General features: G+C 73.6%; 109 protein-coding genes, 1 other RNA gene and 1 pseudogene (1 of these 111 running past the window's edge). 79 read left to right on the top strand and 32 right to left on the bottom strand.

Translation table 11 applies throughout. The features are described 5' to 3' along the window. From fdxA to IF651_RS03485, 3 genes are all read left to right on the top strand, one after another. Window positions 1-209: the 3' portion of a ferredoxin gene (fdxA, locus tag IF651_RS03495; RefSeq protein ID WP_191827700.1), read on the top strand. Its footprint begins 109 nt before the window's first position; only the last 209 of its 318 coding nucleotides appear in the window; its start codon lies beyond the left edge, outside the window; its stop codon occupies window positions 207-209. 31 nt (window positions 210-240) lie between these two features. After that, window positions 241-1,395, top strand: a complete 1,155-nt coding sequence (gene dapC / locus IF651_RS03490; RefSeq protein ID WP_191827699.1) for a succinyldiaminopimelate transaminase — start codon at window positions 241-243, stop codon at window positions 1,393-1,395. 128 nt (window positions 1,396-1,523) lie between these two features. After that, on the top strand, window positions 1,524-2,822 hold the full coding sequence (locus IF651_RS03485) for a citrate synthase (protein WP_191827698.1): 1,299 nt from the start codon (window positions 1,524-1,526) through the stop codon (window positions 2,820-2,822). 204 nt (window positions 2,823-3,026) lie between these two features. Here the strand turns inward: IF651_RS03485 and IF651_RS03480 are convergent, their stop codons facing one another. Then, window positions 3,027-4,001: a hypothetical protein gene (locus IF651_RS03480; protein WP_422110438.1), complete on the bottom strand. Its 975-nt coding sequence runs from the start codon at window positions 3,999-4,001 to the stop codon at window positions 3,027-3,029. A 52-nt stretch (window positions 4,002-4,053) separates the two neighbouring features. After that, window positions 4,054-5,046: a 2,3,4,5-tetrahydropyridine-2,6-dicarboxylate N-succinyltransferase gene (dapD, locus tag IF651_RS03475; protein WP_191827697.1), complete on the bottom strand. Its 993-nt coding sequence runs from the start codon at window positions 5,044-5,046 to the stop codon at window positions 4,054-4,056. Between the two features lie 36 nt (window positions 5,047-5,082). Between dapD and dapE the strand changes: the two genes are divergently transcribed. The 6 genes from dapE (at window position 5,083) to IF651_RS03445 (ending at window position 11,369) form a co-directional block, all read left to right on the top strand. Then, a complete protein-coding gene (gene dapE / locus IF651_RS03470; RefSeq protein WP_422110437.1) occupies window positions 5,083-6,225 on the top strand; it encodes a succinyl-diaminopimelate desuccinylase in 1,143 nt (380 codons plus the stop codon). A gap of 9 nt (window positions 6,226-6,234) precedes the next feature. Then, entirely contained in the window at window positions 6,235-7,071 is an 837-nt protein-coding gene (locus IF651_RS03465) for an LOG family protein (protein WP_191827696.1), read from the top strand. A gap of 99 nt (window positions 7,072-7,170) precedes the next feature. Further along, on the top strand, window positions 7,171-8,088 hold the full coding sequence (gene folP, locus IF651_RS03460; RefSeq protein ID WP_241744098.1) for a dihydropteroate synthase: 918 nt from the start codon (window positions 7,171-7,173) through the stop codon (window positions 8,086-8,088). Continuing rightward, window positions 8,085-9,353, top strand: a complete 1,269-nt coding sequence (locus IF651_RS03455) for a hypothetical protein (protein WP_191827695.1) — start codon at window positions 8,085-8,087, stop codon at window positions 9,351-9,353. Before folP ends, IF651_RS03455 begins: the two co-directional genes overlap by 4 nt. A 177-nt stretch (window positions 9,354-9,530) precedes the next feature. Then, window positions 9,531-9,698, top strand: coding sequence for a DUF3117 domain-containing protein (locus IF651_RS03450; protein WP_191827694.1), 168 nt, complete (start codon window positions 9,531-9,533; stop codon window positions 9,696-9,698). Window positions 9,699-9,710: 12 nt separating this feature from the next. Next, the gene (locus IF651_RS03445) at window positions 9,711-11,369 is read left to right on the top strand and encodes a leucyl aminopeptidase family protein (RefSeq protein ID WP_191827693.1); all 1,659 of its coding nucleotides are present in this window, start codon (window positions 9,711-9,713) and stop codon (window positions 11,367-11,369) included. A gap of 9 nt (window positions 11,370-11,378) precedes the next feature. Here the strand turns inward: IF651_RS03445 and IF651_RS03440 are convergent, their stop codons facing one another. After that, window positions 11,379-12,032, bottom strand: a complete 654-nt coding sequence (locus IF651_RS03440; RefSeq protein ID WP_422110447.1) for an O-methyltransferase — start codon at window positions 12,030-12,032, stop codon at window positions 11,379-11,381. Window positions 12,033-12,261: 229 nt separating this feature from the next. Here IF651_RS03440 and sigE point away from each other — a divergent pair, with 229 nt between their 5' ends. The 7 genes from sigE to IF651_RS03405 all read left to right on the top strand — a co-directional run bounded on the left by sigE (window position 12,262) and on the right by IF651_RS03405 (window position 18,451). Next, entirely contained in the window at window positions 12,262-12,939 is a 678-nt protein-coding gene (gene sigE / locus IF651_RS03435; RefSeq protein ID WP_338403748.1) for an RNA polymerase sigma factor SigE, read from the top strand. After that, on the top strand, window positions 12,936-13,886 hold the full coding sequence (locus IF651_RS03430) for a zf-HC2 domain-containing protein (RefSeq protein WP_191827690.1): 951 nt from the start codon (window positions 12,936-12,938) through the stop codon (window positions 13,884-13,886). Before sigE ends, IF651_RS03430 begins: the two co-directional genes overlap by 4 nt. Further along, window positions 13,883-15,220, top strand: a complete 1,338-nt coding sequence (locus IF651_RS03425; RefSeq protein ID WP_191827689.1) for a S1C family serine protease — start codon at window positions 13,883-13,885, stop codon at window positions 15,218-15,220. The genes IF651_RS03430 and IF651_RS03425 overlap by 4 nt, the downstream gene beginning before the upstream one ends. 9 nt (window positions 15,221-15,229) lie before the next feature. After that, the gene (locus IF651_RS03420) at window positions 15,230-15,577 is read left to right on the top strand and encodes a twin-arginine translocase TatA/TatE family subunit (protein WP_191827688.1); all 348 of its coding nucleotides are present in this window, start codon (window positions 15,230-15,232) and stop codon (window positions 15,575-15,577) included. Window positions 15,578-15,652: 75 nt separating this feature from the next. Further along, the gene (gene trpS / locus IF651_RS03415; protein ID WP_191827687.1) at window positions 15,653-16,726 is read left to right on the top strand and encodes a tryptophan--tRNA ligase; all 1,074 of its coding nucleotides are present in this window, start codon (window positions 15,653-15,655) and stop codon (window positions 16,724-16,726) included. Further along, a complete protein-coding gene (locus tag IF651_RS03410; protein ID WP_191827686.1) occupies window positions 16,723-17,286 on the top strand; it encodes a 2'-5' RNA ligase family protein in 564 nt (187 codons plus the stop codon). Before trpS ends, IF651_RS03410 begins: the two co-directional genes overlap by 4 nt. A 10-nt stretch (window positions 17,287-17,296) precedes the next feature. Beyond that, window positions 17,297-18,451, top strand: coding sequence for a YhjD/YihY/BrkB family envelope integrity protein (locus tag IF651_RS03405; protein ID WP_191827685.1), 1,155 nt, complete (start codon window positions 17,297-17,299; stop codon window positions 18,449-18,451). 59 nt (window positions 18,452-18,510) lie between these two features. Here IF651_RS03405 and IF651_RS03400 read toward each other — a convergent pair whose 3' ends face one another. The 4 genes from IF651_RS03400 to sdhC all read right to left on the bottom strand — a co-directional run bounded on the left by IF651_RS03400 (window position 18,511) and on the right by sdhC (window position 22,025). Further along, window positions 18,511-19,281, bottom strand: a complete 771-nt coding sequence (locus IF651_RS03400; RefSeq protein WP_191827684.1) for a succinate dehydrogenase iron-sulfur subunit — start codon at window positions 19,279-19,281, stop codon at window positions 18,511-18,513. Beyond that, complete coding sequence (sdhA, locus tag IF651_RS03395; protein WP_191827683.1) at window positions 19,281-21,125, bottom strand: succinate dehydrogenase flavoprotein subunit; 1,845 nt, start codon at window positions 21,123-21,125, stop codon at window positions 19,281-19,283. The genes IF651_RS03400 and sdhA overlap by 1 nt, the downstream gene beginning before the upstream one ends. A 64-nt stretch (window positions 21,126-21,189) precedes the next feature. Continuing rightward, window positions 21,190-21,645, bottom strand: coding sequence for a succinate dehydrogenase hydrophobic membrane anchor subunit (locus tag IF651_RS03390; RefSeq protein WP_191827682.1), 456 nt, complete (start codon window positions 21,643-21,645; stop codon window positions 21,190-21,192). After that, window positions 21,645-22,025, bottom strand: coding sequence for a succinate dehydrogenase, cytochrome b556 subunit (gene sdhC, locus IF651_RS03385; RefSeq protein ID WP_191827681.1), 381 nt, complete (start codon window positions 22,023-22,025; stop codon window positions 21,645-21,647). Before sdhC ends, IF651_RS03390 begins: the two co-directional genes overlap by 1 nt. 230 nt (window positions 22,026-22,255) lie before the next feature. Between sdhC and IF651_RS03380 the strand changes: the two genes are divergently transcribed. The 13 genes from IF651_RS03380 to IF651_RS03320 all read left to right on the top strand — a co-directional run bounded on the left by IF651_RS03380 (window position 22,256) and on the right by IF651_RS03320 (window position 35,220). Beyond that, window positions 22,256-23,404: a mannose-1-phosphate guanylyltransferase gene (locus tag IF651_RS03380; RefSeq protein ID WP_191827680.1), complete on the top strand. Its 1,149-nt coding sequence runs from the start codon at window positions 22,256-22,258 to the stop codon at window positions 23,402-23,404. Further along, window positions 23,401-24,633 carry an amidohydrolase gene (locus IF651_RS03375; protein ID WP_191827679.1) on the top strand — a complete coding sequence of 411 codons (1,233 nt, stop codon included), beginning with the start codon at window positions 23,401-23,403 and terminating at the stop codon, window positions 24,631-24,633. Before IF651_RS03380 ends, IF651_RS03375 begins: the two co-directional genes overlap by 4 nt. A gap of 221 nt (window positions 24,634-24,854) precedes the next feature. After that, entirely contained in the window at window positions 24,855-25,946 is a 1,092-nt protein-coding gene (locus tag IF651_RS03370) for a BMP family ABC transporter substrate-binding protein (protein WP_191827678.1), read from the top strand. 120 nt (window positions 25,947-26,066) lie between these two features. Next, the gene (locus IF651_RS03365) at window positions 26,067-27,638 is read left to right on the top strand and encodes an ATP-binding cassette domain-containing protein (RefSeq protein ID WP_191827677.1); all 1,572 of its coding nucleotides are present in this window, start codon (window positions 26,067-26,069) and stop codon (window positions 27,636-27,638) included. Then, a complete protein-coding gene (locus IF651_RS03360; protein WP_422110435.1) occupies window positions 27,635-28,936 on the top strand; it encodes an ABC transporter permease in 1,302 nt (433 codons plus the stop codon). The genes IF651_RS03365 and IF651_RS03360 overlap by 4 nt, the downstream gene beginning before the upstream one ends. After that, window positions 28,933-30,243 (top strand): ABC transporter permease, encoded by a 1,311-nt coding sequence (locus IF651_RS03355; RefSeq protein WP_191827676.1) that lies wholly within the window; start codon window positions 28,933-28,935, stop codon window positions 30,241-30,243. Before IF651_RS03360 ends, IF651_RS03355 begins: the two co-directional genes overlap by 4 nt. Window positions 30,244-30,253: 10 nt before the next feature. Continuing rightward, on the top strand, window positions 30,254-30,667 hold the full coding sequence (locus tag IF651_RS03350; RefSeq protein ID WP_338403747.1) for a cytidine deaminase: 414 nt from the start codon (window positions 30,254-30,256) through the stop codon (window positions 30,665-30,667). Between the two features lie 56 nt (window positions 30,668-30,723). After that, window positions 30,724-32,037 (top strand): thymidine phosphorylase, encoded by a 1,314-nt coding sequence (locus tag IF651_RS03345; RefSeq protein ID WP_191827896.1) that lies wholly within the window; start codon window positions 30,724-30,726, stop codon window positions 32,035-32,037. Beyond that, window positions 32,034-32,462 carry a YidH family protein gene (locus tag IF651_RS03340; protein WP_338403746.1) on the top strand — a complete coding sequence of 143 codons (429 nt, stop codon included), beginning with the start codon at window positions 32,034-32,036 and terminating at the stop codon, window positions 32,460-32,462. The genes IF651_RS03345 and IF651_RS03340 overlap by 4 nt, the downstream gene beginning before the upstream one ends. Beyond that, a complete protein-coding gene (locus IF651_RS03335) occupies window positions 32,459-32,782 on the top strand; it encodes a DUF202 domain-containing protein (protein WP_338403745.1) in 324 nt (107 codons plus the stop codon). The genes IF651_RS03340 and IF651_RS03335 overlap by 4 nt, the downstream gene beginning before the upstream one ends. Beyond that, window positions 32,779-33,765, top strand: coding sequence for a hypothetical protein (locus tag IF651_RS03330; protein WP_191827675.1), 987 nt, complete (start codon window positions 32,779-32,781; stop codon window positions 33,763-33,765). Before IF651_RS03335 ends, IF651_RS03330 begins: the two co-directional genes overlap by 4 nt. A 33-nt stretch (window positions 33,766-33,798) precedes the next feature. Beyond that, window positions 33,799-34,032: a hypothetical protein gene (locus tag IF651_RS03325; protein WP_191827674.1), complete on the top strand. Its 234-nt coding sequence runs from the start codon at window positions 33,799-33,801 to the stop codon at window positions 34,030-34,032. A 57-nt stretch (window positions 34,033-34,089) separates the two neighbouring features. After that, entirely contained in the window at window positions 34,090-35,220 is a 1,131-nt protein-coding gene (locus IF651_RS03320; RefSeq protein ID WP_191827673.1) for an adenosine deaminase, read from the top strand. A gap of 18 nt (window positions 35,221-35,238) precedes the next feature. Here the strand turns inward: IF651_RS03320 and IF651_RS03315 are convergent, their stop codons facing one another. The 5 genes from IF651_RS03315 to IF651_RS03295 all read right to left on the bottom strand — a co-directional run bounded on the left by IF651_RS03315 (window position 35,239) and on the right by IF651_RS03295 (window position 41,505). Continuing rightward, window positions 35,239-36,192 (bottom strand): aldehyde dehydrogenase family protein, encoded by a 954-nt coding sequence (locus IF651_RS03315; RefSeq protein ID WP_191827672.1) that lies wholly within the window; start codon window positions 36,190-36,192, stop codon window positions 35,239-35,241. Then, window positions 36,192-37,685, bottom strand: coding sequence for an aldehyde dehydrogenase family protein (locus IF651_RS03310; RefSeq protein WP_191827671.1), 1,494 nt, complete (start codon window positions 37,683-37,685; stop codon window positions 36,192-36,194). Before IF651_RS03310 ends, IF651_RS03315 begins: the two co-directional genes overlap by 1 nt. Window positions 37,686-37,708: 23 nt before the next feature. Further along, window positions 37,709-38,716, bottom strand: a complete 1,008-nt coding sequence (gene deoC / locus IF651_RS03305; protein WP_191827670.1) for a deoxyribose-phosphate aldolase — start codon at window positions 38,714-38,716, stop codon at window positions 37,709-37,711. 64 nt (window positions 38,717-38,780) lie between these two features. Then, window positions 38,781-40,652: a phospho-sugar mutase gene (locus tag IF651_RS03300; RefSeq protein ID WP_191827669.1), complete on the bottom strand. Its 1,872-nt coding sequence runs from the start codon at window positions 40,650-40,652 to the stop codon at window positions 38,781-38,783. Window position 40,653: 1 nt separating this feature from the next. Then, a complete protein-coding gene (locus IF651_RS03295) occupies window positions 40,654-41,505 on the bottom strand; it encodes a purine-nucleoside phosphorylase (RefSeq protein WP_191827668.1) in 852 nt (283 codons plus the stop codon). Between the two features lie 67 nt (window positions 41,506-41,572). On the opposite strand from IF651_RS03295, the gene IF651_RS03290 reads away from it, so the two are divergent. Beyond that, entirely contained in the window at window positions 41,573-43,018 is a 1,446-nt protein-coding gene (locus tag IF651_RS03290; protein WP_338403744.1) for an NAD(P)H-quinone dehydrogenase, read from the top strand. Window positions 43,019-43,039: 21 nt separating this feature from the next. Here the strand turns inward: IF651_RS03290 and IF651_RS03285 are convergent, their stop codons facing one another. Continuing rightward, entirely contained in the window at window positions 43,040-43,513 is a 474-nt protein-coding gene (locus IF651_RS03285; RefSeq protein WP_191827666.1) for a hypothetical protein, read from the bottom strand. A 141-nt stretch (window positions 43,514-43,654) separates the two neighbouring features. Here IF651_RS03285 and IF651_RS03280 point away from each other — a divergent pair, with 141 nt between their 5' ends. Next, the gene (locus IF651_RS03280; RefSeq protein WP_191827893.1) at window positions 43,655-44,800 is read left to right on the top strand and encodes a low temperature requirement protein A; all 1,146 of its coding nucleotides are present in this window, start codon (window positions 43,655-43,657) and stop codon (window positions 44,798-44,800) included. A 29-nt stretch (window positions 44,801-44,829) separates the two neighbouring features. Here IF651_RS03280 and IF651_RS17945 read toward each other — a convergent pair whose 3' ends face one another. Beyond that, window positions 44,830-46,887, bottom strand: coding sequence for an endonuclease/exonuclease/phosphatase family protein (locus tag IF651_RS17945; RefSeq protein WP_191827665.1), 2,058 nt, complete (start codon window positions 46,885-46,887; stop codon window positions 44,830-44,832). A gap of 192 nt (window positions 46,888-47,079) precedes the next feature. Here IF651_RS17945 and IF651_RS03270 point away from each other — a divergent pair, with 192 nt between their 5' ends. From IF651_RS03270 to IF651_RS03250, 5 genes are read left to right on the top strand one after another with little or no spacing between them, the layout of a single operon-like run. After that, on the top strand, window positions 47,080-48,624 hold the full coding sequence (locus tag IF651_RS03270; RefSeq protein WP_422110434.1) for a CoA-acylating methylmalonate-semialdehyde dehydrogenase: 1,545 nt from the start codon (window positions 47,080-47,082) through the stop codon (window positions 48,622-48,624). 15 nt (window positions 48,625-48,639) lie between these two features. Then, complete coding sequence (locus tag IF651_RS03265) at window positions 48,640-50,058, top strand: aspartate aminotransferase family protein (RefSeq protein WP_191827664.1); 1,419 nt, start codon at window positions 48,640-48,642, stop codon at window positions 50,056-50,058. Further along, window positions 50,055-50,891: a nitrilase-related carbon-nitrogen hydrolase gene (locus tag IF651_RS03260; RefSeq protein WP_191827663.1), complete on the top strand. Its 837-nt coding sequence runs from the start codon at window positions 50,055-50,057 to the stop codon at window positions 50,889-50,891. Before IF651_RS03265 ends, IF651_RS03260 begins: the two co-directional genes overlap by 4 nt. Before the next feature lie 43 nt (window positions 50,892-50,934). Further along, window positions 50,935-52,371, top strand: a complete 1,437-nt coding sequence (gene hydA / locus IF651_RS03255) for a dihydropyrimidinase (protein WP_191827662.1) — start codon at window positions 50,935-50,937, stop codon at window positions 52,369-52,371. A gap of 28 nt (window positions 52,372-52,399) precedes the next feature. Then, on the top strand, window positions 52,400-53,464 hold the full coding sequence (locus tag IF651_RS03250) for a TIGR03842 family LLM class F420-dependent oxidoreductase (RefSeq protein WP_191827661.1): 1,065 nt from the start codon (window positions 52,400-52,402) through the stop codon (window positions 53,462-53,464). Between the two features lie 10 nt (window positions 53,465-53,474). On the opposite strand, the gene IF651_RS03245 is transcribed toward IF651_RS03250, so the two are convergent. From IF651_RS03245 to IF651_RS03225, 5 genes are all read right to left on the bottom strand, one after another. Beyond that, entirely contained in the window at window positions 53,475-54,011 is a 537-nt protein-coding gene (locus IF651_RS03245) for an NUDIX domain-containing protein (RefSeq protein ID WP_191827891.1), read from the bottom strand. A 9-nt stretch (window positions 54,012-54,020) separates the two neighbouring features. Continuing rightward, window positions 54,021-55,823, bottom strand: a complete 1,803-nt coding sequence (locus IF651_RS03240; RefSeq protein ID WP_338403742.1) for an ATP-binding protein — start codon at window positions 55,821-55,823, stop codon at window positions 54,021-54,023. 148 nt (window positions 55,824-55,971) lie between these two features. Continuing rightward, window positions 55,972-56,676, bottom strand: a complete 705-nt coding sequence (locus IF651_RS03235) for a Maf family nucleotide pyrophosphatase (protein ID WP_191827660.1) — start codon at window positions 56,674-56,676, stop codon at window positions 55,972-55,974. A gap of 94 nt (window positions 56,677-56,770) precedes the next feature. Then, complete coding sequence (locus tag IF651_RS03230) at window positions 56,771-57,691, bottom strand: AEC family transporter (protein ID WP_191827659.1); 921 nt, start codon at window positions 57,689-57,691, stop codon at window positions 56,771-56,773. 7 nt (window positions 57,692-57,698) lie between these two features. After that, window positions 57,699-59,420 (bottom strand): DUF885 family protein, encoded by a 1,722-nt coding sequence (locus tag IF651_RS03225; protein ID WP_191827658.1) that lies wholly within the window; start codon window positions 59,418-59,420, stop codon window positions 57,699-57,701. A gap of 117 nt (window positions 59,421-59,537) precedes the next feature. Here IF651_RS03225 and IF651_RS03220 point away from each other — a divergent pair. The 6 genes and pseudogenes from IF651_RS03220 to IF651_RS03195 all read left to right on the top strand — a co-directional run. Beyond that, a pseudogene (locus IF651_RS03220) lies at window positions 59,538-60,605 on the top strand (cytidylyltransferase domain-containing protein); the annotation flags it as partial. A 258-nt stretch (window positions 60,606-60,863) separates the two neighbouring features. Then, window positions 60,864-61,817, top strand: a complete 954-nt coding sequence (locus IF651_RS03215; protein WP_191827889.1) for an N-acetylneuraminate synthase family protein — start codon at window positions 60,864-60,866, stop codon at window positions 61,815-61,817. Further along, on the top strand, window positions 61,814-62,809 hold the full coding sequence (locus IF651_RS03210) for a hypothetical protein (protein WP_191827657.1): 996 nt from the start codon (window positions 61,814-61,816) through the stop codon (window positions 62,807-62,809). Before IF651_RS03215 ends, IF651_RS03210 begins: the two co-directional genes overlap by 4 nt. Further along, entirely contained in the window at window positions 62,806-64,176 is a 1,371-nt protein-coding gene (locus tag IF651_RS03205; protein WP_191827656.1) for a DUF6716 putative glycosyltransferase, read from the top strand. Before IF651_RS03210 ends, IF651_RS03205 begins: the two co-directional genes overlap by 4 nt. A 17-nt stretch (window positions 64,177-64,193) precedes the next feature. Next, window positions 64,194-66,194 (top strand): glycosyltransferase, encoded by a 2,001-nt coding sequence (locus IF651_RS18130; RefSeq protein WP_191827655.1) that lies wholly within the window; start codon window positions 64,194-64,196, stop codon window positions 66,192-66,194. Next, window positions 66,191-67,150 (top strand): class I SAM-dependent methyltransferase, encoded by a 960-nt coding sequence (locus tag IF651_RS03195; RefSeq protein WP_191827654.1) that lies wholly within the window; start codon window positions 66,191-66,193, stop codon window positions 67,148-67,150. The genes IF651_RS18130 and IF651_RS03195 overlap by 4 nt, the downstream gene beginning before the upstream one ends. A gap of 38 nt (window positions 67,151-67,188) precedes the next feature. Here IF651_RS03195 and IF651_RS03190 read toward each other — a convergent pair whose 3' ends face one another. The 5 genes from IF651_RS03190 to IF651_RS03170 all read right to left on the bottom strand — a co-directional run bounded on the left by IF651_RS03190 (window position 67,189) and on the right by IF651_RS03170 (window position 71,677). Beyond that, window positions 67,189-68,439 (bottom strand): glycosyltransferase family 2 protein, encoded by a 1,251-nt coding sequence (locus IF651_RS03190; protein ID WP_191827653.1) that lies wholly within the window; start codon window positions 68,437-68,439, stop codon window positions 67,189-67,191. Window positions 68,440-68,531: 92 nt separating this feature from the next. After that, on the bottom strand, window positions 68,532-69,137 hold the full coding sequence (locus IF651_RS03185; protein WP_191827652.1) for a hypothetical protein: 606 nt from the start codon (window positions 69,135-69,137) through the stop codon (window positions 68,532-68,534). After that, window positions 69,134-69,385, bottom strand: a complete 252-nt coding sequence (locus IF651_RS03180; protein WP_191827651.1) for an acyl-CoA carboxylase epsilon subunit — start codon at window positions 69,383-69,385, stop codon at window positions 69,134-69,136. The genes IF651_RS03185 and IF651_RS03180 overlap by 4 nt, the downstream gene beginning before the upstream one ends. Further along, window positions 69,382-69,957 (bottom strand): hypothetical protein, encoded by a 576-nt coding sequence (locus IF651_RS03175; RefSeq protein WP_191827650.1) that lies wholly within the window; start codon window positions 69,955-69,957, stop codon window positions 69,382-69,384. Before IF651_RS03175 ends, IF651_RS03180 begins: the two co-directional genes overlap by 4 nt. A 28-nt stretch (window positions 69,958-69,985) precedes the next feature. Then, on the bottom strand, window positions 69,986-71,677 hold the full coding sequence (locus IF651_RS03170; protein WP_191827649.1) for an acyl-CoA carboxylase subunit beta: 1,692 nt from the start codon (window positions 71,675-71,677) through the stop codon (window positions 69,986-69,988). 143 nt (window positions 71,678-71,820) lie between these two features. On the opposite strand from IF651_RS03170, the gene IF651_RS03165 reads away from it, so the two are divergent. Both IF651_RS03165 and IF651_RS03160 read left to right on the top strand, forming a co-directional pair. Then, complete coding sequence (locus IF651_RS03165) at window positions 71,821-72,741, top strand: biotin--[acetyl-CoA-carboxylase] ligase (protein WP_338403741.1); 921 nt, start codon at window positions 71,821-71,823, stop codon at window positions 72,739-72,741. Between the two features lie 9 nt (window positions 72,742-72,750). Beyond that, window positions 72,751-73,776 (top strand): adenylate/guanylate cyclase domain-containing protein, encoded by a 1,026-nt coding sequence (locus IF651_RS03160; RefSeq protein WP_191827647.1) that lies wholly within the window; start codon window positions 72,751-72,753, stop codon window positions 73,774-73,776. A gap of 40 nt (window positions 73,777-73,816) precedes the next feature. Here the strand turns inward: IF651_RS03160 and IF651_RS03155 are convergent, their stop codons facing one another. Further along, window positions 73,817-74,584, bottom strand: coding sequence for an SOS response-associated peptidase (locus IF651_RS03155; protein ID WP_191827646.1), 768 nt, complete (start codon window positions 74,582-74,584; stop codon window positions 73,817-73,819). Between the two features lie 90 nt (window positions 74,585-74,674). On the opposite strand from IF651_RS03155, the gene IF651_RS03150 reads away from it, so the two are divergent. Together IF651_RS03150 and IF651_RS03145 are read left to right on the top strand one after the other, a co-directional pair. Beyond that, complete coding sequence (locus IF651_RS03150; RefSeq protein ID WP_241744078.1) at window positions 74,675-75,907, top strand: multidrug effflux MFS transporter; 1,233 nt, start codon at window positions 74,675-74,677, stop codon at window positions 75,905-75,907. 92 nt (window positions 75,908-75,999) lie between these two features. Beyond that, window positions 76,000-77,406 carry an LCP family protein gene (locus IF651_RS03145; protein ID WP_338403740.1) on the top strand — a complete coding sequence of 469 codons (1,407 nt, stop codon included), beginning with the start codon at window positions 76,000-76,002 and terminating at the stop codon, window positions 77,404-77,406. Between the two features lie 9 nt (window positions 77,407-77,415). Here the strand turns inward: IF651_RS03145 and IF651_RS03140 are convergent, their stop codons facing one another. After that, a complete protein-coding gene (locus tag IF651_RS03140) occupies window positions 77,416-78,651 on the bottom strand; it encodes a pyridoxal phosphate-dependent aminotransferase (protein WP_191827644.1) in 1,236 nt (411 codons plus the stop codon). A gap of 204 nt (window positions 78,652-78,855) precedes the next feature. Here IF651_RS03140 and IF651_RS03135 point away from each other — a divergent pair, with 204 nt between their 5' ends. The 16 genes from IF651_RS03135 to ssrA all read left to right on the top strand — a co-directional run bounded on the left by IF651_RS03135 (window position 78,856) and on the right by ssrA (window position 91,878). Next, the gene (locus tag IF651_RS03135; RefSeq protein ID WP_191827643.1) at window positions 78,856-80,139 is read left to right on the top strand and encodes a TadA family conjugal transfer-associated ATPase; all 1,284 of its coding nucleotides are present in this window, start codon (window positions 78,856-78,858) and stop codon (window positions 80,137-80,139) included. After that, window positions 80,139-80,999 (top strand): type II secretion system F family protein, encoded by an 861-nt coding sequence (locus IF651_RS03130; protein ID WP_191827642.1) that lies wholly within the window; start codon window positions 80,139-80,141, stop codon window positions 80,997-80,999. The genes IF651_RS03135 and IF651_RS03130 overlap by 1 nt, the downstream gene beginning before the upstream one ends. Continuing rightward, window positions 80,996-81,931 carry a type II secretion system F family protein gene (locus tag IF651_RS03125; RefSeq protein ID WP_191827641.1) on the top strand — a complete coding sequence of 312 codons (936 nt, stop codon included), beginning with the start codon at window positions 80,996-80,998 and terminating at the stop codon, window positions 81,929-81,931. The genes IF651_RS03130 and IF651_RS03125 overlap by 4 nt, the downstream gene beginning before the upstream one ends. A gap of 81 nt (window positions 81,932-82,012) precedes the next feature. Next, on the top strand, window positions 82,013-82,231 hold the full coding sequence (locus IF651_RS03120) for a hypothetical protein (RefSeq protein WP_191827934.1): 219 nt from the start codon (window positions 82,013-82,015) through the stop codon (window positions 82,229-82,231). Window positions 82,232-82,237: 6 nt separating this feature from the next. Next, window positions 82,238-82,657 (top strand): TadE/TadG family type IV pilus assembly protein, encoded by a 420-nt coding sequence (locus IF651_RS03115; protein WP_338403739.1) that lies wholly within the window; start codon window positions 82,238-82,240, stop codon window positions 82,655-82,657. Continuing rightward, window positions 82,657-83,184, top strand: coding sequence for a pilus assembly protein (locus IF651_RS03110; RefSeq protein WP_241744086.1), 528 nt, complete (start codon window positions 82,657-82,659; stop codon window positions 83,182-83,184). The genes IF651_RS03115 and IF651_RS03110 overlap by 1 nt, the downstream gene beginning before the upstream one ends. Window positions 83,185-83,294: 110 nt before the next feature. Beyond that, window positions 83,295-83,720 carry a hypothetical protein gene (locus tag IF651_RS03105; RefSeq protein ID WP_241744077.1) on the top strand — a complete coding sequence of 142 codons (426 nt, stop codon included), beginning with the start codon at window positions 83,295-83,297 and terminating at the stop codon, window positions 83,718-83,720. A 141-nt stretch (window positions 83,721-83,861) separates the two neighbouring features. After that, window positions 83,862-84,500, top strand: coding sequence for a hypothetical protein (locus IF651_RS03100; RefSeq protein WP_191827640.1), 639 nt, complete (start codon window positions 83,862-83,864; stop codon window positions 84,498-84,500). Window positions 84,501-84,643: 143 nt separating this feature from the next. Further along, entirely contained in the window at window positions 84,644-85,816 is a 1,173-nt protein-coding gene (locus IF651_RS03095) for a hypothetical protein (RefSeq protein ID WP_191827639.1), read from the top strand. 11 nt (window positions 85,817-85,827) lie between these two features. After that, entirely contained in the window at window positions 85,828-86,934 is a 1,107-nt protein-coding gene (gene prfB, locus IF651_RS03090; RefSeq protein ID WP_191827638.1) for a peptide chain release factor 2, read from the top strand. Window positions 86,935-87,059: 125 nt separating this feature from the next. Continuing rightward, complete coding sequence (gene ftsE, locus IF651_RS03085) at window positions 87,060-87,848, top strand: cell division ATP-binding protein FtsE (protein WP_191827637.1); 789 nt, start codon at window positions 87,060-87,062, stop codon at window positions 87,846-87,848. 5 nt (window positions 87,849-87,853) lie between these two features. Beyond that, window positions 87,854-88,765 (top strand): permease-like cell division protein FtsX, encoded by a 912-nt coding sequence (gene ftsX, locus IF651_RS03080; RefSeq protein WP_191827636.1) that lies wholly within the window; start codon window positions 87,854-87,856, stop codon window positions 88,763-88,765. 2 nt (window positions 88,766-88,767) lie between these two features. After that, complete coding sequence (locus tag IF651_RS03075) at window positions 88,768-90,246, top strand: M23 family metallopeptidase (protein WP_191827635.1); 1,479 nt, start codon at window positions 88,768-88,770, stop codon at window positions 90,244-90,246. Window positions 90,247-90,369: 123 nt separating this feature from the next. Continuing rightward, window positions 90,370-90,843, top strand: coding sequence for an SsrA-binding protein SmpB (smpB, locus tag IF651_RS03070; RefSeq protein ID WP_191827634.1), 474 nt, complete (start codon window positions 90,370-90,372; stop codon window positions 90,841-90,843). A gap of 122 nt (window positions 90,844-90,965) precedes the next feature. Further along, window positions 90,966-91,379: a hypothetical protein gene (locus IF651_RS03065; RefSeq protein ID WP_191827633.1), complete on the top strand. Its 414-nt coding sequence runs from the start codon at window positions 90,966-90,968 to the stop codon at window positions 91,377-91,379. A 132-nt stretch (window positions 91,380-91,511) separates the two neighbouring features. Then, window positions 91,512-91,878: a transfer-messenger RNA gene (gene ssrA, locus IF651_RS03060) on the top strand. 117 nt (window positions 91,879-91,995) lie between these two features. Here ssrA and IF651_RS03055 read toward each other — a convergent pair. Continuing rightward, window positions 91,996-92,985 (bottom strand): DUF4349 domain-containing protein, encoded by a 990-nt coding sequence (locus tag IF651_RS03055; RefSeq protein WP_191827632.1) that lies wholly within the window; start codon window positions 92,983-92,985, stop codon window positions 91,996-91,998. A 128-nt stretch (window positions 92,986-93,113) separates the two neighbouring features. On the opposite strand from IF651_RS03055, the gene IF651_RS03050 reads away from it, so the two are divergent. The 9 genes from IF651_RS03050 (at window position 93,114) to IF651_RS03010 (ending at window position 102,890) form a co-directional block, all read left to right on the top strand. Next, window positions 93,114-94,028, top strand: coding sequence for a PfkB family carbohydrate kinase (locus IF651_RS03050; RefSeq protein WP_338403738.1), 915 nt, complete (start codon window positions 93,114-93,116; stop codon window positions 94,026-94,028). A 148-nt stretch (window positions 94,029-94,176) separates the two neighbouring features. Then, a complete protein-coding gene (locus IF651_RS03045) occupies window positions 94,177-95,337 on the top strand; it encodes an ROK family transcriptional regulator (RefSeq protein ID WP_191827631.1) in 1,161 nt (386 codons plus the stop codon). Window positions 95,338-95,525: 188 nt separating this feature from the next. After that, entirely contained in the window at window positions 95,526-96,860 is a 1,335-nt protein-coding gene (locus tag IF651_RS03040; protein WP_338403737.1) for an extracellular solute-binding protein, read from the top strand. Window positions 96,861-96,960: 100 nt separating this feature from the next. Continuing rightward, complete coding sequence (locus IF651_RS03035; RefSeq protein ID WP_191827630.1) at window positions 96,961-97,926, top strand: carbohydrate ABC transporter permease; 966 nt, start codon at window positions 96,961-96,963, stop codon at window positions 97,924-97,926. After that, window positions 97,923-98,834 carry a carbohydrate ABC transporter permease gene (locus tag IF651_RS03030; RefSeq protein WP_191827629.1) on the top strand — a complete coding sequence of 304 codons (912 nt, stop codon included), beginning with the start codon at window positions 97,923-97,925 and terminating at the stop codon, window positions 98,832-98,834. The genes IF651_RS03035 and IF651_RS03030 overlap by 4 nt, the downstream gene beginning before the upstream one ends. Window position 98,835: 1 nt before the next feature. After that, window positions 98,836-99,852: an ROK family protein gene (locus IF651_RS03025; RefSeq protein ID WP_338403736.1), complete on the top strand. Its 1,017-nt coding sequence runs from the start codon at window positions 98,836-98,838 to the stop codon at window positions 99,850-99,852. Next, window positions 99,852-100,634, top strand: a complete 783-nt coding sequence (nagB, locus tag IF651_RS03020; protein WP_191827628.1) for a glucosamine-6-phosphate deaminase — start codon at window positions 99,852-99,854, stop codon at window positions 100,632-100,634. Before IF651_RS03025 ends, nagB begins: the two co-directional genes overlap by 1 nt. 58 nt (window positions 100,635-100,692) lie before the next feature. Next, a complete protein-coding gene (locus tag IF651_RS03015; RefSeq protein ID WP_191827627.1) occupies window positions 100,693-101,037 on the top strand; it encodes a DUF3039 domain-containing protein in 345 nt (114 codons plus the stop codon). A 98-nt stretch (window positions 101,038-101,135) separates the two neighbouring features. Then, window positions 101,136-102,890, top strand: coding sequence for a DEAD/DEAH box helicase (locus IF651_RS03010; protein ID WP_194719856.1), 1,755 nt, complete (start codon window positions 101,136-101,138; stop codon window positions 102,888-102,890). Window positions 102,891-102,893: 3 nt separating this feature from the next. Here IF651_RS03010 and IF651_RS03005 read toward each other — a convergent pair whose 3' ends face one another. Next, window positions 102,894-104,183, bottom strand: a complete 1,290-nt coding sequence (locus IF651_RS03005) for a nicotinate phosphoribosyltransferase (protein ID WP_241744085.1) — start codon at window positions 104,181-104,183, stop codon at window positions 102,894-102,896. A gap of 250 nt (window positions 104,184-104,433) precedes the next feature. Here IF651_RS03005 and clpS point away from each other — a divergent pair, with 250 nt between their 5' ends. From clpS to IF651_RS02975, 6 genes are all read left to right on the top strand, one after another. After that, window positions 104,434-104,757 (top strand): ATP-dependent Clp protease adapter ClpS, encoded by a 324-nt coding sequence (clpS, locus tag IF651_RS03000; protein ID WP_191827624.1) that lies wholly within the window; start codon window positions 104,434-104,436, stop codon window positions 104,755-104,757. Continuing rightward, a complete protein-coding gene (locus tag IF651_RS02995; protein WP_191827623.1) occupies window positions 104,754-105,413 on the top strand; it encodes a DUF2017 family protein in 660 nt (219 codons plus the stop codon). The genes clpS and IF651_RS02995 overlap by 4 nt, the downstream gene beginning before the upstream one ends. 105 nt (window positions 105,414-105,518) lie before the next feature. Continuing rightward, window positions 105,519-106,322 carry a glutamate racemase gene (gene murI, locus IF651_RS02990; protein WP_191827622.1) on the top strand — a complete coding sequence of 268 codons (804 nt, stop codon included), beginning with the start codon at window positions 105,519-105,521 and terminating at the stop codon, window positions 106,320-106,322. Further along, on the top strand, window positions 106,322-107,152 hold the full coding sequence (locus IF651_RS02985; RefSeq protein WP_191827621.1) for an MBL fold metallo-hydrolase: 831 nt from the start codon (window positions 106,322-106,324) through the stop codon (window positions 107,150-107,152). Before murI ends, IF651_RS02985 begins: the two co-directional genes overlap by 1 nt. Before the next feature lie 65 nt (window positions 107,153-107,217). Continuing rightward, on the top strand, window positions 107,218-108,000 hold the full coding sequence (gene rph / locus IF651_RS02980) for a ribonuclease PH (protein ID WP_191827620.1): 783 nt from the start codon (window positions 107,218-107,220) through the stop codon (window positions 107,998-108,000). Then, window positions 107,997-108,680, top strand: a complete 684-nt coding sequence (locus IF651_RS02975) for a non-canonical purine NTP pyrophosphatase (protein ID WP_191827619.1) — start codon at window positions 107,997-107,999, stop codon at window positions 108,678-108,680. The genes rph and IF651_RS02975 overlap by 4 nt, the downstream gene beginning before the upstream one ends. A gap of 27 nt (window positions 108,681-108,707) precedes the next feature. Here IF651_RS02975 and IF651_RS02970 read toward each other — a convergent pair whose 3' ends face one another. Beyond that, window positions 108,708-109,136: a DUF3054 domain-containing protein gene (locus IF651_RS02970; protein ID WP_191827618.1), complete on the bottom strand. Its 429-nt coding sequence runs from the start codon at window positions 109,134-109,136 to the stop codon at window positions 108,708-108,710. Window positions 109,137-109,268: 132 nt separating this feature from the next. Between IF651_RS02970 and IF651_RS02965 the strand changes: the two genes are divergently transcribed. Continuing rightward, a complete protein-coding gene (locus tag IF651_RS02965; RefSeq protein ID WP_191827617.1) occupies window positions 109,269-110,909 on the top strand; it encodes an ATP-binding cassette domain-containing protein in 1,641 nt (546 codons plus the stop codon). Between the two features lie 7 nt (window positions 110,910-110,916). Here IF651_RS02965 and IF651_RS02960 read toward each other — a convergent pair whose 3' ends face one another. The 3 genes from IF651_RS02960 to IF651_RS02950 are packed head-to-tail and all read right to left on the bottom strand — an operon-like array spanning window position 110,917 to window position 114,645. Beyond that, window positions 110,917-111,486 carry a DUF4916 domain-containing protein gene (locus IF651_RS02960; protein WP_191827616.1) on the bottom strand — a complete coding sequence of 190 codons (570 nt, stop codon included), beginning with the start codon at window positions 111,484-111,486 and terminating at the stop codon, window positions 110,917-110,919. Window positions 111,487-111,523: 37 nt separating this feature from the next. Next, on the bottom strand, window positions 111,524-113,182 hold the full coding sequence (locus tag IF651_RS02955; RefSeq protein ID WP_338403735.1) for a pyridoxal phosphate-dependent decarboxylase family protein: 1,659 nt from the start codon (window positions 113,180-113,182) through the stop codon (window positions 111,524-111,526). After that, window positions 113,179-114,645 carry an MFS transporter gene (locus tag IF651_RS02950; RefSeq protein ID WP_338403734.1) on the bottom strand — a complete coding sequence of 489 codons (1,467 nt, stop codon included), beginning with the start codon at window positions 114,643-114,645 and terminating at the stop codon, window positions 113,179-113,181. Before IF651_RS02950 ends, IF651_RS02955 begins: the two co-directional genes overlap by 4 nt. Window positions 114,646-114,778: 133 nt before the next feature. On the opposite strand from IF651_RS02950, the gene trxA reads away from it, so the two are divergent. Beyond that, window positions 114,779-115,150, top strand: a complete 372-nt coding sequence (gene trxA / locus IF651_RS02945) for a thioredoxin (protein ID WP_191827614.1) — start codon at window positions 114,779-114,781, stop codon at window positions 115,148-115,150. Window positions 115,151-115,343: the final 193 nt, after the last annotated feature.

The following is a 115,343-nucleotide window of genomic DNA, read 5'->3' as shown; positions in this document are numbered from 1 at the left end:
CGGACGAGTGCGTGGACTGCGGCGCGTGCGAGCCCGTGTGCCCGGTCGAGGCGATCTACTACGAGGACGACGTCCCCGGCGAGTGGAGCGACTACTACCGCGCGAACGTCGAGTACTTCAACGATCTCGGCTCCCCGGGCGGCGCCGCGAAGATGGGTCTCATCGACAAGGACGACCCGATGATCGCGGCCCTGCCTCCGCAGGCCTGATCCCGGCCCGCGCTCCTCGGACCGCCACGTCATGGGACTCGCCGACCTCTCGGGGCTCGCCTACCCCTGGGACACGCTCGCCCCGTACCTCGAGCGGGCTCGCGCGCACCCGAGGGGCATGGTGGACCTCTCCGTCGGCACGCCCGTCGACCCGACGCCCGCCGTCGTCCGCGACGCGCTGGCGGCGGCGTCCGACGCCCCGGGCTACCCGACGACGCACGGCACGCCCGCGCTCCGGGAGGCCGTGACCGGGTGGTTCGCGCGCCGTCGAGGCGTGCCGGACCTGCACCCGGACGCCGTCCTGCCGACCATCGGCAGCAAGGAGCTCGTCGGTCTCCTGCCCGCGCTCCTGCACCTCGGCCCGGGCGACGTCGTCGTGCACCCCCGGACCGCCTACCCCACGTACGACGTCGGGGCTCGGCTCGCGGGGGCGTCGGCTCTGGCCACGGACGACGTCGACGAGTGGGCCGGGCGCGCGGACGTCCGCCTGGTCTGGGTCAACTCCCCGAGCAACCCCACCGGGCGGGTCCTCGACGCGGCGCACCTGGCCCGGGTGGTCGCCGCGGCCAGGAGCATCGGCGCGGTGGTGGCGAGCGACGAGTGCTATGCCGAGCTCGCCTGGGCCGAGCCGTACGCCTCGACGGGGGTGCCGAGCCTCCTCGACCCGACCGTGTGCGGCGGGACGCACGAGGGGCTGCTCGTGACGTACTCCCTCTCCAAGCAGTCCAACGTCGCCGGCTACCGGGCCGCGTTCGTCGCCGGCGACGCGGCGCTCGTCGCGGACCTGCTCGCGACACGCAAGCACCTCGGCATGATCGTCCCCGCACCGGTGCAGGCCGCGATGGTCGCGGCGCTGGGCGACGACGCCCACGTCGCGGCACAGCGCGAGGTGTACGCCCGGCGCCGGGACGCGCTCCTGGTCGGCCTGGACGCCGCCGGACTGGCCGTCGACGACAGCGAGGCCGGGCTCTACCTGTGGAGCCGGCGCGCGGCCGGCGGGGGCCGCTCCGAGGCGGGTGATCCGGACGAGTCCTGCTGGCAGGTCGTGTCCGGGCTCGCCGAGCTGGGGATCCTGGTCGGTCCCGGGACGTTCTACGGATCCGCCGGGAACGCGCACGTGCGGGTCGCTCTCACCGCGACCGACGAGCGCGTGCACGAGGCGACGAGGCGACTGTCCACGGGGTGAGAATTGCCTGTGACGTGCCTCACAGGCATGTGGGGTTCTGGTGAGAGTTCAGGATTGGTCACGTGCCGGTCGGGCGGGGTACGGTCGAGCGCGCGACAACGGCGCGCGAGCAGGACAGGAAGGGAACCATGACCACCACACAGCAGGCGACGGTCCGCCTCCTCGTCGACGACCAGGCGCAGGACCTGCCCGTGGTCGCGGCTTCCGAGGGCAACGACGGCATCGTCGTGTCCTCGCTCCTGAAGACCACCGGTCTGGTGACCGTGGATCCCGGCTTCACCAACACGGCGTCGTGCGAGTCGAGCATCACCTACATCGACGGCGACGCCGGGATCCTGCGCTACCGCGGCTACCCGATCGAGCAGCTCGCCGAGCAGTCCAGCTTTCTCGAGGTCGCGTACCTGCTGATCCACGGTGCGCTGCCGGACGCCGCTGCCCTCGACGCGTTCGTCGAGCGCGTGAACCGCCACACGTTCGTCCACGAGGACTTCCGCACGTTCATGGGGACGTTCCCCCGCGACGGGCACCCGATGGCGGTGCTCGCGTCCGCGATCAACGCGCTGTCCACGTTCTACCCCGAGTCGCTCGACCCGCGGGACCCGGAGACCGTCGAGCTCGCGACGGTGCTGCTGCTCGCCAAGACCCGCACCATCACGTCGTACCTGCACCGCCGTCGGGCGGGAGAGCCGCTGCTGTACCCCGACTACTCGCGCGGCTACGTCGACGACTTCCTGCGCATGACGTTCGCGACGCCGTACCAGCAGTACGAGGCCGACCCCGTCGTGGTCGACGCGCTCGACAAGCTCCTCATCCTGCACGCCGACCACGAGCAGAACTGCTCCACGTCGACGGTCCGGGTCGTCGGTTCGTCGAACGCGAACCTCTACGCCTCGGTCGCCGCGGGCGTCAACGCACTCTCCGGGCCCTCCCACGGCGGCGCGAACGAGGCCGTCCTCGCCATGCTCACCGAGATCCAGGGCAGCGACTTCGACGTGGACACGTTCATGACCAAGGTCAAGAACAAGGAGGACGGCGTCCGCCTCATGGGCTTCGGCCACCGCGTCTACAAGAGCTACGACCCGCGCGCGGCCATCGTCAAGAAGTCCGCCGACGCCGTGCTGTCGAGCCTCGGCAAGAACGACGAGCTGCTGGACATCGCGCTGCGCCTCGAGGAGATCGCGCTCAACGACGACTACTTCGTCGAGCGCAAGCTCTACCCGAACGTCGACTTCTACACCGGCCTCATCTACAAGGCGATGGGCTTCTCGCCCGCCATGTTCACGCCGCTCTTCGCGCTCGGCCGCATGCCGGGCTGGATCGCCCAGTGGCGCGAGATGGTGAACGACCCGCAGACCAAGATCGGGCGTCCGCGCCAGATCTACACGGGTGAGACCGAGCGGGACTACGTGCCCGTCGCGTCGCGCTGAGCCGTCCTTCTCGGCCCCGGCACCCTCGGGTGTCGGGGCCGAGGTCTGTCCGCGCAGGTTCGGCGCCGGCGTCCCCTGCGGCTGGGTGCGGGACCGAGGGGAGCGCGCGCGGTCTCCATCCGCGGACCTCGTTCCTCGGACCGCTCCCGCCAGGCCCGCCACGACCGCGCGCGCTCCCCTCGGTCCCGCGGCCGGTGCGTCATCTCAGTCCTCGGGTGGCGTCGCGACCGTGATCTCGACCGTGCCCGGCTCCGGGCGCGGTGCCGCGTCGTCGTTGGCCAGCTCGGTCCAGGTGGCGCTCTCGCGGGTCCAGCGCTGGTCGGCCACCTCTACCGCGACCGTGTTCGTCGCGTCCGCCGTCGCCACGGCCCACTGGGCGACCGACCAGGCCGCGCGCTCGGCGCCGCCGTCGCCCGTGGCCGTCGGGAGGAGCGTGGCGTCGACCGTGACGGTGCCCGGGGTCGCGGCGTCAGGTCCGGCCACGGGCAGGTCGCCCAGGTCCCGGGCGATGCGCGCGGTCAGGGCCGCCGTCGGGTCGTCGTCGGCCGCGGAGAGCTCGTCGTCGGGGACGGGGGCGAGCTCGCACGTGAGCATCGCGGGGGAGTAGCCGGTCAGGGCGGAGGCCCACGCGCGGGACAACGACTCGTGCTGGGCGTACGCCTCGGGGAACGCGGAGCGTTGCACGGCCTGCGCGGCGACCGTGACCTCCATGTCCTCGTAGCCGTCGACGGTCGCGAGGACGTCGTAGAAGGCGTTCGTGGAGTAGACGGGGTCCATGATCTGCTCGACCGAGCCCCAGCCCTGGGACGGGCGCTGCTGGAACAGCCCGACCGAGTCCCGGTCGCCGTAGTCGATGTTGACGAGGCGTGACTCCTGCAGGGCCGTGGCCAGCCCGATCGTGGTCGCCCGTGCGGGCAGGTCGCGGCGCGCGGCGGCACCCGCGACCAGCGCCGCGTTGTCGGCCTGCTCGACCGAGAGGTACCACGTCTGCCCGTCGACGGTCGCCGCGCAGCGCTCGGAGACCGGCCCGGGCCCGTCGTCGAGGCGGTCCAGCGCGACCACGACGCCACCGACCGCGACGGCTGTCACCAGGAGGAAGGTGACCGCCGTGCGCAGCGGACGGCGGACCGGGCGCGAGGTGCGCGTCCGGACCCTGCGGTCCGTCGCCGGCGTCGGCATCTCGTCGGGGTCTCGTCGGCGACGTCCGGTCGGTGCTCGGGCGGTCTCGGCGTCAGTTCGCGTGCAGCGCGGTGTTGAGCTCGACGCCGACACCGCGGCGCTGGACCGCCTCGACGCCGCCGGTGAGCGAGTTGCGGCGGAAGAGCAGACCCGGACGTCCGGCGAGCTCGCGGGCCTTGACGACCAGGGGTGCTCCCGCGTCGTCGCTCACGCCCACGACCGTCACCTTGGTCCCGGCCGTGACGTAGAGGCCGGACTCGACGATGCAGTCGTCGCCGAGCGGTATCCCCAGGCCCGAGTTCGCGCCCAGGAGCGAGCGCTGCCCCACGGTGATGACCTCCGTGCCGCCCCCGGACAGCGTGCCCATGATCGAGGCACCGCCGCCGACGTCGGACCCGTCCCCCACGACGACGCCGGCCGAGATCCGGCCCTCGACCATCGAGGTGCCGAGCGTCCCCGCGTTGTAGTTGACGAAGCCCTCGTGCATGACCGTGGTGCCGGCGGCGAGGTGCGCGCCGAGGCGGACCCGGTCGGCGTCGGCGACGCGGACGCCCGTGGGGACGACGTAGTCGACCATGCGGGGGAACTTGTCGACCCCGTACACGGTGACGGGTCGCCCGGTGGCGCGCAGGCGGAGGCGCGTCTCCTCGAACCCGGCGACCGCGCACGGTCCGTGGCTCGTCCACACCACGTTGGACAGCACGCCGAAGATGCCCGCGAGCGCGAGGGCGTGCGGCACGACCAGACGGTGGGAGAGGAGATGGAGCCGCAGGTAGGCGTCGGCGGCGTCAGCCGGGTCCGTGTCCAGGTCGACCTCGGTGCGCACCACGCGCAGGTCCACCCCGCGCGCGTCGTCGTGACCGGTGAGCGCGTCGAGCGCGGCCGGCGACGTCGCGTCGCCCGGTGGGGCGCCGAGCGCCGGGGAGGGGTACCAGACGTCGAGGACGGTGCCGTCGTCGGTGACGGTCGCGAGGCCGAAGCCCCACGCCGTGCGCGGCTCGGAGGCGGTCGCCTGCCCGGCGGCCGCGGGGGTCGCAGAAGTCATGGCGCCTACCCTATCCGCCACCGGTAGGGTGCACGCGTGAGCACTCTCCCAGCCGCCCAGCCCCCTGCTGCGGGGAGCCCTCCCGCGCTGCACCTCGACGGGGACCTCGTCGCGCTGTTCCGCGCGGTGTGCGACATCCCGTCGGTGAGCGGTGACGAGCGGGCCCTCGCGGACGCCGTCGAGGCAGCTCTCCTCGAGTGCGCCCACCTCGAGGTGCACCGCGACCAGGACACGGTCGTCGCGCGGACGACGCTCGGCCGCGACCGGCGCGTCGTGGTCGCCGGGCACCTCGACACCGTGCCGCTGACGGACCCGCCGAACCTGCCGGTGCGTGTCGTGGGCGAGGGTGCGTACGCCGACGTCTGGGGTCGTGGGACGGTCGACATGAAGGGCGGGGTAGCGGTCCAGCTCGCGCTGGCCGCCGAGCTCGTGGAGCCCGCACAGGACGTGACCTGGGTCTTCTACGACAACGAGGAGGTCGCCGCCGACCGCAACGGCCTGGGGCGGCTGGCGCGCAACCGTCCCGACCTGCTGGAGGCGGACTTCGCAGTGCTCGGCGAGCCCACGGCCGCCGGTCTCGAGGGTGGCTGCAACGGCACGCTGCGCGCCGACGTCCGGGTGCCGGGGGTCGCGGCGCACTCCGCGCGCGCATGGGTGGGCAGCAACGCGATCCACGCCGCGCACGAGGTGCTCGACCGGCTCGCGGCGTACGCGCCGCAGGACGTCGAGGTCGAAGGGCTCGTCTTTCGCGAGGGGCTGAACGCCGTCGGCATCCGTGGCGGGGTCGCCGGGAACGTCGTGCCGGACGAGTGCGTGGTCACGGTCAACTACCGGTTCGCGCCGTCGCGCACTGTGGACGACGCCGTGGTGCACGTCCGGGACGTCTTCGCAGGCTTCGAGGTCACCGTCACCGATGCCGCGCCGGGCGCGCGACCCGGGCTCGACGACCCGCTCGCCGCCGACTTCGCGGCGTGCGTCCTGGCGGTCACGGGCGGGGCCCCCGCGCCGAAGTACGGCTGGACCGACGTCGCCCGCTTCGCCGAGCTCGGTGTCCCCGCCGTGAACTTCGGTCCCGGCGACCCGCTGCTCGCGCACAAGGACGACGAGCACTGCCCCGTCGGGGAGCTCACGCTCTGCCGCGACGCGTTGCGCGCGTGGCTCTCCGGTGCGCGGCCGTAGGCTCGGACCATGACCAGATCGACGACCGACGCGACGACCGACGAGGGGCTCGAGCAGTCCGGGTCGGGGTACCGCAAGGGTCCGGTGCTGCTGCGCGGGAGCCAGATCCCCCAGCAGACGACGGACCAGCGTCTCCTGGACTCCGGCGGCAGCGCCGACTGGGTCCACTCCGACCCGTGGCGCGTGATGCGCATCCAGAGCGAGTTCGTCGAGGGCTTCGGTGCCCTGGCCGAGCTCGGCTCCGCCGTGTCGGTCTTCGGCTCGGCGCGCACGCGCCCCGACCATCCCGACTACGCGCTCGCCCGGGACGTCGGGCGGCGCCTCGTGGCCGAGGGGTACGCGGTCATCACCGGCGGCGGTCCCGGCATCATGGAGGCGGCCAACCAGGGTGCCGCGGAGGCCGGGGGCACGTCGGTCGGCCTCGGGATCGAGCTGCCGTTCGAGCAGGGCATGAACCCGCACGTGAACCTCGGCGTGAACTTCCGCTACTTCTTCGCGCGCAAGACGATGTTCGTCAAGTACGCGCAGGGGTTCGTGGTCCTGCCCGGTGGGTTCGGCACGTTCGACGAGCTGTTCGAGGCGCTGACCCTGGTGCAGACGCACAAGATCACCGAGTTCCCCATCGCGCTCGTCGGGACGGACTACTGGGGCGGGCTCCTTGAGTGGGCGCGCACCGCCGTCGTGGACCGCGGCATGATCAGCCCGGACGACCTCGAGCTCCTGCACCTGACGGACGACGCCGCGGACGCCGTGGACTACGTGTGCGAGCGTGGCGCGCAGCTGCGTGCCGAGGAGGAGCGGGCGGCGGCCGAGCTCCAGGCCGCGCAGGACCGCGCCGCGCGCTGACCGGCCATCGTGACCGACGCGTCCCGCACGGAGCAGGAAGGGCCCGAGGGCCGCACGGGCTCCGCACCCACCACGGCGCGGAGCCGTCGTGAGGTCCTGCTGCCGCCGGCGACCGTACCGGCGCCGGGAACACCGCTGGTGCTGCGGGGCCGCGAGATCGACCGGCTCGCGGTGATGGCGATCGTCAACCGCACCGACGACTCGTTCTGGGCGGGCGCCCGGCAGCTCGACGACGACGCGGCGCTCGGCGCGGTGGCGCGCGCCGCGGACGAGGGCGCTCAGATCGTCGACATCGGCGGGGTGCGTGCCGGGGTCGGGCCCGAGGTGCCGCTCGCGCAGGAGATCCGGCGCGTCGTCCCGTTCGTCGCGCGCGTGCGCGACGAGTTCCCTGCCCTGCTCGTCAGCGTCGACACGTGGCGTTCCGAGGTCGCCCACGAGGCGGCGCTCGCGGGCGCGGACCTGATCAACGACACCTGGGCCGGGCACGACCCGCACCTCGTCGAGGTGGCGGGCGAGCACGGCGTCGGCGTCGTGTGCTCCCACACGGGCGGTGCGGTACCGCGCACCGACCCCTACCGGGTGGCCTACCCCGCCGGTCCGGGTGCGGCGGACCCGCGCGACGGCGTCGTGCAGGACGTCGTCGCGACGCTGCGGGACGCGGCCGAGAGGGCCGTCGCGTGCGGCGTCCCGCGCACGTCGGTGCTCGTGGACCCGACGCACGACTTCGGCAAGAACACGTGGCACTCGCTGCACCTCCTGCGTCGCACCGACGTCCTCGCCGGGCTCGGGTTCCCGCTGCTCGTCGCGCTGTCCCGCAAGGACTTCGTCGGCGAGACGCTCGACCTGCCTGCCGACGAGCGGCTCGAGGGCACGCTCGCGGCCACGGCGCTCGCTGCCTGGCAGGGCGCGCGGGTGTTCCGCGCGCACGACGTGCGCGCGACGCGGCGTGTCCTCGACCTGGTGGCCGCGGTCCGCGACGAGACGCCTCCCGCGCGCGCGGTGCGAGGCCTGGGGTGAGCAGCACGCCGGGGGACCGGGCCGCCGCCGAGGTGTCGCGGCCGGCAGGCGACCTGGCCCGGTCCGTGCCGCGCGTCGTACGGGGGCCGCGCCCGCGCGGCCCCCGCGCCTGGCCGTGGTGGGTCCAGACCCTCGTCGTGTACGGCCTCGCCCGGGCGGTGAGCGCCGCGATCCTCGTCGCCGTCTCCCGGGCCCAGGCCGAGAACCCGTGGACGGGTGCCGCGCCCCCGTACCTCGTGTACGTCGCCCGCATGTGGGACGCGAGCTGGTACGAGCAGGTCTGGGCGCACGGGTACCCCGCGGACCTCCCGGTCGGTGCGGACGGCCAGGTCCAGCAGAACGCGTGGGCGTTCTTCCCGCTCTTCCCGTTCCTGGTGCGGGCGCTCCACCTGGCCACCGGCGCCGGGTGGGACGTGCTCGCACCGACGGTCGCGCTCGTGTGCGGCGCAGGAGCCGTGCTGCTCGTCCATCGTCTCGTGGCGACCGCCGGACGGGCGGCGGTCGTCCGGCGGCCCGGCCTGCCGCTCGCCACCGTGCTGGTCGTCAGCGTCTTCCCCTCCAGCCCGGTGCTGCAGGTCGCCTACACGGAGTCGCTCGCGCTGCTCCTGGTCGCGGCGTCGCTGCTGCTCCTCTCGCGGTGCCGGTACGGCTGGACCGCGGTGACGGTCCTTCTGCTCGGGCTCGCCCGGGCCGTCGCGCTGCCGATGGCCGCGGTGGTGGTGTGGCACGCGTTCGTGCGCTGGCGCCGCGGGGAGCTGTCCCCGCGGGACGGCGTGCGCCTGGGCGGGCTGTTCGTCGTGGCCCTGGTCGCGGGGCTCGTGTGGCCGTGGGTCTGCACGCTCGTGACCGGGACGGACCAGGCCTACCTCCGCACGCAGGAGGCCTGGCGCTCAGGGGCCGCGGTGGTGCCGTTCCTCCCGTGGCTCGACGTCTCGCGCTGGCTGCTCGGCGGCGCGGGAGCCTGGTTGCTCGTCCTGCTCCTGCTCGCGGTCGCCGGGCTCGTGCTCAACCCGGTGGCTGCGCGACTGGGACCGGAGATGCAGGCGTGGGCGGGTGCGTACCTGGGGTACCTCGTGGCGACGATCCAGCCGGGGACCTCGCTCGTGCGGTTCCTGCTCCTGGCGTTCCCCCTCGGCGCCGTCGGCGTCGGGTGGACCCGCTCGCGGGCCTGGCTCGCGGTGGTGGTCCTCGTGGGCGTCGCAGGACAGGTGTGGTGGGTGTGGGAGCTGTGGCGACTGGTCCCGCCGTCCGGGTGGCCGCCGTGACCGGGCGGCGTCCGGGTCGTCCGACGGGTGACGGGTGCCCACGTCCGACCGGAACGAGCAGGTACGTACCCGCTCGTTCCGGTCGAACGTGGGCAGGCGTGAACTAGACTGTGCGCTGGCGTCGTCGGAGGTCGGACGCGCCGCGTGGAGTCGGACAACGGAATGGAGAGCCACCAAATGGCTGCGATGAAGCCGCGGACGGGTGACGGCCCGCTGGAGGTCACCAAGGAAGGGCGGGGCATCGTCATGCGCGTCCCCCTCGAGGGCGGAGGGCGCCTCGTCGTGGAGCTGAACGCGACCGAGGCGGGCGAGCTCGGAGACGCACTCCAGGCCGTGGTGGGCTGATTGGTCCGCGACGTGCACGACGACGTCGCCGGCGGTCTCTCGCGGCCCCTGCCCGAGGTGGTCGTGGCCCGCGGCACCGTGGCGGAGTCGCCGCTCCTGACCGTGGACGACGTGGACGCCGTCGCGATCGCGGTGGCTCCCGCGGCGGAGGACGGGGACGGCCTCCAACCGCGCGGGGGCACCGTCGACGCGGCGGCGCGCTACGGGATCGACCTCTCCGAGCTCGCGGAACGCTCGGGGGACCCGACGTTCCGCGGGGCGCCGGGCGAGGTCGTCCGGGTCGACCTGCCGCGCGTGCACGTCGGCTCGTCCGTGCGCCTGCCCTGGGCCGGCCTGCCGGCGCGCATCGTCTTCGTCGGTGTCGGTGACGGCACCGCCACGGCCATGCGCCGTGCCGGTGCTGCGCTCGCGCGCGAGGCGCGGGGGCTCGACCGGGTGGTCAGCGCGGTGACCGCCGAGGCGGATACGCCCGGCGTCCAGGCCTTCGTGGAGGGCTACCTGCTCGCCGCGTACCGCCAGCCGCGCCGCAGCGGCACCGGCCGCGTCCGCGCGACTGCCGCCGGCCGGGCGCAGGACGAGGCGGGCGACCGGATCTCCACGACCCCCCAGCTCGTGCTGCTCGCGCCGCCGGAACGGACCGATCGGGCCCCGGCCGTCGAGGCCGCACGGGCCGCCGCGTCGGCGACCTGGCTCGTCCGCGACCTCGCCAACCTCCCGTCGGACGTCAAGGACCCCGAGTGGTTCGCCCGGACCGCGACCGGTCTCGCCGACGCGCACGGGCTCGACGTCGTCGTCCGGGGGCCGGACGAGCTGGCCGCCGAGGGGTTCGGTGCCCTGGTCGCGGTGGGTGCGGGCTCGGCTCGCGGGCCGCGGTTCGTGACGGTCTCCTACGACCCGGTCGCGCACGGGGTCGTCGCGGGTGACGACGGATCGGGGGCGGCACCCGCGCACGTCGTCGTCGTCGGCAAGGGCATCACGTTCGACTCGGGCGGGCTGTCGATCAAGCCGCGCGAGGCCATGGTGCCCATGAAGACCGACATGGCGGGTGCCGCCGTCGCCCTGGCGGTCGTCCTCGGTGCCGTCCGGGCGCGCGGCCCCCACCGGGTCACCGCCGTCCTGCCGCTGGCCGAGAACCATGTCGGTGCGTCGTCCTACCGGCCCGGCGACGTCCTGCGGACGTGGTCGGGCCGGACGGTCGAGGTCGCGAACACCGATGCCGAGGGGCGGCTCGTGCTCGCGGACGCGCTCGCGTACGCGGTGGGCGAGCTCGCGCCGGACGTCCTGGTCGATGTCGCGACGTTGACGGGTGCGGCCGCGCTCGGCCTCGGGCGGGGGCACGGGGCTCTCTACACGGCCGACGACGCGCTCGCGGCGGCCGTCGAGGACGCGGCGGCGGCAACCGGCGAACGGGTGTGGCGCATGCCGCTCGTGGAGGACTACGTCCCGGCGCTGCGTTCCGAGGTAGCCGACCTCCGGCACGTCCCGGCCGAGAACCCCGGCGGCGGGTCGATCACCGCGGCGCTGTTCCTGCGCGAGTTCGTGGGCGACGTCCGGTGGGCGCACCTCGACGTCGCCGGCCCCGCCCGGGCGACCGCCGACCGGCACGAGGTGGTGCAGGGCGCGACCGGGTACGGTGCGCGGTTGCTGCTCGAGGTGCTGGAACGGCTCTGACCGTCCGGGTCAGCGGCGCACGGCGAGCAGTAGTCCGTCGCCGCTGGGCAGGAGCGCGGGCACGACGCGGTCGTCGGTGCGCAGCGAGCGCCCGACCTCGCGCACGACCGTCGTGAGCTCGTCGCGACGAGCCGGGTCCGCGACGCGGTCGTGGTGCAGCGCGCCGTCGACGGCCAGGACGCCCCCCGGGCGCAGCAGACGCAGAGCCTGCTCGACGTACTCGGGGTAGCCGTGCTTGTCCGCCGCCACGAGGACGAGGTCGTACGCGCCGTCGGTGAGCCGGGGGAGCACGTCGCTCGCGCGGCCGGGGATGGTGCGCGTCCGCGTCGGCGCCAGGCCAGCCTCGGCGAACGCGGCCTTCGCGGCGCGCTGGTGCTCCACCTCGACGTCGATCGTCGTCAGGACGCCGTCCGCGGGCATCCCGCGCAGGAGCCAGAGCGACGCGACCCCGGTGCCCGTCCCGACCTCCACGACCGAGCGGGCGGACAGGGCTGCCGCGAGGACGCGCAGCGCCGCCCCGGCGCCCGGGCGGATCGCCGGGCAACCGAGCTCGGCCGCCCGGTCGCGAGCACGGAGCAGGACGTCGTCCTCGGGGACGAACTCCTCGCAGTACACCCAGCCGCTGGCCTTGCCGCTGCGGTTCGAGCCGACGTCGCTGCTGATCGGGACCTCCGGTGTCGACGACTGCCACCACGGGGCGCCCGCGGCAGCTCGGGCGCCCGCGGAGAGCCGGCGACCCGACGTGATCGTACCGTGACCTGCCCACGACGAACGGGAGCCCGGGGCGTGTGCGCACCCGGGTGTGCACGGCTCGTGGACGGCGTGCGCACGTCCGGCACGGGGCAGGGAACATCGGGACGTCCGCGCTCGTTCCTCTGGGACGATGGACGGCGTGACGGATTCCGCAGAGCGCGCCCGGACGAGCCCCCGCACCCCCGCGGGCGCGACGGGCAGGGACGACGGCTGGGTCGCGCCGTCGTGGGACGAGATCGTGCGCGAGCACTCGGGGCGCGTGTACCGGCTGGCGTACCGCCTCACCGGGGACCGGCACGACGCGGAGGACCTGACGCAGGAGACGTTCGTGCGCGTGTTCCGCTCGCTCGCGGGATACACGCCCGGGACCTTCGAGGGATGGCTCCACCGCATCACGACGAACCTGTTCCTCGACCAGGTGCGGCGCAAGCAGCGCATCCGCATGGAGGCGATGGGGGAGGACGACGGCAGGTATCCCCAGCGGGGCGACGCCGGGCAGCCCGAGCGCGGGTTCGAGCACGCCAACCTGGACCACGACGTCCAGCGCGCTCTCGATGCCCTGTCTCCGGAGTACCGCGCGGCCGTCGTGCTGTGCGACATCGAGGGACTGTCCTACGAGGAGATCGCCGTGACGCTGGGCATCAAGCTCGGCACGGTCCGCTCCCGCATCCACCGTGCGCGTGCCCAGCTGCGCGACGCTCTCGGTCACCGCGACCCGGCGTCGCGCCCGCAGTCAGAGACGCTCGCACCGAGAGCGGCGGACGGCCCCGAGGGCACCGGCGCGCCACGCGTGCTGCACCCCGGGGGGTCGGCGTGACACACCTGGGCTCGCGGCTGTCGGCGCTCGTCGACGGGCAGCTCACGCCCGCCGACACCGAGCGGGCGCTCGAGCACGTCGCGCGGTGCCCTGCGTGCGAGGCCGGGCTCGCAGCGGCCCGGGATGCGCGGCGGGCGCTGAGCGACGCCCTCCACGTCGAGCCGGCACCCGACCTCACCGAGCGCCTGCTCGCGCTGTCCGCCCAGATCCCGCCGGTGGACGACGACCCGTTGCGCGGGCCGGAGCGACGCGACGACGGCGGGTGGACGGCACCGGACCGTGAGCTCCCGCGTGGTTGCTGGAGCGGTGACCTGCGTCCCCAGGGTGCCCGACGACGCGTGGTGGCCGTCGCGCTGGGCGGTGCCGGGACGCTCGCGATCGCGCTCTTCGCGCTCGGCCAGCCACCGGTCGTCACGCCGAGCCTCCACCGGGCCGAGCCGCTGTCCGTGCTCGCCCACGCCGTTCCGGCGGCCGCGTCCGCGACCGCCGGAGCGACGACCTCCGCCGGCGGCACGTCGGCACGCACGACCGGCGGTGCCGACGTCCTCGAGGCGATGCGGCGCGACGGCTGGAGCACTCCCGACGAGCTTCCCGCGGGGACGGCGGTCGCCGCGGTGCGCGTCGTCGACGGACGGCTCGAGCTGGACCTGGCCACCCCGAGCGGCGAGGTCGTCGTGCGGGAGCAGACCGGTCGGCTCGACACCGCGGCGCTCGCCGCCGCCGAGACCTGGGACGTGCAGGACCGGACGGTGCACGTGCTCTCGCAGGACCCGTGGCACGTCGTGTGGCAGTCGGGCGACACGGTGGTGGACGTCGTGGGCGACGGCGAGGAGCAGGACGTCGCCGGTCTCGTGGCGACCTTCCCCACCCACGACTACGATGCCGGGGTCCCGGCGCGCATCTCCCGGGGATGGACGACCATGACAGGAGCACTCGGCACCTCATGACCGACCACTGGAACGGGCACGACCGCGCCCGGGACGTGACGACCCCCGGCGCGGGTGCGGGGCCGCAGGCACCCAACCCGTTCGCACCGCCGTCGGCGTACCGCAGCGCGGCCCACGAGCAGCACGCGCCCGTGCCGCCCCCGCCCGGTCTCGCACCACCGGTGTACCCCGCGACGCCACCGGCACCGCCCCGATCGGTCGACCCGACGCTCGTCGCGGCGCCGCCGCGGCCCGGCGCGCGCCGAGGCCTGCGCCCCGGAGCGGTGGCGGGACTCGCGGTGCTCGCGCTCGGGGCCGGCCTGGTCGGCGGTGTCGCGGCCGACCGTCTCGTCGGCCCGAGCACCAGCACGGTGGCGTCCTCGACGCTGCCGCCCGCGACCGTGGAGCCGCAGGTCGACCGTCCCGACGGGTCGGTCGCGGACATCGCGGCGACCGTGCTGCCGAGCGTGGTCTCCCTGCAGGTGGCGGGGGCCGACGGGGTCGCCACCGGTTCGGGCTTCGTGCTGCGGCAGGACGGGTACATCCTCACGAACAACCACGTCGTGGCGGGAGGCGCGGACGGTGGCGACATCGTCGTCCTGTTCGCGGACGGGCACGAGAGCCCGGCGGAGCTCGTGGGTCGCACCATCGACTACGACCTGGCCGTGGTCAAGGTCGAGGACACCGGTCTGACACCGCTGGAGCTCGGGGACTCCGACGGCGTCCTGGTCGGCGACCCGGTCGTGGCGGTCGGGGCTCCGCTCGGTCTGAACGGGACGGTGACCACCGGCATCGTCTCCGCGCTGAACCGCCCGGTCCAGGCCGGCGAGGCCGCGGACACCGCGTTCATCAACGCGCTCCAGACGGACGCCGCGATCAACCCGGGAAACTCCGGCGGCCCGCTGGTCAACGGCTCGGGGCAGGTCGTGGGCATCAACTCGGCGATCGCGCAGCCGCCGGGCGCGGCGCAGGCGACGGGCAGCATCGGTCTCGGCTTCGCGATCCCGTCGAACCAGGCGCGCCGCACCGCGGAGCAGCTGATCGCGGACGGCGTCGCCACGTATCCCGTGATCGGCGTCCTGCTCGACCCCCGGTACCGCGGCGAGGGCGTCCAGGTGACGAGGCAGCCCCAGCAGGGCCAGCCTGCCGTCACCCCCGACGGGCCGGCCGACGCCGCGGGCATCCGGCCCGGCGACGTGATCCTGGCGATCGACGGACGGCCCGTCACGGAGTCCGACGAGCTGATCGTCGCGATCCGTGCGCTGGCCCCCGGCGACGTGGTGACGCTCCAGGTGCGCACGGGCGAGCAGGAGCGCGACGTGCGCGTCGTCCTGGACGAGGCGACGAGCGAGTAGTCTGACGCAGTGTTCGGGATCAACGGAGCCGAGTTCGTCGTGCTCCTCGTCGTGGCCGTGATCGTGATCGGTCCCGAACGGCTGCCGCGGTACGCCGAGCAGCTCGGCTCGTTCGTGCGGTCCGCGCGCGGGTACCTCCGCGACGCCAAGGCACGCGTGGACGAGGAGATCGGCGCGGAGGTCGGGGACGTCGACTGGTCGAAGCTGGACCCGCGCCAGTACGACCCGCGGCGCATCGTCCGCGAGGCGCTGCTCGACGACGATCCCGCCCCGATCCGTCCGGCGGTGCCGGTGCACCCGCCACCGCCGCCCGCTCCTGTGCCGGGCCCGGCCCCGTTCGACGACGAGGCCACGTGACCCGATCGCCCGGCGGCGCGCGCCGTCGCCGGACGCGATTGGTCTGAGTCGCGGGCAACCTGTCAGAATGGCGCAATGTCGAGCGAGGCGACCATGATCGGTGCGGAGACGACCGGGCCGACGCCCGGTGCGGTGCGACCCCGGATCCTGTCCGGGATGCAGCCGACGGAGGACTCGCTCCATCTCGGCAACTACATCGGCGCGCTGCGCCAGTGGGTCGCGCTGCAGGAGTCCTACGACGCGCTGTACTGCGTGGTCGACCTGCACGCCATGACGGTGAACCCCGACCCGGCACGGCTGCGTGAGCGCACGCGGCGCACCGCCGCGCAGTACCTCGCCGGCGGGGTCGACCCCGAGCGCTCGGCACTGTTCGTCCAGTCCCACGTCCCGCAGCACGCCGAGCTGTCCTGGGTCCTGTCGTGCCAGACGGGCTTCGGCGAGGCCGGTCGGATGACCCAGTTCAAGGACAAGTCGGCGAAGCAGGGCGCGGAAGGGACGACCGTCGGCCTGTTCACCTACCCGGTGCTCATGGCGGCGGACATCCTGCTGTACGACGCGGCACGCGTCCCGGTCGGTGAGGACCAGCGCCAGCACCTCGAGCTCGCGCGCAACCTCGCCGAGCGGCTCAACGTCCGCTTCGGCGACGGCACCGCCGTGGTCCCGGAGGCGCACATCGTGAAGGCGGTCGCGAAGATCTACGACCTGCAGGAGCCCACGGCGAAGATGAGCAAGTCCACGTCCGGGGGGAAGGGCGTGATCTGGCTGCTCGACGACCCGAAGGCCGCAGCGAAGCGGATCCGGTCCGCCGCGACGGACTCGGAGACCGAGGTCCGGTTCGACCCGGTGAACAAGCCCGGGGTCTCGAACCTCCTGACGATCTACTCTGCCCTGACCGGCCGGGACGTCGACGCGATCGCCGCGGAGTACGACGGGCGCGGGTACGGCCACCTCAAGGTCGACCTCGCAGACGTCGTCGTCGACCTCCTCGTCCCCTTCCAGGAACGGGCCGGCACGTACCTCGCCGACCCGGTGGAGCTGGACGCGGTCCTGGCGCGCGGGGCGGAGAAGGCGCGCGAGATCGCGTCCGGGACGCTCGCCCGCATCTACGACCGCGTCGGTCTGCTGCCCGCCGGTGGGGCGCGCGCGTGAACCTCCCCGAGCGTGGCCCTTCCCAGGTGCGCATCGGCATCGCGATCGAGGTCCCCGAGCCCTACGCGACGGAGCTGCAGGCCGCGCGGGCGCGTTCCGGCGACCCGCTCGCCGCGGACATCCCTCCGCACGTGACGTTGCTGGGCCCGACCGTGCTCGACCCCGGCGAGCTCGAGAGTGCGGCCGCGCACCTCGGGTCGGTCGCGGCCGGCGTCGCACCGTTCGGGATCCATCTGCGGGGGACCGCGACGTTCCGTCCCGTGTCTCCGGTCGTCTTCGTCCAGGTCGTCGAGGGACTCGCGGAGTGCGAGCACCTCGAGAGCGCCGTCCGGACAGGTCCGCTCGCCCAGGACCTGCGCTTCAACTACCACCCGCACGTGACCGTCGCCCACGAGGTGGACGACGAGGCCCTCGACCGGGCGTTCGTGGAGATGGCGACCTACGAGGCCCGGTTCGAGGTCACCCACCTCTCGCTCTACGAGCACGGCGACGACGGGGTGTGGCGGCCCGAGCAGGTCTTCCGCCTGTCGGGGCGCCCGCTGGCGTCCGAGCGCCCGTAGTCTCGGCGTCGTGGCATCCACGGAGACGATCGTCGCCTCGGCGGAACGGACGATCGAGCGGGGCAGGGCGCTGGTCGAGTGGTGGAAGAACAGCAGACCGGGTCGCGCCTTCTACCGCTACGTCTACGCGCGCGGTGCCCTGCTCGCGGGCGGCATCGCCTACTCGGGGCTGTTCTCGCTCTTCGCGATCCTGGCGCTCGCCTACACCGCCTTCGTCCGGGTGCTCGGCGAGCGTGAGCAGCTCATGGACGCGGTGTTCGCCCGGATCAACGACCTCGTCCCCGGCCTGATCGCCACCGACGGTGAGCCGGGGATCGTCACGCCGTCGGACCTCCTGCTCGACGAGGGCGTGAGCGTGGCGAGCGTGGTGCTGGTGGTCGTGCTGCTCTTCTCCGCGGCCTCGTTCATGTACTACCTGCGCAGCGCGGTCCGCACGATGTTCGGGGCGAGCGACGTGGGCCAGAACTCGGTGCTCGCGCGGTTGCGCGGGCTCGTCGGGTTCTTCCTGCTCGCCATCGTCGTCCTCGTGGCGGCGGCAGCGGGGATCGTGGTGACGACGCTCAGCGATCGGGTGCTCGACGCGCTCGGGATCACCGGCGGCGCCGCCGCGACGCTGACGACCGCCGGCATCCTTCTCGGCGTCCTCCTCGACGCGGTCGTGGTGATGCTCGTCGTCGTCTTCCTCGCCGCCGTCCCCGTCCGGCGACGTGACCTGCTCGTCGGCGCGCTGACCGCGGGCGTCGTGTTCGGCGTCCTGCGCTTCCTGGGCTCGACCGTCGTGGCGGGCAGCGCGAGCAGCAACCCGATCATCGGCTCGTTCGCCGTGATCGCCACCCTGCTCGTGCTCGTCAACGTCGTGGCACGGGTCCTGCTCATGCTCTGCGCCTGGATGGCCGACCCGCCGCGTGAGCGCGCACCTGCGGACGAGCGCGCCCGCCACGCGCGCGCGGGGCGTCCCGAACTGCCCGTCGTCGACCCGGTGCGCGGGGCCGGGGGACGGCACCTGCGGCACGGCCGCAGGCACCGCGCGGGGCCCGACGCTGCGGCGCCCGCGGGCCCGGAGCGTTCCGCCGAGGAGTGGGTGCGGACAGGTCAGGGCAACGGCAGGCCGTGGAGCCCGATCGTCCGCGGCATCCGCCGGGGCCGTTCTCCCCGCGGGGCCTGACGACGACGGCTCGGACGGCACTACCTCCCCTTCTCAGGGCGGGGACGCCGAGCGGGTCGTCAGAACGCGCGGGTGATCATCGCCCGCTTGACCTCGGCGATGGCCTTGGTGACCTCGATGCCGCGCGGGCACGCCTCGGTGCAGTTGAAGGTCGTGCGGCAGCGCCACACGCCCTCCTTGTCGTTGAGGATCTCGAGGCGCTGCGACCCGCCCTCGTCCCGGCTGTCGAAGATGAACCGGTGCGCGTTGACGATCGCGGCGGGGCCGAAGTACTGCCCGTCCGTCCAGAACACGGGGCACGACGACGTGCACGCGGCGCACAGGATGCACTTGGTCGTGTCGTCGAACCGTTCGCGCTGCTCGGCGGACTGCAGGCGCTCCTTGCTCGGCTCGTTCCCGGACGTGATGAGGAACGGCATGATCTCGCGGTAGGACGCGAAGAACGGCTCCATGTCCACGACGAGGTCCTTGATCACGGGCAGTCCCTTGATGGGCTCGACCGTGATCGGCTTGTCGGGGTTGACGTCCTTGAGGAGGGTCTTGCACGCGAGCCGGTTGCGGCCGTTGATGCGCATCGCGTCGGAGCCGCACACGCCGTGCGCGCACGAGCGGCGGAACGTCAGGGAGCCGTCGTGCTCCCACTTGATCTTGTGGAGGGCGTCGAGCACGCGGTCCGTCCCGTGCGCCAGCACGGTGAACTCGTCCCAGAAGGAGTCCTCGCCGTGCGCGGACTCGGGCAGGTGGCGACGGACGCGCAGGGTGACCTCGAACGAGGGGATCTCCCCGGCCTTCGGCTCCGTGGCGGTGTCGTTCTCGAGGGTGGCAGTCATCAGTACTTCCGCTCCATGGGCTCGTACCGGGTCTGGATGACGGGCTTGGAGCCCAGGGCGACCTTGTAGCCGTCGAACTCCTCGACGTGGTCGAAGTAGCCGGTGACGAAACCGTCCACGCGGCCGTCGGCGGTCCTCTCGGCCGACGTCGGGCGGCGGTAGGCCATCGTGTGCAGCATGTAGTTCGCGTCGTCGCGGTCGGGGTAGTCCTCGCGGTAGTGCCCACCGCGCGACTCCTTGCGGTTGAGCGCGGCGACGACGGTGACCTCGGCGATGTCGAGCAGGAACCCCAGCTCGATCGCCTCGAGGAGGTCGGTGTTGAACATCCGGCCCTTGTCCTGCACCGAGACGTTGCGATAGCGCTCCTGGAGGTCCCGGATGTCGGTCAGCGCCTGGTTGAGCGAGTCACCGGTCCGGAAGACCTGGGCGTTGGCGTCCATGGTCTCCTGCAGGGCCTTGCGGACGTCGGCGACGCGGTCGCCGTCGGGCCGGTTGCGCATCTCCTCGAGCTGCGTGACGACCCGCGCCGCCGCGTCCTCGGGGAGGTCGGTGTACGACGCGGTCGCCGCGTACGCTGCGGCCGTGCGCCCGGCGCGCTTGCCGAACACGTTGATGTCGAGCAGCGAGTTGGTGCCCAGCCGGTTGGATCCGTGCACGCTCACGCAGGCGACCTCCCCCGCGGCGTACAGGCCCTTGACCACGTTGTGGCTGTCGCGCAGGACCTCGGCGTCGACGTTCGTCGGGACGCCGCCCATCGCGTAGTGCGCCGTCGGGTAGACGGGGACCGGCTCGGTGTAGGGCTCGATGCCGAGATAGGTCCGCGCGAACTCGGTGATGTCGGGCAGCTTGGCGTCGATGTGCGCGGGCTCGAGGTGAGTGAGGTCGAGCAGGACGTAGTCCTTGTCCGGCCCGCAGCCGCGACCCTCGCGGACCTCGTTCGCCATGGACCGGGCGACGATGTCGCGGGGCGCGAGGTCCTTGATCGTCGGTGCGTAGCGTTCCATGAAGCGCTCGCCGTCCGAGTTGCGCAGGATGCCGCCCTCGCCGCGGGCCGCCTCCGACAGCAGGATGCCGAGCCCGGCGAGGCCGGTCGGGTGGAACTGGAAGAACTCCATGTCCTCGAGCGGGAACCCGCGGCGGTAGGCGAGCGCCATCCCGTCGCCCGTGAGCGTGTGGGCGTTGGACGTCGTCTTGAAGATCTTGCCGGCGCCGCCCGTGGCGAAGATGATCGCCTTCGCCTGGAAGACGTGGATCTCGCCCGTGGCGAGGTCGTAGGCGACGACGCCGGTCGCCGTGACCGTCTCGTCGTCGGGGATCTCCCCGGCCGCGAGGTCGTGGTCGGTGATGAGGTCGAGCACGTAGAACTCGTTGAAGAACTCGACGTCCTGCTTGACGCACTGCTGGTAGAGCGTCTGGAGGATCATGTGCCCGGTGCGGTCCGCGGCGTAGCACGAACGACGCACCGCGGCCTCGCCGTGGTTGCGCGTGTGCCCGCCGAACCGGCGCTGGTCGATGCGGCCCTCGGGCGTGCGGTTGAACGGCAGGCCCATGCGCTCGAGGTCGAGGACCGCGTCGATGGCCTCCTTGGCCATGATCTCCGCGGCGTCCTGGTCGACGAGGTAGTCACCGCCCTTGACGGTGTCGAACGTGTGCCACTCCCAGTTGTCCTCCTCGACGTTCGCGAGGGCGGCGCACATGCCGCCCTGCGCGGCGCCGGTGTGCGAGCGCGTCGGGTACAGCTTGGAGATCACGGCCGTGCGGACCTGGCCGGAGGACTCCAGCGCCGCGCGCATGCCGGCGCCGCCTGCGCCGACGATGACGACGTCGTACTGATGGGTCTGCATCGGTTCCGATGCCTCCTGGGAGAGAGTGCGGGTGGAGCTGGGAGTGTGCGTGGCGGGCGGGGCGTCAGGCCGTGCAGAACGACGCGAGCAGGTCCGCCGGCGCGTCCGTGGGGCACGGGTCGAACGTGAAGATCACGAGCGTGCCGAGGACGACGACGACGGTGAACGCCAGGTACAGGAACAGCTTGAGCACCAGGCGCGTGCCGTCGCGCTCCGCGTAGTCGTTGATGATCGTGCGCACGCCGTTGGTGCCGTGGAACATCGCCAGCCAGAGCATGAGCAGGTCCCAGACCTGCCAGAACGGGGACGCCCACTTGCCGGCGACGAAGCCGAAGTTGATCGCGTTGACGCCCTCGCCCGCGACGAGGTTCACCCAGAGGTGGGCGAAGATCAGGACGATCAGCACGACGCCCGAGGCGCGCATGAACATCCAGCTGTAGAGCTCGTAGTTGGTGCGCGTGACCTTCTTGCGCGCGTACGGGCTCCGCGGCGCGGCGAGGTCGGGGGAGGTGGCGGCCATCAGTTGCCTCCGAAGATGTGCATGAGCTGGCGCGGCAGGAAGCCTGCCATCGTCACGACGAACAGGCCGACGACGACCCACAGCATCGTGCGCTGGTACCTCGGTCCCTTGGACCAGAAGTCGACGAGGATGATGCGCACGCCGTTGAAGGCGTGGAACACGATCGCCGCGACGAGACCGATCTCGCCGAGCCCCATGATCGGCGTCTGGTACGTGCCGATGACGGCGTTGTACGCCTCGGGGGAGACCCGGACCAGTGCCGTGTCGAGCACGTGGACGAGCAGGAAGAAGAAGATGAGCACGCCGGTCACGCGGTGCGCGACCCACGACCACATCCCTTCTCGGCCGCGGTAGAGCGTGCCGGCTGGTGCGCTGGGCACTGGGGGCCTCCTGTGGCGAGGTCAGGTGGGTGTGCGGGTGATCCCGGCGCCGACGTGACCCGTCCAGGTACGTCAACAGGCCGTCGTCGGCATCGGTCTCTGGGCAACCACCATAGTGACATCAGCGTCATGATGCGGACCGTCGGTGGGCTCCCGACGGCTCTGGTCGGCGTGTTTGTGAGGGATCACACAGGCGCCCCCGGATCTCCGGCCGTCACTATGCTGCGCGTATGGGATCTTCCGAGACGACCGACACGGCTGCCCCGCCCCGCCCGATCGCCGGGTTCCACGCCGTGGTGCCCGCGGGGGGAGCCGGCACCCGGCTGTGGCCGCTGTCGCGGTCCGGATCGCCGAAGTTCCTGCACGACCTCACGGGCTCCGGCCGGAGCCTGCTGCAGGCGACGGTCGACCGGCTGGTCCCGCTCGCCGGGCCGGACGGCGTCGTGCTGGTGACCGGCGAGCGTCACGTGGCCGCGGCCCGTGCGCAGCTGCCCGGCCTCGCGGCCGACAACGTCCTGGCAGAGCCCGCGCCGCGCGACTCGATGGCCGCGATCGGCCTGGCGGCAGCGGTCCTCGAGCGGCGGCACGGCGACGTCGTGGTCGGCTCGTTCGCCGCCGACCAGGTCATCGCCGGCCAGGACGCTTTCGAGGCGTCGGTGCGCGAGGCCGTGGAGGCGGCCCGCGCGGGGTACGTGGCGACGATCGGTATCGCGGCGTCGCGGCCGTCGACGGCGTTCGGGTACGTCCACAGCGGGGACGCGCTCGGGGTGAGCGGCGCGCCCAACGCCCTGCACGTGCGCGGCTTCACCGAGAAGCCCGACCCTGCGACGGCGCAGCGCTACCTCGCGTCCGGCGAGTACCGCTGGAACGCGGGCATGTTCATCGTGCGCGCGTCCGTCCTGCTCGGCCATCTGCGCGACCAGCGACCCGAGCTGCACGACGGCCTGCGGGCCGTCGCGGCGGCGTGGGACACCCCGGAGCGCGACGGCGTGCTCGCACGGACCTGGCCGGGCCTCGAGAAGATCGCGATCGACCACGCGGTCGCCGAGCCGGTCGCGGCCGCGGGGGGTGTCGCGGTCGTCCCCGGCACGTTCGGCTGGGACGACGTGGGCGACTTCAACTCGCTGGCGGCGCTCCTGCCGTCCGTGGACGGCGCCGGGTCCAAGGTGCTGGGGGACGCCGGCCGCGTCGTGCGCCGCGACAGCGCCGGCTCCGTGGTGGTGCCCGCGGGCGACCGGGTCGTGACGATCCTCGGCCTGGACGACGTCGTGGTCGTCGACACGCCCGACGCGCTCCTCGTCACGACGCGCGCCCGGGCGCAGCAGGTGCGCACCATGGTCGAGACGGTTCGCGAGGCCGGGATGGAGGAGCTCCTGTGACCGCGACGAGCGGCGGGTCGACCGCGCGCATCGACCAGCTCGCGACGAGGTACGCGGACGAGCTCGTCGCCGTGCGCCGCGACGTCCACGCGCACCCCGAGGTGTCGCGTGCCGAGCACCGCACCACGGCACTGGTGGCCGCACGGCTGCGGGCGGCCGGTCTCGAGCCGCGCCTCCTGGAGGGCACTGGGCTCGTGTGCGACATCGGCCCCGAGCCCGGCGCGCGGGGCGCCGTGCTGCCCGACGACGGCGGGGGACCCGCCCCCGCACCGGGACGCGTCGCCCTGCGTGCCGACATGGACGCCCTCCCGGTCCAGGACAGGTGCGGGCTGCCCTGGGCCTCGACGGTGTCCGGCGTGGCCCACGCGTGCGGGCACGACGTCCACACGACCGCGGTCCTGGGCGCCGGCCTGGTGCTCGGGGACCTTCACGCCGAGGGCCTGCTGCGCCGTCGCGTCCGGCTGATCTTCCAGCCCGCCGAGGAGGTCCAGCCCGGAGGGTCGCTCGACGTGCTGGCCGCGGGCGGCCTCGACGGCGTGGACGAGATCTACGCGGTGCACTGCGACCCGAAGACCGACGTCGGCCAGGTGGGGACGCGCATCGGTCCGATCACGTCGGCGTCGGACGAGGTGTCGGTGACGATCTCCTCGACAGGCGGGCACACGTCGCGCCCGCACCTGACGGGCGACGTCGTGTACGCGCTCGGGCAGGTCATCACGCAGGTACCGGCCGTGCTGGGGCGGCGTCTCGATCCGCGCTCGGGCGTGAACCTCACCTGGGGGGCGGTGCACGCGGGCTCGGCGCACAACGCGATCCCGAGCACCGGCACGGTGCGCGGGACGCTGCGCTGCCTCGACGTGCGCGCGTGGGAGTTCGCGGGGCAGGTGCTGCACGACGCCGTCGAGCAGGTCGTCGCTCCCTACGAGGTCGAGGTGAGCGTGCACCACACCAGGGGCGTGCCGCCCGTCGAGAACGACGAGCGGTGCACCGGCCTGCTCGAGGCCGCGGCGCGCGACGTCCTCGGTCCGCAGAGCATCGTGCTCACGGAGCAGTCGCTCGGGGGCGAGGACTTCGCCTGGTACCTGACGAAGGTCCCCGGGTCGATGGCCCGGCTGGGCACGCGCACGCCCGGCGGCCGCTCGTACGACATCCATCAGGGGGACCTCCAGGTGGACGAGCGTGCGATCGGTGTCGCGGTGCGCCTCCTGGCCCGCGTCGCGGCCGGGTGAGGGTGTCCCGACCCGTGGACACCACGATGCTCCGGCTGAGACGCGGGATGACGCTTGGATAACGAAGCATCGGTGTTACCGATGCGTAACGTGCAGGTAGCCTGCGGCTGACTAGTGTTCGGTGCACAGGCCCACGGGTCCCGAGAGCAGATCGCGCGACGGCGCGCGGCCGGTCGAGGGCACCGCCCGGTGGCCACGTCACGACCGACAGGAGCAATCAGGTGAAGAGAGCGACCCAGGTCACCGCGCTCGCGGCGGTCGCCGCGCTCGCGCTGGCCGCGTGCGGTACCCCGCCCGAGGACGACGAGACGACGGACGGCGACGGCGCGGCCGCCGCGAACCCGGACTTCTCCGCGTGCATGGTCTCCGACGCCGGAGGTTTCGACGACCAGTCGTTCAACCAGGCCGGCTACGAGGGGCTCGAGCAGGCGAAGGCGGACCTCGGTATCGAGGTCTCCGAGGTCGAGTCCTCCGCGGACACCGACTACGCGCCGAACATCGACAACCTCGTGCAGCAGGGCTGCAGCCTCGTCATCGGCGTCGGCTTCCTCCTCGAGGACCCGATCCAGGCGGCGGCCGAGGCGAACACGGACACGAACTTCGCCCTCATCGACTCGGCGTTCTCCGACGCCGACTTCAACCCCGTCGAGCTGGACAACGCCAAGCCCATCCTCTTCAACACGGCGGAGGCCGCGTTCCTCGCGGGCTACCTGGCCGCGGGGATGACCGAGTCCGGGACGGTCGCGACGTTCGGCGGGATCCAGATCCCCTCGGTGGCGATCTTCATGGACGGGTTCGTCGACGGCGTCGCGAAGTACAACGAGGACAACGACGCGGACATCAAGACGCTCGGCTGGGACAAGGACGCGCAGACCGGCACGTTCACGGGCGACTTCGACAACCAGGCCAACGGCCAGAACGTCACGCAGGGCTTCATCGACCAGGGCGCGGACATCATCATGCCCGTGGCCGGTCCGGTGGGTCTCGGTGCGGCCGCGGCCGCGGAGGCCGGCGACGCGAAGATCATCTGGGTCGACTCGGACGGGTTCCTCACGACCGACTACGGCAGCATCATCCTCACGTCGGTCATGAAGCAGATCGGTCCGGCCGTGTTCGACACCGTCTCCGAGGCCTCGGAGGACAACTTCACGAACGAGCCCTACGTGGGCACGCTCGAGAACGAGGGCGTCGGCCTCGCGCCGTTCCACGACTTCGAGGACGCCGTCCCGGCCGAGTTGGCGGACCAGCTCGCGCAGTACCAGGAGCAGATCATCGCGGGCGACCTGGTGGTCGAGTCCGACAACACGCCGTGACGCGCTGAGCACGACCACGGACCGGTGGCCCGGGCAGTCGCCCGGGCCACCGGCGTCATGAGAAGACGTACGGTTCCCGGTGCGGTGCGACGGAGGCCGGGAACCCAGGAAGGCTGATCGGTGAAGCTTGAGCTACGGGGGATCACGAAGCGGTTCGGGTCCCTGGTCGCGAACGACCACATCGACCTCGTGGTCGAGCCCGGGGAGATCCACGCGCTGCTCGGGGAGAACGGCGCCGGCAAGAGCACGCTGATGAACGTGCTCTACGGGCTGTACGACCCGGACGAGGGTGAGATCCTCCTCGACGACGCGCCTGTGACCTTCACCGGTCCCGGCGACGCGATGGCCGCCGGGATCGGCATGGTGCACCAGCACTTCATGCTCGTGCCGGTGTTCTCCGTCGCGGAGAACGTCGCGCTCGGGCACGAGCCGGTCCGGGGCGCAGGGCTGATCGACGCCCGACGGGCCCGCGCACGCGTCCAGGAGATCTCGGACCGGTTCGGCTTCGAGGTGGACCCGGACGCGATGGTCGAGGACATCCCCGTCGGGGTGCAGCAGCGCGTCGAGATCATCAAGGCGCTCTCGCGCGACGCCCGGGTCCTCATCCTCGACGAGCCGACCGCCGTCCTCACACCCCAGGAGACCGACGAGCTGATCGTGATCATGCGCCAGCTCCGGGAGGCGGGGACCTCGATCGTCTTCATCACCCACAAGCTGCGCGAGGTCCGGGCGGTCGCCGACCGCATCACGGTCATCCGCCGGGGCCAGGTCGTCGGTACCGCCGACCCGACGACGAGCGAGACCGAGCTCGCGTCGCTCATGGTGGGCCGCTCCGTCTCGCTCGGCGTGGACAAGGAGACGGCGGTCCCCGGCGAGCCGACGTTCCGCGTCCAGGGTCTGACGGTCCTCGACCCGGTCGGCACCGCTGTCGTGGACGGCGTCGACCTCGAGGTCGCCGACGGCGAGATCCTCGTCGTCGCGGGTGTCCAGGGGAACGGGCAGACCGAGCTGGCCGAGACGATCGTCGGCCTGCGGCGTCCGCTGGCCGGATCGATCGAGCTCGACGGTACCGAGCTCGTCGGGCGCGGGGTCAGGGGCACGCTGGCCGCCGGCGTCGGCTACGTCCCCGAGGACCGCAGCACCGACGGCATCATCGGCACGTTCTCCGTCGAGGAGAACATGGTGCTCGACCTCGTGAGCACCGCGCCCTACTCGCGCGGCGGCGCGCTGCGGCGCGGGGTGATCCGCGACAACGCCGAGAAGCGCACGGCGGAGTTCGACGTCCGCGTCCAGCACGTGGAGGACGCCGCAGGCACGCTCTCGGGCGGCAACCAGCAGAAGGTGGTCCTGGCGCGCGAGATGTCGCGGCCGCTGCGGCTGCTGGTCGCGTCCCAGCCGACGCGCGGCCTCGACGTCGGGTCCATCGAGTTCGTCCACCGCCGCATCGTCGCCGAGCGCGACAAGGGCGTCCCGGTCGTCATCGTCTCGACCGAGCTCGACGAGGTGCTCGCGCTCGCCGACCGGATCGCGGTCATGTACCGCGGTCGTGTGGTCGGCGTGGTGCCCGGTGGCACCGACCGTGACGTCCTCGGGCTCATGATGGCGGGCGTGCCGCAGGCCGAGGCCGTCGAGCAGGCCGCACAGCACCACACCGCCCTCGGCGGGGCGGACGTCCGTGAGGAGGACCGGTGAGCCAGCACGACATCGAGGACGAGGGCCTGCCCCCCGTCCCGCCCACGCCGGCGCCGCCGAGCCGGCCCGAGACGCCGACCGAGGCAGGGCGCGGCATCCTGCAGGAGATGCTCGAGAGCAGCTGGCTCGTCACGGTGCTCGCGATCTTCTCGGCGCTCGTCCTCGGTGGCATCCTCATCGCCGCGGCCGACCCGGAGGTCCAGGCCGCGGCGGTGTACCTGTTCGCCCAGCCGTCGGACTTCTTCCTCGCCGTGTGGGACTCCGTGTTCGGTGCCTACAGCGCGCTGTTCCAGGGGTCGGTCGTCAACTTCTCCGCCTCGAGCCTCGAGCAGGCGCTGCGCCCGCTGACCGAGACGATGACGGTGTCCGTCCCGCTGATCCTCGCCGGCCTCGGTCTTGCCGTCGGCTTCCGTGCCGGCCTGTTCAACATCGGCGCCCAGGGGCAGATCATCCTCGGCGGCGTGTTCGCCGCCTACATCGGCTTCACGTTCGACCTCCCACCCGGCCTGCACCTGTTCCTCGCCGTCCTCGGGGCGGCGCTCGGTGGGGCGCTGTGGGCAAGCATCGCGGGCGTGCTCAAGGCACGGACGGGAGCGCACGAGGTCATCGTCACGATCATGCTGAACAACATCGCGATCTACCTCGTCGCCTACCTGCTGACCACGCCGGCGTTCCAGCGTCCTGGCAGCTCCAACCCGATCAGCCCGCCGATCCCCGACAGCGCCTCGTACCCGCTCCTGCTCGGAGAGGGCTACCGGCTCCACCTGGGGTTCGTCCTCGCGCTGCTCGCGGCGGTCGGCGTCTGGTGGCTCATGGAGCGCTCGACGTTCGGCTTCCGGGTCCGCGCCGTGGGCGAGAACCCGCACGCCGCCCGCACGGCCGGCATGTCCGTCCCGTGGGTGACCGTCTGGGTCATGGCGATCGCCGGAGCGCTCGCCGGGCTGGGCGGGTCCGCCCAGGTCCTCGGCACCGAGCACGTGCTCACCGCGGGTGTCGCGGCGAGCTTCGGCTTCGACGCGATCACCGTGGCGCTGCTGGGTCGTTCGCGGCCGCTCGGCACGGTGCTCGCCGGGCTCCTGTTCGGCGGGCTGCGTGCCGGGGGCTTCGCGATGCAGGCACGCACCGGGACGCCGATCGACATCGTCCTCGTGGTCCAGTCCCTCATCGTGCTGTTCATCGCCGCCCCGCCGCTCGTGCGGCGGATCTACTGGCTCCCGACGCCCGGCGGCCCACGGCGCGCGGAGCGCAGACGCAGGAGCACGACACCGGCGACCTCGGCCCAGGAGGCGGGAGCATGAGCACCACGACCACGACCACGGTCCCGGCCTCGTCGCCGGCGCCCTCGCCGGAACGACCGACGACGGCGGCGCGCCCGCCGATCCGGTGGCGCGGACCGGTCGTCTACGGCTTCTTCGGGCTGGCGTCGCTCCTGTTCTTCGCGATCCTCCCGTCGGGCGGCGCGACGACGACGTTCCGGCTGGCCACGGCCAAGGACTTCTTCCAGATCGAGCCGATCACGGTGTCCTCGACCGGTGCGGCGCTGTTCCTGTCGATCCTCGCGCTCATGCTCGCCGGCCTCGCCGCGTGGGCAGCGGTCGAGCGCCGCAAGGTCGGGATGTGGCTGCCGATCGTGTTCGGCGTCCTCGTGGTGCTCGCGTTCCTGTGCTGGGCCGGCGCGGACAAGTCGGCGATCCCGCTCACGGGCCTGCTGCAGGGGTCGCTGTTCCTCGCCGTGCCGCTCGTGTTCGGCGCGCTGTCGGGCGTGCTGTGCGAGCGCTCGGGGATCATCAACATCGCGATCGAGGGGCAGCTCCTCGCGGGAGCGTTCCTCGCCGCCGTCGTCGCGTCGCTCACCCACAGCGCCTACGCGGGCCTCGTCGCGGCCCCGATCGCCGGGGCGCTCGTCGGCCTGCTGCTCGTGATCTTCTCGGTGCGGTACTGGGTGAACCAGCTCATCGTCGGTGTCGTGCTGAACGTCCTCGTCGTGGGCGTGACGAGCTACCTGTACTCCACGGTCCTGACCGCGGACTCGGCGACGTGGAACTCGCGCACCCCTCTGCCCGTGATCGAGATCCCGCTGCTCTCCCAGATCCCGGTCCTCGGCCCGGTGCTGTTCCGCCAGACGGTGCTCGTCTACATCATGTACGTGGTGGTGGTCGTGCTGCAGATCATGCTCTTCCGCAGCAGGTGGGGTCTGCGCGTGCGCGCCGTCGGCGAGCACCCCAAGGCCGCGGACACCGTGGGCATCAAGGTGAACCGGACCCGCGTGCGCAACACGCTGCTCGGGGGCGCGATCGCAGGTCTCGGTGGCGCGTTCTTCACCGTGGCCGCGGGGCTGGCGTTCGGCAAGGAGATGACAGGGGGCAAGGGCTTCATCGCGCTCGCCGCGATGATCCTCGGCCGGTGGAACCCGGTCGGCGCTCTCGCGGCCGCGCTGCTGTTCGGTTTCTCGGACAACCTGCAGACCGTGCTCGGCATCGTCGGGACCCCGATCCCCAGCCAGATCATGCTCATGACGCCGTACGTCGTGACCATCTTCGCCGTCGCGGGGCTCGTGGGCCGGGTCCGGCCGCCCGCTGCGGAAGGCATCCCCTACGAGAAGTGAGGCGTCGACGGTGACCGGGAACGAGATCACCCCCGCGGACTGGGAGCACCTGCGCGACGAGGCGCGCACCATCATGGCGCGGGCGTACGCGCCGTACTCCGGCTTCCCCGTCGGGGCCGCCGCGCTGGTCGAGGACGGACGACTCGTCGTCGGGTGCAACGTGGAGAACGCGGCCTACGGGGTCACGCTGTGCGCCGAGTGCTCCCTCGTCAGCGCGCTGGTGGCCTCGGGGGGAGGTCGGCTCGTGGCGTTCGCGTGCGTCGACAAGCACGGGGCGACCCTCATGCCGTGCGGTCGGTGCCGCCAGCTGCTCTGGGAGCACGGCGGTCCCGACCTGCTCGTCGACACGGTGCGTGGTATCAAGACGATGAGGGACGTGCTGCCCGACGCGTTCGGGCCCGAGGATCTGGAGGGGCGCTCGTGACCGGCGAGGACAACGAGGACGTCGGGCCGCAGGACGGTACCGCCGACGAACCTCAGGTGCACCAGGACGGGCCGGCCGCCGAGGCCTTCGACGCCGTCGACGTGATCCGGGCCAAGCGCGACGGCTCGCTGCTCGACGGGGCCCAGATCGACTGGGTCGTGGACGCGTACACGCGCGGCGTCGTCGCGGAGGAGCAGATGGCGGCGCTCGCGATGGCGATCTACCTGAACGGGATGGATCGCACCGAGACAGGACGGTGGACGCAGGCGATGATCGCCTCCGGCGAGCGCCTGGACTTCAGCGGGCTCTCGCGGCCGACGGTCGACAAGCACTCGACCGGCGGCGTGGGCGACAAGATCACCCTGCCCCTCGCGCCGCTCGTCGCGTCCTACGGCGTCGCGGTGCCGCAGCTGTCGGGTCGCGGGCTCGGCCACACCGGCGGGACGCTCGACAAGCTCGAGTCGATCCCCGGCTGGCGTGCCGCGCTGACGAACACGCAGATGATGGACGCGCTCGAGCACGTGGGGGCCGTGATCTGCCAGGCCGGCTCCGGGCTGGCCCCGGCAGACCGGCTCCTGTACGCGCTGCGGGACGTGACGGGGACCGTCGAGTCGATCCCGCTCATCGCGAGCTCGATCATGAGCAAGAAGATCGCGGAGGGCACGGGTGCCCTCGTGCTCGACGTGAAGGTCGGGTCGGGCGCATTCATGAAGGACGTCGACGACGCGCGCGAGCTCGCGCGGACCATGGTGGACCTCGGGACGGACGCCGGGGTGCGGACCGTCGCGCTGCTGACGGACATGTCGACGCCGCTCGGGCTGACCGTGGGCAACGCGCTCGAGGTCCGCGAGTCGGTGGAGGTCATGCAGGGCGGGGGCCCGCAGGACGTCGTCGAGCTGACGGTCGCGCTCGCGGTCGAGATGCTCGCCGTGGCAGGGCGCCCGCACGACGCGGACGGCGTCCGCCACGCGCTCGTCGGTGGACGCGCGCTGGACAAGTGGCGCGAGATGATCGCCGAGCAAGGCGGGGACCCGCGCGCGCCGCTGCCGGTCGCGCGTGAGCGCGAGCACGTCGTGGCCGACCGCGACGGAGTGCTCTCCCACCTCGACGCGCTCGCCGTCGGTGTCGCGTCGTGGCGTCTCGGGGCGGGCCGCGCCCGCAAGGAGGACACGGTCCAGGCGGGAGCCGGGATCGAGCTCTTCGCCAAGCCCGGCGACGCGGTGCGCCGTGGCCAGCACCTCATGACGTTGCACACCGACACCCTTGACCGCGTCCCCCGGGCGGTGCAGGCGCTCGAGGGCGCCTGGTCGATCGCCGCGCCGGACTCCGAGGTGACGCGCACGGGCGTCGTCCTGGAACGCGTCGCGTGACCGCCGGCGCCGGGGACCGGTCGGGGAGCGACCCCGGCGATCACCGCCGCCCACGGTGGGTGTACGGCGAGGGCACGGAGCCGGACGCCCGGTTCAGCCTGGCGAACGAGCGCACCGCGCTGGCGTGGGTCCGTACCGGCGTGGGTCTCGTCGCGGGGGGCGTCGCGCTCACGTCGTTCTCGACGTTCGCGAACCTGCCGGGTCTCGTCGACGTCGTCGCGGCGGTCGCGTGCCTCGTGGGCGGAGGCTGCGCGATCTACGCGCTCGTCTCCTGGCGCCGCAACGAGCGCGCGCTGCGTCGTCGGGAGCCCCTGCCGGCGCCCGGCGGGCTCCCGGTGCTCGTGACGGCCGTGATCCTGCTCGCCGTCCTCATCGCCGGCTACGCCGCGGCCGCCGGCCTGGGGGAGTCGGCGGTCCTGCCGTGACCGGGGTGCCGCGCGACGAGGGGCTGCAGCCCGAGCGGACCGCTCTAGCATGGCACCGTACGGTCCTCGGCGTGATCGTCGGCGCGTTGCTGCTCGGGGCGGCCGGCCTGCGCAGCGGGCACTGGGTGATCGTCTGGGCCGCCGTGGTCGTCGCGCTGCTCGCGCTCGCGCCGGCGGTGCTGCGACGGCCGACGGGCGGGCTCCCGTCGCACGGTCGGTTGTACTCGTGGTCGTTCCTCGTACGACTCGTCCTGCTCGTCCTCCTGCTCGCCGGGACCGGTGCGGCATGGGCCCTCTACCGGGCGGTCGAGGCGCTGTGAGCGGCGCCGTGGGATCGCTCGGCCGGCTGCGGGTGACGACCCTCCTCGGCCGGCTCCCCACGTCCTGGAACGCGCCGTCGCCCGACTCCGGTCCCGGCCCCGGGGCGTCACCCGACCCGCCCTCGACGGCGGACGAGCAGCTCGAGTCCGGGCTGGACCGCGCCGCGCGGTCCGGGCACGCCGCCCGCGACGTCGACCTGCTCGCACGCACGCTCGAGCGGCTGCCGACGGCAGCCCGCACGCAGGTGCTCGACCCCGTGCGACGGTGGTCCGGCGGCGGGACGTCCGGCACGCGCACGGTGCGGCTCGGCGACGCCGTGGCGCGTCAGGTCGACGGCACCACGTGCGGGTCCGCGGTGCTGGGCATGCTCGCCGCCGCGGGCGACCCCGTGCTGGCGCTGTGGCTGGTCCGGGGGCAGGTGATCGGCGACGGCGTCGACGGGCTGGGTGCGCGCGTGCCCGACGGCGGTCCCGGGTCCGGTGCCGCGGCGCGGTTCCGGCACCTGCAGCGGGTGCTGAAGCGGCGTACCGGCCGCGGGGCGCTCGGACCGCTGCCCTGGCCGGCGACCCTCGGCACCCCGCCCTGGGGCGCGGCCGGCGCGGCGCGCTACGCCGACCGCCGGTACACGCACCGGGTCGTCGAGGGGTCGCGGGGACGCGCCGTCGTCGCCACCGCTCTCGCCGCGGCCGCGGCGGGCACGCCGGTGCCGCTCTTCACGGGTGGCGACCTTGCCACCGGGATCTCGTCCGCGGTACCGCGCCACGTCGTCCTGCTCACCACCGCGGGCGGCGGGACGTGCCAGGTGTACGAGCCGTCGTCGGGATCGGTGCACCGGATCGACACGGCACGGTTCCAGGACGGCGCCGGCGAACCTGGCGTGCGCCGGGCGCTCGGCGGCTGGCCGCACGTCGTGTGGGCTGTGCTCCCAGCCGGTCGAGCGGGCCTCCGGGCTGGCGGCGGGACGTCGACGGCGCGACGATGAGGAGGTGCCTCGCAGCCGTCGGAAGGAGCCGCCATGAGCACGATCCCTGGGAACGAGGCCTGGCGTGACGCCGGCCTGGTCGAGAACGAGGAGGTCGTGAACCTCGTCGAGGAGGCCTCGGACGACGACGCGGACCGGGACACGGACCAGGTCCCGGAGGAGTACCACCCGGGCAGCGCGCGCCCCGACCGCGCGGACGAGGCGGCCGAGGCCGACGTCGCCGAGCAGGCGTCCGCGGTGCCCGGCGGCGAGGACGACTACGCCTGAGCCCGTGTGGTCGCGGCGCGTCGGGCCGGTCCGCGTCCGGCCCGGTAGCGTGGCACCATGACCATCGAGAACCGCGCGCTGACCGGCGACGTCATCCGTGCCCTGCCCAAGGTCGTGCTGCACGACCACCTCGACGGCGGGCTGCGCCCCGCGACCGTCCTGGAGCTCGCGGCCGAGGTGGGTCACGACCTGCCCGCGTCCGACGCCGAGTCCCTCGCGTCGTGGTTCGCCGACGCTGCCGACTCCGGCTCGCTCGAGCGCTATCTCGAGACGTTCGACCACACGCTCGCCGTCATGCAGACACCGGAGGCCCTCGCCCGGGTCGCGCGCGAGGCCGTCCTGGACCTGGCCGCGGACGGCGTCGTGTACGCCGAGCAGCGCTGGGCGCCCGAGCAGCACCTGCGGCGCGGACTGACCCTGCAGGCGACGGTCGACGCCGTGCAGCGCGGCCTCGACGAGGGCGTCGCGGAGGCAGCGGCGCAGGGCAGGACCATCCGGGTGGGGCAGCTCGTCACCGCGATGCGCCACGCCGACCGGTGGCAGGAGATCGCGGAGCTCGCCGTCGCGAACCGTGCGAACGGTGTCGTCGGGTTCGACATCGCCGGTGCCGAGGACGGGTTCCCGCCCTCGCGGCACGCGGAGATCTGGAGCTACCTCGCCGAGAACGACTTCCCGGTGACCATCCACGCGGGGGAGGCCGCCGGGCCGGAGTCCGTCGCCGCGGCCGTGCACCTGGGTCAGGCCAGCCGGATCGGTCACGGGGTGCGCCTCGTCGAGGACATCGCGTTCGACCCCGGGCACCCGCACAGCGCCCCGGGCGAGAGCGGCACCGCGGCGCTCGGCCAGCTCGCGCACTGGGTCCGCGACCACCAGATCCCGCTCGAGCTCTGCCCGTCGTCGAACGTCCAGACCGGCGCCGCGACGTCGATCGCGCAGCACCCGATCACCCGCCTCAAGGAGCTCGACTTCGCCGTCACCCTCAACACCGACAACCGCCTCATGTCGCGCACGTCGATGACCCAGGAGATGACGCTGCTCGTCGAGCAGGCCGGGTGGACCATCGACGACCTCGCCGACGTGACGATGACTGCCGCGTGGAACGCGTTCGTCCACCACGACGAGCGTCGGGCGCTCGTCGACGACGTGATCCTGCCCGGCTACCAGCTGGTCGAGGGCGCCCAGCTCTGAAGCGTCCCGCGGCGGGGGTCAGATGCCCTTGGGGTGCCAGACCGTCTTGGTCTCGGTGAACGCGAGGATGCGCTGCGGGCGCGGGGCCTCGGTCCAGTCCGGCTCGGCGTCGTTCCCGCGGCGGTCCGTCGCGGGACGCAGGACACGCTTGACCGAGTCGGCGGCGGCGGCCTCGAGCTCTCCCCAGCCGATGCCCGCGACCCCCGTGGCACCGTCGAGGCCCACGGCGCCGGCGAGGTCCATCGCGTCGACGTCCCGGTGGGAGGCGAGCGGCGGAGCGAGCTCCGCCGCTCGGCCGGTGAGGACGTTCACGACGCCGCCCGGGACGTCCGACGTCGCGAGCACCTCCGAGAGGGTGACGGCCGGGACCGGGCGCTGCTCGCTCGCGACGACGACCACGGTGTTGCCGGTGACGAGAGGCGGAGCGATCGTCGAGACGAGGCCGAGCAACGACGAGCGCTGCGGCGCGAGGACCACGACGACGCCGGTCGGCTCGGGTGACGAGAGGTTGAAGTACGGTCCGGCGACGGGGTTCGCCGCCCCGGCGACCTGGGCGATCTTGTCCGTCCAGCCCGCGTACCAGACCCACCGGTCGATCGCCTCGGACACCGCGAGCTCGGCCTGGCGGGCCGTGAGCCCCTCGCCCGCACCGACCTCGGCGACGAGCTGGTCGCGTCGGCCCTCGAGCACCTCGGCGACGCGGTAGAGCACCTGACCGCGGTTGTAGGCGGTCGCCGCCGCCCAGCCGGCCTGCGCGGCGCGCGCCGCGACGACCGCCTCGCGCGCGTCCTTGCGCGAGCCCTGCGCGACGTTCGCCAGGAACCGGCCCTTCGCGTCGAGGACCTCGTACGTGCGGCCCGACTCGCTGCGCGGGAACTTCCCCCCGACGTACAGCTTGTACGTCTTGCGCACGCTCAGCCGCTCGGACGTGCCGGCCGTCGTGGCGGTGGATGCCCTCGTCGTGCGCGCCATCAGTACGTGCTCCCCTCGATCAGGTAGGACGCCAGCCCGTGCCGACCGCCCTCACGGCCGTAGCCGGACTCCTTGTAGCCGCCGAACGGGCTGGTCGGGTCGAACCGGTTGAACGTGTTCGACCACACGACACCGGCCCTCAGCCGGTCGGCCATCCAGAGGATCCGCGAGCCCTTCTCGGTCCAGATCCCGGCCGAGAGCCCGTAGGGCGTGTTGTTGGCCTTCGCGACCGCCTCCGCGGGCGTGCGGAACGTCAGGACGCTCAGGACGGGGCCGAAGATCTCCTCGCGCGCGATCCGGTGCGCCGCCGAGACGCCCGTGAACAGGGTCGGAGCGAACCAGTACCCCGACGACGGCAGGTCGCACGCCGGGCTCCAGCGCGTCGCGCCCTCGGCGACGCCGGCCTCGGTGAGCTCGGTGATGCGCGCGAGCTGCTGGGACGAGTTGATCGCGCCGACGTCGGTGTTCTTGTCCATCGGGTCGCCGACGCGCAGCGTGCCGAGGCGGGACTTGAGCCGCTCGACGAGCTCCTCGGCGATCGTCTCCTGGACGAGGAGGCGCGACCCCGCGCAGCAGACCTGGCCCTGGTTGAAGAAGATGCCGTTGACGATCCCCTCGACGGCCTGGTCGATCGGCGCATCGTCGAACACGATGTTCGCGGCCTTGCCGCCGAGCTCGAGCGTCGCGTGCTTGCGCGACCCCGCGATCTCGCGCGCGATCCGCTTGCCCACCGCGGTCGATCCCGTGAACGCGACCTTGTCGATGCCGGGATGTCCGACCAGCGCGGCCCCCGTCGCGCCGGCGCCCGTGACGATGTTCACGACGCCCGGAGGGAGCTCGGCCTGGCGCAGCACGTCCGCGAACAGCAGCGCCGTGAGCGGAGTGGTCTCGGCGGGCTTGAGGACCACGGTGTTGCCCGTCGCGAGCGCCGGCGCGATCTTCCACGCCAGCATGAGCAGCGGGAAGTTCCACGGGATGACCTGGGCCGCGACCCCGTGCGGGCGCGGGTCCGCGCCGTACCCCGCGTGCTCGAGCTTGTCGGCCCAGCCCGCGTAGTAGAAGAAGTGCGCGGCCGCGGTCGGCACGTCCACGTCGCGCGACTCACGGATCGGCTTGCCGTTGTCGAGCGTCTCCAGGACCGCGAACTCGCGCGACCGCTCGGCGAGCAGCCGTGCGATGCGGAACAGGTACTTGGCGCGCTCGCGGCCCGGCATCGGCCCCCAGACCTTGTCCTGGGCGCGGCGGGCCGCCCGCACCGCGCGGTCGACGTCGGCCTCGGTGGCCTCGGCGACCTCGGCGAGCACCTCCTCGGTGGCCGGGTTCACCGTCTTGAAGGAACCGTCGTCGGACGCGGCGCTGAACGCACCGTCGACGAACAGCCCGTACGAGGACCGGATGTCGACGACCGCGCGCGACTCCGGCGCCGGGGCGTACTCGAACGCCGCCGCGGCGGCGCTGCTGGTGCTGCTGGTCGTGCTGGGCTGGCTGGGCATGTGCAGGTGTCCTCGGGTTCCGCTCAGTCGACGGTCACGTAGTCGGGGCCCCAGTAGGCGCCCGTGGCGAGCTTGTTGCGCTGCATCAGCACGTCGTTGAGGAGCGACGACGCACCGAACCGGAACCAGTCCGGGTCGAGCCAGTCGGGCCCGGCGACCTCGTTGACGGCGACGAGGTACTTGATCGCGTCCTTCGAGGTGCGGATGCCGCCCGCAGGCTTGACGCCGACCTGGACGCCCGTCTGGGCGCGGAAGTCGCGCACGGCCTCGAGCATCACGACCGTCACGGGCAGCGTCGCCGCGGGGGAGACCTTGCCTGTGCTCGTCTTGATGAAGTCGGCGCCCGCGAGCATCGCGAGCCACGAGGCGCGTCGCACGTTGTCGTACGTGGCGAGCTCGCCGGTCTCGAGGATGACCTTGAGGTGCGCGTGACGTCCGCCGGCCCGGCACTGGGCCCGCACCGCGACGATGTCGTCGTAGACCTGCTCGTAGCGCCCGGAGAGGAACGCGCCGCGGTCGATGACCATGTCGATCTCGTCGGCACCGGCATCCACCGCCTCGCGGGTGTCGGCGAGGCGCACGGCGCGGCTCGCGCGGCCGGAGGGGAACGCGGTCGCCACGGCCGCGACCTTCACCCCGGTGCCGGCCAGCGCCTCGACGGCGACCGGGACGAGGTCGTTGTACACGCACACCGCCGCGGCGGACGGGCACGACGCGTCGTTCGGCTCGGGCCGGACCGCCTTCGCTGCGAGCGACCGCACCTTTCCCGGGGTGTCGGCACCTTCGAGCGTCGTGAGGTCGACCATGCGGACGATCGTGTCGAGCGCCCACGCCTTGGCCGTCGTCTTGATCGACCGGGTGCCGAGCATGGCCGCGCGGCCGTCGGCACCCACCCTGTCCACCCCGGGCAGGCCGTGCAGGAAGCGCCGCCACGCGGCGTCGTCCAGGGACGTGGAACCCGTCACGGACCGCGCCGACTCGGCGACGTCGGCGGGGGAGCGGTCGCTGAGACCGGTGGCCGTCGTGCTCATCCCACCAGGCTACGTCGTGGACCGCGCCCGTGGTGCCGGACCTCGCGCTCGGCGGAGCTGCGGGTCACAGACCGAGCGCGCGGCGCATGTCCGCCTGCACGCGCTCGAGGCGCTCCTGGGCGAACGCCCGCGCCGCGGTGAGGTCGTCGTGCGACGCGTCGGGAGCGACCGGGACGACGACCTCGAGGTAGCACTTGACCTTCGGCTCCGTACCGCTCGGTCGGACGACGACGCGCGTCGAGTCCGCGGTCAGGAGCCGCACGCCGTCCGTCGGCGGCAGCCCGTCGAGGCCGTCGGACAGGTCGGCGACGCTCGACACGCCTGCACCACCGAGCGAGCGCGGTGGCGTCGAGCGGAGATGGGCCATCGTGTCGCTGATGCGGTCGAGGTCGTCGAACCGCGCGGAGAGCTGCCCGCTGACGTGCAGGCCGTGCGCGCGCGCGAGGTCGTCGAGCGCGTCGACCAGGGAACGGTCCTGGGCCGCGAGCCGGTTCACGAGCTGCGCGACGAGCAGCGCGGCGCTGATCCCGTCCTTGTCCCGCACGCGCTCAGGGTCCGCGCAGTACCCGAGAGCCTCCTCGTACCCGAATGCCAGCCCGTCCACGCGCGAGATCCACTTGAAACCGGTCAACGTCGTCTCGTGCCGGAGGCGATGGGACGCGGCGATCCGCGCGAGCAGTCGGGACGAGACGACGGAGGACGCGAGCACCCCGCCGGTCGCCGAGCGTGCCACCCGTGCGGCGGCGTCCTCACCCAGCAGCGACCCGACCTCGTCGCCGTGCAGCGTGCGCCAGCCGTTCGACCGGGCCGTCTCGGCCCCCTGGTACGTGCCGACCCGCCGGTCGTAGACCGCCACCGCGCACCGGTCCGCGTCGGGGTCGTTGGCGATCACGACGTCCGCGTTCGCGTCCTGCGCGTAGGCGAGCGCGAGGTCCATCGCGCCCGGCTCCTCGGGGTTGGGGAACGCGACGGTGGGGAAGTCGGGGTCGGGGTCGACCTGCTCCTCCACCTCGATCACGTCGCGGAAGCCGGCCTCGCGCAGCACGCGCGCGAGCACGCCGGCGCCGACACCGTGCAGCGCGGTCGTCACCACCCGGACCCGCCGGGGCGCGCCGTCGGACAGCGCGACGACGGACGCGACGTACGCGTCGACGAGCTCCGGCCCCAGCACGGTCCACCCGTCCGACGCGCGGGGTACCTCGCGTGCGGGCCCCACGGTCGCGATGGCCGCGGAGATCTCCGTCTCGGTCGGCGGGACGAGCTGGGCACCCTGGCCGGCCCCGGTCACGACCCGTCCGCCCAGGTAGACCTTGTAGCCGTTGTCGGCCTTCGGGTTGTGGCTCGCGGTCACCATGATCCCGGCGTCGGCACCCAGGTGGCGCACGGCGAAGGCCAGGACCGGCGTCGGCAGCGCGGACGGCAGGACGAGGGCCTCGACGTCGGCCGCCGCCAGGACGGCGGCGCTGTCGCGGGCGAACGTGCGCGACCGGTGGCGGCCGTCGAAGCCGATCACCACCCGCGGGCGCGGTCCCGCTGCCCCGCCGAGCGACGACCACAGCCACGACGACAGGCCCGCGGCCGCGCGCACCACGACCGCCCGGTTCATCCGGTGCTGCCCCGCGCCCATCCGGCCGCGCATGCCCGCGGTCCCGAACTCGAGCGGGCCCGCGAAGCGGTCGCGCAGGTCCGCGAGCGCCGCGCTGCGCACGTCGTGCCGGCGCGGGTCGGGCGAGTCCGCGAGCTCGAGCAGGTGGAGCAGCTCGCGCTGGTCGTCCGCGTCGACGTCCGCGTCGATCCAGGCCGCGACACCCTCGAGGAACCGCGCGTGGGAGCTCCCCGGGTCGAACGACGGGTCGTCGGCCGCGTCGACCGAGGATCCCGACGAGGCCCGTCCTGCGTCCCGGCCCGTCCGCCGGGAGGTGGTTCGATCCGTCATGTCACACCCGCTTCGCGATGTCGGCCAGGAGGGAGCTGATCCGGGGGCCCGCGACCTGGCCGGCCTCGATGACCTCGGCGTGCGACAGCGGCGTCGGGCTGATGCCCGCCGCCAGGTTCGTCACGAGCGACAGGCCCAGGACCTCGAGCCCGGCGTGGCGGGCGGCGATCGCCTCGATGGCGGTCGACATCCCGACCATGTCCGCGCCGAGCGTGCGCAGCATGCGGATCTCGGCCGGCGTCTCGTAGTGCGGTCCGGGCATCTGGGCGTACACGCCCTCTCCCAGCGTCGGGTCGACGTCGCGCGCGAGCGTGCGCAGTCGCGGGGAGTAGAGGTCGGTCAGGTCGACGAACGTCGCGCCCTCCAGGGGGCTGCGCGCGGTGAGGTTGAGGTGGTCCGCGAGGAGGACGGGTGTGCCCGCCGGCCGGTCGGGGTCGAGCCCGCCCGCGCCGTTCGTCAGGATCAGCGTCTCGACCCCGGCCGCGGCGGCCGTGCGGACCGGGTGCACGACAGCGCGCACCCCCTTGCCCTCGTACAGGTGCGTGCGCGACCCGATCACGAGCGCGAGGCGGACGGACCCGTCTGCCCGCTCGACCCGGATCGAGCGCGTCACCGGGAGATGCCCGGACACGGTGGGTGCGGCGAAGCCCGGGATCTCGTGCGTGGGGATCTCGGCGACGACGTCGCCGAGGAGCTCGGCGGCGCCGCCCCACCCGGATCCGAGCACGAGCGCCATGTCGTGCCCGTCGATGCCCGTGGCCCGGGCGATGTGCTCGGCTGCGGCGCCCGCGACCACGAACGGGTCGGTGGCGGGGTCGTCGAGCGGGGGTGTGCTCGGTGGCGTCGTCGTCATCCCGCCAGGCTAGTGCGAACCCGGCGGGATGACGCGGCGGGACCCGGTCTCCTGCCACACTGTGCGGGTGACGAACGAGACCAGGGCAGACCGGAGCACGCGCATCGTCATCGTGGGAGGAGGCCCGGGCGGCTACGAGTCGGCGCTCGTCGCACGGCGCCTGGGCGCCGAGGTCACGGTCGTGGAGCAGCACGGCATGGGCGGCGCGGCCGTCCTCACGGACGTCGTCCCGTCGAAGACCCTCATCGCGACCGCCGACTGGATGACGATCGCGGACCGCGCGTCCGAGCTCGGCATCCGCCTGCCCGCCGAGTCCGCGCCGGCCGAGGGTGCGGCGGCGCGCCGGCACATCGTCGACCTCGAGGCCGTCAACACACGTGTCATGGCGCTCGCGGCCGCACAGTCCGCCGACGTCCGTGCACGGCTCGAGCGCGAGGGCGTGCGCATCGTCGTCGGGACGGGCCGCCTCGACGGCCCCGAGCGCGTGGTCGTCGACGGCGCAGGGACCGACGACGGCTCCGACCTCGTGCTCGACGCCGACGTGGTGCTCCTCGCGCTCGGCTCGACACCGCGTGTCCTGCCCACCGCGCAGCCCGACGGCGAGCGCATCCTCACCTGGACCCAGCTGTACAACCTCAAGCAGCTCCCGGAACGGCTGATCGTCGTCGGTTCGGGCGTCACCGGCGCCGAGTTCGCCGGTGCGTACAACGCGCTCGGATCGGACGTCGTGCTCGTCTCCAGCCGCGACCGGGTGCTTCCCGGCGAAGACCCGGACGCCGCCGAGCTGCTCGAGGACGTGTTCCGCGCCCGCGGGATGACGGTCGTGTCGCGCACGCGCGCCGAGTCCGCGGTGCGCACCGAGGACGGGGTCGAGGTGACGCTCTCGGACGGCCGGGTGGTCCAGGGCTCGCACGTCCTCGTGGCGGTCGGCTCGATCCCGTCCACCCGCGGGGTCGGTCTGGAGGAGTCCGGGGTGCGCCTCACGGCGTCCGGCCACGTCGAGGTGGACAAGGTCTCGCGCACCTCGGTGCGCGGCGTGTACGCCGCGGGCGACTGCACGGGCGTCCTGCCCCTCGCGTCCGTGGCCGCGATGCAGGGCCGGGTCGCGATGTCGCACGCGCTCGGCGACGCCGTCAGCCCGCTCAAGCTGCGCGGCGTGGCCGCGAACATCTTCACCGCTCCCGAGATCGCGACGGTCGGCTACGACGAGAAGCAGCTCCGGGAGCAGCAGAGCCGCTACGTCACGTCGATGCTGCCGCTCACCCGCAACCCGCGCGCGAAGATGCTCGGCATGCGCGACGGCTTCGTCAAGCTCTTCGCGCACCGCGACACGGGCATCGTCCTCGGCGGGGTCGTCGTCGCGCCGCGCGCGAGCGAGCTGATCTTCCCCGTGGCGCTCGCGGTGTCCCACCGCCTCACGGTGGACGACGTCGCGTCGTCCTTCACCGTCTACCCGTCGTTGTCGGGGTCGATCGCCGAGGTGGCGCGCATGCTGCACCACCGCGAGGTCTGAGGGGGCCCGCGGGCCGCCGGGTCACACCGCCGCGTCGAGGCGGAGCGTGCCCTGCTCGTACCGGAGATCGGTGACCTGGAGCCCGGGCAGGCTGCGCTCGAGCGCGCCGGCGAGCAGCGCCTGCACGTCGACCGCGACGCGCGCGTCGGGCAGGACGCGCACGGCGTCGGGCGGCAGGCCCTTGGCGGTGAGCGCGCGCCGGGCCGGTCCCTCGACGAACCCGAGGAGCTTGTGCGCCGGCAGCCCGGCGGCGTTCGCCTCGATCGCGAGCACCGCCGTGCCCGCGACGACCGACTCGACGCGCGCCGTCGCGCGCACGACGGGCACGAGCCGTGCCGCCAGGCGCAGTGCCGACGGCGGGTCCGGGACCTCGCGGAGGTCGACGACGACGCGCACCTCGTCGCCCTCGCTCGTCACGGAGCGGACGAACGGCGGCAGCCCGCCCGTCGCCCGGGCCAGCTCGACGGCCTCGGTCACGCTCAGCTCGATACGCACCCGGCGACCCTACCGCCGGGTGGCGCCGGGAGGTCTCCGGGACGGCACGCCGGGACGGGGCGGTGCATGGCACGATGCTGCGATGAGCGAGGGGTCCGAGCGGTGACGACGATCCGGACGCGGACGGCGCGCCTCGTCCCGATGCGTCCGCGCGACCCGCACGAGCCGGGCCGCTCCGCGAGCACGCTCGAGCTGTTCTTCGACCTCGTCTTCGTCGTCGCCGTCAGCATCGCGTCGTCGCAGCTCCACCACGCGTTCGTCGAGGGCCACGTGGGCGAGGGGCTGGCCGCGTACGCGGTGGTGTTCTTCGCGATCTGGTGGGCGTGGATGAACTTCACGTGGTTCGCCACGTCGTTCGACACCGACGACTGGCTCTACCGGCTGCTGACGATCCTGCAGATGGCGGGTGTCCTGGTGCTCGCCGCGGGGATCGAGCCGGTCTTCGCCGAGCAGGACTGGACGGTGGTCGTCCTCGGGTACGTGGTGATGCGCGTCTCGATGGTCGCCCAGTGGCTGCGGGCGTCGCACGGGGCGGGCGCCGCGCGCCGCACGACCCAGGCCTACGCCGTGGGCATCGCGGTCCTCCAGGTGTGCTGGCTCGCGATGCTCGCCCTGCCCGACGGAGCGACGCGCGTGGTCGCCGTCGTCCTCGTGCTCGCCGAGGTCGCGGTGCCGGTCGTCGCCGAGCGTCGCGGCACGACGCCGTGGCACCCGCACCACATCACCGAGCGGTACGGCCTGTTCACGCTGATCCTGCTCGGCGAGAGCCTCCTCGCGTCGGCGAACGCGGTCATCGAGGCGCTGCACGACGACCAGGCGGTCGGCCCGTTGATCGGGATCGCGGTGTTCGCTCTCGTCGGGACGGCCGCGCTGTGGTGGATCTACTTCTGGCCGCCCCACCACGCCGCGATCGGCAGCCTGGGCCGGTCGTTGCGCTACGGCTACGCGCACTACCTCGTGTTCGCCGCCGCGGGCGCGTTCTCGGTGGGGATTGAGGTGGAGATCGACGCGCTCACGGGTCACGCCGACCTGGGCGACGTCGCGACGTCGCTCACCGTGACGGTCCCGGTCGCGCTGTTCGTGCTCGGCATCTGGTGGATCGCGATCCGGCAGAGCGCGGACCGGGTCGTCAACACCCTCCTGCCGCTCGGTGCCCTGCTCGTGCTGGTCGTCGCGCTGGGGCCCGTCCCGGTCGTCGTCACCGCGCTGATCCTGGTGGCGATGGTCGTCCTCCTCGTGCTCCGGCCGCCGGTCGGCGCGCGCGAGCACGGGGCCCCGGCGACGTAGCACCGAGCTGCACGAGACAGCACGAGGCGCTACGACGTCCGGATCTCGGCCACGAGCGGTCGGTGGTCGGACGCCGTCACGTCGAGCACGTCGACCGAGCGGAACGTCAGGGGCGGGGACCCGAACACCCAGTCGATGCGGTGCGCGGGCGCGACGGACGGTGACGTCAGCGCGTCGGGGTCGCCCGCGACGTCCTGCCCGCTCTCGAGGCCCTGGTCCTCGACGACCGTGATCTCGTCCCACCCGGGCTCGGAGTTCAGGTCTCCCGCGAGCACGTAGGCGCCCTCGACCGGCTCCTGCGCGAACAGCGCGTCGAGCTGGTCCAGGCGCGTCGGCGTGCTCTCCTCCCGGTGCTGGAGGTGCACGGACGTGACCCGTACCCCGAGCCCGCTGGAGTCCGACGTCGCGGAGATGGCCGAGCGCTGCTGCGGTCCCTGCCCGTACGGCAGCGCGTGGAGGACCACGTCGTCGAGCCCGCCGCGCTCCGGGTCCCACAGGATCGCGTTGCCGAACTGCCGGTCCGCGGCGGGCGCGAAGACGACACGCATGCCCGTCTCCCGCGCGAGATACGTCGCCATGTCGGCGCCGCCGCCCAGCACCCAGCCGCGCGACACCTCCTGCAGGGTCACGACGTCCGCGCCCGAGGACTCGATGGTCGCGACCATCTCGTCGAGGCGCACGGACGGGTCCGCGCTCACGCCGTAGTGCAGGTTCCAGTCCAGCACCGTCGTGGTGCCCGGCGCCTGCGCGTACGAGACGTCGTCGGGGCCGCCGTCCACGTGCACCTGCGTGACGCCGACGGCGGCGAGCACGCCCACCGCGCCCGCGAGCGCGAGCGGCAGCGCGCGTTCGTCCGCTCCGGCCGTCGACGGCGCGGCGAGGTCGTCGGCCGGTGCGCGCCGGGCCCGGAGCCCGACGGCTACGGCGGGCACGGCGACCAGGAGCGCCGCGGCGACCGGGACCCAGCCGTTCGGGACCGGCAGCGGCACGTCGTAGTCGAGCTGGAACCCGAGCAGGGGCACCACGGCGCCCAGACCCGCCACGGACGCCGTCCCCGCGAGGCGACCCCACGTCACCGCACGCGCGGGCCGGGTCAGGCAGAGCGCGAGCGTGCGTCCGGCGACGGGCGCGCACGCCGTGAGCAGCACGAGCAGCGCCCACCCGCCGAGGTCGCCCGGACCGTCCAGGCGCGGGACGGCGAGGAACGTCACGGCGACTCCCACGACGAGCAGCCCCGGCGAGATCCACGATGCTGCGAGGAACCGGGCGCGTCCTGGTCGCGCCGCCCACGGCACGAACCACGCGACACCGAGCCCGGCGACGGCGAGCGCGACGACCGCCGCGGTGAGCGACACGCCCGACTGCGAGGCGACGAACGCGGGGTTGGCGAACGTCTGGACCCCGAGCGCGAGGAACGGCCCCAGCACCCACAGTGCCCGGGTCCCCGGGAGCGCGCCGCGCCCGCGCACCGTCCAGGCGCACGCTGTCGCCGCGACGGCCACGACGAGCGTGAGCACCCACGCGCCGACGTCGCCGCGCCAGTACGCGTCCCACGTACCCAGCGTCGTGCTGAGGGCGGCCGCGAGGAGCGTGCCGAGCGTCACGCCCAGCGCGACGGTCGTACCGCGCGCGAGCGTGGAGCCCGCCTCCGTCCCCGTCTCCGTGCCCGTCCCGGTCTCGGCGGTGGGCGACGCCGTGCCGCTCGCGAACGCCGCGACGACGACGAGGACCGCGACGGCCAGAGCGACGGCGGCCAGCCCGACGCCGTAGCGCACGAGACCGAGGTCCGCACCGCCGGCGATCGCGGTGCCGAGCCACTGCAGCGCGAGCCGCGCCACGACGAGCGACACCACCGCGAACAGCACGACCTTGCCCGTGATCTCGAGGCGCGCGGCGATCATGACGACGAACAGGCCGGGAGCCGCGTACGTCGCGAGCGCGGTCAGCGCGGCGGTCTCGACCCCCGACGCGAACGCGTGGTCGAGCAGCGGCCCGCTGGCCCGGACCAGCTCCACGACCAGGGCGGTGACGAGCACGAGGAGGACGAGGACCACCCGGTCCTCACGGCGACGCGGCGCTGCACTCACGCGAGCAAAATACCGGCACCCGCAGGCTCGCGCCTACGCGGCACCGTTCCGCCGCCGCCCCCCGGCCCTGCGCCAGGCCTCTCCGCGAGCCCGGTTCCCGGTGTGACCAACGCCACTCTCGAGGCGGATCCGTGCCATGCTGGTCTCTCGGCCGCGACGGCACCACGACCTCGGCACGAGGGGAGGCAGACCGTGGACGGCACCATCGACGTGGCACGCGAGGCGCGCGCTCCGCTCACGGCGGGCGTGGGCCACTGGATCGGCGGTGCCCCGGTGGTCGACGGCGGGAGCCGGGACGCCCCGGTGCACGACCCGGCCACCGGCCGCGTCACCGGCCGGGTCGCGCTCGCGTCCGCCGCCGTCGTGGACGGCGCCGTGGCCGCCGCGCGGGCGGCGTTCCCCGCGTGGCGCGCGACGAGCGTCTCGCGGCGCGTCGAGATCCTGTTCGCGTTCCACCAGCTCCTCGTGGAGCACCGGGACGAGATCGCTGCCGTGGTGAGCGCCGAGCACGGCAAGGTGCTGTCGGACGCGGCGGGCGAGGTGGCCCGCGCGCTCGAGTGCGTCGAGTTCGCGTGCGGGATCGGCCAGCTCCTCAAGGGCGGGTACAGCGAGCAGGCGTCGGCGGGCGTCGACGTCCACGAGGTGAGGCAGGCCCTCGGCGTCGTCGCGTGCATCACGCCGTTCAACTTCCCGGCCATGGTGCCGCTGTGGATGATCCCGAACGCGATCGCGTGCGGGAACACGGTCGTGCTCAAGCCGAGCGAGCGCGACCCGTCGGCCTCGCTCGTCGTCGCGCGGCTGCTCCAGGAGGCCAGGCTCCCCGACGGGGTCGTCAACGTCGTGCAGGGCGACCGCGTCGCCGTCGAGCGGCTGCTCGAGCACCCGGACGTCGAGGCCGTGAGCTTCGTCGGGTCGACGCCGGTCGCGCGCCACGTCTACGAGTCGGCGACCCGGCACGGCAAGCGCGTCCAGGCGCTCGGCGGCGCGAAGAACCACATGGTCGTGCTGCCCGACGCCGACGTGGACGTCGCGGCCGACGCCGCGGTCTCCGCGGCGTACGGCTCGGCGGGCGAGCGGTGCATGGCGGTGTCCGTGCTCGTCGCCGTGGGCGGCGTGGCCGACCCGCTCGTCGAGGCGATCCGCGAACGCGTCGTGCGCCTCGTCGTCGGCCCGGGGGACGACCCCGCGTCCCAGATGGGGCCGCTGATCACCGCGGAGCACCGCGACCGCGTGGCCGCTCGCGTGGGCACCGCCGCCGACGAGGGAGCGACGCTCGTGGTGGACGGACGGGTCGTCCCGGAGGGTGCCGCGGGTGGGAGCGGGGGGTTCTTCCTGCACCCGACGCTCGTGGACCACGTGCGGCCGGAGCACACGGTGTACCGCGAGGAGATCTTCGGCCCGGTCCTGTCCGTGGTCCGGGCGGACACGTACGAGGAGGCCGTGGGCCTGGTCAACGACAACCCCTACGGCAACGGCGCGGCGATCTTCACGCGCGACGGCGGGGCGGCGCGCGCGTTCGAGGTGGACGCGCGCGCGGGCATGATCGGCGTCAACGTCCCGATCCCGGTCCCGGTCGGCTACTACTCGTTCGGCGGGTGGAAGAGCTCGCTGTTCGGCGACCTGCACGTCTACGGTCCCGAGAGCGTGCAGTTCTACACGCGCACGAAGGTCGTCACGACACGATGGCCCGACCCGGCGACGTCGGCGGTCGACCTCGGCTTCCCGCGGACGCGGTGAGGGCGGGAGGCGCCGATGACGACGGAGGAGCTCGCCCGCGGCACGTCGCGCACGCGCGGCGACGACCGGTTCGTCTTCCACTCGTGGTCCGCACAGGGCGCGATCTCCCCGCTCCCCGTCGCGGGCGGTGCGGGCGCCTGGTTCTGGGACGAGGACGACAACCGCTACCTCGACTTCGCGTCCCAGCTCGTCAACCTCAACCTCGGGCACCAGCACCCGCGCCTCGTCGCCGCGATCCAGGCGCAGGCCGCGCGGCTCGCGACGGTCGGCCCGACGTTCGCGAACGACGTGCGGGGCGAGCTCGCGCGGCTCGTCACGGAGCGCGCTCCCGGCGAAGCCGCACGACCGGTCTCGGGACCGGGTGCGGACGACCGGCGCTGGCGGGTGTTCTTCACGAACGGCGGGGCGGACGCCGTCGAGAACGCGGTGCGCCTCGCGCGCCTGCACACCGGGCGGGCGACCGTGCTCGCCGCGTACCGCTCGTACCACGGGAACACGACCACGGCGATCTCCCTCACGGGCGACCCGCGGCGCTGGCCCAACGAGGTCGCGCCCGACCCGCACGTGCGCCACTTCCTCGGCCCGTACGCCTACCGGTCGGCGTTCGGCGCACGTGACGACGCCGAGGAGGGCGAGCGGGCCCTCGCCCACCTGCGCGAGGTCGTGCAGCTGGAGGGCCCGGGGAACGTCGCGGCGATCCTGCTCGAGACGATCGTCGGGACGAACGGCGTGCTGATCCCGCCGGACGGCTACCTCGCCGGGGTGCGCGCGCTGTGCGACGAGCACGGGATCCTCCTGGTGACCGACGAGGTCATGGTCGGCTTCGGACGCGTCGGCGAGTGGTTCGCCGTCGACCGCTGGGGGGTCGTGCCCGACCTCGTGGTCTTCGCCAAGGGCGTGAACTCCGGCTACGTGCCGCTGGGCGGCGTGGTCATCGGCGAGCACGTCGCGCGGACGTTCGACGACCGCGTCTTCCCCGGCGGGCTCACCTACTCCGGTCATCCGCTGGCGTGCGCGGTCGGGGTCGAGTCGATCCGGGTCTTCGAGGACGATCAGATCCTCGAGCGCGTCCGGCGGCTGGGCGCGGACCTGATCGGCCCGCGGCTGCGCGAGATCGCCGACCGGCACCCCAGCGTCGGCGAGGTGCGCGGGCTCGGGTTCTTCTGGGCGATCGAGCTCGTGCGCGATCAGGGGACGCGCGAGCCGCTCGTGCCGTTCAACGCGAGCGGGCCGGCGGCCGCGCCGATGGCCGCCGTCGTCGCCGCGATCAAGGAGCGCGGCGTCTGGCCGTTCGTCCACTTCAACCGGCTGCACGTCGCACCGCCGCTCGTCACGTCCGCCGCCGACCTCGAGCACGGTCTCGCCGCGATCGACGCCGCGCTCGACGTCGCCGACGACCACGTCGGGACACCCAGGACGAAGGAGAGCTCATGACCACCGTGCGCGCCGCGCTCACGCAGGTCCGCTGGACCGGCGACAAGGAGTCGATGATCGACGCCCACGAGACGTACCTGCGCGACGCCGCCGGGCAGGGCGCCCGGCTCGTGTGCTTCCAGGAGCTCTTCTACGGACCGTACTTCTGCCAGGTGCAGGACGCCGCGTACTACGCGTACGCCGAGTCCGTCCCCGGGCCCACGGTCGAGCGGTTCTCGGCGCTCGCCGCCGAGCTCGGGACCGTCGTCGTGCTGCCGGTCTACGAGGAGGAGCAGCCCGGCGTCCTGTACAACACCGCGGCGGTCATCGACGCCGACGGGCGCTACCTCGGCAAGTACCGCAAGACCCACATCCCGCACGTGCGCGGGTTCTGGGAGAAGTTCTACTTCCGCCCGGGCAACCTCGGCTACCCGGTGTTCGACACCGCGGTCGGGCGCGTCGGCGTGTACATCTGCTACGACCGCCACTTCCCGGAGGGGTGGCGCGCGCTCGGCCTGAACGGGGCCGAGATCGTGCTGAACCCGAGCGCGACGAGCCGCGGGCTGTCCAACTACCTGTGGCGGCTCGAGCAGCCCGCCGCCGCGGTCGCGAACGAGTACTACGTCGGGGCGATCAACCGCGTCGGGATCGAGGACCTCGGCGACGACGACTTCTACGGCACGTCGTACTTCGTCGACCCCGAGGGCGCGTTCGTCGGCGACCCTGCGGACGACCACGACGAGGAGCTCGTCGTCCGCGACCTGGACCTGGACCTGCTGCGCGTCGTGCGCGACCGGTGGCAGTTCTACCGCGACCGCCGGCCCGACGCCTACGACGACCTCACCCGGCCATGACCCGGGGGAAGCCACGCGGGACCTCACGAGGGGAGCCACGAGCATGCCGCACACGCTGATCCGCGGAGGGACCGTCGTCGGGCCCACGGGCTCGACGCTCGCCGACGTGCTGGTCGACGGCGAGCAGGTCGCCGCGCTGCTGCGGCCGGGGGACACGAGCCTCGGCGCCGACCTCGCCCAGGACGCCGAGCGCGTGATCGACGCGACCGGCAGGTACGTGATCCCGGGCGCTGTCGACTGCCACACGCACATGGAGCTCCCGTTCGGCGGGACGGCCGCCTCCGACACGTTCGAGACCGGGACACGCGCCGCGGCGTGGGGCGGCACGACGACGATCGTCGACTTCGCGGTCCAGCGCACCGGCGAGCGCGTCCAGGACGGCCTCGCCGCCTGGCACGAGAAGGCCGCCGGGCAGTGCGCCGTCGACTACGGCTTCCACCAGATCCTCGGCGGCGTCGACGACGACGCGCTCAAGGCGATGGACGAGCTGGTCACCGAGGGGATCACGAGCTTCAAGCTCTTCATGGCGTACCCGGGCGTGTTCTACAGCGACGACGGGCAGATCCTGCGCGCGATGGGCAAGGCGCGCGACAACGGGTCGGTGATCATGATGCACGCGGAGAACGGCATCGCGATCGACGCGCTCGTGCGCCAGGCGCTCGACCGCGGCGACACCGCGCCGTACTTCCACGGCACGACGCGCCCGTGGGAGACCGAGGAGGAGGCGACGCACCGCGCGATCATGCTCGCGCGCCTGACCGGCGCGCCGCTGTACGTCGTGCACATGTCCGCGAAGCAGGCCGTCGAGACCCTGGCGCGAGCCCGCGGCGACGGGTACAACGTGTTCGGCGAGACGTGCCCGCAGTACCTCTACCTCTCGCTCGAGGAGCAGCTCGGCGCGCGGAGCGAGGAGTGGGGGGACTTCGAGGGCGCCAAGTGGGTGTGCTCGACGCCGTTGCGCTCGCGGGCGGAGGGCCACCAGGACGAGCTCTGGCGGTACCTGCGCACGGGCGACCTGTCCGTCGTGAGCACCGACCACTGCCCGTTCTGCATGAAGGAGCAGAAGGAGCTCGGACGCGGCGACTTCTCGAAGATCCCCAACGGGATCGGGGGCGTCGAGCACCGGCTCGACCTGCTCTACCAGGGCGTCGTCGACGGCAAGATCTCGCGCGAGCGCTGGGTCGAGCTGTGCTGCACGACGCCGGCCCGGATGTTCGGGCTCGACGGCCGCAAGGGCGTGCTCGCCCCGGGCGCCGACGCCGACGTCGTGGTCTACGACCCGGCCGGCCGCACGTCGATCGGGTACGGCGCGACGCACCACATGAACATGGACCACTCGGCGTGGGAGGGCTTCGAGATCGACGGGCACGTCGACCTCGTCATGTCGCGGGGGCGTGTGCTCGTCGAGGACGGTGCGTACCACGGGAGCCCCGGGCACGGGCAGTTCCTCAAGCGCGGGCTGTCGGCGTACCTGCGCTGAGGGCGCGGGTACCGGGAGGGGAGGGCGCGTGGACCTCGGGGTGGTGCTGCAGAACGACCCGCCCGCGTGGCGGGTCGTGGACCTCGCCCGGCAGGCGGAGACCTACGGGTTCAGCCACGTGTGGACGTTCGACTCGCACCTGCTGTGGGAGGAGCCGTTCGTCGTGTACTCCCAGATCCTGTCGGCCACGCACCGCGTCACCGTCGGTCCGATGGTCACCAACCCGGCGACGCGCGACGTCACCGTCACCGCGTCGCTCTTCGCGACCCTCAACGAGATGTTCGGCAACCGGACGATCTGCGGGATCGGGCGTGGCGACTCCGCGGTGCGCGTCATCAACGGGCGCCCCGTGACGGTCGCCGAGCTCCGCGAGGCGATCCACGTCATCCGCGGGCTCGCGTCGGGAGAGGCCGTCGAGTACCGCGGCTCGACGCTCCGACTGCCCTGGAACCGGGACTCGCGTCTGCCCGTGTGGGTCGCGGCCTACGGCCCGCGCATGCTCGCGCTCACGGGCGAGGTCGGCGACGGATTCATCCTGCAGCTCGCGGATCCCGACGTCGTCGCATGGTCGGTCGCGGCGGTGCGTGCTGCCGCCGAGCGGGCCGGGCGGGACCCCGGCGAGGTGAGCGTCTGCGTGGCCGCGCCCGCCTACGTGACGGCGCCGACGGACGGCGAGGCCGGTCGACGCGCGCTCGCCCACGCCTACGACCAGTGCCGCTGGTTCGGCGGGATGGTCGGCAACCACGTCGCCGAGATGGTCGCGCGCTACGGGCCGGGCGGGACCGAGGAGGCCGCGGGAGGGCGGATCCCGGACGCGCTCACGGCGTTCGTGGCGGGCCGCGAGGGCTACGACTACAACGAGCACGGTCGCGCCGGGAACTCGCACACGGGTTTCGTCACCGACGAGATCGTCGACCGGTTCTGTCTCGTCGGCCCCGCGGAGCACCACGTCGAGAGACTGCGTGAGCTCGCGGGCCTCGGCGTCGACCAGTTCGCGCTCTACCTCCAGCACGACGCGAAGGACGAGACGTTGCGCGCCTACGGCGAGACGATCGGTCCGGCGGTGCGCGGCCTGTCCCGGGCCCGGGAGTAGGGCGAGGGGATCAGGTCGACGCCGCGCCCTCGAGCAGGGCGCGCAGGTCCGGCCACGCCTGGGCGAACGCCGGCAGCAGGTCGAGGTCCGCGACCTCGTCCAGCGCGACCCAGCGCACCTCGACGCTCTCCGCGTCGGTCGCCCGGGGGGCGAGGTCCGAGCCGGGTGCCGTCAGGGCGACGATCGTGGTGTACCGCCACGGGCCGTGGTCCAGGACGCGCTGCCCGACGACGCGCACGTCGTCGGGCGCGATCCCCGCCTCCTCGCGGGCCTCGCGCAGCGCGCCCACCTGGGCGCTCTCGTCCGGGGCGACCGCGCCGCCCGGTACGCCCCACGTACCGCCCTGGTCGCTCCACGGTGCGCGGTGCTGGAGCACGACGTCACGCACGACGCCGTGGGCGTCGACCCGGCCGAGGAGCAGGCCCGCGGCCCCGTGCAGACCCCAGTGCCGGCGGCCGCAGTCGCACTCGACCCACCCGTCGCCGGGCTGCAGGTGGCGGGGGAGCGGGCGCTCGGCGTCGGCCGGGTCGCGCGGCGCCGTGGGGATGGGCACGGATCAGTCGACGATCTCGCAGATGGCGGTCCCCGAGCTGACGCCCGCACCGGCGGTCGCGGTCAGGGACCGCACGGTCCCGGCGCGGTGCGCGAGCAGCGGCTGCTCCATCTTCATCGCCTCGAGCACGACGACGAGGTCACCCTCGGCCACCTGTGCGCCGTCGGCGACCGCGACCTTGACGATGGTGCCCTGCATGGGAGAGGCCAGCGTGGTGCCCGCTGCGCCGCCGGTGGTGCGGGCTGCGGTGCGGCGCGCGGGTCGTCGCGCCGCGTTGGCACTGCGCGCACGGCCGGCGGCCATCCCCAGGCCCGCGGGCAGCACGACCTCGAGCCGCTTCCCGCCGACCTCGACCACGACCCGCTCGGTCGCGAGGGGCTCGTCGTCGTCGTCGGCGTCGGCCTGCGGGGCCGACGGCGCGAGGGCGGCGAGCTCGGCGGTGAACTCCGTCTCGATCCAGCGGGTGTGGATGCTGAACGGCCCGTCGCCCGCGGGGACGAACGCCTCCGCGTCCAGCACGGCGCGGTGGAACGGGACGACGGTCGGGATGCCCTCGATCTCGAGCTCGCGCAGCGCGCGGCGCGCGCGCTCGACCGCCTCGCGGCGCGTCGCGCCCGTGACGACCAGCTTGGCGATCATGGAGTCGAACGCGCCGGAGATCGTGTCGCCCTCGACGACGCCCGAGTCGATGCGCACGCCCGGCCCGGACGGGAACCGCAGGGTGGTGATGCGGCCCGGCGAGGGCAGGAAGTTCGCGGCCGGGTCCTCGCCGTTGATGCGGAACTCGAGCGAATGACCTCGGGTGGTCACCGTGCTGTAGCCGAGCGGCTCGCCGGCCGCGATGCGCAGCTGCTCGCGCACGAGGTCGATGCCGGTCACCTCCTCCGACACCGGGTGCTCGACCTGGAGGCGCGTGTTGACCTCGAGGAACGAGATGGTCCCGTCGGCACCGACGAGGAACTCGCACGTCCCCGCTCCGACGTACCCGGCCTCGCGCAGGATCGCCTCGGACGCCTTGTACAGCTCGGCCTCCTGCGCCGCGGACAGGAAGGGTGCGGGCGCCTCCTCGACGAGCTTCTGGTGACGGCGCTGCAACGAGCAGTCGCGCGTGGAGACGACCACGACGGTCCCGTGCTCGTCCGCGAGGCACTGGGTCTCGACGTGGCGGGGGGTGTCGAGGTACCGCTCGACGAAGCACTCACCACGGCCGAACGCCGCGGTCGCCTCCCGCACCGCCGACTCGAACAGCTCGTCGATCTCGTCGGCGGAGCGGGCGACCTTCAGGCCGCGGCCTCCGCCGCCGAAGGCGGCCTTGATCGCGACCGGCAGCCCGTGCTCGGCGGCGAACGCGTGGATCTCCGACGCGTCGGCGACCGGGTCCGACGTGCCGGGGACGAGCGGTGCGCCGGCTCGCTGGGCGATGTGCCGTGCGCTGACCTTGTCCCCCAGGGCGTCGATCGCGGCCGGCGGCGGACCGATCCACGTCAGGCCGGCGTCGATGACGGCCTGGGCGAACCCGGCGTTCTCCGCGAGGAACCCGTAGCCCGGGTGCACCGCGTCGGCACCGCTGCGCCGCGCGACGTCGAGCAGCTTGGCGACGTCCAGGTAGGTGTCCGCGGCGCGCGCCCCGTTGAGCGCGAAAGCCTCGTCGGCGAGCCGCACGTGCACGGCCTGGCGGTCCGGGTCGGCGTAGACCGCGACCGAGCCGACGCCCGCGTCGGCGCACGCTCGGGCGATCCGGACGGCGATCTCGCCGCGGTTGGCGATGAGGACCTTGGTCACGGGGCGGGGGGAGTTCGCGGGCACGGCTCACGGTAACGCGTGCCCGGACCGCCGATCACGCTCCGCGCCCCGGGTCGATCAAGATTGGAGAACAGGCCAACGCGCACCGAGGGCGTTTGTGGGAAACCCACATGGCGACCGGGCTTGACGGCCAGGATCGACGTGCCTGTTGTCAGCCGTCCACAACTGTGCTGCCGTCGGCCTGCCATCGGCCGGCCCGCAGCTCGTGCCAGGACACGCCCACCTCGCCCAGCAGCTCACGCAGCAGCGGCAGGCTGATGCCCACCACGTTGTGGTGGTCGCCCTCGATCCGTTCGACGTACGGACCGCCCAGGCCGTCGATCGTGAAGGCGCCCGCGACGTGCAGCGGCTCGTCGGTCGCGACGTAGGCATCGATCTCCGCATCGGTCAGCTCGGCGAAGTGCACGGTGGTCGACGCGGTCGCGCCGAACGTCGCGCCGGTGCCGCCGTCGCGCAGGTCGATCATCCAGTGGCCGGTGTGGAGGACACCGCGCCGGCCGCGCATCGCACGCCAGCGCACCCGGGCGTCGTCGGCGTCGGTCGGCTTGCCCAGGACCTCGCCGTCGAGCTCGAGCATGGAGTCGCACCCGACGAGGAGGGTGGGCTCGCGGTCGGACCCGTCGCCGTCGCCGTCGTCGTCGGCCTCGGCCTCCAGGACGCGCGCGACCTCCTCGGCCTTCGCCTGCGCGAGGACGAGCACCGCGTCCACCGGGGCGAGCTCGCCGAAGCGGTCGGCGGCGGAGCGCAGGACGGCGTCCTCGTCGACGCCCGACACACGGACCAGGGGCTCCACGCCCGCCGACCGCAGGGTCGCGAGGCGGGCCGGGGAGCGGGAGGCGAGGACGAGTCGGAGCACTCGCGCAGACTACCCGCACGGGGCGGGCGAGAGCGCCCGCGAGGGCGGCCCGTGCGAGCGCGGAAGGTCCTCGGGCGTCTGCCCGGCCCGGGCCTCAGGCGAGCAGCAGGGCGACGACGACGAGCACCACGGGCGCCCCGACCGTGGTGACCAGGACGGTGTCGCGCGCCAGGATCTCCCCGCGGCCGAACCGGACCGCGTAGTTGTAGACGTTCTGGGCGGTGGGCAGCGCGGCCAGGGTCACCGCGGACGCGACCGCGGCGGGGTCCAGACCGAGGACGTAGCGCGCGACGAGGAAGGCGACGACCGGCATGACGACGAGCTTGGTCGCGGACGCGACGGCGATCGCGGCACGGGGCTGGCCGCGGCGCAACGGTCGTGACCCGTGCAGCGACATCCCGAACGCCAGCAGGATCATCGGGATCGCGGCACCCCCGAGGATCTCGAGCGGTGCCATCACCGTGACCGGTGGTGCCCAGCCGGTCAGCGAGACGACGGCGCCCGCGAACGAGCCCAGGATGATCGGGTTGCGCACCGGCTGGCTCACCACGAGCCGCCAGGACGTGCGACCGCTCGTCGTCGCGTCGAGCACCAGCAGCGTGATCGGCGCCAGGACGAGCAGCTGCAGCAGGATCACCGGGACCACGACCGTCGGGTCGCCCAGCACGTAGACGGCGACCGGCAGCCCGATGTTGTTCGCGTTCACGTAGCCGGACGCGACGGTGCCCACGGTGGCCTCGGGGGCGGGCAGCCGGAGCCACCACCTGTTCGCCACGACGAACACCGCCCCCGCCGCGAGCGCGCACGCCGCGGCGACCACGAGCGGCGCCTGGACCAGGCGGGCGACGTCCGAGGTCGCGAGCACCGTGAACAGCAGCGCGGGGCTCGCGGCGAAGAAGCCCACCCGGTTCAGGACGGTGCCCGCGTCCGGACCGCCGATCCGCAGGCGCGCGCTGAGGTATCCGGCGGCGACGATCACGCCGATGATCGCGAACCCGGTGAGGACGGCTCCCATCGAGGCGTCAGGCGAGCGCGTCGCGCAGCACGTCCAGGCCCACCGAACCCAGCCCCAGCGCCCGGGCGTGGAACGCCCGGACGTCGAACTCCTCGCCCCGGGCCTCCGCGGCCGCGCGGGCCGCGTCGCGCGTGGACTCCCACAGTCGCTGCCCGACCTTGTACGACGGCGCCTGGCCCGGCCAGCCCAGGTAGCGGTCGAGCTCGAACCGCACGAACGACTCGGGCATGTTCACGTTGGCCGACAGGAACGTCCACGCCTTCTCGGCGTCCCAGGTCCCGCCGCCCCACTGCTCCGGGGCCGGGAGGCCGAGGTGCACGCCGATGTCGAGCACGACGCGTGCGGCGCGCATGCGCTGCGCGTCGAGCATGCCGAGCCGGTCGCCGTCGTCGTCCAGGAACCCCAGGTCCGCCATGAGGCGCTCGGCGTACAGCGCCCAGCCCTCGCCGTGCCCGGAGACCCAGCACGCGAGCCGGCGCCACGAGTTGAGGGTCGCGCGCGCGAACACGGCCTGGCCGCACTGCAGGTGGTGGCCGGGGACGCCCTCGTGGTAGACCGTGGTCCGCTCGCGCCACGTGTTGAACTCCGTGACGTCCGCGGGGACCGACCACCACATCCGCCCCGGGCGGGAGAAGTCGTCGCTCGGCGGCGTGTAGTAGATCCCGCCGGTCTGGGTCGGGGCGATCAGGCACTCGAGGTCACGGACGGGCGCGGGGACGTCGAAGTGGGTGCCGTCGAGGGCCTCGATCGCCGCGTCGGAGGTCTCCTGCATCCACCGGCGCAGCGCGTCGGTGCCGTGGAGCGTGCGGGTCGGGTCGGCGTCCAGCACGGCGACGGCGTCCTCGACGCTCGCGCCCGGGCCCGCGATCCGGCGTGCGACCTCCTCCTGCTCCGCGACGACGCGCGCGAGCTCCTCCAGGCCCCACGCGTAGGTCTCGTCCAGGTCGACCTCGGCGCCGAGGAACGTCCGGGAGAGCAGCGCGTACCGCTCGCGGCCCACGGCGTCCTGCGCGGGCGCGAGCGGGGCGAGGTCCGTCTCGAGGAAGTCGGCGAGCCGCGCGTACGCGTCGCGCGCCGCGGCCGCGCCGCGCTCGAGCTCGGCCCGGACGAGCGAGCACGCCGCCGACTCGTCGAGGACGGCCGCCGCCTCGGGGCCCGACACGAACGTCGTGAAGAACGAGGTCGCGGGGTCGGCGAGCTCGCGCGCCTGCTCCGCCCCGACGCGCACCTGGCGGATCGCCGCGACCCTGCCCCGCCGCGCGGCCTCCGACAGCGAGGTCACGTAGCCCTCGACCGCGCCCGGCAGCGCGTTCAGCCGGGCCGCGACGTTCTCCCACGCCTCGACGGTGCCGGTCGGCATGAGGTCGAACACGTCCCGCAGCTCCTGGACCGGCGACGCGATGTTGTTGAGGCTCGCGAGCGTCTCGCCCGCGTCGTGCAGCTCGACCTGCAGGCCGACGCGCTCGCGCATCGCGGCGAGCGTCACGCGGTCGACGTCGTCGACCGGTTCCAGGCCGTCGAGGGCGCGGAGCACCGCGCGGTCCGCCTCGGCACGCGCCTCGTGCCCCGCGGGGGACAGGTCGGTCATGAGGTGGTCGTAGCCCGTCAGGCCCATCGCCGTCGCGCCGAGCGGGTCGAGCTCGGCCGCGCGCGTCGTGTACGCCTCGGCGACGGCGTCGACCGCCGACGGGGGACGGGTGGGTTCCGGGGCCGGGGTGTGTGTGCTCACGGGCACGAGGGTACGCGCGGGCCGGTTCACCGACCGTTCACCGACGTGCACCTGACGTTCGTCCGCAGCCCGTGTCGTGGCCGCCCTCCCGACACCTCGCGCTCCTACGTTCGCCGCATGCACGACCTACCTCGTCCCTCTGCCGTCGTCGTGATCCCCGCCCGCGGCGGGTCCCGCGGCGTGGTCCGCAAGAACCTGCAGCACGTCGGCGGGCGAACTCTCGTGGCGCGCGCCGTGGACGCCGCGCGCGCCGCGGTGACCGTCGCCGCCGTCGTCGTGAGCACCGACGACCCCGAGATCGCCGACGAGGCGCGCCGCCACGGCGCGCACGTCGTCCTCCGTCCCGCCGACCTCTCGGGCGACCTGGCGTCGTCCGAGTCGGCCGTGCTGCACGCTCTCGACGCCACCGCGTCCCCCGACGTCCCTGCGCCCGAGGTGACCGTCCTCGTGCAGTGCACCTCGCCGTTCCTCGCGCCCACCGACCTCGACGCCGCCGTGCGCCGGGTCGAGTCCGGGGAACGCGACGTCGTGGTCGCCGTCGCGGCGACCCACGACTTCCAGTGGCGCGCCGACGACGACGCGGTCCGCGCCGTCGGGCACAGCGTCCTCGAGCGAGAGCGCCGCCAGGACCGTGCCCCGCACTACCGCGAGACCGGAGCCTTCTACGCGATGCGGACGTCCGGGCTCCGCGAGACGGGTCGGCGCTTCTTCGGCGACGTCGGCCTGCACGCCGTGGATCCCGTGACGGCCGTGGAGATCGACGACCAGCACGACCTGTGGTGGGCGCGCCAGCTCGTCGTCGCCGCGGGCCCGCAGGAACGGTCCACCTACCCGACGCGCGACGACGTCGACGCGATCGTCACCGACTTCGACGGCGTCCACACGGACGACCACGCCTGGGTCGACGCGGACGGCCGCGAGCAGGTGCGCGTCCACCGGGGCGACGGCCTGGGCGTCGCCGCGGTCCGCGACGCCGGGCTGCCGTTCCTCGTCCTGTCGACCGAGCAGCACCCCGTCGTCACGGCACGGGCCACGAAGCTGCGGGTCGACGTGCTGCAGGGCGTCGACGACAAGGCCGCCGCGCTCGACGACTGGCTGGCCGGCCGCGGGCTCGACCCGGCGCGTGTCGTGTACGTCGGCAACGACGTCAACGACCTCCCGGCACTGCGCCGCGTCGGCTGGCCCGTCGCGGTCGCCGACGCGCACCCCGACGTGCTGGCGGCCGCACGCGTCGTGCTGACCCGGCGCGGCGGCGAGGGGGCGGTCCGCGAGATCTGCGCCGCCGTCCTCGGGCGCGTCCCCGACCCGGTCCCCGCGCCGGAACGTACCCAGCACCTCGACCCGCACGACGTCTCCAGCACCCTCATCCCGACCGGCGGCTCCACCCGCCGTCCCGCCCGCGAGCCCGCGGCGGACCTGCACACCGACGAAAGGTCCCGACCGATGACCACCACGACCAGCCCTCGCACCTCGGCCGAAGAGCCGGCCCCCGTCTCGATCGGCGACCGCCTCGTCGGCGACGGTCAGCCGGTCTACGTGATCGGAGAGATCGGCCTCAACCACAACGGCGACGTCGAGATCGCACGCCGGCTCATCGACGTCGCGGCCGCGGCCGGGGCGCAGGCCGTGAAGTTCCAGAAGCGCACGCCCGAGATCTCCACGCCTGCGGACATGCGCGACGTGCGGCGCGAGACGCCCTGGGGCGAGATGTCCTACCTCGACTACCGCTACCGCGTCGAGTTCGAGCGCGAGGAGTACGAGAAGGTCGCCGCGCACGCCGCGGACCGTGGCCTGCAGTGGTTCGCCTCGCCCTGGGACGTGCCCTCGGTGGCGTTCCTCGAGGACCTCGACGTCCCCACCCACAAGGTCGCCTCCGCATCCGTCACCGACCACGAGCTGCTGCGCGCGCTCGCGGACACGGGCAAGCCGATCATCCTGTCCACCGGCATGTCCACGCTCGAGGAGATCGACGCCGCCGTGGGGATCCTCGGCACGGACGGCCTCGTGATGCTGCACGCGACCTCGACCTACCCGCTCCCGCCCGAGGAGGCGAACCTGCGCACCATCGAGACCCTGCGCGCGCGCTACGGCGTGCCCGTGGGCTACTCGGGCCACGAGCGCGGTCTGCAGATCTCGCTCGCCGCCGTCGCCCTCGGCGCGGTCGCGGTCGAGCGGCACATCACGCTCGACCGGACGATGTGGGGCTCCGACCAGGCGTCGTCGCTCGAGCCGACCGGCCTCGAGCACCTCGTGCGCGACATCCGGATCCTCGAGAAGGCGATGGGCGACGGCACCAAGCGCGTGTTCGAGGGGGAGCTCAAGCCCCGGGCGCGCCTGCGCCGCGTCGACTCCCTCGCGAGCGCCGGTGCACCCGCCGGCGCCAGCGTCGGCGCGTGACGACGCGCGCGACAGCGCTCGTCGAGTCACCGCTCCAGCTCCTCGGCACCCTCGAGGCGGTGCACGCGGGAGTCGTGCCCGCCCCGGTCGAGGTCCGCTGGCGGTCCACCGTCCCCGGGCTGCGCGCAGCCGTCGCCGCGGTCGGGGAGCTGGGAGCGGAGGCGTTGCCCCCGGGCATCGTGCTCGTCGCGGCGGGCCGCCCGTCCGCGCGCGACCTGCCGTCGCGCGACCGGGACCACGCGGTCGGAGACGTCTTCTCCGGCCGCGCGCAGGTGGGCCTCGCCGCGGCGCGACCCGGTCGTCTCGTGCTGCTCGACGACGGGCTCGCCACGATCGAGGCCGTCCGGCTCCTGGGCGGCGGGGGGCCGCTCGTGCGGCTCGGGCGCTCCGCACGAGCCCCCCGACGCCTGCTCGGTGCCCGGGTGTCGCGGCGCATCCGCACGCTGGCCGCCCGGCCGGGGCGCGTGGTGCTGTGCACCGCGCTCGATCTCGCCCCCGCCGACGCGGTCGCGCTCGACGGTCTGGGCATCGAGGTGACCCGGCACGCGTTCGGCTGGGTCGCCGGCCTCCCGCCCGCGCCCGCCGTCCCGGAACCGCTCGTCGTCGTCGGGTCGGCTCTCGTGGCCGACGGGCTCGTCGACCCGGACGCGTACGTCCGCTGGGTCGCGGCGCTCGCCGACGCCGCGGACGGCGGCACGTGCTACATCCCGCACCGCCGCCACGACGCCGGGGTGCTCGCACGTCTCGCGGCTCTCCCGGGGGTGCGCGTCGCGCCCCCCGGACCACCGGTCGAGCTGCGCCTCCGCTCGCTCGACCCGAGCCAGCGCGTCGTGTGCCTCCCGTCGACGGCCCACCGGTTCCTGCGGCAGGTGCTGCGGGGCTCGGGGGCGCGCGTCGAGCTCGCCGACGTCCCCGCGCACTGGTGGACCGAACGTGCCGACGCGCGCCTGCGCGACCACCTCGTCGCGGCTGCGGCCGGTGAGGACCGATGACGGACGTGCCCGCGCGGCCACGAGAGGTCCGCGTGCTCGCGCTCGCCGACTCGGACTCCTACCTCAAGTGGGCCGCCGCGACGATCGATCGGCTCCCCGGGGTGCTCTCCTCGGTCGCCCTGGTGCGCAACCCGATCGCACCGTCGGCGGGCCAGGTCGAGGCCGCGCTCGCCGGCACCGGCCTCCGGGCCGACGACGTCGCGACCGTCCACGTGGCCCGGCTGCGCGCCCACGTACGGCGGCTGCGGCCCGACGTCGTCCTCGTCGCCGCGACCGGGCCTGTCGTCGAGATCGTGGTGCGCGCCGCAGCAGGCGTGCGGCCACGGCCCGCGCTGGTCTCCGGGCTGCCCGGGATGGCGCTGCCGGCCACGCCCCTCGGCGTGCAGTACCGCTCGGCGTGCGACGCGTTCGTCGTGCACTCCCGGACCGAGCGACGCGCCTACGCCGCGGCGTACGCGGCCGAGGGCCTCGGTCCCCGGATCGTGCTCGAGCACCTGCCGTTCGCCCGCGTGCTCCCGGACGCACCGTCGGGGCCGCCGGCTGCGGCGACCGCTCCCGTCGAACGGATCGTGTTCGCCGCGCAGGCCAAGGTCCCCGCCGCGCGCGAGCAGCGGGTCGCGGTGCTCGACGCGCTCGCGCGCGCGGGCGCCGAGCACGACGTCGTGGTCAAGCTCCGTGCGGTCGCCGGCGAGCGGCAGACCCACGCCGAGCCCTACCCCTACGACGCGCTGTGGACGTCCGAGCACGCCCCCGGTGCCGACCTGACGCACCGGGACGGCACCGCGCGCGTGCGGTTCGGCACCGGTCCCCTCGTGGACTGGCTCGGACCAGGCTCCGGGCTCGTGACGGTGAGCTCGACCGCGGCGCTCGAGGCCGCGGCCGTCGGGGTCCCCGTCGCCGTCGTGCGCGACTTCGGGGTGGACGAGGAGATGCTCAACGCCGTCTTCGCGGGCAGCGGCCTGCTGCGCACCCTGGACGAGGTCGCACGGGGCGAGCTCGGGGCACCCGACCCGGCCTGGTGGGCCGAGAACTACGGGCACCCGGAGCCGGGGGAGCTCGCCGGGGTCGTCCAGCAGCTCGCCCGGAGCTCGCGGCACGCCCGGCTGCCGGTGCCGGCGACGGGGCCGCGCTCGTGGCGCCGGTACGTGCGCGCGTGGCTCCGCTGCGCGGCCCCGGGACCGCTCGGTCGCGCGGTGGCACGCGTCCTGCCCCGACGTGGGGCCGGACGCAGGCAGACGTCGCCGGTCGTTGCCCGGCACGACAGGGCGGGTTCAACGCCCGTTCATGCGACGCCCCCACCCTGTGTGGACGCCGCGCACGCACCCGGGCGCGTGCGGACGGTCGGACGAGGAGAGCAGGAGACGTAGTGGCGACGATGCGCAGCGTGCCCCACGGGCGCGAGCCGGGGGACCGGGAGATCGCGGACCTGGCGGGACTCGTGGAGCGCCCCCTGCTCGTCGTGGGCAACGGGCCCTCCGCGGCGATGCCCCGGTACGACGTCCTGCCGGCGGACGCCGTGGTGTTCCGCATGAACTGGTTCTTCCTCGAGAGCCAGTACCACCTCGGCCGCCACGTCGACGCGTGGTTCTCGGCCGTCCCGCACGCCGACATGGAGCGCAGGCTCGCCGAGGAGATCCGCACGGGCCGCTACGAGGTGGACCGGCTCGCGAACCCCGTGCGCGTCTCCTCGGCGCGGGTCGGAGAACGCAACGGCAACCCCTTCCTCGGGCTCGGCCTGACCGAGCTCGACTCGTGGGCGGTCGTCGCGCAGCACCCTCGGCTCGCGCGCCACTTCATGAGCAGGCCCGGCCTGCCCACCACCGGCCTCCAGGCGCTCGCGTTCGGGCTCGCCGTCGGGTTCCGGGACATCCACCTGGCGGGCATCGACCTCTACGAGTCGAAGGACGCGCGCTACGGGTTCACGGTGCCCGAGGAGGTCCAGGCGACCTTGCGCGAGAAGGACCTGCGGCCCGGCTACGAGGACGCGCACTCCGTGAGCACGGACCTCGCGTTCCTCCGGGCCTGCCTGACCGAGTTCCCCGACGCGCGCATCACCACGCACTGCGCGTCCGAGACCCTCGAGCTCTACCTGCCCGGCCCCGCCCCGCTGGCCGAGGGCCGTGCCATGTCGCCGGAGACCGTGCCGCTGCTGGGGCGTGCCAAGGACCGTGTCGTGCCCGCCGGGACCGACGCCGACGGCACGGTGCGCCTGGAGGTCCGCGAGGTCCCCACCGCGGACCCGTGGGCCGAGGTCGAGGGTCGTCGGTGCGCGTACGTCACGGTCGTCTCGGGTGACTACCACCACGGGGCGCGCGCGCTCGCGAACTCGCTCCGGACCGTCAGCGACGTGCCGCTCGTCGCTCTGTGCACCCCGGACGCGAATACCACGGCGCTGCTCGCGAGCGGTATCCATGTCGTCGACGTGCCACCGATCGTCAACCCGCACACGGCGCGCGGGACCGCGCGCGCCGGGAGCGCTGCGGCCAAGGTGCAGGACCGGTTCGCCGCGACGTACACCAAGCTGCACGTCTTCCGGCTCGACGCGTGGGACCGGCTCGTGTACCTCGACGCGGACACCGTCGTGCTCGGCCCGGTGGACGAGCTCTTCGCGGGCGACGACTTCGCCGCCGTCCCGGACGCGGGCCTCGACCTGCCGCGCGGGGACGTGTTCAACTCGGGCGTCTTCGCCTTCACCCCGTCGCGCGAGGTGTTCGCGCGGATGGAGGCGGTGCTGCGCACCGGCGGCTCGTACGACGGCGGGGACCAGGGGTTCCTCAACGCCTTCCTGCCCTCGTGGCGGGCGCTCCCGCTCGAGTTCAACACCACCAAGAGGATCTTCGCCCACCACGCGCCGCTGTTCGACGCCGAGGACGTGCGTGTCCTGCACCACGTCGGGGCCAAGCCCTGGCAGCCCGGGGCACGCGGGGGCGCGTACGACGAGCTCGACGCCGCGTGGCTCGAGCACCTGCGGCCGTGGGAGCTGCGCGAGCTCGTGCAGGACCTGCGTGACGCCGCGGCGGCCGGTGCGGGTGGTCTTCGTGCACCGGGCGCGGACGGGCTCGGGACGCCGCACCGCCGCGCGAAGGAGCTCGCCTCCGACGGGCGCTGGGACGAGGTGGAGCGCGTCCTGACGACCGCCTGGGCCACCCGGGGCGCGACCGTGGGCGAGCACCGCCAGCTCGCTCGTGCCTACCGTCACCTCGGCCGCTACGACGAGAGCCTCGACCAGCTGCGCCGCGCGCGGGTGCTCGACCCTCGGTCGCCGCAGATCGCCAAGGAGGAGCGCAACGCCGTCCTGCGCGCGCGCTACGCACGCTCGGGCGTGCTGCCCCGGGTCATGCGCACGCTGCCCGTGGGACGCTCCATCGACGAGGCGATCCGATGACGGTCGACGCGGCGTCCGCTCGTGTCGCTGCCGTGCGCTCGGTCGTCGGCCGGGCACGTCGGGGCCTCTCCCCGGCGCCGTTCGAGGGTGCGCGCGACCTGCCGACGATGCTCGCGAGCGAGGAGGTCGACCTGCTGTACCTGCTCGCCCGCGACAGCCTGGGCGGTGCGGGCGACGTCGTCGAGCTCGGGACGTTCCTGGGCGGTTCGACCGTCGCGATCGGGCGCGGCCTCCAGGACCGCGACGAGGGGCCGGGCCACGTGCGCGTCCACACCTACGACACGTTCGTCCAGGAGGCGTGGCCCGAGTTCGGCGTCGCGGCGGACGAGGACGTCCTGCCGCGCTGGGAGCGGCTCGTGGGGCCGGTGCGCTCGCTCGTCGACGTCCACCCGGGTCGTGTCGGTGGCTCGGAGCCGATCCCGTTGCCCGGCGGACCGGTCGACCTGCTCTTCGTCGACCTGGTCAAGCACGCGGAGGCGATCACCCCGGTGATGCACGACTTCCTCGCCCGCACGCGACCGGGCAGCGTCGTCGTGCACCAGGACATGTTCCACTGGGGCTCGCCGTGGGTGCTCGTCACCGTCGAGGCGATGTGGGACCGGTGCGAGTTCGTGGGGCACGTGGCCCGGGCGAGCGGCGTGCTCGTCGTGACCCGGCCGCTCGCGGTGTCCGCGCGCGCCGTGGACTGGGGTGCGATCGCACCCGCTGCGCAGCTGTCGATGATCGACTCGCTCGCGGAGCGGTTCACGCACCCGACGCTGCGCGGCAGCATCGACGCCGCCGCCGTGTACCTCGCCAGGCTCCACGACCCCACGACCTACCGGCGCCGCCTCGCCCGGGCTCGTGCCGCCTCGCCGGGCCCGCGGGTGGCGCGCTACCTCGACGAGATCGAGGCGACGGACGACCGCGGGGCGCTCGCACCTCCCGACCATGCCGACCCCGTGCCGGCATCCTGAGCGCACCGCCCGGACGCGCGTCGCGTCGCCGCCGCCCGTCAGGTGCGGTGCTCGTCCCGCGAGGCCCGCGGCACGCCGCGCAGGAAGCCCGCGCCCCAGGCCAGGTGCATCGTGACGAGCACCGCGGGCAGGAGCGCCGCGATCCGTAGCGTCTCGCGCCGGGAGGCGTGCCACGACGCCACGAGCACGGCGAGCGCGTAGAGGACCGGGACGGCGAGTCCCAGGCGCACCCAGGGGGCTGCGAGGCTCGCGCCGACGACGAGCGTCAGCACGGAGAGCGCGAGAGCCAGGACGAGCGCGGGCGGGGCGAGGTACCGCAGGCCGGCCGTCCGCGGTTCACGACGCACGATCTCGCGTCGCCACATCCCGGTGCGCCAGAACTGGCGTCCGAGGTCTCGCAGGGACGAGCGTGGGTAGTAGACGACGTGGAGAGCCGGGTCGAACCAGACGCCTCGTCCCGAGCTCCGCAGCCGTCGGTTGAGCTCCCAGTCCTCGCCGCGCACGATCGTCTCGTCGTAGCCGCCGACGGCCAGGAGGGCGTCGCGGCGGAACGCGCCGAGGTAGACCGTCGCGACCTCCCCCTCGGCGCCGCCCGTGTGGAAGGCCGCCGCTCCGATCCCGGCAGGGTGCCGCATCGCGCGCGCCACGGCACGCTGGGTGGACGTGGTCCCGACGGGAAGCATCATGCCGCCGACGTTCGCCGCACCGGTGCGCTCGAGGGTGCGGATCGCACGGCGGACGTACATGACCGGCAGGACCGCGTGCCCGTCGACGCGGATCACGACGTCGGTGCGCGGGTCCGCCGCGCAGATCGCGAGGTTCAGCCCTGTCGACCGGCCGCCGGTCGGGTTGTCGACGACGGTGATCCGCCCGTCGCGCCTCGCCCAGTCCCGCGCGATCTGCGCGGTGCGGTCGCGCGACGGCCCGACGGCCAGCACCAGCTCGAGCCGGCCGTCGTAGTCCTGCACCAACGCCGACCGCACCATCGCGTCGAGGTGGTCCTCCTCGTCGCGCACCACCGCGACGACGGTGGCGCCGGCCAGCCGGCGCGCGGTGCCTGCGCCGTCCGCGCTCCCGGTGTCGTCCGTGTCGTCCGTGCCCTCCGTGCCCTCCGTGCCCTCCGTGCCGGATGCGCCGGGTGCGCCCGCTGTGCCCGGGGGGCTCGACGTGCCGGGTGCGCCGCGCCGGACGTCGGCGCGAGCGGTCTGCTCGTGGTGGGCGGGCGTCGTCCCGCCGGCCGAGGTGCCGGTGGGCCGCGGCCCACCGGGCTCGGCACGGATGCCGGTCATGGCGGCACGGTAGGCACCCGGAGCGACGTGCAGGTCAGGTGGCGGCGAACGCCGGGTGAACGGTGCACGACGGCGTGTGGTCGGGGTCCGGCTCAGTCCTCGCGCAGGTGCGAGAGGAGGTCGTCGGCCCACGCCCGGTGGTAGCGCACCAGCAGCACCTTCGTCGCGTCCTCGTCGTCCGCGGCGTGCCAGACGGCGACCGGGTCGCCCGGTCGTGGTCCGGCGACCCCGTCCGGGACGTGGAGGCGCACCGGCCTGGCCAGCGGCACGCCCGACGACGGCGTCAACGTGACGACCCCGTCCGCGCCGGTCGGGTCCGAGGCGGAGAACGCCCCTGTCGCGCGGACCGGCCGGGCGAGCAGCGCACGCCGGCCCCGCTGGAACGCGAGCGCCGCGCGGTCGTCCTGGTAGCGCACGAGAGCGAGCACCGCGGTGGCGACCAGACCGATCATCGCCGCGACGACGACCGCGTCCGGGACGGGCCAGTCGCGGCCGGCGGCGACCCGCTGGTACACGATCAGCGCGACGGTCGGGACGAACGCGACCGCCCAGCCCCACCGCCGCCACGCCGCGAGCGGTGCGGCGTCGGGCAGCTCGTCAGGGTCCGCGTCGACGGCGTCCGGCGACCGCGGCAGGTCCACGAGCACCGACCGTGCGGGCAGGTACCGGACCCGTGACCCCCGTGCTCCTGACGTCACGAGCGCAGGCTCCATCGCCACGCGTCCGCGTTGTGCCGTCCGGCCCGGCCGCCGAAGCTCTTCGCCGTCGCGCCGCCGCCGGTGCCGCGCAGGCCGCGCACCCGGTTGGTCCACTCGTCGACCGGCGTCATGTCGTCGGGCGGCTGCGTGGCCGCCGCGGCCGCCGCCAGCCCGGCGACCAGCGCCGCCACCTCGACGTCGTCCGGCGTGCCCCGCACCACGCGCACGCTCGGCCGTCCCGCGCTCATCGTCGGTCCTCCGTCCCGGGGTCGGCCGGGCCGTCGTCGTCGGGGTCGTCGACGCCGTCGCTCGTTTCGTCGAACGCGTCCCCGCGCGACGCGGTCCACTCGACGACGTCGAACCCGGAGTCGACGAGCCGCTCGACGACCCGGGCACCGGCGTCGTCGAGGAGCCCGACCACGTCGTCCAGCCCCATGTCGGCGGTGCCGGCCGGCGGGGCGACCACGAACCCGAGGTAGAACTCCTCGGCGAGGTCGTCGCGGGTCGCGACGGACGCGCTCGCCGCGTCGGCGTCGTCCGCACCGGGCTCCCACACCGACGAGGTCAGGTCCGGGTGCATCCCCAGCGCCTCGTGCAGCCGGTCGAACAGGTGCGCGTTGAACGACCCGACCCGCTGCTCGAGCGCGAGGATGCGCGGGTCCTCGTCCGCCTCGGCGGCGCCGAACTCCGCCCGGACCCCGACCGCGGCCTCGACGTACTCGTGCAACGACGCCGCGAGCGCCTCGACCGCGTCGTGCATCGGGGCCGGGTCGACCGACCCGAGCGGGGCGGGGCCGTGGCTGGCGTCCTCGTGGTTCATGCGCGCCGACTCCTCACGTGGGGATCTCTCACAGGGGGATGTTCCCGTGCTTCTTGGGGGGCAGGGTCGCACGCTTGGTCCGCAGGGCGCGCAGGGCGCGCACCACCTGCACGCGTGTCTCGGACGGGCGGATCACCGCGTCCACGTAGCCGCGCTCGGCGGCGTCCCACGGGTTGACGATCGCGTCCTCGTACTCCGCGACGAGCCGCGCACGCTCCGCGTCGACGTCGAGACCCTCGTCGGACGCCTTCTTCAACGTGCCGCGCTGGAGGATGTTCACCGCCCCGCCGGCGCCCATGACCGCGATCTGCGCGGTGGGCCACGCGAGGTTGACGTCGGCCCCGAGCTGCTTGGACCCCATGACGATGTACGCGCCGCCGTACGCCTTGCGCGTGATGATCGTGACGAGCGGGACCGTGGCCTCCGCGTACGCGTAGATGAGCTTCGCCCCGCGACGGATGATGCCCTGGTGCTCCTGGTCGACGCCGGGCAGGAAGCCCGGGACGTCGACGAGCGTGAGCACGGGGATGTTGAACGCGTCGCACGTGCGCACGAACCGCGCCGCCTTCTCCGCCGCGTCGATGTCGAGCGTGCCGGCCATCGACAGGGGCTGGTTGGCCACGACACCCACCGACTGGCCCTCGACGTGCCCGAACCCGACGAGCACGTTCTTCGCGAACAGCGGCTGCACCTCGAGGAACGCACCCTCGTCCAGGACGTGCTCGATCACCGCGCGCATGTCGTAGGGCATGGAGTCCGAGTCGGGCACGAGCCCGTCGAGCTCGAGGTCGTCGTCGGTCACGTCCAGGGGCGTGTCGTCGTCCGGGAGGTACGACGGCGCGTCGGACAGGTTGTTCTGCGGCAGGTAGGACACGAGGTGGCGCACGTAGTCGATCGCGTCGTCCTCGTCGGCGCCCATGTAGTGCGCGACGCCGGACGTCGAGTTGTGCGTCAGCGCGCCGCCCAGCTCCTCGAACCCCACGTCCTCGCCCGTCACCGCGCGGATCACGTCCGGCCCGGTGATGAACATGTTCGACGTCCGGTCCGCCATGACGATGAAGTCCGTCAGCGCGGGGGAGTAGACCGCGCCGCCCGCGCTCGGGCCCAGGATGAGCGAGACCTGCGGGATCACGCCCGACGCCGCGACGTTGCGCCGGAAGATCTCCGCGAACTGGGTGAGCGCCGCGACCCCCTCCTGGATGCGCGCGCCGCCACCGTCGCTGATCCCGATCAGGGGGACGCCCGTGCGCAGGGCGAGATCCTGGACCTTGGTGATCTTCTGGCCGTGCACCTCGCCGAGGCTCCCGCCGAACACCGTGAAGTCCTGGCTGTACACGCACACCTGGCGGCCGTCGATCGTCCCGTGGCCGACGACCACGCCGTCACCCGCGAGCCGCTTCTTCTCGAGCCCGAAGTTGTACGAGCGGTGCTTGGCGAAGGCGTCGAGCTCGACGAAGCTGCCCTCGTCGAGCAGCGCCTCGACGCGCTCGCGCGCGGTCTTCTTGCCGCGCGCGAGCTGCTTGGCGCGCGCCGCCTCCTCGGGCTGCGTCGTCGCCTCGGCGCGACGCCGGTCGAGGTCGGCGAGCTTCGCGGCCGTCCCGACGAGCGGGGCGGCGGTGCCACCGGTCGGGCTCGGGCTCGGGCTCGGTGTGGTGGAGGACGAGCTCGTGCTCGTGGCTGGCGTGTGTGTCGCGTCGGTCGTGGCGGAGGGTTCGGTCACACGGACGAGACTAGTTGGTGGATGGGACCAACTCGATGCGGTCGACGCCAGCGTGCCGGGGGCGCGTGTTGGCGACTTCCCACAACGGGCCCGCAGGTGCCCGCCCCGCCACGGTGGACGGTCGTCCGGGGGAGGATGTCCGGGTGACGACCGCACCCCTGCCGCCCGACGGCGGAACAACGCCCGAGGGCCCTGCCCGCCCCCCGCTGCGGGCGGACGCCCTGCGCGCACGTCTCGTCTCCCCGGCCGGGCCGCTCGGCCGGCTCGAGGTCGTGACGGAGTCGACGTCGACCAACGCCGAGCTCGCGCGCGCGGTCGCCACGGACCCCGGCGCGTGGCCCGCTCCCGCACTGCTCGTCGCCGAGCACCAGGCGGACGGGCGCGGTCGGCTCGGGCGGACCTGGACGGCGCCCCCGCGTGCCGCGCTCCTGCGCTCGCTCCTGGTCCGCCCGGACGTGCCGCGCGCCGCGCTCGGCTGGGTGCCGCTGCTCGCGGGGCTGGCGACGGCGCTCGCGCTGCGCGCCGCGGCGCAGGTCGACGCGGTGGTCAAGTGGCCGAACGACGTCCTCGTGCCGGACCCGTCGGCACCGCGGCCCGGCGCCGACGGGTCCGGGACGCCGTCGCGCAAGGTGGCGGGCATCCTCTCCCAGGTCCTGCCCGACGGCGGCGTCGTCGTCGGCGTCGGGCTCAACGTCTCGCAGGGGCGCGACGAGCTGGCCGTCCCCGGCGCGACGTCGCTCGCGCTCGCCGGGGCCGCCTCGACGGACCGCGAGGTGCTCCTCGTCGCGCTCGAGGAGGAGCTCGCGCGCGTGCTCGGCCGCTGGCAGCGCGCGGGCGGCGACGTGCGCGCCGCGGGGCTCGACAGCGAGTGCGTCGAGCTCTGCGCGACGATCGGCACGCGCGTGCGCGTCGACCTGGTCGACGGCCGGTCGGTGCACGGGGTCGCGACCGGTCTCGCGCCCGACGGCGGGCTCGTCGTGGAGCACGACGACGGCACCACGAGCGTCAGCCGCAGCGCAGACGTCCACCACCTGCGTCCCGGGGACCGCGCGGAGCGGCCGTAGGATCGCCAGGTGCGAGACAAGGACGACGCGACGGACGGGACCGAGGCGGCCCTCGACGAGGCGCTGCTCGGCGGACCACGCACCCTCACGCTCGACGGCCTCGCCGAGCGGGTGGGGGTCGACGAGTCCCGCCTGCGCGCCTACTGGCAGGCCCTCGGTCTGCCCGTCACCGAGGGCGAGGAGCACGCCTTCACCGAGAAGGACGCCAGGACGCTCGCGGACGTGTTCGCGTTCGCCGAGTCCGAGCGGCTCGACGAGCGCGCGCTGACGACGCTCATCCGCTCGACCGGGCACACCACGGAGCGGCTCGTGCTGTGGCAGGTCGAGGCGCTCGTCGAGCACATGACGCGCCGGTACGCCCTCGACGACACGAGCGCACGCCTCCTCGTGCTCGACCGGCTGCCCGAGCTCGCCCCCGTGCTCGAGGAGCAGCTGTTGCACGCCTGGCACCGCCAGCTGGCCGCCGTCGCGGGACGGTTCGGCGTCGAGTTCTCCCAGGCGCGCGCCGCGTCGGTGGACGAGCACGAGCTGCCGCTGCCGCGCGCGGTCGGGTTCGCCGACATCGTGTCCTTCACGCAGCGCACGCGCGGGCTCGGGTCGAGCGAGCTCGCGGAGTTCGTGCAGCTGTTCGAGACGAGCGCGCGCGACGTCATCACGGCGGCGGGCGGACGCGTCGTCAAGACGATCGGGGACGCGGTGCTCTACGTCGCCGACGACGTCGTGACCGGTGCCCAGGTCGCGCTCGGGCTGGCCGACGCCGGCGGTCGCGCCGCGGACGTCGACGTCCCGCCGGTGCGCGTCAGCCTCGTCTGGGGGCGGGTGCTGTCCCGGTTCGGGGACGTGTTCGGCCAGAGCGTCAACCTCGCGTCGCGCCTGGTCGACCTGTCCGAGCCGACGACCGTGCTCGTCGACAGCGACACCGCGAGACTGCTCGCGCACGACCAGCGGTTCGCGCTCACCGCGCAGCCCGCGCAGGAGGTCCAGGGCCTGGGGACGATCGAGCCCGTCCGGCTGCAGCGGGCGTACCGGGGCTGACCTCCCGGTCCGCCGGCACCGCGTCCGCCGGGAACCGTGCTCAGACGCGTTCGAGCAGACCGGGACCGTCGTTGGTGACCGAGTTGACGGTCGTGGACACCTCGCGCGCGGTCATCGGCACGTCGTCGTGCGGGCCGCCGAGCCCGAGGAGGTCCGCCGCGCCGCGTGCGTCGAGCGCCGGGTCCAGCCAGTCGTCCCAGGTGCGAGCCGGGAGCGCGAGCGGCATGCGGTCGTGGATCTCGGCGAGACAGGGCGCGGCGTCGGTCGTGATGATCGTCGTCGACACGAGCCAGCGCTCGGGGTCGTCGTCCGCCCTGGTCCGGTCCCGCCAGAACTCGTACAGGCCAGCGAACGCGGCGCCGCCGCCGTCGTCGGGCGCGATGAAGTACGGCTGCTTCGGGGGCTTGCGGCGGCCCGTCGCGGGTGCGGGGCTCCCGACCGGCGACGCGCCGTCGGGCAGCGGCCGCCACTCGTAGTAGCCGTCGGCGGGGACGAGGCAGCGCCGCACGCCGAACGGCTTGGCGAACGCCGGCTTGTCGAGGATCGTCTCGGCGCGCGCGTTGATCATCCGGGCGCCGCCGGCCGGGCTCTTGGACCACGACGGCACGAGACCCCAGCGCGCGACGCGCAGCGAGCGTCGGACCTCGCCGGTGTCCTTGGCGGCGCGCTCCACGACGATCCGCACGGGGTCCGTGGGGGCGAGGTTCCACGACGGCGGCAGGAGGCGCGCGTCGTCGGCGATCTCGGCGACCGCGAACTCGTCGGCGAGGTCCTGGGCGTCCCGGAACGAGGCATAGCGTCCGCACATCTCTCCAGGGTGCCGCACGCCGCCCACACGCGACGAGCGTCACGTCACCCGACCCGCCGTGCGCAGGGTCGAATCGATACGATGGTGCCCATGTCCTCGACCCCGGCCACCTCCGCACCCCGGTCGCGGTCGACCGTCCGTTGGGTCCTCATGCTCGGCGCGCTCGCGACGCTGCCGGCCTTCACCGTCGACATGTACCTCCCGTCGCTGCCCGACGTCGCGACCGACCTGAACGCCGACCCGGCCCTCGCCCAGCTCACGCTGTCCGGCATGCTCGTCGGGGGAGCCGTCGGCCAGCTCGTCATCGGCCCGCTCTCCGACCGGTTCGGACGACGGCTGCCCGTGATCGTCGGGCTCTCGCTGCACGTCGTGACGTCCGTGCTCTGTGCGATCGTCCCGAGCATCGGCGCCCTCATCGCGTTGCGCGTCCTGCAGGGATTCTTCAACGCCGCGTCCCAGGTCTCCTCGATCGCGATCATCCGTGACCGCTTCACCGGGTCCGACGCCGCGCGCATCCTCTCGCGGCTCATGCTCGTCATCGGGCTCGCGCCGCTGCTCGCGCCGACGATCGGCTCGTTCATCGCGGTGCACGCCGACTGGCGCGCCGTCTTCTGGGTGCTGGCCGTCCTCGGCGTCGTGCTGGGCGCGATCGTGCTGCGCTTCCTGCCCGAGACGCTGCCGGTCGAGCGCCGCCGCACCGGCGGCGCCGCCACCGTGCTGCGCGGGTACGCGACGCTGTTCCGCGACCGGCACTTCCTCGCGCTCGCGGTGCTCCCCGGGCTCGGGATGGCGGTGCTGATGAGCTACGTCGTCGGCTCGCCGTTCGTCCTCCAGGAGGGCTACGGGCTCAGCCACGGCGAGTTCGCCGCGCTGTTCGCCGTCAACGGGATCGGCCTCGTCCTGTCCGCCCAGGTCAACGCAGCGCTCGTGCGGCGGGTCGCCCCGATCCGCCTGCTGCGCGCCGCGATCACGCTCCAGGGAGTCTTCGCCCTCGCGCTGCTCGTCGTCGCGGTCACCGGGGCGGGCGGCGTCCTCGGCCTGCTGCTCGCCCTGTGGCTCGTGCTGTCCATGCAGGGGTTCATCCCCCCCAACGCGTCCGCGCTCGCGCTCTCGCGCCACGGCGAGATGGCCGGCACCGCCGCCGCCGTGATCGGCGCGTTCCAGTCCGGGGTCGCGGGCCTCGTCAGCCCGCTCGTCGGCGTGCTCGGCGGCGACGCCGTCGCGATGGCGTCCGTCATGCTGGGCGCGGTCGCCACGGCGCTGCTCGTCCTCGGCCTGGCCACGCCCGCGTTCCGACGCGGCGGCTGGCACCACCCCGTCTGACCGCCCGCCCGCCCGTGGCCCTGCGCGAGATCTTCACGGGTCGACGACGGAGCGTACCTGCGTGCGGTTCGTCCGGGATCTACCATGAGGGCGTGCCCACCACCGTCGACGTGACATCGTCGTCCGCGCCGGAGCCACCTCGTCGACCCGGCGCGACGCACCAGGACGGGCACCCGCAGGACGAGGAGCGCGGCCTGCCACGGCACGCCCGCGGTCAACGCACCCACCACGTCGCGCGTGCGATCGGGCTCGTCGCGACCGGGGCGCTCGCGTTCACCGGCGTCGCCGCGGCCGCGGTCTACGTGGACCTCAAGTCCCAGATCGAGGTCAGCGACGCGTCGAGCTACGTCGTCGGCGGGCCCGTGGCCGCCGCGCCGGCGGAGAAGCCGAAGGACCCGGACGACCCGTTCGCCGGCGACGCGCTGAACATCCTCGTCATGGGCACCGACTACCGCGACGAGGAGAACGCCAAGATCGCCGGGCACGAGGAAGGCATGCGCTCGGACACGACCTTCATCGTGCACGTCTCCGGCGACCGCACGCGCATGGAGGTCGTCTCCATCCCGCGCGACTCGCTCGTCGACCTCCCGTCCTGCACCCTCCCGGACGGGTCCATGTCCGCGCCGCGGTACGGCGAGATGTTCAACGCCGCGTTCGAGATCGGCTCCGGCGGCGTCGACGACCTCGACCACGCCGCCGCGTGCACCATCACCGCCGTCCAGGACCTGACCGGGATCCCGATCACGAACCACGTCGTGGTGAAGATGACCGGCGTCATCGGGGTCGTCGACGCGCTCGACGGGGTCCGCATGTGCTTCGCCGAGGACGTCGTCGGCGGCCCGCACTCGCCCGGCCTGTCGATCCCCGCCGGCGAGCGGACGATCGACGGCGACACCGCCATCGACTACGTCCGCGCCCGCGACGGGCACGGCCTGGGTCTCGAGGTGGGCAGCGACCTCACCCGCATCGAACGCCAGCAGGGGTTCATCGACTCGATGGTGCGCCAGGTCCTGGCGAAGAACGTCATCACCAACTCGCCCCAGCTCTACCGCACGATCAAGGCCGCGCTGAGCTCGGTCAGTGCCGACGAGTCGCTCGCCGACCCGGCCGCCCTGGCGGGACTCGCGTACAGCCTGCGAGGCATCGACCCGGCCGAGGTCGTGTTCACCGAGCTGCCGGTGGTCGACTCGCCGCGCGAGCAGTACCGCGTCGAGTGGACGTCCGCGGCGGACGAGATCTGGGCCCGGCTCGCCGCGGACGAGCCGCCCCCGGGCCACGAGGAGACCACCGAACCCGGCGACGACGCGTCCGAGCTGGTCACGGGCGACGAGACACCGTCACCCGGGTCGGACGACGCACCGGCGGACGACGCCGCCGGGGCCGACGACGGTGCGGGGTCCGGGGACAAGGCCTCCGACGGCGCGGGGGACGACGGCTCCGACGACGCCGCGCCGCCCGAGGAGGAGCTGCTCCCCGGGGTCTGCCCGCCCGGATCCTGACCGGCCGTCCTAGCCGCGGCGCTCCCGGCCGAGCCGGCCGAGGCGGCCGACGGCGTCGCGCAGCACGTCCTCGCGCTTGACGAACGTGAACCGCACCCGCGAGGCGAGAGCTCGGGCGGTCGCCGAGCCGGGCGTGCAGAACGCCGCCACGGGCACGCCGACGACCCCGGCGAGGTCGGGCAGCTCCCGGCACAGCGCCACGCCGTCGTCGAACCCCAGGGGTGCGCCGTCGGCCACGACGAAGTACGTGCCCTGCGGCACGACGACCTGGAACCCGGCCTCGACCAGGCCCGAGCACAGCAGGTCGCGACGGGTGGCGAGCGAGTGGGCGAGCGCGCGCGGCGTCTCGTCGTCCGCCAGGGCGTCGGCGATCGCGGGCTGGAACGGCGCGCCCGAGGCGTACGTGAGGAACTGCTTGACCGTGCGCACGGCGGTCACGAGCGGGGCCGGTCCGTGCAGCCAGCCGACCTTCCAGCCGGTGAACGAGAACGTCTTGCCCGCCGACGAGATCGTCAGCGTGCGCCCACGCATCCCGGGCAGGGTCGCGATCGGCACGTGCTCCACGTCGTCGTAGACCAGGTGCTCGTAGACCTCGTCGGTCACGACGAGCGCGTCGTGGCGGCGTGCGACGGAGGCGATCGCGTCCAGCTCGTCGAGCGTCAGGACCGTGCCCGTCGGGTTGTGCGGCGAGTTGACCAGGATGATCCGGGTGCGGTCGGTCACGGCCGCGCGCAGCGCGTCGACGTCGAGCGCGAACCGGTGCGGGCCCGGCACGAGCGGGACGGTGACGTGGCGCGCGCCGGCGAGCGCGATCGACGCGGCGTACGAGTCGTAGAACGGCTCGAGCGTCACCACGTCGTCGCCCGGGCCGGCGAGCGCGAGGATCGTCGCGGCGAGGGCCTCGGTCGCGCCCGTGGTGACCAGGACCTCGGTGTCCGGGTCGGCGTCGAGCCCGTAGTGCCGGTACTGGTGGTCGGAGATCGCGTTCCGCAGCTCGAGGACGCCCGGTCCGGGCGGGTACTGGTTGTGGCCCTCGGCGATGGCGCGCTGGGCGGCGTGCTTCACGGTCGCGGGGCCGTCGACGTCGGGCGCTCCCTGGCCCAGGTTGATCGCGCCCGTGCGCCGGGCGAGATCCGTCATCTCGGCGAAGATCGTCGCGGCGACCGTCCCGTCGGGGCGCAGCAGGCCGGCCGCGCGGGCGGCGGCCTGCCAGCGGCCGGGCGGGAGGTCGCCGTGGGTCGTCATGGACCGACCCTAGCGCGCGACCGCCTGCCCAGGATGTGGGACACCCCTCGGCGAGGAACCGCAGGATTCCGCCCTTGGGAGGACACCGTCCACAAGCGCCTCGACACGGTTCGGGCGATCTGCCCTAGTCTTCGGCGCGAATCGTCCGGTGGCCGACGTCGACGTCGTCACCGGAGCCGGGCAGGGCAGGGGGAGGCGGACGACATGTCGGTGGACGAGCACCCGATCGGCGTCCTCGAGGCCGAGGTGCGCGAGCTGGTGCGCCGCCGCGCCGTCGACCCGGTCCGTGACCGCGCGACCGTCGACCAGCTGGTGCGGGACGTCGTCGCCGACTACGAGACGCGCGGCTCGCTCGGCGCGGTCTCCCCGCTCGTCGATCCCGCCGGGGCACGTCGTGCCGTCCTGGACGCCGTCGCCGGGCTCGGACCGCTGCAGCCCTACCTGGACGACCCGGCGGTCGAGGAGATCTGGATCAACGCCCCCTCGCAGGTGTTCGTCGCGCGCGACGGCGAGCCGGAGCTCACCACGACCATGCTCACGACCGCCCAGGTACGGGACCTCGTGGAGCAGATGCTGCGGTCCTCCGGGCGCCGCCTCGACCTGTCGAGCCCCTTCGTCGACGCCGCGCTCCCGGGGGGAGAGCGCCTGCACGTCGTGATCCCGGACGTCACGCGCGAGCACTTCGCGGTGAACATCCGCAAGCACGTCGTGCGTGCGTCGCGGCTGGACGACATGGTGCGCCTCGGCTCGCTCACACCGCACGCGGCGGCGTTCCTGGACGCCTCCGTGCGAGCGGGCCTCAACGTGCTGGTCGCCGGGGCGACCCAGGCGGGCAAGACGACGATGCTCAACGCGCTCGCCGGCTCGATCCCGGCGACCCAGCGCGTCATCACGGCCGAGGAGGTCTTCGAGCTGCGGTTCGCGGTGCGCGACCTCGTGTCGATGCAGTGTCGCCAGCCGAGCCTCGAGGGAACGGGAGAGATCCCGCTGCGCCGGCTCGTCAAGGAGGCGCTGCGCATGCGTCCCGATCGCATCGTCATCGGTGAGGTCCGCGAGGCGGAGAGCTTCGACCTGCTGATCGCACTGAACGCCGGCGTCCCAGGAATGTGCACGATCCACGCGAACAGCGCCCGCGAGGCGGTCGCCAAGATGTGCACGCTCCCGCTGCTCGCGGGCGAGAACGTCTCCGACCGCTTCGTCGTCCCGACCGTGGCGTCCGCGATCGACCTCGTGGTCCATCTCGGCGTCGACGTCGACGGACGCCGCCAGGTGCGCGAGATCGTCGGTGTGCCCGGGAGGGTCGAGCAGGGGGTGGTGGAGGCGGCAGACCTGTTCGTCCGCGCCGGGGCCCGCCTCGTGCGCGCCGACGGCTTCCCGCCGGCGGCGGACAGGTTCGCCCGCGCCGGGATCGACCTCGCCGCGCTGCTGCACCCGCCCGGTGAGCACGAGCCCTACGCCGTGACCGGCACCTGGTCGGGGGCGCGCTGATGGGTGTCGTCGTCGGCCTGATGCTCGGGGCGGGCGCATTCTGTGTCTGGTGGTCCTTCTGGGACCCCGGGCAGCGGCGTCCCCGTCGTACCGACGGCTGGGCCGCCCGCACCCAGGACCTGCTGGTCCAGGCCGGCGCACCGTCCGTGACCCCGGGTGCGCTCGTCGCGTCCAGCGTCGGCGTGGGACTCGTGGTGTGGCTCGTGGGGGCCGTCCTGACGGGGTCGGCCACGATCGCCGCGTGCTTCGGCGTCATCGCGGCCTCGGCCCCGTCCGCGCTGGTGCGTGCCCGTGCCCGACGCCGCCGGGCCGGCCTGCGAGAGGTCTGGCCCGAGGTGGTGGACCACCTCGCGTCCGGCGTCCGCGCGGGCCTGTCGTTGCCGGAGGCCGTGGGCCAGCTCGGTGACCGCGGACCCGAGGTCCTGCGCGACCCGTTCCGACGGTTCGCCCAGGACTATCGCGCGAGCGGACGGTTCGGCGAGTGCCTCGACGCGCTCAAGGACCGGCTCGCCGACCCCGTCGCGGACCGCATCGTCGAGGCGCTGCGCCTGACGCGCGACGTCGGGGGGACGGACCTCGGGCGCCTGCTGCGCACCCTCTCGACGTTCCTGCGCGACGACGCGCGCACCCGCGGCGAGCTCGAGGCACGTCAGTCGTGGACGGTCAACGGCGCTCGACTGGCCGTCGCCGGGCCGTGGGTCGTGCTCGGGTTCCTCGCGACCCGCCCCGAGACCGCGGCCGCCTACAACTCGGTCGCCGGTGCGGCGGTCCTCGCCGCGGGCGCGGCCTGCACGGTCGTCGCGTACCAGCTCATGCTGCGCATCGGCCGCCTGCCCGAGGACGAGAGGGTGCTGCGATGATCGGCGTGTCGTGGGTCGGGGTCACCATCGGTGCGCTCGCGGGCATCGGGGTCCTGCTGGTCGTGGCCGGCCTGCGCGGACGTGCCATCAGCCTGGACGAACGGCTCGCGCCCTATCTGCGCGAGCGCGACGCGACCTCGACGCTGCTGCGGGACCAGCCCGTGCACACGCCGTTCCCCACGCTCGAGCGCCTCGTCGCGCCATGGGTCGGGGACGCCGGCCGCGCGCTCGAACGCTTCGGTTCCACGAGGTCGGAGCTGAGCCGAACCCTGCAGCGCGCAGGTCGCTCCGACACCGTCGAGCAGTTCCGCGCACGGCAGCTCGTGTGGGGTGTGCTCGGCCTCGCGGCCGGCACGTCGTTCGCCGTCCTGCTCGCGGCGACGCGGGGCTCGTCGGTCGTGTCTCTCGTGCTGCTCGCGGTCGTGTGCGGGGTCGGAGGCGACCTCGCGTGCGACCAGATGCTGGGTCGGGCCGCGCGGCGTCGGGAGTCGCGCATGCTCGCGGAGTTCCCCACGGTCGCGGAGCTCCTGGCCCTCGCCGTCGGAGCGGGGGAGGGGCCCGTCGCGGCGCTCGAGCGCGTCGCGACGACGGCGCGCGGCGAGCTGTCGGGAGAGCTCGCCGCGACGCTCGCGTCGGTGCGCTCCGGCGTGCCGCTCACGCGCGCGCTCGAGGATCTCGCGGACCGCACCGCGCTCGCGAGCCTCACGCGGTTCGCCGAGGGTGTGGCGGTTGCCGTCGAGCGCGGCACCCCGCTCGCGGACGTCCTGCGCTCGCAGGCGCAGGACGTCCGCGAGTCGGGTCGTCGCGCGCTCATGGAGGAGGGCGGGCGCAAGGAGGTTCTCATGATGGTGCCGGTGGTCTTCCTGATCCTGCCGGTCACGGTGGTGTTCGCGGTGTTCCCGTCGATCGCCACGCTACGGATCGGGTTCTGACGCACGACGTGACGCACGGGCGCGGGAACCAGTCCGCGCGCGACGAGTCCCGGGGGACCGGGGGGACAGGGAGGACGAACGATGTCGAGGACGACGTGGAGGGCGATCGGCGCAGGCCACGAGGCCGTGCGCCGCGCGGCGCGCCGGTTGACGGGCGACGCGCCGGAGCGGGGCGACGTGCCGGGGTGGGTGCTCGTGACGCTCATGACGGCCGGGCTCGTCATCGCGCTGTGGGCGGTCGCCGGTCCGGCGCTCACGCAGGCGTTCAGCAACGCGATCAGCAGCGTGGGTGCACCCTGAGTGGTCGTGCCACCGGTGCGTGAGACGGTGACCCGCCGGGCCGCTGCCGACGACCGCGCCGAGCGGGGCTCGGCGGTGGTCGACTTCACGCTCGTCTCGATCCTCGTGCTGGTGCTCTTCCTCGGCGTGGTCCAGGTCGCCCTGGCCGTGCACGTGCGGGCCACCCTCGTGGACTGCGCCGCCGAGGGTGCGCGCGTCGCGGGACGTGCCGACCGGGGCCCTGCGGACGGCGTCGCCCGCACGCGCGAGCTGATCACCGCGTCCTTGTCCGAGCGGTACGCGGGCCATGTCGTGGCACGTCAGACCACGATCGACGGCCTGCCCGTGGTCGAGGTGACGGTGTCCGCGCCCCTGCCCGTGGTGGGGATGCTCGGACCGTCCGGCGCCGTCACGGTGGACGGTCACGCGCTCGAGGAGGCACCGTGATGCGCGCGCTCCGGCGCCGTCCGCGCTGGCTGGTCGCGGCGCAGGGACGGTTGGTCGGCGGGGCGACGGGACAGGCTGGCGGCGCGGACGCCCGGGGCGAGCGGGGCAGCGCGATCGTGGAGTTCCTCGGCGTCGCGCTCGTGCTGCTGCTGCCGACCATGTACCTCGTCCTGACCGTGGGCCGGCTCCAGGCGGCGACGTTCGCCGTCGAGGGTGCGTCGCGGGAGGCGGCGCGCGCGTTCGTCACCGCGCAGTCCGCCGCCGACGGGTCGGCGCGGGCCGCCGTCGCGGTGCGCATCGCGCTCGACGACCAGGGGTTCGACGGGGTCGGGACCGCCGACGCGCTCACGCTCGCGTGCTCGTCGACCGAGTGCCTCGAACCCGGGAGCGCCGTGACGTCGAGCGTGCGCGTCGAGGTGCCGTTGCCCCTCGTGCCGGACTTCGCCCGGTCGGCCGTGCCGCTCGCGATACCGGTGCAGGCGCAGCACGTCGCGTCGGTGGACGAGTACGCCGCGAGGCGACCATGAGGGCGCGTCCACCGGGTGAACTTCTCTGCCGGGCGTGGGCGCGTCTGCGCGGCGACCGGTGCGGACGACGAGCCACCCGGGGCGGTGAGGCGAGCGAGCACGGCCAGATCATGCTCATCACGAGCGCGTTCGTCGCGTTCGCGCTGCTGCTCGTGACCGTGGTCGTCAGTGCGACGCAGGTGCATCTCGAGCGCAAGCGGCTGTACGAGCTCTCCGACGCCCTCGCGCTGACCGGCGCCGACGCGATGACGCACGAGACCTTCTACGAGGGCCGGGCGAGGACACCGGACGCGGGTGCGGTCCTGACGTTGACCGACGCCGAGATCCGGACGGACGTCCAGGACCATCTGGCGCAGCATCCCGCCGCGACGGCGGGCCTGCACGACGTCGTCGTGGTCGACGCGTCCACCCCGGACGGGCGTACGGCGCACGTCGAGCTCGCGGCGCGGGCACGCCCGGCGATGATCAGCTGGGTGACCAAAGCCTTCGGGGATGGCATCATCATCCGTGCAGAGTCGAGCGCCCGGGCGTCGTAGCCCGGGGGCGTCAGAGCGGTTACCGTACGGTCACGACCGTGAACCCTCGGTGATCACTTGATCGGTGGCCCTGTGCAACACCCAGGTTCACGGTTATGGTGAACCGGTCCGACAACAACTCCAACGATGGAGCGCAACAACATGAACGCACGAGCAAAGAAGCAGTTCGTCGCCGGGGGTGCCCTCGGTGCGATGCTCATCGGCACGGTCGCACTGGGTTCCGCCGCCTCGGCCGACCCGGGTGACACCACCGATGTCGAGGTCTCGGTCTCGATCGAGTCGACCGTCGAGCCGGGCAACCTCGCGATGAGCGTGGCCGCCGACTCGACGTCGCTGGACGAGGTCGACACGACGGTCGACGGGACCCGCGAGTTCACGGGCACCCTGCCCACCGTCACGGTGACCGACACCCGCGCCGTCGAGGAGGTCCCCGAGGGCGCGTTCTGGGCCGTTCTGGGCCAGGCGACCGACTTCATGGGATCCGACGGCCAGGACGCGATCGGCGCGGAGAACCTCGGCTGGGCGCCGATGCTCGAGGAGGCCGGCGAGTCCGGCCTGGTCGAGGCCGGCGAAGAGGTCGACCCGGCGCTCGAGGGCGACACGGACGAGGGCAACAACGTCGGCCTCGTCGACCAGGAGCTCCTCGTCTCGACCTTCGACTCGACCGAGGTCAACCCCGAGGGTTCGTGGAGCGCCAACGCGGACCTCACGCTGCGCACCGCTGAGGACGTCGAGGGCGGCGACTACTCGTCGACGCTCACGCTCTCCCTCTTCGAGTGAGCGTCGGCTGACCACCGACCGCCCGGTCGCTGACCGGGCACGCACCGCCTGAGCGACGGCGGGTCGGGTCTCCTGTCGGCCATGTGCCGAGAGGAGACCCGACCCGCCGTTCGCATGACCCCAGCACCCAGAAGGCACCCCCAGTGAGCACAGCAGCACCCAGCCACGACCGACCCGACACGGCCGGCCTCGGACCGCAGCACCGTCGCGACGCCACGGCCCTCGGCCGGGCCGCGAGGTTCCGCCGTCGCGCCGCGTCAGCCCTCGCGGCGATCACCGTGGCTCTCCTGCCCGCGGCATCGGCGACCGCCGGCACTCCCACGGACGTCGCCGCCGGCGTGCCGCGCGACGCCGCCGAGGACACGATCACGTGGAGCGTGGCGCCCGCGGACGCGGACGGGCTCGACGGTCGCCGCTGGGTCGAGCAGACGGCCGACCCCGGCGAGACGATCGACGAGCACCTCGCCGTCACCAACTTCGCCGACGTCCCCGCGACGTTCTCGCTCACGGCCGCCGACGGGTACCTCACGGACAAGGGCCGGTTCAACATGCTCCCCGCGGACCGGGAGTCCGTCGACGCCGGGACGTGGATCTCGGTCCAGGACGACGTCGAGGTCGGCCCTGGCGAGACCGTCGTCGTGCCGTACACGGTCTCCGTCCCCGACAACGCCACCCCGGGCGACCACCCCGCGGGCATCGCCGCCTCGGTCAGCAGCACCGGGTCCGACGAGGGCGGCAACAGCGTCGGGGTCACGAGCCGCGTGGGCTTCCGCGTCATGACACGGGTCACCGGCGAGGTCGACCCTGTCCTCGCCGTCCAGGACCTGCGCGCGTCGTACTCCCCGTCGTGGAACCCGTTCGCGGCGGGCGACCTGCGCGTCACCTACGACGTGGTGAACGAGGGCAACATCCGCCTCGGCGCCGAGAGCAAGGTCGAGACGACCGGTCCGTTCGGGATCGCCTCGCAGGGACTGGCGGGCAGCGCCGTGGCGGAGGTCCTGCCGGGCGGGGAGCTGCCGGACACGGTCGGGGTCGACGGCGTCTGGCCGCTCTTCCGCTACACCACCACCGTGACGATCACACCCACCCCGGTCGACGAGGACCAGATCGATGCCCCGCTCGAGCCTGTCGAGGTCACGGTCACGACGTGGGCGATCCCGTGGCCGCAGCTGCTGCTGATCGCGATCGTCGTCGTGCTGGTCCTCGGCATCCGCGACGACCGTCGCCGCCGCCGCAAGCGGCTCGACGCGATGCTCGCCAAGGCCCGCGACGAGGGGCGGCAGGCCGCGTCGTCGGGCGAGCCACCCGTCGCGTAACCTTGAATCTCGTGGCCACCATCGACTTTCCGACAGAGATCAAGTCGCTGCGCGCGACGCTCGACACGATCGCCAGCGTGAGCGACCCGGAGGCCCTGCGCGCGACGATCGCGGACCTGTCCGAGAAGGCGTCGGCGCCGGACCTGTGGGACGACCCGGAGTCGGGCCAGAAGGTCACGTCCGCGCTCTCGGCCGCCCAGGGCGAGCTCGACCGCGTCAAGGAGCTCGGCCAGCGCATCGACGACGTCGAGACCCTCGTCGAGATGGGCCAGGAGATGGAGGACCCGGACACGCTCACCGAGGCGGAGTCCGAGATCGCGACGATCCGCGGCGACCTCGACCGGCTCGAGGTCCGCACGCTCCTCGCCGGGGAGTACGACGCGCGCGAGGCCGTCGTGACGATCCGCGCCGGCGCGGGCGGTGTCGACGCCGCCGACTTCGCCGAGATGCTGCTGCGCATGTACCTGCGGTGGGCCGAGCGGCACGGGTACCCGACGACGGTCCTCGACACCTCCTACGCCGAGGAGGCAGGTCTGAAGTCCGCGACGTTCGAGGTCAAGGCCCCGTACGCGTTCGGGCACCTGTCCGTCGAGGCCGGCACGCACCGTCTCGTGCGCATCTCGCCGTTCGACAACCAGGGGCGCCGGCAGACGTCGTTCGCCGCGGTCGAGGTCATCCCGCTCATCGAGCAGACCGACTCGGTCGAGATCCCCGAGTCGGAGATCAAGGTCGACGTGTTCCGCTCGTCCGGGCCGGGCGGCCAGTCGGTCAACACGACGGACTCGGCCGTGCGCATGACCCACATCCCCACGGGGATCGTCGTGTCGATGCAGAACGAGAAGTCGCAGATCCAGAACCGCGCGGCGGCGCTGCGGGTCCTGCAGTCCCGTCTCCTCCTTGTGCGCCAGGAGGAGGAGAACGCGAAGAAGAAGGCGCTCGCGGGCGACATCAAGGCGAGCTGGGGCGACCAGATGCGGTCCTACGTCCTGCACCCGTACCAGATGGTCAAGGACCTGCGCACCGAGCACGAGGTGGGCAACACGTCCGGGGTGTTCGACGGCGACATCGACGGCTTCATCGAGGCCGGGATCCGCTGGCGCCGAGCCCAGCAGGGATGATCCGGGCAACTATCTGATGCGTGCGGGTGCGGCGTGTCCGCCGCGCCGCGCCGCACCCTCGTGCCTACCCTCGGGATCGTCCGACGAACTCCGGTTCGCTCCCTGACCCGAGAGTTGTACCTGCCGTGATCCGCTTCGAGAACGTCACCAAGGTCTACGCGCGCGGCGCGAGACCCGCCGTCGACGACGTGTCCATGGAGGTCCGCCGCGGCGAGTTCGTGTTCCTCGTCGGTGCGTCCGGATCGGGCAAGTCCACGTGCCTGCACCTCATCCTGCGCGAGGAGCGCCCGACGTCGGGCAAGGTCTTCGTCGCCGGACGCGACCTGCGCTCGCTGTCGAGCTGGAAGGTCCCGAACCTGCGGCGCGGCATCGGCGTCGTCTTCCAGGACTTCCGCCTGCTGCCCAACAAGACGGTGTTCGAGAACGTGGCCTTCGCCCTGCAGGTGATCGGCAAGCCGCGCCACACCATCGCGATCACGGTCCCCGAGACGTTGGAGATGGTCGGGCTCGCCGGCAAGGAGAAGCGCCGCCCGCACGAGCTCTCGGGCGGCGAGCAGCAGCGCGTCGCGATCGCGCGCGCGTTCGTCAACCGGCCCCCTATCCTGCTCGCCGACGAGCCGACCGGGAACCTCGACCCGACCACCTCGCTCGGCATCATGCGCCTGCTCGATCGCATCAACCGCACGGGCACCACCGTCGTCATGGCCACGCACGACGACGACATCGTCAACCAGATGCGCAAGCGCGTGATCGAGCTCGACACGGGGCGCGTCGTGCGCGACCAGGCCCACGGGTCGTACGTGCGCAGCGACGAGGAGACCGAGCCGCTCACGAACCCGGACCCCGCGCCGATGTCGGCGCCGACCACCGTGGTGCGTCGTTCGGCGCACGTCGACGCGGCCGCGGGGGAGTGAGCGGCGTGCGCTTCCAGTTCATCCTCACCGAGATCGGCCAGGGCCTGCGGCGGAACCTGTCGATGACGATCTCGGTCGTCCTCGTCACGTTCGTGTCGTTGACGTTCGTGGGCGCGGGCCTGCTGCTGCAGGCGCAGATCGACAAGCTCAAGGACGACTGGTACGACAAGGTCGAGGTGTCGGTGTTCCTGTGCCCGGTCGGCTCGGCCGAGGCCACGTGCGCCGGGGGAGAGGCGAGTCCCGAGCAGATCGACGCGCTCGAGACCGTGTTCGACGACGAGCTCGGCGACCAGGTCGAGCGCGTGTACTTCGAGTCCAAGGAGGACGCGTTCGCGTCCTTCTCCGAGCAGTACCCCGACGGGTACCTCGGTACCCAGCTGACGGTCGACGACATGCAGGCGTCCTTCCGGCTCAAGCTCACCGACCCGCAGAACTACGAGGTCGTCAACGACGTCGTGACGGGCCGGCCGGGTGTCGAGGTCGTGGAGGACCAGCGCCGCATCTTCGACTCGCTGTTCCTCGCGCTGAACCGGGCCTCGCTGATGTCCGCGGGCCTTGCGGCGGTGATGCTGCTCGCGGCGGTCCTGCTCATCACCACCACGATCCGGCTGTCCGCCCTGAGTCGTCGCCGCGAGACGGGGATCATGCGCCTCGTGGGTGCCTCGAACCTGTTCATCCAGCTCCCGTTCCTGCTCGAGGGGGCGATCGCGGCCGTGCTCGGCGCGGGACTTGCGGTCGGCGGGCTGTGGCTTACGGTGAAGTACCTGGTCACCGACTGGCTCGCCGAGTCGGTGACCTGGGTCGCCTACGTCGACGGCGCGGACGTCCTGCGCATCGCGCCCGTCCTCCTCGGCATCGCCTTCCTGCTGGCGGCCATCGCCTCGGTCGTCACGCTCAACCGTCACACGAGGGTCTGACCATGACGACACCGCCCGCCCGACGGCGCCGCCGGGAGCACAGACCGACGCGCCTGCTCGCTGCGCTCCTGTCCACGATCGTGCTGGTGACCGGCACCGTGACGAGCGCGTCGGTGGCCGCCGCCGACGACATCGACGACCGCCGCGCGGCCGCCGAGAGGCAGCAGGACCAGAGCGAGGAGCAGCGCGAGGCGCTGCAGTCCCAGCTCGAGGACACCGACGCCGAGCTCGCGCAGGCCGTCCTGGACCTGCAGGAGATCGAGGCGCGCCTGCCCGTCGCGCAGGCCGAGCTCGACGCCGCGGAGGCCGAGGTCGAGCGCACCCAGCGGGAGGCGGAGCTGCTCGCGCAGCGTCTCGACGACGCGCGCGCCGAGGAGGCCTCGATCACCCAGGAGATCGAGCAGGGCTCGGCCGAGGTCGACGAGGCACGCTCGAGCATCGCCGAGATGGCGCGCAGCGAGTACCGGGGACAGGGCGAGGTGTCGAGCCTCGGCATCGTCACCGGGGCCGAGAGCACTGAGGACTTCATCGACCAGTACGCGGTCTCGTCGACGGCGGAGCGCAGCCAGTCGCGCACGCTCGGAGACCTGCAGACGGCCGAGGCGGTCGCGCGCAACCGGGAGGCGCGGCTCACCGCGGTCCGGGAGGAGATCACCGACCTCAAGGCCCAGGCGGACCAGAACGTCGTCGAGGCGGAGGCTGCGCAGCAGGAGGCGGCGGACCGCAAGGCCGAGGTCGAGGACCTCATCTCCCAGCAGAAGTCCAAGAAGGCGACGATCGAGGACCGCAAGGCCGCGGCCGAGGAGAAGATCGAGCAGAACGCGCAGGAGCAGGCCGATCTCCAGGCCGAGCTCAAGGGCATCATCGCGGAGCAGGCGGAGCGCGACCGCAAGGCCGAGGAAGCCCGGCAGAAGGCGGCCGAGGAGCAGCGCAAGAAGGACGAGGCGCAGCGCAAGAAGCAGCAGCAGAGCTCCGGCGGCAGCTCGAGCTCCGGCGGGGGCTCCAGCTCCGGCGGAGGCGGCGGCGGGGGCGGCGGGGGCTCGAGCTCCGGTGGCGGCGGTGGCGGCGGCGGCTCGAGCAGCGGGACGTTCTTGTCATATCCGACGGCCGTCCCCCACGTGACGTCCAGCTACGGCATGCGGCTGCACCCCACGCTGGGGATCTGGCGACTGCACGCGGGGACCGACCTCCGTGCCTACTGCGGCACGCCGATCATGGCCGCCGCGGACGGCACCGTCCTCTTCGCCCGTCGGTACGGGGGACTGGGCAACCAGGTCCTGGTCAACCACGGCATGGTCGGCGGGCACAGCCTCATGACCAGCTACAACCACCTGACGCGGTTCGCGGTCTCGCCCGCGCAGCGCGTCAGCAAGGGCCAGGTCGTCGGATACTCCGGCAACACCGGCACCTCCGCGGCGTGCCACCTGCACTTCGAGGTGTACGTCGACGGCTCGACCGTGGACCCGATGTCGCGCCTCTAGCGGGATCATCGAGCGGGATAATCGGTACCACGCGCCGTCGGGCACCCGTAGGCTGGTAGGTCGGTGCGCGCCGCTCGGCGCCCACGAGCACGCCACGACCAGGACGAGGACGGTACGACGACCATGGCGAAGGACAACGGCCCCCGCAAGGTCGTCGCCAGCAACCGCAAGGCCCGCCACGACTACGTCATCGAGGACGTGTACGAGGCGGGGATCGTCCTCAGCGGGACCGAGGTCAAGGCGCTGCGCATGGGCCGGGCGTCGCTCGTGGACGGCTACGTCGCGGTCGACCGCGGTGAGGCGTGGCTGGAGAACGTGCACATCCCCGAGTACACCGAGGGCACGTGGAACAACCACGCCCCGCGGCGCAAGCGCAAGCTCCTGCTGCACAAGGAGGAGATCCTGCGCCTCGAGTCGAAGTCGCGGGAGAAGGGCCACACCGTCATCCCCCTGCAGCTCTACTTCCTCGACGGGCGGGCCAAGGTCGAGATCGCGCTCGCGCGCGGCAAGAAGGAGTACGACAAGCGGCAGGCGCTGCGCGAGAAGCAGGACAACCGCGAGGCGCACCGCGCCATGCGCCAGCGCGAGATGCGCTGACCCGTCGTTCCTCGAGCGCGCGCCCCGGCGCGTGGCACTGGTGAGCGGACGCCCGACGCCGTACGGTCGGTGGCGACAGCCGCCTCCGTCGGGTGGTGGCTCCCCTCGTCCCAGGAGGTCGCATGGTCAAGCTCCGCCAGTACATCCCCCGGCTCGCCGCGGGTGCGTTCATCCTCAACTCCGGGCTGAGCAAGCGTGGCGCCGACGAGCAGTCGGCGCAGGGCTACCACGGCATGGCGGCGGGCACCTACCCGTTCCTGTCGGACGTCGAGCCGCAGGACTTCACCAAGGCGCTGTCGACCGCGGAGATCGCGCTCGGAGCCGCGCTGGTGACACCGTTCGTCCCGACCGCCCTCGTCGCCCCGGCGCTCGGTGCGTTCTCGGCGGGTCTGGTCGGCCTGTACCTCAGGACGCCCGGCATGACGCAGGACGACGGGGTGCGCCCGACGCCCGACGGGATCGGCCTCGCGAAGGACGTGTTCCTGCTCGGCATCGCCGGTGGCCTGCTCGCGGACGTCCTGAGCCGCAAGAAGTAGCGGGGAGGCCGCGGTCACGGGCCCGGCGCACGGGAAATACCTGCGCCGGCCCGGGCGTTGATCACGTAGGCTGTACCTGCTGGCCGCCGCACGGGTTCGTCCCGGGCGTGGGCAGTGGTTGACAACTGCACAGGGGGTGATCGGTTTCGACGGTGGTCGTGCTTCGAGGAGAAGCGGGCCGAGGATGCAGACTTATCTCGTAAACGACGTCTGCACACTACAGGTGCCGATAACAAGCGCACCGACTTCGCACTCGCCGCCTGAGCGAGTCTAGAAGTCCGTCAGCCCGGGGTTGCTCTCGACCCGGTTCCTGGCGTCATCTAGAGAGCCACTGCTCGTAGCCCTCGTCATCGGGGCTGCGGGGACTCTTAGGTGACTGAGCCCGTCCGCACCTTGTCTGCGTGAGTGCGGGGGCCGAGAAAAGCTGCAGCAGACTGCGCCCGGAGAAGTCCTCGATCGGCGTCACCGGACCGGGGTTCGATTCCCCGCACCTCCACCAGCGGCAACGGCCCGCACCCCTCCCGGGGTGCGGGCCGTCGTCGTGGACACCCTGTCGCGCTGGCCGCGGACGACCGATTCGCGCGACCGGAGTCGCGCGGGATCGGTCGCGTCGATATCAGTCGCGCGGCGAGCCTGCCCCGACCAGGGGTGCCTCGGCGGCAGGCGACGCGTCCGGGTCGCCGTCGGGACCGGTGGTGCCCGCCGGCGGGTCCTGCCGCTCTCCGGGCTCGCGTGAGCGGCGCACCCGGCGCACGACCCACCGCACGACGAGCGCGACGACGAGCGCGACCGCGAGCCACGGCAGGATCGCCCCGACGACGACAACGAGCACGTTCACGGTCGCGAGCAGCGCGTCCCACCCGTTGCGCAGACCACCGACGAACCCGCCGGGAGCGAGCTCCTCGGGCGGGACCACCGCGACGATCGAGACGTGCAGCGTCGACATCGCGACCTGGTCCGTGAGCGACGCGCGCTGCGACTGCAGCGACTCGAGCTCGGCCTGACGCGCGGTGAGCTCCTGCTCGGCCGCGAGCAGGTCCTCGGTGGTCTCGGCCGACCCCATGAGCGTCTGCAGGCGGTCGACCGAGGTGGTCAGCGCCTCGACGCGCGCGTCGAGGTCGCGCGCGGTCCCGGTGACGTCGTCGGCCTGCACGGACATGTCGCGGACGTCGCCGACCTGTTGCAGGGCGTCGAGCGTCGCGGTCGTGCGGTCCGCCGGGACGCGGATCGTCAGGTCGGCGCTCGCGTCGACGTCGCCGTCGGCCTCGTTCTGGTAACGGGACTCGACCCGGCCGCCCGCACCCTCGGCGAGGCCGGCCACCTCGTCGGCGGCCGCGAGCGGGTCGTCCGTCACGACCGTCACGTCCCCGGTGGTGATGACCTCGCGGTCGTCCTGGACCGGGGCGTCGGAGTCCGCGATGCCCGCGCCGGCGTCGGACGCGGACGCCTCGTCCCCGCCGGACTCGCCCTCGACCGACATCTCGGCACCGGAGTCCGCGGACATGTCGCTCGAGCCCCCGGAGCAGCCCGCGAGGAGGGCCCCGCCGAGCAGGAGGGAGACCGCGAGGACCGAGGTGCGGGCGGGTGCCCGGCGTGCGCTGCGCATGGTTGCGAGCGTAGGGCGCAACGTGCTCGAACCGGACACGCTGGGACGCATCGTGACCGTCTTGTGAACTGGTCGTTATCGGTTCGCCGCACGCCCTCCCGTCCTGGTCGGGCGCGTGGGCGCCGACCGTGCGCGAGGATGGCACGGTGCTCGTGTGCTGCGGACTGGTGACGTTCGACGTGATGCAGGTCGTGGACCGGGTCCCGGCCCCCGACGAGAAGGTCGTGGCGCGCGATCTGTCCGCGACGTTCGGCGGCCCGGCGGCCAACGCGGCCGCGACCGCGGTCGCGCTCGGGGTGCCCACCCGGCTGGTGACGGCGGTGGGGTCCGGACCGCTGGCCGAGGCGGTGCGCGCGGAGCTCGCCGCGGCGGGCGTCGACCTCGTCGACGTCGCCCGGGGCACCGCTGCGCGTCCGGCCGTCTCGACGGTGCTGGTCACCCGGGCGACGGGGGAGCGTGCCGTCGTCAGCACGAACGCCCGGTCCTTCGAGGACGGCGCTGTCTCGGCGACGGGAGCGACGGTCACGGACGCCGAGCCCGGGGGCCTCGTCGCGCTCGGGCCCGGCGACGTCCTGCTCCTGGACGGGCACCTGCCGGACGTCGCGCTCCCGCTCGCGCGGGCCGCGCGAGCTGCCGGAGCCGTCGTCGTGCTCGACGGTGGCTCCTGGAAGGACTGCACGACGGACCTCCTGGCCCTGTGCGACGCCGCCGTCCTCTCGGCGGACCTCCGCGTGCCCGGGGTGCGCGACGACGACGAGCTGACCGCCGTCGCGGGCATGGGGCCGGCGGGCCGGCTGGCGTTCGTCGCGCGGACGCACGGTGCAGGGCCGGTCGAGGTGCTGCGGGCGGGGGAGCGGACCTCCGTCGAGGTGCCGCCTGCGCGTACCGTCGTCGACACGCTCGGTGCGGGCGACGTCGTGCACGGCGCGTTCGCCGCAGCGCTCGCCCGGGGCGTGGACCCGTTCGAGGCGCTCGAGCGGGCGGTCGTCGTGGCGTCGCGCTCGGTCGAGCACGCGGGCGCGCGCGGCTGGATCCCCGGCTGACACCCACCACCGGGTGGACTCCGCCGGAGGGCGCTCGGCCGGCGCCCGCGAGCCGCGGAATTCCGCCGTGTTGCACGGCGGCAACGATTCGGTCACGGCGTCGCAAGGTGGTTGACACCGTGTTAGTAAAGGCGGTCTACTAACAAACATGACGACGACGGTCAGCGGACAGCACGCTCCGAGGAGGCGCCTGAGCACAGGACTCAGGCCGACCTCGAAGGTGCTGCCCGAGCACGCGAGGGCGCACAACCGTTCTCTCGTGCTGCAGCACCTCTTCCACGAGGGGCCGACGTCACGGGCCGACCTCGCGCGTGCCACCTCGCTGACGCGCGTCACGATCTCCGACCTCGTCGCGGTCCTCATCGCGGAGGGGCTCGTCGAGGAGCTGGGCGTGCGCCCCGGCCAGCGCGTGGGCAAGCCGGCCATCCTGGTCGGGATGCGCACGAGCGCCTACCAGATCGTGTGCGTCGACCTCACCGACGACGAGCTGCTGCGCGGCGCCGTCCTGACCCTCACCGGGGACTTCGTCGTGCGACGCTCGCTCGCGGTCCAGGGCCGCACCGGCGACGACCTCGTCGAGCTCGTCACGCGCTTCTCGCGCAGTCTCGTCTCGGCGGCGACGCAGCCGGTCATCGGGGTGGGCATCGGCTCGCCCGGCGTGGTCGACGGCGCCGGCCGCGTGCTGGAGGCCCCGAACCGCGGCTGGTACGACCTTCCGCTCGCCGAGCAGATGCGCGAGAGCCTCGGGCTCGCTGTGCACGTCGCGAACGACGCGAACGTCGCCGCGCTCGGCGAGTTCACGTTCGGCGGGGCGTCCGGCTCCGGCATGCTCGTCCTGACCGTGGGGGAAGGTGTCGGGGCAGGGATCATGGTCGACGGCGCCCGCGTCCGCGGTCACGGCGACGCCGCCGGCGAGCTCGGCCACGTGACCGTCGTCGACGACGGGGAGCCGTGCGCCTGCGGGCGCAGCGGCTGCCTGGAGACCGTCCTGTCCGTCCCGGCGCTGCGGCGCGCGGTCGACGGGCTGGACCCTGATGCCTCCGACGCCGCCCTGGCGTCGGTCGGCCGGCTGCTGGGGGTCACCCTGGCGCCGGTCGTGAGCGCGCTGAACCTCGCCGAGGTCCTGATCAGCGGTCCGGCGGACCTGCTCGACGGACCGCTGCGGGAGGCCGCGCTCGACGCCATCCGCACCCGCACGATGCCGATCATCGGCCGCGGGCTCCAGGTGCGGATGGCGACGCTCGACGAGGACGTGGCTCTGGCCGGTGCCGCGGTCCTCGTCCTGTCCGGCCAGCTGGGCGTCTCGTGAGCACGCGCCCCGTCTGACCTTCCGCCCGACCCCGTCGAGCCTGTCCTGTCCCGCACAGACCACCCGCAGCACCCCACGAGCCGAGTTACGCAGGACTCCTGCCTAGTTCGTCGCAGCGCAGTACGTGTCCCATCTCCGGGTGGCGTCACCGACGCCGCCACACCGTATTCACCGAGAGGAATCGCCCCGTGAAGAGAAACCGACTCGTCGTCGCCTCCGTGGCCTCGACGATCACCCTGGCCATGGCGCTCACCGCGTGCAGCAGCGGCAGCGACGCACCCGCCGACGACGAGAGCACGAGCGCGGACGGCACGCCGGAGCCCGCCGACATCACCCTGTGGCTGGCCGGCCCCGACACCCCGGACGCGCTGCGCGACTACCTGACGTCCACGTTCGAGGAGGAGAACCCGGGATCGACGCTCACGATCGAGCAGCAGGAGTGGCCGGACCTGGTCACCTCGCTCACCACGGCGCTCCCCGACGCGGAGAACACCCCGGACGTCACCGAGATCGGCAACACGCAGTCGCCGACCTTCACGACGGTCGGCGCGTTCCGTGACCTGACCCCGCTGTACGAGGAGCTGGGCGGCGACGCGCTCCTGCCCTCGTTCGTCGAGGTCGGCATGGCCGAGGGGAAGAACTACTCGCTGCCGTACTACTTCGGCTCGCGCTACATGTTCTACCGCAAGGACATCTGGACCGCGGCAGGCCTCGAGGCCCCCACGACGCTCTCCGAGTTCAGCGACGCGGTGAAGGAGCTCCACACCGACAGCCAGTCCGGGTTCGCGATCGGTGGCCAGGACTGGCGCAACGGCATCTCCTGGGTGTTCGCGAACGACGGCGAGCTCGCCGTCGAGGAGGACGGGAAGTGGACCTCCACGCTGTCCGACGCGAACACCATCAAGGGCCTCGAGCAGTGGCAGGACGTCTTCGAGGGCGCCTCGAACGTCCCGGCCTCCGCGATGGACGTCGCCTACTGGGACTTCCTCAACGACGGGACCGACGGCGAGGCGCCCGAGGCCGCCACGATCATGGCCCCCAACTGGGCGCGCTGGTCGATCGGTGACCTCACGACGAACGACGACGGCGAAGAGGTCCGCGACGGCATGGTGGACGACAGCAAGTACGACATCTTCGGTCTCCCGGGTGTCGACGGCGGCCTCGCACCGGTCTTCGCCGGTGGCTCGAACATCGGGATCTCGGCGCAGTCGCAGCACCCGGAGCTCGCCGAGAACCTCCTGCGGATCATCTTCTCCGAGGAGTACCAGACGATGCTGGGCGAGAACGGCCTCGGGCCGGCCAACAGCGACTACGTCTCGTCCCTGGGCGACGACAAGTTCGCGCAGACGATGATCGACACCGCCGCCGTGTCCCAGCTGACCCCGGCCGCCCCCGGCTGGGCCGCCGTCGAGGGCGCGAGCCTCTACGAGCAGCTCTTCCAGGCGATCGCCGAGGGCGGGGACGTGACCGAGATCGCGGCCGAGTACGACGAGAAGATCACGCCGATGCTCAACAACGGCTGACCTGCTCGGACCGCTGTTCGCACGGCACGCGGACGAGGTCGCCGGGGGCGTCGGAGACGGCGCCCCCGCGACCTCGGCCGCGGCGCGAGAAGGAGAACCCATGAGTGCCACGTCCACGGTGGCGTCCGACCCGGCGGCCGACGCGCCGGACCGGCGCCGCGAGCAGCCGCCGCGCCGCCGTCGTCGGCCCCGCCTGCCCTACGCCCTGCTCGTCCCGGCCGTCGCGGTCATCCTCGTCGCGGTGGGCTACCCGGTCTACTGGCAGGTCGTCACGTCGCTGCAGGAGTTCGGCCTCGCCCAGCAGTTCGGGGCACCCCCGACGTTCGTCGGTCTCGACAACTACGCGCGCCTCTTCATGGACCCGAGCCTGTGGGCCGTGGTCGTGCGTTCCCTCCTCTTCTGCCTCGTGAACGCCGGACTGACGGTCGGGATCGGGGTCGCGCTCGCGCTGCTCATGAACGCGGTCGGCCGGGTTCCGCGGCTCGTCCTGCAGGTCGCGCTCCTGCTCGCGTGGGCGATGCCGATGGTCGCGGCGGTCACGGTCTTCAAGTGGCTCTTCGACTGGCGCTCCGGCGTGGTGAACTGGCTGCTCGTGGCGATCGGCCTCGACCAGTACCAGGGATACTCGTGGCTCGCGCAGCCCATGACGTTCTTCCTCGTCGCGAGCCTCGTCGTGGTGTGGATGTCGGTCCCGTTCGTCGCGCTGTCGGTCTTCGCCGCGCTGACGCAGGTCTCCGACGAGGTCCTCGAGGCCGCGGCGATCGACGGCGCCGGACCGTGGCAGCGGTTCTGGGGCATCATCCTGCCGATGGTGCGGCCCGTGATCTCCATCGTGCTGCTCCTGCAGATCATCTGGGACCTGCGGGTGTTCGCCCAGATCCGCATCCTGCAGGACGCCGGCGCACCGATCGATCAGACGAACCTGCTCGGCAACTACATCTACGAGCTCGGCCTCGGGCGCCAGGACTTCGCCGGCGCCTCCGCCGTCTCGATCTTCGTGCTGCTCCTGACGGTCCTGCTCAGCTGGCCGTACGTCCGCAGTCTCCTGAAGGAGGACGAGGCATGACCACCGCACCTGCCCCCGTCGTGCCGGGATCCGTCGCCGCGACGGCCCCGCGCCCCACCGGCCCCCGTCGGCGCCGGATCCGGCCCGCCCGGGTCGTGCTCTCCGCGGTGGCCGTCGTCGTCGCCGTCGTCTGGGTCTTCCCCGTGTACTGGATGGTCAACTCCTCGTTGCTCCCCCAGGCGCGGCTGCAGTCCCGCGAGCCCAACTTCTTCCCGACGAACGGGTCGCTGCACAACTACGCCGACGTCCTCGACGGCACGGGGTTCTTCGCGGCGCTCCGGATGAGCCTGGTCGTCACGCTCTCGACGGTCGCGCTCGTCCTCGTGTTCGCGCTGCTCGCGGCGCTCGCGATCAGCCGCTTCCGCTTCCGCGGGCGCAAGTCCTTCGTCATCGCGATGCTGTTCATCCAGATGCTCCCTGCCGAGGGCATGTTCATCGCCCAGTACCGGATGCTGTCCGACGCGCACCTGCTCGACCGTGCGATCGGCGTGACGATCCTCTACACCGCCGCGGTGGTGCCGTTCACCGTGTGGATGCTGCGAGGCTTCGTCGCCGGGATCCCGGCCGAGCTCGAGGAGGCGGGCATGGTGGACGGTCTCAGCCGCACCCAGGCCTTCCTGCGCATCACGTTCCCGCTGCTCGCACCGGGCCTCGTCGCGGCCGGCGTCTACGCGTTCCTGCAGGCGTGGAACGAGTTCACGATCGCCCTGGTCGCGCTGCCCTCGGACGCGTCGCAGACGCTCCCGCTGTGGCTGCGCTCGTTCCTCAACGCCAGCGTGAGCAAGGGGGTGGACTGGGGTGAGGTCATGGCCGCCTCGACCCTGATCGCCCTGCCCGTGATCGTCTTCTTCCTCCTGGTGCAGGGCCGGATGACCGGCGGCCTGGTCTCGGGCGCGGTGAAGGGCTGACGTGGGCGAGCTCAACGCGTCGTCGTCGACCGCACGGACGATGACGGCTACCCCAGCCCTGCCCGCCGGGCTCACGGCGGGACTCGACATCGGGGGTACCAAGGTGCTCGCGGCCCTGCTGGACGACGACGGGCACGTGGTCGAGTCCCTGCGGGTGCCCACCGTGCGCGGACCGGACGGCGTCGTGGCCAGCGCGGCCCGGGCGGTCCACGACGTCGCCGCCGCCGCGGGCGTGACCCTTGCCGACCTGGACGGCGTGGGGCTGGGCGTGCCCGGACTCGTCGACCCGCGCGACGGCACGGTCACCCATGCCGTCAACCTGGGCGTCGAGGGGGCTCGCTTCCCGCTCGCCGACCGGCTCTCCAGCGCGCTGGGCGGGTTGCCCGTCGCCACGGAGAACGACCTCAACGTGGCTGCCCTGGGAGCCGCCCACCTGCTCGGTGCCGGTCGTGCCGGTCGTGCCGATCATGCCGGTCATGCCGATCTTGCCTTCCTCGCGCTCGGCACGGGCCTCGCCGCCGGCGTCGTGCTGGACGGCCGGCTCAGACGGGGCGCGAGCGGTGCCGCCGGCGAGATCGGTCACATCCCCGTCGACCCCGGCGGACCGGTGTGCGCGTGCGGGCAGCGCGGGTGCGTCGAGCTGTACGCCTCCGGCTCGGCCCTGAGCGCGCGGTGGCCGGCACGGCACGGGCGCCCCGCGCCGGCGGAGCTCTTCGAGGCCGCCGCCGCCGGCGACCTGCGTGCCGTGGAGATCAAGGCGGAGTTCGCCGCCGCCGTCGCGAGCGCGGTCCGGATCCTCGCGCTCACGCTCGACGTGCAGCACGTCGTGCTGGGCGGTGGAGTCTCCGCGCTCGGAGAGCCCCTGCTCGTCGCTGTCCGGGCAGCGCTCGAGCAGCAGTCCCGCACCTCGCCGTTCCTGTCCTCGCTGCGACTCGCGGACCGTGTGTCGCTCGCCCCCGCCGACGTCCCCGTCGCCGCCGTCGGCGCGGCGCTCGTCGGCCGTCGAAAGGTGTCCTGATGGAAGTCGTCATCGCGCCCGGTGACCAGCTCGCACGGATCGCCGCCGACGCGATCGAGACGTTGCTGCGCTCGCAGCCGGACTCGGTGCTCGGGCTCGCGACGGGCTCCAGCCCGTTGAAGGTGTACGACGAGCTGGCCCGGCGGCACGTCGAGGACGGGCTGGGCTTCGGCCGGGCCCGGGCGTTCATGCTCGACGAGTACGTGGGCCTGGCCCCCGGCCACCCCGAGCGGTACCGCAACGTGATCGAGACCGAGATCGCCTCGCGGGTCGACTTCGCACCGGACGCGGTCCAGGGACCCGACGGCAACGCGGGCGACCTGCCCGCGGCCTGCGCGGCGTACGAGGCCGCGATCGTCGGGGCCGGAGGCGTCGACCTGCAGCTCCTGGGCATCGGCACCGACGGGCACATCGCGTTCAACGAGCCGGGCTCCTCGCTGGCCTCACGCACGCGGATCAAGACCCTGACGCAGCAGACCCGGGAGGACAACGCCCGGTTCTTCGACGACGACATCGACCGGGTGCCGCGCCACTGCCTGACGCAGGGCCTGGCGACGATCATGTCCGCGCGGCACCTCGTGCTGCTGGCGACGGGCAAGGGCAAGGCCGAGGCCGTGCACCAGCTCGTCGAGGGTCCGGTCTCCGCGCTGTGGCCGGCGACGATCATGCAGATGCACCCGCACGCGACGGTCCTCGTCGACGACGCCGCGGCCTCGCGCCTGCAGCTCGCCGGGTACTACCGCCAGACGTACGCGTCCAAGCCCGACTGGCAAGGTCTGTGACGCGTCGCGCGGACGACGGCCCGCCCGGGGCCCGGCCGTGCGACGTAGGATGGCCGTCATGACCGAGCTGAACGCGAGCGCGCCCCCCGGCGGCCCGGACGACCCGTACCGCGACCCGTCGGCGCAGCCGTCCGACCCGCGGACCGGCACCTCGACCGGCGTCCTCGAACGCGAGGAGACCCGCGAGCAGACGGAGCCCGGGGACCACGAACGCTTTGCGCACTACGTGCGCAAGGAGAAGATCATGCAGTCGGCGATGTCGGGCAAGCCCGTGATCGCGCTGTGCGGCAAGGTGTGGGTGCCCGGCCGGGACCCGAACAAGTTCCCCGTGTGCCCCACGTGCAAGGAGATCTACGACGGTCTGCGGGAGCCGCAGGACGGCGAGGGCGACTCCGGGTCGTGAGCGCCGCTCCCTCCTCGCAACCGTCCTCCTCGTCCCAGCCCACGCACCGGCCCCCGTCCGCCACGCCGCAGAGCCCGTCGTCGTCGGCCGCGTCGCACCTGTCGCCGGCCTTCCCGCGGCGAGCGCCGTGGGGCGCGGCCTCGAAGCTGCGGGCGTGGCAGGCCGAGGCCCTCGACTCCTACCGTTCGCGCGCGCCCCGCGACTTCCTCGCCGTGGCGACGCCGGGTGCGGGCAAGACGACCTTCGCGCTGCGGGTCGCGACCGAGCTGCTCGAGGCCGGGACGGTGCGTCGTGTGACGGTCGTCGCGCCCACCGAGCACCTCAAGCACCAGTGGGCCGACGCGGCGGCGCGCGTCGGCATCCGCATCGACCCCAACTTCCGCAACAACCAGGGACGTCACGGCGCGCACTACGACGGGGTCGCGCTCACGTACGCCCAGGTCGCGGCCAAGCCCGCGCTGCACGCGGCGCGCACGACGGCGGACCGTACCCTCGTGATCCTCGACGAGGTGCACCACGGCGGCGACGCGCTGTCGTGGGGCGAGGCCGTCCGCGAGGCGTTCGAGGACGCGACCCGTCGGCTCGCGCTCACGGGGACGCCGTTCCGCTCCGACACCGCCGCGATCCCGTTCGTCGAGTACGAGCGGGGCATGGACGGCATCCGCCGCTCGCGCGCCGACTACACCTACGGGTACGGGGAGGCGCTGCGCGACCACGTCGTGCGGCCCGTGATCTTCCTGTCCTACTCCGGCCAGATGCGCTGGCGCACCCGCGCCGGCGACGAGGTCAGCGCGCGACTCGGCGAGGCCCTGACGAAGGACCTGACGGGTCAGGCGTGGCGGACGGCGCTCGAGCCGAACGGCGAGTGGATCCCGTCCGTTCTCGCCGCCGCGGACAAGCGGCTCAGCGAGGTGCGCCGTGCCGTCCCCGACGCGGGCGGCCTGGTGATCGCGACCGACCAGACGGACGCGCGCGCGTACGCGGGACACCTCGCGCGGCTCACCGGAAGGTCCCCGACCGTGGTCCTGTCCGACGACGAGGGCGCGAGCGGTCGCATCGAGGAGTTCGCCGACGGCGACGGCCGCTGGATGGTCGCCGTCCGCATGGTCTCCGAGGGGGTGGACGTCCCGCGGCTGGCCGTCGGGGTCTACGCTACGTCGACCGCGACGCCGCTCTTCTTCGCCCAGGCCGTCGGTCGCTTCGTGCGGGCGCGCCGTCGCGGCGAGACGGCGTCGGTGTTCCTCCCGAGCGTCCCGCACCTGCTCGAGCTCGCGAACGGACTCGAGATCGAGCGCGACCACGCGCTCGACCGGCCGCTCACCGCGGAGGAGCAGGGGGAGATGTTCGACCCCGAGGCCGCGCTCGTGGCAGCGGCCAACCGCGCCGACAAGGCGTCCGACGACCTCGCGCAGGGCACCTTCGAGGCGCTCGAGGCGCAGGCCTCGTTCGACCGCGTGCTGTTCGACGGCGGCGAGTTCGGCACGGGCGCGGACGTCGGGTCGGACGAGGAGCTCGACTTCCTCGGCCTCCCCGGGCTGCTCGACGCCGACCAGGTCACCACGCTCCTGCGCCAGCGCCAGGCCGACCAGCTCAGCGCCCGGTCGAGGACGTCGGCGGGCGCGGCGGCCGCGGCGCGGGAGCGCTCCGAGCTCGAGCACCGCCGCGCCGCGGAGCTGCGCAAGGAGCTCCAGCAGCTCGTCTCGGCGTGGGCGCGCCGCAGCGGTCAGCCGCACGGCTCCGTGCACAACGAGCTGCGGCGGCGTTGCGGGGGGCCCGAGGTGCCGCTCGCGACGGTCGAGCAGCTCGACTCGCGGGTCGCGCTCGTGCGCGGGTGGTTCGTCGGCAAGCGCTAGCGGTCAGCCGACGTCGCGCACCACGGTCGGGATCGCGGGCTCGCCCTCGGACAGGCGACGTGCACCGCGCGGCAGCTCGGCCCTCGCCTCGTGGTGCCGGTCGACGGCGTTCTGCACGCCGTACGACCCGACCCAGCGCGAGTCGACCGCGCCGTCCACGACGAGCGGTACGTGCAGCGGCCGGACGTCGCCGTCCTCCGACTCGGGGTCCCAGTCGCGCACCGCGAGGTCGCGCCCCGTCAGGACGATCTCCTCGACCGCGCGGCCGTCGTCGCCGAACCGCCGCGCTGCGGCCTTCAGCCCTCCCCGGCTCGTCTTCGCCGTCGAGGCCTTCGCCACGGGCTTCAGCATCCCGGTGGAGTCGGCGCGTGCGACGAGCTTGTAGACCATGCCGCACGTCGGCGCACCCGAACCCGTGACGACCCGTGTCCCGACGCCGTACGTGTCGACGGGCGCCGCGGCGAGCGACGCGATCGCGTACTCGTCGAGGTCGGACGTGACGACGATCTTCGTGTCCGTCGCGCCCAGGGAGTCGAGCTGGCGGCGCACGTCGACGGCGAGCGCGCCGAGATCGCCGGAGTCGAGCCGGACGGCACCGAGCCCGGTGCCCGCGGCCCGGACCGCGCGTTCGACACCGCGGTGCACGTCGTAGGTGTCGACGAGCAGCGTGGTGCCGACCCCGTGGGTGGCGACCTGCGACGCGAAGGCCGACTCCTCGTCGTCGTGCAGCAGGGTGAACGCGTGCGCGGCCGTCCCGATGGTGTCCAGCCCGTAGCGGAGCCCGGCCTCGAGGTTGGACGTCCCCGCGAACCCCCCGACGACCGCGGCCCGCGCCGCGGCGACCGCGGCCTGCTCGTTGGCGCGCCGCGCGCCCATCTCCAGACAGGGGCGGTCGACGGCGGCGCTCGTCATGCGCGAGGCCGCCGACGCGACCGCGGAGTCGTAGTTGAGGATCGACAGCACGAGGGTCTCGAGCAGCACGGCCTCGGCGAACGTCCCCTCGACGACCATGACGGGCGACTGCGGGAAGAAGACCTCACCCTCCGCGAACCCGGTGATGGATCCCGTGAACCGGTAGTCGGCGAGGTAGTCGAGCGTGCGCTCGTCCACCACCGAGTGCGCGCGCAACCAGTCCAGCTCTCGCGTGCGGAAGCGGAACGTCGGCAGCGCCTCCAGGACACGTCCGGTCCCCGCGAGGACGCCGTAGCGCCGACCAGGAGGCAGGCGACGCGTGAACACCTCGAAGACGCAGTGGCGCTCGGCGGTCCCGTCGGAGAGCGCTGCCTGCAGCATCGTGAGCTCGTAGCGGTCGGTCAGCAGCGCCGGGGACGCGCTCGGTACGTAGGGGGCGAGGCGTGCCGGCGGGAGGGCTGGGCCCACGGCCCGGTCACCGGGACCGGCGGCGAGAGCGGCGAGGGCGGCTGTGCCCTGGTCGGCGGGATCCATGGCACCACGGTAGGGCAGTGTGCACCGTCACGACGTGCGCCGGGCCGGGTGAGCCCGGGTCGCGGGCGCGCGTGGTCCGCCGCTTACAGTGGACTGCGTGAATGCCCTGAGTGACGTGCGCGCGGTCGTCGCCTCGACGGTCCCGGTCGAGGCCACCCGCACCGACGGGTCGACGGACACCGCCGACCCGTGGGTGACGCTCGTGTGGAACGACCCGGTCAACCTCATGAGCTACGTCTCCTACGTGTTCGAGTCGTACTTCGGCCACCCGCAGGCGCGCGCCCACGAGCTCATGCTGCAGGTGCACCGCGACGGGCGGGCGGTGGTGTCCAGCGGCGACCGCGAACGGATGGAGGTCGACGTGCAGGCGATGCACTCCTACGGGTTGTGGGCGACGCTGCAGCGGAGCGAGGACCGATGACGCCGTTCGGCGCGGGACCGCTGGGGTACGTCGCCGAGCTCGAGCCGTCCGAGCGCATCGTCCTCGCCCAGCTCGCCGGCGACGTCGCGCAGATGCTGCAGGACCAGGGCGGCGCGGGGCGCGGACGGGACGGTGGACCCGTCGGGGACCTCGACGACGCGGACACCGCGTGGGTACCTCCCGGCTGGAACGGTCCTGCGCCGGACGCCGCGACGCCCGCCCCGCGGGACCCGGCCGTACGGCGTCTGCTGCCCGACGCGTCCACCGATGCCGGCGTGGCGGCCGAGTTCCGCCGCTTCACCCAGGCCGAGCTGGCGGACGAGAAGGTGGGCCGCCTCGTCCTGCTCGCACAGATGCTCGTCGACGGCGAGCCCGCGACGGCCGCTCCGTTCGTCGTCGCGCGCGACGTCGCGCAGCGGGTCGCGGCCGCGTTGACCGACGTGCGGCTGGTGCTGGCCCAGCGGCTCGAGCTGGAGACCGACGAGCAGGTGGAAGACCTGTACGACGAGCTCGCCGCGCAGGACGTGCCGGACGACGACGCGGGACCTCGCCGTTTCCTCGTGAGCGTCTTCCTGCTGACGGGGCTCCTCCAGGAGTCGCTCGTGGAGGAGATGCTGACCGACCTGCGGTCGGGCGGCGTCACCCCGGGGGAGTGAGCCGGCGCGTCCCGGCGTCGTCCGACGGATCCTGTGTGCGTCGCCACAGCCGCGCCCGGCGCGGACAGGCGGTCGTCGGGCGCCGTCCGCACTAGGCTCGGGCGCGTGAACGACGCGCCCATCGGGATCTTCGACTCCGGGGTCGGCGGGCTCACCGTGGCCCGTTCGATCATCGACCAGCTTCCGAACGAGTCCCTGCTCTACATCGGGGACACCGCCAACGGCCCGTACGGGCCCAAGCCGCTCGCGGCCGTGCGGGCGATGGCGCTCGCGATCATGGACCAGCTCGTGGACGACGGCGTGAAGATGCTCGTCATCGCGTGCAACTCGGCGTCGGCCGCTGTGCTGCGCGACGCGCGCGAGCGGTACACCCAGCGCCACGGCCTGCCCGTCGTCGAGGTGATCCTGCCCGCCGCGCGACGGGCGGTCGCCGCGACCCGGTCCGGGCGGATCGGTGTCATCGGGACGCGGGCCACCGTGATGTCGCGCGCGTACGACGACGCCCTCGCCGTCACGCCGGGTCTCACCCTCACGTCCCAGGCCTGCCCGGACTTCGTGCGCCTCGTCGAGAGCGGAGAGACCTCGGGCCCCGAGGTGCTGACGGTCGCCCACTCCTACCTCGACCCGGTACGTGCCGCGGGCGTGGACACGCTCGTCCTGGGCTGCACCCACTACCCGTTGCTCACGGGCGCGATCTCCTACGTCATGGGCGAGGAGGTCACGCTCGTCTCGAGTGCGGAGGAGACCGCGAAGGACGTGTACCGCACGCTCGTCGCGCACGACCTCGAGCGCTCTCGCGACGCGGGCGCACCAGAGCACCGGTTCCTCGCGACGGGCAGCGCCGAGCCGTTCGACCACCTCGCGCGCCGGTTCCTGGGTCCCGAGGTGCTGCGCGTGGAGGCAGCCTGATGCGTCTGGTCACGGTGGGGTGCTCGGGGTCGTTCGCGGGCCCGACGTCGCCCGCGTCGTCGTACCTCGTGCAGGTGCCGGCCGCCGTCGCCGCGGCGGCGGGGCACGAGGCCCGCGACTGGAACGTCGTGCTGGATCTCGGCAACGGTGCGCTGGGTGCGCTCCAGCACCACCTGGACCCGCTGGACCTCGACGCCGTCGCGCTGTCCCACCTGCACCCCGACCACTTCGTCGACGTCTGCGGGCTGTACGTGTACCTGCGCTACCACCCCGAACGGGGGTCCGTGCGCACCGGGGTGCCGTCGCGGCTGCCGGTCCTCGGTCCGTCCGCCACCGGGCGACGGATCGACGCCGCGTACGGTGCGGAGCCCGGCGAGGGTCTGGGCGGTGAGCTCGACGTGCGGACGTGGGAGCCGGGCGTCCCGGTCCGGATAGGGCCGCTGACGCTCGAGCCGTACCGCGTGTTCCACCCCGTCGAGGCGTACGGCGTGCGCGTGACCGGCCCGTCCAGCGTGCGGCCCGGGGAGCAGGTGGTGCTCGCCTACACGGGGGACACGGACGCGTGCGACGGCGTGGTCGACCTCGCGCGCGACGCCGACCTGCTGCTCTCCGAGGCCGCGTTCCACGAGGGGCGCGACGACGGCGTCGAGCGGGGCATCCACCTCACCGGGCGCCGCGCGGGTGAGGTCGCGACGGCGGCGGGTGCGCGGCGGCTCGTCCTGACCCACCTGCCCGCGTGGAACGACCCCGGCCGGGCGCTCGCCGAGGCCCGCGGGACCTACGCGGGGCCGGTCGAGGTCGCCACCCCGGGCGGCATGGTCGACCTCTGAGCCTGTCGCCGCTGGGCCCCGGCCGGCTCCGGGCCCGGCCGCGACCGGTCGGTAGGGTGGTCGCCATGACCACCCCTGTTTCGAACCCTTCCGGTGCGGCCGCCGCACCGTCCGCCCAGCGCGCCGACGGGCGGACGCCTGACCAGCTCCGGCCCGTGACGATCACACGCAGCTGGCTCGACGCCGGCGAGGGCAGCGTCCTCGTCGAGTTCGGCAGCACGCGCGTGCTGTGCGTCGCGTCGTTCACCGAGGGCGTGCCGCGCTGGCGCAAGGGCTCGGGAGAGGGCTGGGTCACCGCCGAGTACGCGATGCTCCCGCGGGCGACCAACGAGCGCAACCAGCGTGAGTCCGTCAAGGGCAAGATCGGTGGCCGCACGCACGAGATCTCCCGGCTCATCGGGCGCTCGCTGCGCGCGATCATCGACGTGTCCGCGCTCGGGGAGAACACCATCGTCCTCGACTGCGACGTCCTGCAGGCCGACGGCGGCACGCGCACCGCCGCGATCACCGGCGCGTACGTCGCGCTCGCCGACGCCGTCGCATGGGGCCAGCGGCAGGGGCACGTCAAGAGCGGCGGCAGGCCCGTGCTCACCGACTCCGTCGCGGCGGTGAGCGTCGGGATCATCGACGGCACGCCGATGCTCGACCTCCCCTACGTCGAGGACGTCCGTGCAGAGACGGACATGAACGTCGTCGTGACGGGATCCGGGACGTTCGTGGAGGTCCAGGGCACCGCCGAGCACGCCCCGTTCGACCGCGCCGAGCTCGACGCGCTCCTCGACCTCGCGGTCGCCGGTGCCGCCGATCTCACCGCGATCCAGCGAGCCGCGCTGGAGGCGGACGCGTGAGCCTCGTCGTGCCCGACGGTGCACGGCTGGTCCTCGCGACGCACAACCGGGGCAAGATCGCGGAGCTGCGCGCGATCCTGGCCGCCGAGCTCGACCTGCACCCCGGTCTGGACCTCGCTCCCGACGCGATCGTCGGTGCGGGAGACGTCGGAGCGGTGGAGCCCGTCGAGGACGGCGTGACGTTCGCCGAGAACGCGCTCATCAAGGCCCGCGCGCTCGTCGCGGCGACGGGTCTGCCCGCGGTCGCGGACGACTCGGGGCTGGCCGTGGACGTGCTCGGCGGGGCGCCGGGGATCTTCAGCGCGCGGTGGTCCGGGCGCCACGGCGACGACGTGGCCAACCTCGAGCTCCTGCTCGCCCAGCTCGCCGACGTGCCCGTCGGGCACCGGGCCGCGGGGTTCGTGTGCGCGGCGGCTCTCGTCACGCCCGACGGGACCGAGGTCGTGCGCACGGGGGAGATGCGCGGGACGCTGCTCACCGCCCCGCGCGGTGAGAACGGGTTCGGCTACGACCCGATCCTCGAGCCGGACGACCAGCCGGCCGCGGCAGGGGACGGCCGCTCGGAGCCGCGCCGTTCCGCAGCAGAGCTCTCGCCCGAACAGAAGAACGCGATCAGCCACCGCGGCACCGCGTTCCGCGCGCTGGCGCCGTCGATCGTCGCCGCGCTCGCGCCGAGGTAGGGGCGCAGCCCGCCCGCAGGGACCGGGCTACGGCGTCGGCGGGCGTCGGCCGGCCAGCTCGGCCGTGCGGCGCCGACGGTCGGCCGGGCGGAGCACCGCGACGAGCGCGACGACGCCGCGCCAGCCGAGCATCGTCACGCCCAGGAACCCGAAGGACACGATCTGGAACGCGGGCGCGACGCCCTGGTCCGTGAGCACGCGCAGCACGACCCCGAGCGCCCAGGCGCAGGCCCAGACGACGACCCCGGTCGGCCAGACCTGCCACGGACGGCGCCAGGCACGCGTGACGAGCCACCCGACGAGCGCCCCCGTGGCGAACGGCCACGCGACGACCAGCAGGCGGACCGCGCCCTCGCCCGGCGAGTGGGACGCCAGACCGCCGGCGGCCAGCGCGAGCACGCACGCGACGTCGGCCACCACGGCGAGCAGGACGCGCACACCCCGGAAGCTACCCATGACACGCCCGTCCCCCCGCCCCGAGAGCGACCCGTACGGCGCGCGGGCGACCCCCGGGGGGTCGACCTCGCGACGTACGGGTCGATCTCGCGGGGTGCGGGTGGGGTGGTGTGCGGCGAATAGGGTTGGGGCGTGCACCTTGCCGCCGACGAGCTCGCCTTCGCCTACCCGGGGCGCCCCGTCCTCGACGGCGTCAGCGTGCGCGTCGCGTCCGGCACCCGGTTGGGCGTGGTGGGGGAGAACGGCACGGGCAAGTCGACGCTGCTGCACGTCCTCGCGGGCGACCTCACGCCGAGCCGGGGCGACGTGCGGCGTGCGGGCGAGCTCGCCGTCGTCGAGCAGGAGCTGCACGTCGCTCCTGGCCAGACGGTGGGCGACCTCGTCGCCACCACGCTCACCGGGCTCCGCGCCGTCGCGACCGAGCTCGATGCCGCGGCGCGGGACTTCGACCACGAGTCCGGTGACCTCGAGACGCTGACGGAGATCCTCGCGCGCGCCGAGCACCTCGCGGTCTGGGACGCCGACCGTCGCGTCGACGTCGCGCTGTCCCGGCTCGGCGCGTGCCGCGACCGCGACCGCGAGCTCGCGACGCTCTCGGTCGGCGAGCGTTTCCGGGTGCGTCTCGCGTGCCGGCTCGCGGAGCGCGCCGACCTGCTGCTGCTCGACGAGCCGACCAACCACCTCGACGCGAGCGGTATCGACTTCCTCACCGGTGAGCTCGTCGCGTGGCGCGGCGGTGTGGTGATGGTCACGCACGACCGCCAGCTGCTCGACGACGTCGCCACCGAGATCCTCGACCTCGACCCCTCGATGGACGGTCGCCCCGTCCTGTACGGCCAGCCCGGCTACCTCGCGTACCGGTTCGCGAAGAACCAGGCGCTGCACCGCTGGCGGCAGCGCTACCGGGCCGAGCGCAAGCGCGCGGACAAGCTGGCCGAGGTGCTCGACGCGTCCTACGAGGGCCTGTCCGACGAGTGGCGTCCGCCCAAGGGGAGCCAGAAGCACCGCCGGGCGACGCGCGCCCGCATCCACGTCAAGGCCGCCGACCGGCAGATCCAGAAGCTCGAGGCCGACGCGGTCGAGGTGCCCGTCCCGCCGTTGCAGCTCAGGTTCCCCGAGCTGCCCGCGATGTCGCCCGGCTGGGATCCCTCCGCCCCGGTCGTCGAGGTGCGCAGCCCGCGCGTCGACGGCGGCCCTGGGGCCGCGGCCCGGCTCGACCTGCCGGGCACGAGGTTCGCGCTCCCGCCGTCGGGCCGGTTGCTGGTCACAGGGGCCAACGGGAGCGGCAAGTCGACGTTCCTCGCGGCGCTCGCGGGCACCGTGCCGCTCGCCCGCGGTCACCGGTCCCTGGCCGACGGCGCCCGGCTCGGCGTCGTCGGGCAGGAAGGCCCGGACCTCGGGCGCGAGGCACGGGACCGCACCGGGTTCGAGGAGTACGCGCGCGAGGCGCTCGGCCTGCTGGACGCGGGACGCCTCGACCCGCAGCACCTCGTGCCCGTCGCGTTCCTCGGGCTGCTCACCGAGGACGACCTGGAGCGGCCGCTGCGCGAGCTGTCCGCCGGGCAGCGCCGCCGGTTCGACCTCGCCCGCGCGCTGCTCGCCGCGCCGCACCTGCTCCTGCTCGACGAGCCGACCAACCACCTGTCGATCGACCTCGTCGACGAGCTGACGCAGGCGCTGCGGGTCACCCCCGCGGCGGTCGTCGTCGCCACGCACGACCGCCGCACGCGCGAGGACCTCGCCGACTGGCCCGAGCTGCGGCTCGACGCCTGAGCCTCACTCAGGGCAGGCGGCCCACGAAGGCCATCGCCTGCCGCAGCAGGACACCCTGCCCGCCCCGCATCTCGAGCTGCACCTCGTCGCTGCACGCCTGCTCGGGCGTGAGCCACGCGAGCTCGAGGGCGTTCTGCTGCGGACGGCAGTCCCCGTTGACCGGCACCACGTACGCGAGCGACACCGCGTGCTGGCGGGGGTCGTGGTACGCCGTGATGCCCGGGGTCGGGAAGTACTCGGCCACGGTGAACGGCTGCGGTGACGCCGGCACCTGCGGCAGGGCGACCGGCCCGAGGTCCTTCTCGATGTGGCGCAGCAGGGCGTCGCGGATGCGTTCGTGGAACATCACCCGGCCCGAGACGAGAGCGCGGTTCATCATGCCCTCGGGCGTCACGCGCAGCAGCAGCCCGACGGCGACCACGTCCCCGGAGTCGTCGACGCGCACGGGGATCGCGTCGACGTAGACGAGGGGGAGCTGTGCACGGGCGGCCGCGATCTCCTCGGCGGAGAGCCAGCCGGCCGGACTCGGGTTCTCCCGGGAGAAGTCGTCGGGCGGGAAGTCAGCGGTGTCCGTCACGTGATCGTTCTACCCCGGGCGCGCCGTCGTGGCGAGTTCAGGCACCGGGCGCGGCGTCGTCGAGCGGTTCCGCGACCCGCGCGAGGATCTCGACGAGCAGCCGCTCGGCGACCGGACCCGGCAGGCTCTCCATCACCGCCATGAGCGGTGCGAGGCGGTCCGGCAGCACCGCACCCGTCCCGCGGCGCGGCGACCCGCCGTCCGTGTCGAGCGCGGTGAGCAGCGCGGCCCACATCTCGTCGGACGTGGGCGCGGCCAGGGCCGGGCCGCCGGCAGCGGCCGGTGCCGGGGACACGGCGCCGAGCGCGGCGAGGACTCCCGAGGTGTCGGGCCGGCCGACGCCACGCACCTCGTCCGCGCTCGCTGCCAGGGCGGGCACGAGGTCGTCGAGGGTCGCCTCCGTCACCGGCGTGACGGTCAGGTGCGTCGTGTGCGGCAGACGGGTGCCGTCGCCCTGGGTCAGGCCTGGCTGGGGTTGCAGCACCCAGCCGCGGGCGCGCGCGGCGTCGGCCCACACGTGCGGGTCGACGCGGCGCTCCGCGGGCACCGACTCGTCGGTCGCGACGGCGATCAGCGGTCCGGTGGGGGAGCCGACGACGCGCAGACCGTCGAGCTGCCCCACCGCGGCGTGCAGGGCGCGGGTGGCGCGCACGCAGCGCGCGGTGAGCGCGGTGTAGCCCTCCGTGCCGAGAGCCTGGCTCACCGCCCATGCCGCCGCCAGCGGTCCCGCCGGCCGGGAGCCGGACATCCCGGCGTTGACCACGGGGTAGCCGGGCCAGGCCGTCGTCGCGAAGAACTGCCGGCGCTGACGGTCGCGGCCGCGCACGAGCAGGACCGACGTGCCCTTCGGCGCGTACCCGTACTTGTGCACGTCCGCGGAGATGCTCGTCACGCCCGGGACGGCGAAGTCGAAGGGCGGGACCTGGCCGCCGCCCGCAGCGCCCCAGAACGGCAGGACCCACCCGCCGACGCACGCGTCGACGTGCACGTCGACGCCGCGCTCGTGCGCCGCGGCGGCGACCTCCGCCACCGGGTCCACCACGCCGTGCGGGTACGACGGAGCCGACACGACGACGAGCGCGACGTCCCGCCCGCCGTCGACGGACCTTCGGTCGAGCTCGGCGACGTACGCGGCGGCGTCGGGCAGGCCGGACGCCGGGTCGACCGGCAGCGTCGTGAGCGTGACGTCGAGATACTGGGCCGCCTTGCGGAACGCCGCGTGCGCGCTCGCGGCGACGACGACGCGCGGACGTACCCCGGGACGGTCGCCGTGACGCGCGCGGAAAGCGTCGCGCGCGGCCTTGACCGCGAGCAGGCAGCTCTCCGTCCCCCCGGACGTGACGGAGCCGACGACGACGTCCGGTCCGTCGGTCGGCCCGTGCAGCACGGCGCGGGCGAACCCCACCAGCTCGCGCTCCATGACCGCGACGGAGGTGAAGGTGGTGGGGTCGAGCCCGTTCACGGGCTGGACGGCGCGCATCGCCGCGGCGGCGAGCTCGTCGACCTCGGCGAGACCGGGGTCGTAGACGTAGGACAGCACGTGGCCGCCGTGCGTCGGTGCGTCGGCGGCGCGCAGCGCTGCCAGACGTTCGAGGATGCCGTCCGTGCGGACGGGTACGTCGTCCGGGGCGGCACCGGTGCCGGCGTCCGTGGCCGGTGCGGTGTCAGGCGTCGGGGTGGTCTCTGGTGTCGTCACGCTCGGGCTCCGTCGTCGTGTGGTCGTCGCCCCCCGTCGAGGCCGCCTCTGCCGAGGTCCTCCCTGCGCAGACGGTACCGCAGCAGCGGGACGAGGCTGACGGCCACCAGCGCCGCCGGCAGCAGGGAGAAGGCGACGGCGATGCCCGCGACCGCCTCCGTGGGCTGGTCCACCTGGGTGCCGGCCGTCGTCGACACGTAGCCCGTCAGCGCGAGGACCCCCGACAGCAGCGCGGCGCCGAGAGCCATCCCCGTGGTCTCGCCCGCCGTCCACACGCCGCCGAACGCACCGCCGCGCCCCGCGCCGTGCGTCGCGGCGTCGTGCTCGATGACGTCGGGCAGCATCGCGAGCGGCAGCGCCTGCATGCCCGCGTAGGCGACGCCGGCGATCGCGGTCGGCGCGTACACCCAGGCACCGGGCGCCCACACGAGCCCTGTCATGGACAGCGTCGCGGCCGCGAACAGCACGGACGCGACGACGAACGCGCGGTCCTTGCCGCGGCGCGCGAGTCGTGTCCACAGCGGCATGCACAGCAGGGCCGGGGCGACGAGCGCGGCGAAGAGGAGGCTCACGGCGCCCGGGTCGCCGAGCACGTAGGGCGCGACGTACGCGGCACCGGCGAGCATGAGACCGGTCGCCAGGGCCTGGAGCAAGAACGTGGCGAGCAGCATCCGGAACGGTCTCGAGCGTCGCAGGGTGCCGACCGCCTCGCGGGCCGCCGCGAGCCACGCGGAGGCGGCGTGCACGTCGTCGTCCGGCGGGAGGGGGAGCGGCGAGCGCCGGGGCGCCACCCGGGTCGCGACGAGCAGTCCCACGCCGATCACGATCCCGGCCACCACGCCCATCCGCAGGTAGCCCGCGAGCGTGTCTCCGTCTCCGCGCAGAGCCGGCCCGCCGGCGCCGAACAGCAGGATCGCCAGCGCGAGCGCCGCGACGCGCCACGCGAGGAGACGGGTGCGGTCGTCGTACGTCGGCGCGATCTCGGCCGGGAGAGCGATGTAGGGGACCTGGAACAGGCTGAACGCGGTGGCGGAGAGCAGGAACGCGACCAGGACCCAGATCCCCGCGGCCGTCGGGCCGGCCGCAGCCGGCACGGCGAAGGTCAGCGCGAACAGCACGGGCAGCGCGAGCGCGCCGATCATCATGAGGCGGCGTCGCGAGCCCGTCCTCGCCTCGTCCCGGTCGGAGGCGTACCCGATGAACGGGTCGATCAGGACGTCCCAGACCTTGGCCCCCGTGACGATGAGACCTGCGACGGCGGCGGGCACCGCGAGAGCGTCGGTCAGGTAGACGAGCAGGACCAGGCCCGGGAGCGTGGCGAAGCCGCCGGTCCCGACGGAGCCGGTCGCATAGCCCGCGATCGTGCGCGGCGTGAGCCGCGCGGGCCGGGGGCCCCTCTGGCCGGCACCGCTCCGGGCAGGCGTGTCTGCGTTCTCGGGCGCTGAGCCGGGCGACGTCGTCACGACCGCCAAGCCTAGGCGCTCGACGCGCGGGAATAGCGGCGGCCGTCGTCGTGCTGTACCAAGGAGTACCGCCGAGGGAGCGCGCGTCGCCTCCCGCAGCACCCCGCCGTCACGTGTCACAGGAGGACCTCGCATGGCCACCCAGCAGCTCACCGAGTCCACGTTCGAGCAGACCATCAAGGACAACGACATCGTCCTCGTCGACTTCTGGGCCGACTGGTGCGGCCCGTGCAAGATGTTCGCCCCGGTGTTCGAGGCGTCGTCGGACGAGCACCCCGACGTGGTGCACGGCAAGATCGACACCGAGGCCGAGCGCGGTCTCGCCGCCGCGGCGAACATCACGTCGATCCCGACGCTGATGGCGTTCCGCGAGGGTGTGCTCGTGTTCTCCCAGCCCGGCGCGCTGCCCGCGCCGCAGCTCGCGAAGGTTGTCGACGCCGTCAAGGAGCTCGACATGGACGACGTGCGCCAGCAGATCGCCGAGGCCGACGCCGCATCGAGCTGAGCACGCGCCGAGCACGCGCTCGCTCCCGAGCGCCCGGCAGGACGACGCCCCCGCACCGCAGAGGGCGGATTCTCGGGGTCCTCGCAACACCTGATGGCCTAGACGGTCGTCAGTAGATCACGCAGACGCTCGGCTGGAGTCTTCCAGCCGAGCGTTTTGCGTGGTCGTCCGTTGAGTTGCTGGGCGACGTGCT

Origin of the sequence: Cellulosimicrobium arenosum, assembly GCF_014837295.1 — a bacterium.
Lineage (GTDB): Bacteria > Actinomycetota > Actinomycetes > Actinomycetales > Cellulomonadaceae > Cellulosimicrobium > Cellulosimicrobium arenosum.
This window is presented reverse-complemented; position numbering and strand designations above follow the sequence as displayed.

Coding starts and splice junctions, on each gene's coding strand:
- dapC (WP_191827699.1), top strand. CDS start 241: ATGGGACTCGCCGACCTCTCGGGGCTCGCCTACCCCTGGGACACGCTC.
- IF651_RS03485 (WP_191827698.1), top strand. CDS start 1,524: ATGACCACCACACAGCAGGCGACGGTCCGCCTCCTCGTCGACGACCAG.
- IF651_RS03480 (WP_422110438.1), bottom strand. CDS start 4,001: ATGCCGACGCCGGCGACGGACCGCAGGGTCCGGACGCGCACCTCGCGC.
- dapD (WP_191827697.1), bottom strand. CDS start 5,046: ATGACTTCTGCGACCCCCGCGGCCGCCGGGCAGGCGACCGCCTCCGAG.
- IF651_RS03465 (WP_191827696.1), top strand. CDS start 6,235: ATGACCAGATCGACGACCGACGCGACGACCGACGAGGGGCTCGAGCAG.
- IF651_RS03450 (WP_191827694.1), top strand. CDS start 9,531: ATGGCTGCGATGAAGCCGCGGACGGGTGACGGCCCGCTGGAGGTCACC.
- IF651_RS03425 (WP_191827689.1), top strand. CDS start 13,883: ATGACCGACCACTGGAACGGGCACGACCGCGCCCGGGACGTGACGACC.
- trpS (WP_191827687.1), top strand. CDS start 15,653: ATGTCGAGCGAGGCGACCATGATCGGTGCGGAGACGACCGGGCCGACG.
- IF651_RS03400 (WP_191827684.1), bottom strand. CDS start 19,281: ATGACTGCCACCCTCGAGAACGACACCGCCACGGAGCCGAAGGCCGGG.
- sdhA (WP_191827683.1), bottom strand. CDS start 21,125: ATGCAGACCCATCAGTACGACGTCGTCATCGTCGGCGCAGGCGGCGCC.
- IF651_RS03390 (WP_191827682.1), bottom strand. CDS start 21,645: ATGGCCGCCACCTCCCCCGACCTCGCCGCGCCGCGGAGCCCGTACGCG.
- IF651_RS03380 (WP_191827680.1), top strand. CDS start 22,256: ATGGGATCTTCCGAGACGACCGACACGGCTGCCCCGCCCCGCCCGATC.
- IF651_RS03355 (WP_191827676.1), top strand. CDS start 28,933: ATGAGCACCACGACCACGACCACGGTCCCGGCCTCGTCGCCGGCGCCC.
- IF651_RS03325 (WP_191827674.1), top strand. CDS start 33,799: ATGAGCACGATCCCTGGGAACGAGGCCTGGCGTGACGCCGGCCTGGTC.
- IF651_RS03320 (WP_191827673.1), top strand. CDS start 34,090: ATGACCATCGAGAACCGCGCGCTGACCGGCGACGTCATCCGTGCCCTG.
- IF651_RS03315 (WP_191827672.1), bottom strand. CDS start 36,192: ATGGCGCGCACGACGAGGGCATCCACCGCCACGACGGCCGGCACGTCC.
- IF651_RS03310 (WP_191827671.1), bottom strand. CDS start 37,685: ATGCCCAGCCAGCCCAGCACGACCAGCAGCACCAGCAGCGCCGCCGCG.
- deoC (WP_191827670.1), bottom strand. CDS start 38,716: ATGAGCACGACGGCCACCGGTCTCAGCGACCGCTCCCCCGCCGACGTC.
- IF651_RS03300 (WP_191827669.1), bottom strand. CDS start 40,652: ATGACGGATCGAACCACCTCCCGGCGGACGGGCCGGGACGCAGGACGG.
- IF651_RS03295 (WP_191827668.1), bottom strand. CDS start 41,505: ATGACGACGACGCCACCGAGCACACCCCCGCTCGACGACCCCGCCACC.
- IF651_RS03280 (WP_191827893.1), top strand. CDS start 43,655: ATGCGTCCGCGCGACCCGCACGAGCCGGGCCGCTCCGCGAGCACGCTC.
- IF651_RS03265 (WP_191827664.1), top strand. CDS start 48,640: ATGACGACGGAGGAGCTCGCCCGCGGCACGTCGCGCACGCGCGGCGAC.
- IF651_RS03260 (WP_191827663.1), top strand. CDS start 50,055: ATGACCACCGTGCGCGCCGCGCTCACGCAGGTCCGCTGGACCGGCGAC.
- hydA (WP_191827662.1), top strand. CDS start 50,935: ATGCCGCACACGCTGATCCGCGGAGGGACCGTCGTCGGGCCCACGGGC.
- IF651_RS03230 (WP_191827659.1), bottom strand. CDS start 57,691: ATGGGAGCCGTCCTCACCGGGTTCGCGATCATCGGCGTGATCGTCGCC.
- IF651_RS03215 (WP_191827889.1), top strand. CDS start 60,864: ATGACCACCACGACCAGCCCTCGCACCTCGGCCGAAGAGCCGGCCCCC.
- IF651_RS03205 (WP_191827656.1), top strand. CDS start 62,806: ATGACGGACGTGCCCGCGCGGCCACGAGAGGTCCGCGTGCTCGCGCTC.
- IF651_RS03195 (WP_191827654.1), top strand. CDS start 66,191: ATGACGGTCGACGCGGCGTCCGCTCGTGTCGCTGCCGTGCGCTCGGTC.
- IF651_RS03190 (WP_191827653.1), bottom strand. CDS start 68,439: ATGACCGGCATCCGTGCCGAGCCCGGTGGGCCGCGGCCCACCGGCACC.
- IF651_RS03180 (WP_191827651.1), bottom strand. CDS start 69,385: ATGAGCGCGGGACGGCCGAGCGTGCGCGTGGTGCGGGGCACGCCGGAC.
- IF651_RS03175 (WP_191827650.1), bottom strand. CDS start 69,957: ATGAACCACGAGGACGCCAGCCACGGCCCCGCCCCGCTCGGGTCGGTC.
- IF651_RS03155 (WP_191827646.1), bottom strand. CDS start 74,584: ATGTGCGGACGCTATGCCTCGTTCCGGGACGCCCAGGACCTCGCCGAC.
- IF651_RS03150 (WP_241744078.1), top strand. CDS start 74,675: ATGTCCTCGACCCCGGCCACCTCCGCACCCCGGTCGCGGTCGACCGTC.
- IF651_RS03140 (WP_191827644.1), bottom strand. CDS start 78,651: ATGACGACCCACGGCGACCTCCCGCCCGGCCGCTGGCAGGCCGCCGCC.
- IF651_RS03135 (WP_191827643.1), top strand. CDS start 78,856: ATGTCGGTGGACGAGCACCCGATCGGCGTCCTCGAGGCCGAGGTGCGC.
- IF651_RS03130 (WP_191827642.1), top strand. CDS start 80,139: ATGGGTGTCGTCGTCGGCCTGATGCTCGGGGCGGGCGCATTCTGTGTC.
- IF651_RS03125 (WP_191827641.1), top strand. CDS start 80,996: ATGATCGGCGTGTCGTGGGTCGGGGTCACCATCGGTGCGCTCGCGGGC.
- IF651_RS03120 (WP_191827934.1), top strand. CDS start 82,013: ATGTCGAGGACGACGTGGAGGGCGATCGGCGCAGGCCACGAGGCCGTG.
- IF651_RS03110 (WP_241744086.1), top strand. CDS start 82,657: ATGCGCGCGCTCCGGCGCCGTCCGCGCTGGCTGGTCGCGGCGCAGGGA.
- IF651_RS03105 (WP_241744077.1), top strand. CDS start 83,295: ATGCTCATCACGAGCGCGTTCGTCGCGTTCGCGCTGCTGCTCGTGACC.
- IF651_RS03100 (WP_191827640.1), top strand. CDS start 83,862: ATGAACGCACGAGCAAAGAAGCAGTTCGTCGCCGGGGGTGCCCTCGGT.
- IF651_RS03075 (WP_191827635.1), top strand. CDS start 88,768: ATGACGACACCGCCCGCCCGACGGCGCCGCCGGGAGCACAGACCGACG.
- smpB (WP_191827634.1), top strand. CDS start 90,370: ATGGCGAAGGACAACGGCCCCCGCAAGGTCGTCGCCAGCAACCGCAAG.
- IF651_RS03065 (WP_191827633.1), top strand. CDS start 90,966: ATGGTCAAGCTCCGCCAGTACATCCCCCGGCTCGCCGCGGGTGCGTTC.
- IF651_RS03055 (WP_191827632.1), bottom strand. CDS start 92,985: ATGCGCAGCGCACGCCGGGCACCCGCCCGCACCTCGGTCCTCGCGGTC.
- IF651_RS03045 (WP_191827631.1), top strand. CDS start 94,177: ATGACGACGACGGTCAGCGGACAGCACGCTCCGAGGAGGCGCCTGAGC.
- IF651_RS03035 (WP_191827630.1), top strand. CDS start 96,961: ATGAGTGCCACGTCCACGGTGGCGTCCGACCCGGCGGCCGACGCGCCG.
- IF651_RS03030 (WP_191827629.1), top strand. CDS start 97,923: ATGACCACCGCACCTGCCCCCGTCGTGCCGGGATCCGTCGCCGCGACG.
- nagB (WP_191827628.1), top strand. CDS start 99,852: ATGGAAGTCGTCATCGCGCCCGGTGACCAGCTCGCACGGATCGCCGCC.
- IF651_RS03015 (WP_191827627.1), top strand. CDS start 100,693: ATGACCGAGCTGAACGCGAGCGCGCCCCCCGGCGGCCCGGACGACCCG.
- IF651_RS03005 (WP_241744085.1), bottom strand. CDS start 104,183: ATGCTGCAGGCAGCGCTCTCCGACGGGACCGCCGAGCGCCACTGCGTC.
- IF651_RS02995 (WP_191827623.1), top strand. CDS start 104,754: ATGACGCCGTTCGGCGCGGGACCGCTGGGGTACGTCGCCGAGCTCGAG.
- IF651_RS02985 (WP_191827621.1), top strand. CDS start 106,322: ATGCGTCTGGTCACGGTGGGGTGCTCGGGGTCGTTCGCGGGCCCGACG.
- rph (WP_191827620.1), top strand. CDS start 107,218: ATGACCACCCCTGTTTCGAACCCTTCCGGTGCGGCCGCCGCACCGTCC.
- IF651_RS02970 (WP_191827618.1), bottom strand. CDS start 109,136: ATGGGTAGCTTCCGGGGTGTGCGCGTCCTGCTCGCCGTGGTGGCCGAC.
- trxA (WP_191827614.1), top strand. CDS start 114,779: ATGGCCACCCAGCAGCTCACCGAGTCCACGTTCGAGCAGACCATCAAG.